Below are 115343 nucleotides of genomic sequence, written 5' to 3'. Positions count from 1 at the left end.
TTGGGCATATCCATATAGTATTTTTTATACTTTTTCTCTCTTTTGGATAACACCTTATGCAATTGCTACCGCTGCTCGACGAGGTTGGTTAACAAGAGGTTGATATATGATAAAACAAAAAAAGCTGTTCATTGGAACAGCTTTTAATTTTTAAGTCGATAGTAATTATGCTTCAAAAGGCATAATTGATACGTAAGACTTATTGTCTCTTTTCTTAGTGAATTTAACGATACCATCTACTTTTGCATGTAGTGTATGGTCTTTCCCCATATATACGTTTTCACCAGGATTGTGTTTAGAACCTCTTTGTCTTACAAGGATATTTCCGGCAACAGCTGCCTGTCCTCCATAAATCTTAACACCTAAGCGTTTCGATTCTGATTCTCTACCATTCTTCGAACTACCGACACCTTTTTTGTGAGCCATAATTTCTGGTTTTTATATTGTTAATACTTAAATTTTCTGAACAATTACAAGCTAATTCCCTCAATTTGGATTTGAGTCAATGCCTGTCTGTGTCCGTTTTTCTTTTTGTAACCTTTTCTTCTTTTCTTTTTGAAAACGATTACTTTGTCACCTTTAAGGTGTTTCAAAACTTTTGCTCCTACAGAAGCTCCTGTTATAGCCGGGGCGCCAACAGTGATTTTTCCTTCGTTATCAACCAAAAGAACTTTGTCGAAAGTAACACTTTCTCCTTCTTCAGTTGCCAAACGGTGAACATACACTTTTTGGTCTTTGCTAACTTTAAATTGTTGCCCTGCTATCTCTACGATTGCGTACATAACAATAAAATTTAATTATTTTTCAGTTGGCAAATATAATATTATTTTCTGAAATAACAGGATTTTCAGGCTTAATTTTTTACTGTAAAAATTGATATCCAAAAATAATAAAAAATTAGGTATAAGAATGTAACAATTTCCCGAAATTGCGTCCTATAAACAGAAAACAAGTTTAATATTTAAAATTATGAGAAAAACTTTATTGGCTTTAGCAGCAGTAGTATCTTTCGGAAGTACACTGTTTGCTCAGAAAGTTGACTTTGAAGAGTACACCCTCGATAACGGGTTGCACGTTGTATTACATCAGGATAAGTCAGCTCCGGTAGTGGTAACTTCAGTGATGTACCACGTTGGAGCAAAAGATGAAAATCCGGACAGAACGGGATTTGCTCACTTTTTTGAACACCTTCTGTTTGAAGGAACAGAAAATATAGAAAGAGGAGAATGGTTCAAAATGGTAACTTCCAACGGAGGGCACAACAATGCGAACACATCTGACGACAGAACTTATTACTATGAAGTATTCCCGTCAAACAATCTGGAATTGGCTTTGTGGATGGAATCTGACCGTATGATTCAACCGGTAATCAATCAAATCGGAGTAGATACACAAAACGAAGTTGTGAAAGAAGAAAAACGTTTGAGAGTTGATAATCAACCTTATGGTAATTTAATTACAGAAGTGAAGAAAAACATGTTCTTCAACCACCCATACCGTTGGGCACCGATTGGTTCTATGGAGCATTTAGATGCAGCTACTTTAGAAGAGTTTAGAGCATTTCACAAGAAATTTTATGTGCCAAATAACGCAGTTTTAGTCGTTGCCGGAGATATTGATTTTGACCAGACAAAAGAGTGGATTGAAAAATATTTCGGAATTGCCGAAAGAGGAGCTGAAGTGCCAAGAGTAAATGCGAAAGAAGCGCCGATTACGAAAACACTTCATGCTACGGCTTACGACGCAAATATCCAGTTGCCAATGCACTTGCTGGCATACAGAACACCATCGATGAAAACCAGAGATGCTCGTGTTTTGGATATGATTTCATCATATCTTTCAGGAGGAAAATCAACCATATTATACAAAAAAATTGTTGATGAGAAAAAAATGGCTTTGGAAATTTTTGCCAGCAATTTCGCACAGGAAGATTACGGCATTTATTTCATAGGATATCTGCCAATGCAAGGTATATCTAAAGAAGATATCCGAAAAGAAATCGACGAAGAACTGGTAAAATTACAAACCGAATTGATTTCAGAAAGAGATTACCAAAAGTTACAGAATGATTTCGAGAATATGTATGTAAACAGTAATTCAGACTTGGAAAGCCTGGCTGAAAACTTAGCTTCATATTATATGCTTTATGGCGACATCAACCTGATTAACGAAGAAATTGACATCTACCGTTCTATTACCAGAGAAGAAATCAGAGACGTGGCAAATAGATACTTAAAACCTAATCAAAGATTAGAATTAGATTATTTGCCTGAAACAGAACAAGAATAAATTAAGTAGAAAACAATGAGAAAAATATTTTTATTAGCATCAGCTTTAGTTTTAACTCTTAGTGCCGGTGCACAGATTAAAAGAGAGCAGCCAAAGTCTGGGCCAACGCCTCAGGTTCAGGTAAAAAAACCTACCGAATTTAAGTTAGACAACGGACTTACCGTAATGGTGGTTGAAGACCATAAACTGCCAAGAGTGAGCTATACGCTTACCATAGACACGCCACCTTATGCCGAAGGTGATAAAGTAGGTGTGTCTGGAATGACCAGTTCTGTTATCGGAAATGGAACTACAAAAACCCCGAAAGATAAATTTCTGGAAGAAGCTGATTTTATGGGAGCCAGTATCGGTTTCTGGAATACCGGAGCTTCTGGTAGCGGATTGTCAAAATATGCAGACAGAATCCTCGAAATGATGGCAGAGGGAGCATTGTACCCGTTGTTTGAACAGGAAGAATTCGACAAAGTAAAAGCTCAGACTATCGAAGGATTAAAAGCTTCTGAAAAAAGTACATCAGCGATTGCATCAAGAGTTCGAAGTGCATTATTGTTTGGAAAAAACCACCCGAACGGAGAATTTGAAACAGAAGAAAGCATCAATAATATCACGCTTGACGACGTGAAGAAAAATTACAAAGATTACTTTGTTCCGGAAAATGCTTATTTGGTAGTTATCGGCGATGTAGATGCTAACCATGTCAAAAAACAAGTAGAAAAACTGTTTAAAGACTGGAAAAAAGCATCTGCACCAAAAGCCAATTATCCAAAACCAAGCAATGTGGCAAAAACACAAATTGATTTTGTAGATGTGCCTAACGCTGTACAGTCAGAAATCGGTATCCAAAATTTGGTTGATTTGAAAATGACTGACAAAGATTATTTTGCAGCTTTGATGGCAAACCAGATTTTAGGCGGTGGCGGCGAAGGGCGTTTGTTCCTTAATCTGCGTGAAGCACACGGTTGGACTTACGGAGCATATTCTTCAATCGGTTCGGGTAAATATACCACCCGTTTCGTAGCAAGCTCATCTGTGAGAAATACCGTAACAGACAGTGCTGTGGTAGAATTCATGAACGAATTGACTCGAATCAGAGATACCAAAGTTTCTCAGGAAGAACTGGATTTGGCTAAAGCGAAATACGTTGGAAACTTTGTAATGGAAACACAAAAACCAGGAACTATTGCGAATTTTGCTCTACGTACAAAAACACAAAATCTGCCGGGAGATTTCTACGAAAATTATATTAAAAATATCAATGCAGTAACTGCAGATGACGTACAACGTGCCGCTAAGAAATACTTTTTAGCAGATAATTTCAGAATTGTCATTGCCGGAAAAGCATCAGAAGTGCTGGAAGGTTTGGAAAGATTAGGTTATCCGGTTAATTTCTACGACAGATACGCCAATCCTACCGACAAACCAGAAGTAAAAACAGTTGATGCAAGTGTTACACCACAAACGGTTTTGGAAAACTATATCAAAGCCATTGGAGGAAGAGAAAATATCGACAAAATAACTTCTTTGTCTATTGTGTATGAAGGTTCATTGCAAGGAGCACCAGTTTCTATGACCAGAAAACAAACCAATAGTGGACACATGTTGGTATCAATGATTGCCATGGGGCAAGAAATGATGAAACAAGTTGTTACGCCAGAAAGCGCTTATGTGATGCAGCAAGGGCAAAGATTTGACATGGAAGGTGAAGACCTGAAAGAAATGCAAGAAAGTGCCGTATTGTTTACTGAGCTTAAAGAGGTTGAAAACGCTAATCAATATACTTTGACAGGTATAGAGAACTTTAATGACGAGGATGCTTATGTGTTAAAACAAGACGATACAGCTTACTATTATAGTGTAGCAACTGGTTTAAAACTTGGTGAAGTAACTACAATCGAACAAGGTGGGCAAACCATGTCTATGGCACAAACAGTAGGTGATTACAAAGAAATAAAAGGAGTGAAAATACCTCAGTTTATGTCAATTCCATTAGGACCGGGAATGAACATCGACCTGCAAGCAAAAGAAATCAAGGTGAACGAAGGCGTTTCTGACGCAGACTTCAACTAATCACAGATTTTTTAGAATAAATAAAAACGGCAATCTTCGGATTGCCGTTTTTTTTATGAAATGATATTGATTGAATACTTCAATGTAAAAACTTCGTATATTTGTGCTTATGAACGAGCATCTTAATCCGAATAAAAATCCCGAAGAGTTTGAAGTGGAAAAAAAACTTCGTCCACTTTCTTTTGACGATTTTGCAGGACAGGAACAAGTATTGGAAAACCTGAAAATATTTGTAAAAGCAGCTAATCTTCGTGACGAAGCATTAGACCATACCTTGTTTCACGGTCCGCCAGGATTGGGAAAAACCACCCTGGCACACATCTTGGCAAGCGAACTCAATGTCGGTATCAAGATTACTTCGGGACCTGTTTTGGACAAGCCCGGGGATTTAGCCGGATTACTGACTAACTTGGAGGAGAGAGATGTACTTTTCATAGACGAAATTCATCGTTTGAGTCCGGTTGTGGAAGAATATCTGTATTCTGCCATGGAGGACTTTAAGATTGACATCATGATTGAATCCGGGCCAAATGCCAGAACGGTGCAAATCAACCTTAATCCGTTTACGCTGGTCGGTGCCACTACCCGTTCCGGTTTACTGACCGCCCCGATGCGGGCGAGGTTTGGTATCCAAAGCCGTTTACAATATTACAACACCGAACTCTTATCAACAATTATCGAGCGAAGTGCCGAAATCCTGCACGTGCCGATTCACTACGAAGCTGCTGTCGAAATTGCCGGTCGCAGCCGTGGAACCCCGCGTATTGCGAATGCTTTGTTACGTCGCGTGCGAGATTATGCACAAATCAAAGGTAACGGAACTATCGATGTTGAAATTGCCCGATATGGATTGAATGCATTGAATGTAGATAAATACGGATTGGACGAAATGGATAACAAAATCCTTTTGACTATCATTGACAAATTCAAAGGAGGGCCGGTCGGAATTTCGACTTTGGCGACTGCCGTATCCGAAAATGCAGAAACCATTGAGGAGGTTTATGAACCTTTTTTAATACAGGAAGGATTTATTTACCGCACACCAAGAGGACGGGAAGTGACCGAGAAAGCCTATCAGCATTTAGGGAAAATCAATAAAAAACTGCAAGGAGGTTTGTTTGATGAATGAAACGATTAAACAGCAGCATACCAATTGGATAAAAGCTGAAGCCAAGCGTTTGGGATTTATGTCTTGCGGTGTGTCCAAAGCCGGTTTTCTCGAAGAAGAAGCTCCTCGTTTAGAGCGTTGGCTCAACCAGAATATGCACGGCGAAATGCACTATATGGCAAATCATTTCGATAAACGCTTAGACCCGACATTGCTGGTTGATGGTGCAAAATCTGTGATTTCTCTATTGCTAAATTATTATCCCGAAAAAATACAAAATCAATCAGATAATTATAAAATATCCAAATATGCCTATGGCGAAGATTATCACTTCGTTATCAAGGATAAACTCAAGTCATTACTGGCATTTATCCAGGAAAAAATAGGCAAAGTCAACGGGCGGGTTTTTGTGGATTCAGCACCTGTTCTGGACAAAGCCTGGGCAAAACGTGGAGGCTTGGGGTGGGTTGGAAAACACAGTAATCTCATTGCTAAGCAAACTGGTTCATTTTTCTTTATTGCTGAATTAATTTGTGATTTGGAATTAGAATATGATTTGCCCGTTGCCGACCATTGCGGCACTTGTACCGCTTGTATCGATGCCTGCCCGACTGATGCAATTGAGCAGCCTTATGTGGTAAATGGAAGTAAATGTATTTCTTATTTTACCATTGAACTCAAGGACCAGATTCCGGCAGGTATGAGCGAAAAGTTTCAGGACTGGGTTTTCGGTTGTGATATTTGTCAGGACGTTTGCCCATGGAACCGATTTGCTCAACCACACAACGAATCGGCTTTTCTGCCTAATGAAAAACTGTTGAATTTTTCCAAAAAAGAATGGGCAGAACTTACGCAGGAAACTTTTAGCGAGGTTTTTAAAAAATCAGCAGTAAAACGAGCTAAATATACAGGACTGGTAAGGAACATTCGTTATTTAGGAGGAGAAAATAATTAACAAACTATACCTTAACACGTTGTATAAAACCTTAATTTGTTGTTTCACAATGTTTTTGACACAGTTTTTATTGGTTAAAAGTTTGAAAACTGTTCTCGACTCCCAACTTTCCATTGTGGAAATTTATTTCAATCTTTCTAATTTTCCTTTCCGCTTTACGATATTTTTATAATCCCATTGGATTTCTTTTGATTTTTTGAGCCAACGCTTTAAGTCTTCGGTATTGATTTCTTCTGCTGAATTATAAAAAACCGAAGCATCTTTAAATTTTCCACCCAACACATTTAGATTTTCTTCTTCAAAATCGGCACCGCTCCAAAACATCAACCGTATTCCAGCTTTTTGTTTGCTGTAACCAACAATCGGATTTTCGTCCAAAAACCAGACAGGGTGTCTGTGCCAAATTTTGGCTTGTACTGAGCCTGTCGAAGTATCTGATTCAGGAAGATTTTTGTTGATTTCTTTACAAAGAAAATCACAAATTTTCTTATCATCTTCCGATTGGCTGTCGTTGTAAGTTTGAATGTCTTGGTTCATATTTTTCAACTTTCAAGTATCGATTTTAGTTTACTCAATGCTTTCGGATAGGTTTCATTGAAATAACCGACAAAATCATCTGTCATATCAACGTCCACAGTAACTGCTGTGATCCCGTTGTTTTCTTCAAAGGTGTAATTTTCCAGTCCGCCTGCCCATTTTTCGATTTCTTCTCCTTCGGTAATTTCCGTATCCCCTTTTAAAATTCCGTAAGAACGAATGGAAACAAATTTGTTGGGAATGTTCTCTGCAATTTCGCTAACCATTCCGCCTTTTTCTCCATTTTCATCTACACCGATAAAAAGGATTTTTGAGCCTTTTTCCCAATTTCCTTCATAAGTGGAAGTCGGGTTAAATTCGGCTGTCCACGCTTCATAGGTTGCTTTGTCGTCCAATCCGAGCATCGTATTGTAAACCTTTGCAATCGGAGCGTTGATGTCTGTTTTGAATTGTAATTTTTTCATAGTTAATTGTTTTCTGTGTATCTTTTAAAATTATTCAGGATAGCCTGCCAGCCTGTTTTTTGCATATCGACAGGATTTTGATTTTCAGCTTCAAAAATAGTAGTAACTTTTGTTTTATCGTTTAAACTTTCAAAAACTGTAATAACTTTTCTGCCGTCTTCTATGGTATAAACAATCTTCTCGAAAGGAATGATTTCATCATAAACCGCTTTGAAATCAAACCCGAAACTTCCGTCTTTGGCTTCCATTCGGGCAGAATATATACCTCCGATTTTCATATCGTTTTCCGCTTTGGGACAATGCCAGTCGTCAGAAGCGAAATTCCATTTCGTAATGTGTTCGGGTTGAGTATAAGAATCCCAAACTTTGTTTGTACTTGCATTGATTGTTGTTTCAATCGTTATTGTTTGATGTATCATCATCTTTTTATTTTCTCATATAATCAAATGCTCCTTTTCTCAGGTTTATCCCGTATTCCAGATAAGCTTTCATACAATCAAGGAAATTTCCCCAACCGAATGAATTGCTTGTAAGCCATTCGGTATTTTCTTCGTTTAATTCTTTTTCGCCTTCAGTAACTTTTACTACCGTACTTTTGTCGGGTTGTTCTTCCAATATAATGTTTACAACGGTTTCTTCGTCCCAAATAAACGAAACGGATTTATCGGGCTGAACTTCTATTATTTTTACAGGAAACTTACCCGGAAAATCGCCAAATTCCCAAGTAAGCTCTTTTCCTGTTTCCATTCGCCCCGAGCTTTCCGAAATAAAATATTTCGTCATTTTTTCAGGATTTACAATAGCCTCAAAAACTTCTGCAATCGGTTTTTGAATTTGTAGTGTTGCTTTTGCTGTGAGTTTCATATCTTTCTATTTAAACATTGGTCGGTATTTCTCTCTGTTTTCATAAATTATCCAAAGCAGAATTGCCCAAATTACTAAAGCAATAAGCAGTCCGCTGGTATCGACAAAAATATGGGTTAATAAAATTCCTACCATTACAGGAAAAAGAACCACTGCACCCAAGGCTCTTGTTTTTGGAAAAATAATCAGCAATCCTCCAATAATTTCAGCAATAGCAATGAGAGGCATCAGCCACGATATTTCCATTATAGCACCAAAATCTTTCATCATTTCCTCTGCCATATCTTCGGGAACAGGCATGTAGTTAAAAAACTTGTTCAGCCCTCCGTTGATTAGCAAAAGTCCGAACAATACGGACAGTACGGTTAAAATCTTCTGTTTCATAATTTTTTTATTAAATGTTATTACTTTTTTTGCTTATTTTCAATTACTCTAAACCGAACAATTCTTTCAATTAAATTAACAGGTAAAGGCTCATCAAGCGGAAACTGAACAGAACCTTTTCCCTGCTTATATTTTAAGAGTTCCTCTGCAAATTCCAAATGCCCTGTGGGTGTGGCATATAACCCGATATGGTTTTTATATCCTGCAAAATACACCAAAGGTTTTTTGTTCAGCTTGTAGGCAGGCATTCCGTAAGCAATGCTCTCTTCCGCTTCGGGTGCATTCTCCTTTATTACCTTACGGATCAAATGAAGCCTTCTCTGGATTTTTCCCGAAAAACCGGCAATATACTCCTCAACATTCTTAGGCTTTGGCATGCCCGTAGTTTTATCTTTGGACTTTTCCAAAAGTTTAAATGATAAACCCTGTTCTTCCAATACTGATTTTAATATGGGTAAAGAGGCTTTTCCGATTCCGTGCAATTTCAGGATATCCTTTTCACTATAAGCCGAAAGTTTTTGAACACTATCAATACCGTGATGTAATAAGGCATTTCTCGCAGGACTGCTAAAAAGTGCTAAAAATCCTGTCGTAGGTTCTTTTAATTTTTCACAAACAGGACAGGTTGGACAGTCGCTACTTTTATAATAAACGTGCCCAACCTTACAAATCCTTTTTGTCTTTAGCCCTGCCATATAAAACTGTCTTAAAACGTAAATATTCGTTTCGTCATTTTAAAGAAAACCATCTGAATATTAACTCATTTTTTTATTCCCTTCAAAGTGAATCATCCAAAAAATACCAAATTGATCCTGAAACGATGCATAAAGTTCCGCCCAAAATTGTTCGCCCAACGGCATCTCGATATCTAATGCATTTTCAGACAATGCTTCGTACAGTTCTTTAGCTTCTTCAGCTGTATCCGTATCAAGCATGATATACGTTGCATTTCCAGTGGTGGCTTTGTGTCCAAAATTCTCTACACAGTCTGATCCCATCAACATCGTATCTTTGTTGATCATAATCCCTGTATTCATAATTTTGTTTTTGTCTTCTTCTGCCATCGGAAAATTGGGGTCTGCCGGTAAATCTCCAAAACGATGGGTACCGATATTTTCTGTTTTAAACACTTTTTCGTAAAACTTAAATGCAGTTTCACAGTTTCCGTTAAAATTTAAATAAGCGTGAATCTTTGCCATACTTTTTATTATTTAGTTCTAAACAAAAGTACACATACAGACCCAAAAAAAACTTGTCTTATGACAAGAAATGAAATCTTTACGAAATTTCCTTTCGTATCCTGCTGAGCGATGTATCGGTAATTCCGAGATAACTTGCAATGTATTTAAGCGGAGATTGCAGGACTACCTGTGGTTGTTCTTTGATAAGTTGCAGGTATCTCTCTTTTGCCGAAATGGTTACCATTTCTACTGAACGCTGTTTGAAATGGAACAAGCGTCCTGTCATCCATAAACGTCCCCATTCGGGAAACCCTCCGATAGAATGGAATAGCTCCTGAAAAACGTCAAAATCTATTTTCCAGCAAATGCAATCGGTCAAAGCCTGAATATTTTCTTTGGCAGGTATCCGTTGGAACAGCGAAAGCACCTCAATAACCACCTCATAATTGCAGAAAAAATCGGTTGTAATGTCGTTTCCGTTATAATCATAAGCAAAAGAACGTAGTAATCCGTTTTCCAGAATCAGGTAGCTGTTGGCAATTTCTCCTTCTTTCAGAATGAAATCTCCCTTTTTGAGGGTTATTTTTTGGTGTGCCTCAATAATACTCTCAAGCTCTTGAGAATTTATCAAAGGGTGTTGATATACTTGAGAAAGTAACTCTTTTTTCATGTTGAAATAGATAAAATTGCCGGAAGGTTTTTATTTTTCGATGATTTTTAATTGTTTTTTTATCAGCTGACTGATTTCTGCGGAGGGTATTTTTTGGTCAAACTTAATTTGAATGGTATTTTTTCCTGTTTTATATCCTTTTTCTTTCAGTGTTTCTCTGTCTTCTTCTTCGAGCGAATCTATTCCGAAACTCACATGATGTTTTGCCACGCTAAAGCCGGCAAGAATTCCATTAAGTTTATAGATAGGCACGTTCCAGCTTATTACTCCTTCTGCATTCGGAGCTGTTGTTTCTATAATTCTTTTAAGCTCCTCCATGATTTTTTGAGATTCTGCTGGCGAATGTCTGATGTATTCATCAATTGTTTCGGGTTTTGCGTTCTTCATTCTTTCTCAGGTTTTCCTTGATAACAAATATACTGAATTACCTTATTTGTTTGAATAGGATACCTTAAATTAAAAATTTATTAAAAACAAAAAATGCCGACAACTTTCATCATCGGCATTTCATTATTATGAGATGCTTAAAGTTTATAAAGTTTGAAAGTTCAAAAACCTATTCCGGATTTATTTCGTCAAGAATTTCCTGTGTGGCTTCTTCCGTATTCAGTTTCTTTTCTGCGTTCTTTTTACAAGTCAGGCAAAGTTCAGAATCTCCGATTTTTCTTTCTTCCCAAGCCTGTTTAACCGTTCCGTTGTGTTTATCCCGGTTTCTGATGTGCTGGCAATCAGCATCTAGATGATATTTGTTGCCCTGATTTGTCCAATACACTAAATCCACACCGTTGTTCAACTCTCTGATAAGGTCGGTCTGAGCATTGATTTGCTCGGTATATTTTTCGACCGACGGTGGATTGAAATCAGCACTACCGATTCCGGCAATAACTAAGGCAACTCCGGCGATACTGCCGAGAATAGCTTTTTGTTTTCCGTCGATGTTTTTATTGGTCAGCACCAGTATAATTAGCGGTAAGAATGCCACGATAGCAGCAATTACACCCAATTGACTTTGTAAAACAAATAAAAACTTGTTTTTCTCTGACGGTGGGTCAAGCCTGCCGGATTTTTTCCAAAGCATTGAACCGATAAGTACCAGAATCAAATCAAGAATGATTAACCCGATAGTCCACATATTAATAATGCTTTCTTCGGCACGGACAGCTTGTAATATAAAGCGTATGGCAAATATCTGAGCCACAATCGCCCCAATCCACAACAAAGCGGCAAAAATACGTAACTGAGTTGCTTTTCCTTTTGCCTCGTCTGTGGCAACAAATTGTTTTTCTTTGTTCATAGTTCTTATGTGTAAATTAATATTGAAACTCAATACAAAAATACACATTTTTGTTAATTAATCCATAAAAAATATGCTTTCTGGCTAAAAATAAATGGAAAGTTATAGATTTATTACTATGTTTATCAGAGTTTTTGACGGATTATTTTTTATTCCGGTATTTTTTGTTTATATTCCTCGCAGACCAAATTATTAAAAAAATAATTCAATGATTCAAATCAAAAAATGGGACGACAAAAGCCCGATGACAACACAAAATTTTGAAGAAGTTAATCAATTTTTATACGAATATTTGCAAGAATATGGCGACCCGAAAGAGGATATTGCCAAGGCGATGCGTTATTCTTTGAACCAGACAGACCGCGAAACCGGCGGTTTTGTACTCACAGCTTACAATAATGACGAACTGGTCGGAGCTACGGTCATCAACGAAACAGGAATGCAGGATTACATTCCGGAAAATATTCTGGTTTATATCGCAACGCACCCGCAGCAGAGAGGAAAAGGTATAGGCAAATCGCTGATGCAGGAGGCTATTGAACAATGTAAAGGAGGTATCGCATTACATGTTGAACCCGATAATCCGGCGAAGAAATTGTACGAAAAATTAGGATTTACGAATAAGTATCTCGAAATGAGGTATGTAAAATAATGCCATGGCTTATATCACTTTAAATAAATCAAAACTTAAATATAACTACGATAAACTATCCGGATTTTTTTCTGAGAAAAACATAGAATGGTCGGCTGTGACTAAGATTCTGTGTGGAAACAAACTGTTTCTTGAAGAAGTTATCAAATTGGGAATAACGAATTGTTCGGATTCGCGAATTTCCAACCTGAAAAAAATCAAAGAAATTTGTCCCGAAGCCCAGACTTTGTATATCAAACCACCAGCAAAAGGCGTGATTGAAGATGTGGTTAAATATGCCGACATCAGCCTGAATACGTCGATTTATACCATTAAAAAACTTTCTGAGGAAGCTCAGAAACAGAATAAGGTACACAAAATTATCATTATGATTGATTTAGGCGAACTCCGGGAAGGTGTGATGCGAGAAGATTTTATCAAATTCTACGAATCAATTTTCCAGCTGAAAAACATAGAAGTAATTGGTTTGGGAACGAATTTATCTTGTCTGTATGGCGTTTTACCTAATTCTGACAAGCTCATACAGTTATGTTTGTATAAACAGCTGGTGGAGTATAAATTTAACCGGAATATCAAATTTATATCCGGTGGCTCGTCGGTAACCATACCGTTGGTCGAGCAGGATATTCTGCCCAAAGGCGTGAACCATTTTCGGGTTGGAGAAACTTTGTTTATGGGTACGAACGCTTATGACGGTTCGCCGTATAAAACATTGGAAAAGAACGTTTTTAAGCTATATGCCGAGATTATAGAATTGTACGAAAAACCGATTGTGCCAAGTGGCGAAATGGGAACAAATCTTGAAGGCGACACGGTCGATTTTAACGATGACGACATCGGCAAAACGTCCAATCGGGCATTGATAGATATCGGAATTCTGGATATTGACGCCAATCATCTCGAAACTACCGACAAAACTATCAAAATTGCCGGAGCAACCTCCGATATGATTGTTCTGGATTTAGGCAGCAATGAAAATCGTTATAAAGTGGGGGATACCGTCGAATTTACAATGGATTATATGGGAATTGTCCGGATAATGAACTCAAAATATATTGAGAAAAAAATAGTTTGACTTTTTAGGGAAATAAATTTACCAAAACAGCTTGTGAATTCAATCACAAGCTGTTGTTTTAGTTTTTAAATCAAAAACAATTATGTCATATCTTTGCATAAAATGTTTTTATGGAGAAAAAAGTACAACTGAATATTGATTACTTTGAAATGAGTCCGTTTTATTCGGTTATTTCGTTTCATAAAGTCATTGATGCATTAAAGGAAATCGCTGAAAACGACGATGCACCTTATCGGGTCAATTATGCGGAATCTCTATTGAAAGAAGTGGCAAAAGTCCCGGAGCTTTATACGGGAATTACCTCCAAAACCACGATCTATGAAAATATAGACCTGATTCACAACCTGCTGGCAGACCTGTTTCCTACTGCTTTGACCCACAATGAAATCAAAGCGGTAAGCTTGCCTTTCCAAAACTTCAACTTTAATTTTACCAAGCGTTTTCAAAAAATTATTATTGATGCAGGTGAAGAATTTGAAATAAATATCCGTGATTTTGGCAATGAACAATACTATATTTTCAGTTGTTGTTTGATTTTAAATACCTGTTATGGCGAAAATTTTGATATGTCGAGTCCTTTGTTTTACGATATCCCGGACAGCAAAGGAATTTTACGCCATTACCGCATCATTTACAACGGCGATTTCACAGAATTAATTCCAACCGATAAAGCAAAAAAACTGAGCAAAAATGATATCGAATTACTTAAACGAAGTTATGATGATATTGAAGTCTGGAAAAAAATGTTTCCACCTCATAGCTGGATTTTAAAAGGATTTGGTATTATTACTTTATTTGATGCGACCATCGAGAATACGATTTCAAACATAAAGACAAGCTTGCTTAAGGCAGGGCAGGATAGCATCGAAATTTCTATTGGGCAAAATACGATCCGTTCTATTTTCAAAATCAAAAATCTGGATTACGGAGCGTGTTTTGTTGATGATGAAACCAATGATTTTATTGATCTGGCGATGCGTACCGATTTTGTTAGTATGTTTAGCCTCAACGGAAAAGATGTGTCTAAAGAAGTAATAAGAGCTGCGCAAAACTTTTTTGGATTTGTGCGGAATTCCGAAAGATATTTTTGTGTAACGGACATATTGGAGCTTTATGAACATCAGGAATGGATTCCTTATTTAGAATTTTTAAAAGGCAATAATATCCGTAGTTTTATTCTGGCTCCGATTAAAAAAACAGACGCATTTCAGGCATACCTCGAATTGGTATGTGCAACGCCTTACACACTCAATACCATTAATGCCAATAAGCTAAACGATCTGATGCCGTTGATCAATGATACGTTTGAACGTTATCATTACGAAGTTAAAAATGAGATTGATGCCATTATTCAGCGGGAATACACCACCATTCATCCGAGTGTAAACTGGAAATTTGAAAACGAAGCAAAAAGATATTTCTTTGCCAAAAACAGTGCTGAAAATATCCCTTCGGAAGAAATTTTAAAAGAAATTGTATTTGAAAACGTATTTCCTCTTTACGGAGAAACCGATATTAAAGGTTCAACGGCATTCAGAAACAAAGCTACGATGGCGGATTTAAAAAGCCAGTTAAAAGAGATTCTAATCATTCTGGAAAACACAAAAACCGAAGATCAGAGTCTGCTTTTTGACCAACGCATCAATGAGATTAAGTATTGGCAGAAACAATTAAAAAAGCACCATTTTGTTGCAGAAGTACAAATTCATCATTATATCACAACGACCATTCATCCGTTATTTCAACAGCTTGGTGACAAAAAGTCTTTCAAAAAGCAAATTGAAAAATACTATGGTCTGATTGATGATAAAACGCAGCGGTTTTGTATACAGCGTAAAAAATACGATACTGCCATCCAAACAATCAATAAAAATATAACAGATATTATTGATACCGAACAGATTGCTGTTCAGCAAGTATATCCGCATTATTTTGAACGTTTCAGAACTGATGGGGTAGAACATAGTTTGTTTATAGGAAACAGCATCACGCCGCATCATATTTTTGATCCCATTTACCTGTATAATCTGCGGTTGTGGCAGATTCAGGTAATGTGCAAAATAATTATGTCGAATCACAAGCTTCAGACAAAATTAAAATTTGACATCCAACTTACCAGCTTGATTTTGGCATATAGTGAGGTCATTTCCATACGGTTCCGGATGGATGAAAAGCGTTTTGATGTGGAAGGAAATACCGATATCCGTTTTGAGATAATGAAAAAACGCCTGGCAAAAGCGATGCTGAAAGATTCCAAAGAACGCTTAGTTCAGGAAGATAAACTGGCAATTGTTTATGTAAACGACACTGAAAAACAGAATTATATCAATTATCTTAATTTTCTCAAGAAAAAGAATTATTTCGTCGGTGAAATTGAACAGGTAACCATAGAAAACCTTCAGGACATCAACGATCTTGAAGCATTGCGTATGAGCATCAATACTGAATTTAATCCTGATGATTTTGTGATTTATTCTTATAGTGATTTTATGAAATTTATTGCGAAGTTTTGATAAAATTGAAAAAAACTAAAAATCACTTTTCAAAGTAATTTTGCTCAATAAACTCAACTGTTTCTTGGATCAACTCATCAAGTTGATCCTTTGAAATGTTGTTGAATCCATGATCTCCTTTTTTTACTTTAACAAATTTGTTATCCACATTGTTTTGATCTAACGCTTTTTTTAATTTTTTAGATTCTTTAAAAGGAACGACAAAATCTTTTGTTCCGTGCATAATAAGTGTAGGGACGGCATTTGATGTAACAAATTCGATAGGAGAATAAGCTTTTGCAACTTCTATTGCTTTTTTCTTATCTGTTTTAATATCATAGGAAGTCATCGCAATAATCAATTTTTCTCTTATATCGTATAATTGTCGAAAAAAACATTTGTAGATTAATTTGGTCAAAGGACTTGCTTTAGTCTTCAGTACCTTGTTTAAATCTGTAGGTCCGAAATTGTCCACAATATAATTTACTTTGGTGGAGTATGCTTGTAATTCCTGGCTTCCCAATGCAAAATCATCACCGGTATATCCAATCAAGAGTGCAAGATGTGCTCCGGCAGAACCTCCCCATAAGCCAATGTTTTCTGTATCAAAGTTATAATCGCCTGCGTGTGCACGAATCCATCGAACAGCATCTTTACAGTCGATGACAGGAGCAGGAAGATGCGTGTTTTTGTTGACCAAACGATAATTGATACTTGCTATTGCATAACCTCTTGTTCGCAAGGTATCTCTTAGGGAACGCATATAGTAGATGGATTCATGATCTTTATTGCCTTCAACCCAGGCACCCCCGTGAATAAAAACTACAAGAGGCGTTTTTTGAAACAAGTGGTTTGTAGGGAAATAAAGATCCAGTTTGACCGAGTCGTTTTCGGGGGTGATTTTATAGGTAATATCTTTTATAACGGTTTGTTGAGCAAACACACTCGGCTGTAAAAAGAAACAAAATACTAATAAAACGGACTTTAGAATTTTCATGAATGGATGTTTTTTCTGTGCAAGATATAATAAACTCTTTTTGCTTAGTGCTGTTGTTTAAATATTTAAATGATACTCATGTAACTTATTGAATTAGTCGGATTCTACAATCCATTTTTAGAAATTCGCCAATAGTTAAACCAACAATCAAACCCTGATAAACGCAATACAGAAAGCCGTTACCGAAACAATAATTCCAATCATAAACACGGTATATGAAATACCTAAAAGTTTGTATTTTTTGTTGAGTACCACACCCAGGGAATATAAATCTTTTATCAGCGTATCATACAGATAATCACGGTCTTCCATCAAATCGTTCATGGCTTCGTTAAAATCTGTCAAAGCCAGCTGATGGAAATTTCCGAAAAACAAAATATTTACTTTACGCGATTGAATGTCTGCTTTGGTAATAGGGGTGGAACTGACCTTTGGCTTGGTAGCCATAATCGTAATAACGATGGTTGCAACACTAAAAATCAGTAGGGTAAATGTCGGAATGATTAAATGTGAATTACTCGGACTATCCAACTTAGGAATAATCGCTGTCAAAATAATGGAGATAATAATCGAATTGACCGAAAGCAGAATGTTGGCTTTGCTGTCGGCAATGGAACTCAGTTGTGTGTGATTTCGTAACGTAACCCGAAAAAGCGTTTCAATGCCTCGTTCGGGACGTTCCAGTTTTTTGAGTTTTTTTTCTTTTATTTCTTGATTTCTGCCTTTCTTGCCAGAGGTTAGTTTCTTTAAATTTTCACGAAGCTTAAAAATGGTCTGCTCTTTTTTTGATTGCCAGTGTTCTTTTGCGTAATCTGTATAAAAATAGTGGTTTTTGGTAAGCATTATGATGTTTTCACGACACCATTCCACTTCAGTAATACCGGTGTTTTTAACACCCTCTATTTCCTCTTTTAATAAACTGCAATGTTCCGGATAATTATCTAAAGTAAAATGAAAAAAATCAGCATCCTTCATACACATTTCCAGTAAATTTTCAGGAACGTGGTTAAATTTTGTTGCTAAGATCAAACGGCAAACTTCTTCATTATTGACCGTTTCCAATGGATAATCGTTCATGAAAGCAACAAAGAGTTCACAACTTTTTTCTTCGTGATTTTCACCACCGTAAATATAACCGGCGTCGTGAAACCAGCCTGCAAGTCGTAAATGCAATGCCTCCTTTTGTGAGATATTTTTACCTTTGATCAGTTCATTCAAAGCCGTAACAACACGCAAAGTATGTAAATAATCGTGATATAAATATTCACAAGAAAGCTTATCTTTGAATAAATTAAATATGTAGGCTTCGGCTCGGTTTAAAAGTTCCATAGATCTATTTTACACTCTAAAATTATGAAATTAAAATTACATATAACAAAAATAGTTTTTTTTATCTCTGTTTCTACTTTGATAATATCTTGTGCCACTTATCAAGAACAAATGGGGCGCGATTTTTCTCATGATATGATTAATAACGACAATCAGGGCAATTTATTGCATGAAGTAGTTGTTGTTGGTGATGCAGGAAATGCGAACGAACCAAAGGGAAAACAACTCTTGCAAACCGTAGAAGGTTATTTGAAAGAACAAAACAATGAAAAAACGTTGCTGTTTATCGGAGATAATATATATCCGTTGGGAATGCCGAAGAAGACAGGCAAACAACGGAAATTAGCAGAAGAAAAAATCGATGCACAAATAGCTTTGGCTCAATATGTAAATGGAGCTACTATTTTTCTTGCAGGTAATCACGATTGGTATCACGGATTGAGCGGATTGATCCGGCAAAAAAAATACATAGAAGCAAAATTGGGTAAAAAATCATTTATGCCCCGCAAATACAGAGCTATTGAAGCTGTTGAAATAAACGATGAAATTACCATTATCACGATTGACAGTGAATGGTTTATTCAGAATTGGGATCGGCATCCGGACATCAACGAAGAAAGTTTCATTAAAACCAGAGAGGATTTTTTTGAAGAATTCAGGAGCTTGATCAACAAAAATCAGAATAAAATTACCTTGGTTGCCATTCATCATCCTATGTTGACCAATGGTTCGCATGGTGGTTATTTTTCGTTTAGAAATCATATCTATCCTTATAAAAATGTCCCACTGCCGGTTTTGGGTTCTATCGGAAATTATTTGAGGAAAACTACAGGCGCAAGTCCTGCCGATATACAACATACCTATTATCGAATGCTTGTGAACAGATTAACAACCATAACAAAAAATCAGGAACAGGTGGTTTTTGTTTCCGGACACGAACACAATCTGCAGTACATTGAAGACGAAGGAATCAAACAATTGATCAGCGGTGCAGGTTCCAAAACAGAAGAAGCGAGAAGTGTACAGCCTACAAGTTATTCACTAGGGAGTTTAGGATTTGCAACCATAAAAATTTACGACAACAATCAGGTCGATGTTGCCATTCACAAAATGTTGGATAACGGAAATGAAATCACTTTTCAAAAAACAATCATTGAACCAGTTATTGCAAACACCGATTTTCCGGCTGTTACAGCCACAGAAACCACAGCTTCTGTTTATCCGAAAGAAGCTACACAAAAATCAGGCTTTTACCGCTTTTTGTTTGGTGATCACTACCGTAGTGTTTTCGGAACAAAAGTTACTGTTCCTGTTGCCGATTTATCCATGCTTCACGGCGGTTTAACACCGATTATTTCGGGTGGAGGAAACCAGTCGTTGTCTTTGCGTTTGAAGGATTCCGATGGCAGACAATACGTAATGCGGGGCTTGCGGAAAAGCTCTAAACAGTTTTTGCAGACGGCTATTTTTAAAGATACGCACATCAAAGACAAGCTTGACGATACTTTTGTATTGGATTTCATCGACGATCATTACACCACGTCGCACCCGTATGTGCCTTTTATTATTGGCAAGTTATCAGACGCGGTTCAATTGTACCACACCAACCCTCAATTGTATTTTGTACCCCGGCAGAATGTGTTGGGAAGGTATAATGAAACTTATGGTAATGAATTGTATATGATTGAAGAACGTCCGCATAAATCTCAAAAAGAGGTCGCTTCTTTCGGGAATGGCGAGGACATCATCAGTACGCAGGATTTATTGGTGAATTTGGAAAAAGATGAAAAATACCGCATTGATAGCGAAATGTATTTGCGAGCACGAATTTTTGATTTCTTAATTGGCGATTGGGACCGGCACGCAGATCAATGGCGATGGACCGAAAAAACGGTGGGCGATGAGGTGGTTTATCAACCCATTCCAAGAGATCGCGATCAAGCATTTGCTAAACTGGACGGAAATTTATTGCGTTTGTTGAATAAACTTCCGGCATTGCGTCATATGCAAAATTATACTGAAGATTTTGCCAACCCTCGTTGGATTAACAAAACGGCTTTTCCCTTAGACAAAGTGTTTCTGCAAAATACCACTTTAGAAGATTGGCAAAACACTGCAAAGCAAGTTGTGGAGTCTATAAACGATGAGGTCATTGCGGAAACATTTGATTTATTGCCGAAAGAAGTTCAGGAGCAATATACCGGAGATATCATCAAAATTTTAAAAGCACGTCGCAGTAAACTGGTTGATTTTGTGGAAGATTATTACAAAGAATTGTTCAAATATGCGGCTGTGGTGGGCACCAATAAAAAAGATACTTTTGTTGTGAAAACCGCTGCGGATAAGGTAGAAATAGAACACATTCGTAATAAAAAAACGGGCGATGTTTCTATGGGGTCTTATACTTACCATCCTGAAACGACTAAAGAAATTTGGATTTACGGTTTGGATGATGACGATCATATTACGGTTTCTGGCGAAAAATCACCCATAAAATTAAAGTTGATTGGCGGTCGAAATAATGATGTTTACGATGTTCAAACGACGACATCGACGACCATTTTCGATTATAAATCAAAAAATAATACGTTTGTCAACACTCAAAATACCAAAACGATTTTGCGGGATCAGTATCAGTTGAATCAGTATGATTACCGAAAAACACCCATTACTGTTTTTTCATTGTTGCCCGATGTGGGTTACAACAAAGACAATGGTGTAATGCTGGGAGTCAACGGAACACTCACCATTAATAAATTCAATCAAAATCCTTATACGCAAAAACATCAGTTTGGTGCAAAGTATGATTTTGCTACTTCCGGATTACTGGCAACTTACAAAGGAAGTTTTAAGGATTATTCGCGTTCCGGTTTTTGGACGGTTGAAGGATTGATGACTTCTTCGAATTTTTCGCAAAACTTTTTCGCAAAAGAAAATTTGGAAACCTATGATCAGGATAAATACAACGATAATTATTATCGTGTACGGACATCACAGTTTGAAATAAAACCATCGTATGAATGGAAAGGCAGAAACGGAAGTTCGTTTTTAGTGGGTGCAACGTATGAATCTACAAAAGTTATAAATACGCACAATCGACTGATTGACGAGCAATTGGTTACAGAACTCAACGATAGCTACAATCGTACCGATTATTGGGGTGCACGTTTGTATTATCATTTTGAAAATTATGATAATACCTATGAGCCTAAGACCGGACTAGCATTCTCTTTTTTATACGGAACACGTTTTTTGACTGACGATTTCGAGCAAAACAATCAATATCTGCATTCCAAATTAAACTTTGTAATTCCATTGACAAGCAATCAAAAATTAACATGGTCGTCATCGTACTTGGTAGAAAAGGTTTTTGGATCTTATCATTTCTATCAGGCAGCGTCTATCGGACAAAACAATGGATTGAGAGGTTATCGGCAACAGCGTTTTATCGGAGACGGTTCATTTGTTAGCAGTCAGGACATTCGCTTTAAAATGCAACAGATTACCAATTCGGTACTACCGCTTTCCTACGGAATTTATGCCGGATACGATGCTGGTAAAATATGGAGTGATTTCGATGCAAATAACAAATGGTACCACAGTTATGGTGGAGGTTTTTGGCTGAACGCATTAGACTCTTTTACAGTATATATTGGTGCATTTAGCAGTAAAGAAGAATCTGTTTTAATCAGTTTTGGGTTAGGGTTTGGGTTTTAATTTAAGTCCAGGACATACACCTTTCCACCGATTTTTCCTTTTTCTTTTTCATCGGCAATCCATAATTCCTGGTTATTTTTAAAAGTGATAGATTCTTTTTGAGAATGGTGTCCGAGTTCTTTTACTTGAATGTTTTCTTGAATAAAAGAAGCATCATTTTTAAAAGGAATTAAAAACACTTTATCGTGAGCAATTAAAGCAATTTGGTTGTTTTCGGTATTTAAAGAAGCACCTGTAATAGCACAACTTTTATATTGTCCGCAACTTTTTAAAGTGGCAATTTTTTCTGCTTTAAAATGTCCTTCCCGGTTCGGGATTTTATATACGTAAAAATCGCCATCAAAACCTTTGGACCTGTTTTTTGTGAATAAATAAAAAGAACTATCTGTGGCGATAAACGCTTCGCAATCATATATCAAATTACTTTTTTTGGGAGGAAAACTTTGTTGGTCTTCGTAATAAAAAGTAGTTGCTTGGGAAACATCAATCGAAGTATTGTTGAGAGTTTCGTGATGAAGTTTTAAAATGCGTAAATCTTTACGTTCATTTTTGTTGTTTCCAAAATCGCCAATGTAAATATTTCCCTGTGTGTCCTGAGATAAATCTTCCCAATCAGTATTTTTCTGATTGTTGATGGTAATGGTCTTTTCAAAAGTTCCTTCAGCCGAATACACATACAATTCCGAAGGATTTCCTTTGTCCTGAAGCATCCATAATTTTTGTGTTGGTTGATGAAAAATCATACCCGAAACTTCGTTGTGGTCTTTATCTAAACTAAATAGCTCTCTAAAATTAGGTTGTTGCGATTCGGAAGAACAAGCACTCAACAATGCTAGCTTGAGAAAAAGGACATAGATTTTCATTTTCATTTATTTTTACGTTTGGTGCTATATGAAATCTCAATAACCACCCGTTGTGCATTTCGGAATTAAAAAGGTTGTCTATTTGATTAAATAGCTGTATATTTGATTGATTGTCAAATATATGGATAATATTATGCAAAACTACGAAATAATTTTAAATGAATTGAGCAAAACGTGTTCTCATATCGAAAAAAACTCAAATTAGCAGAGCTAATCGTTCAAATATATGTTCAACAGATGTAATAAACCTTTTCGGTGTAATCCTGACAAAGTTATGGGGAAAAGATGATTTTTTCATTGGGAGAAGCATGGATGTGTTCATAACAAAACTTCGCAAGAAATTAGCTATGGATGATGCAGTGCAAATCATGAATATTCGTGGAAGGGGGTATAAGATTATACAAAAAGATTAAGGAAGGCTTTAAGCCTTCCTACTCAAATTTTGATTATACATATACTTTTGTATTAAAAATTATCTTGCGATATTTACAGCTCTGGTTTCACGGATAACGGTAACTTTTACCTGTCCCGGATAAGTCATTTCTGTTTGGATTTTATGCGAAATCTCAAATGATAGACTGGACGCCATCTCATCAGAAATTTTATCACAATCAACGATAACTCTCAGTTCTCTACCGGCCTGGATAGCGTAGGCATTTTTCACACCATTGAATCCGTAAGCGATTTTTTCTAAATCATTCAAACGTTGGATATAAGAATCAAGAACTTGTCTTCTTGCTCCCGGACGAGCTCCCGAAATCGCATCGCAAACCTGAATAACAGGCGATATCAATGAAGTCATCTCAATTTCGTCGTGGTGGGCACCGATAGCATTACATACTTCCGGTTTTTCACCATATTTCTCAGCCCATTGCATACCCAACAATGCGTGAGGAAGCTCGCTTTCGCTTTCCGGTACTTTTCCGATATCGTGCAGCAATCCGGCACGTTTAGCTAACTTTACGTTAAGTCCCAGTTCGGCCGCCATAATTCCACATAGCGAAGCAACTTCTTTAGAGTGTTGCAAAAGATTTTGTCCGTAAGAAGAACGATATTTCATTCGTCCGACTACTTTAATCAATTCAGGGTGCAAACCGTGAATACCTAAGTCAATTACAGTTCTTTTACCTATGTCAATAATTTCTTCTTCGATTTGTTTCTGCGTTTTAGCCACCACTTCTTCGATACGTGCCGGGTGAATACGCCCGTCGGTAACCAATCGGTGTAAAGATAATCTGGCGATTTCTCTGCGGACAGGGTCAAAACAGGAAAGAATGATAGCTTCTGGTGTATCGTCCACGATGATTTCCACGCCGGTTGCGGCTTCCAAAGCACGGATATTCCGTCCTTCACGCCCGATAATGCGTCCTTTTACATCGTCCGATTCGATATTGAATACCGATACACAGTTTTCGATAGCTTCTTCTGTTCCGACTCTTTGTATGGTGTTGATAATGATTTTTTTAGCTTCTTTTTGAGCAGTTAGTTTAGCCTCCTCAATAGTGTCCTGAATCACAGACATGGCAGAAGTTCTCGCCTCTTCTTTCAGGCTTTCTATCAGCTGGTTTTTAGCTTCTTCGGCTGATAATCCGGCAATATTTTCTAACTTTTCAACTTGCTCTCGGTGTGATTTTTCAACTTCCTGCTGTCTTTTTTCCAGGATTTCTAATTTGTTTTGGTAATCTTCAGCCAGTTGCTCGCTTTGCTCATTAGCCTTTTTGGTTCTCGATAACTCTTGTGATAGCTGAGATTCTTTGTCTTTAACCCGTTTTTCTGCTTCGCTGATTTTTTTGTTTTTTGAAAGGATTACCTTCTCGTGTTCAGCTTTTAGTTCAATAAATTTCTCTTTGGCTTGAAGGATTTTTTCCTTTTTGATAGCTTCCGCTTCGCTTTGAGCCTCTTTTATAATTGTTTTGACCTCTCCTTTTGCGTTTTTCAGGATAGATGATGCGTTGTTTTTTTCCAGATATTTGGCAATCGCAAATCCGATTCCTGTACCAACGATGATACTTGCAATAATAAATATAATTGTTCCAGTGTCCATAAATTAATTAATGTTTAATATAAATAAAAAGCCCACATTAGTTTGGTTGTATAAACTCTGTAAAAACAGGTTTTGAGTTATCTTGCTGCTCAAGGATCCATACGAAATGGCGTGCTTTTACAACAAAGTTTCACTCATTTTAATTGATTTGTGTTGAGTTTATCAAACGATATCTAATGTGAGCAGTAACCTTCCGAATCAGGATATAGAGTCCTGATTTTATTTATTTTCTTGAAAAAAACGTTCTAAATTTTCATTCAATCGTTCCAGCCGTTCTATGTTTCCCTCTACTTCCTGATTCTCTGCAATCTGCGTATGGATTGATTGGGTGGCAAATTGAAGAGCACACATCGCCAAAACATCTTGTTTGTCTCTGACGGCATAGTTTTCTTCATATTGCTTAATCATTGTATCGATTCTCTTAGCAGCATCTCTCAGGCTTTCTTCCTGAGTTTCGCTGGTAACAGTAAGCGGATATACTCTATCTGCAATCGAAATTTTTATTCTTAATTTTTCTTCCATAGCCTCTTGTTAATCAGAAAGCTGAGCGATACAATGGTCAATTTCTCTAACGAGTGAATTTATTTTTAGTTTCGTTTCTCTTTTGTATTCGTCACTACCCAACAAAGCGTTTGAGGCTTTTAAGCTTTCAATCTGACGGTTCAGCTCATTTTGCTTTTCCGCTAACACATTGGTTGCTTTTTTTTCGGCTTCGAGCATTTCGCTCAACGCTTCTTTTTCGCCTTTCAGTTGCTTTATATCGTGCAAAAGTCGTTCAAATTTCACTTCCAGTTCAGCCGTTATGTCTGTCAATTTACTCATTATTCTGCGGACTTATTGCTAACACAAATTTAAAACAAAAATCCTGAATATGAAATAAAAAATGTTTTAAAATTAGGAAAACGCCATTTCCGAAAAAAATGAGTATATTTCTGCTTCCAAATAAATTGTTATAAAAATGAAAAAATTAGTGTGTTTTTTGACTGCGTTATTACCATTTTATTTTGTCTATTCACAAACCGATTTTTCTTCTCATTTTTCGGATAAATTATTTCTGAATGGTACTTTTGGCGAACTGCGTTACAACCATTTTCATGCCGGTCTGGATATTTCCACCAATCGAAAAACGGGACAACCTATTTATGCCCCTGCTGACGGAACAGTTAACCGGATTAAAGTGAGTCCGTTTGGTTACGGAAAGGCTTTGTATATTAAGCATAATGACGGTTACACAACGGTTTACGGACATTTGGAAAATTATGCCGGAGCAATCGAAAAATATGTAAAAACCCATCAGTACGATAAAGAATCTTATGAAATTGAACTTTTTCCGTTATTAAACGAATTGCCGGTCAAAAAAGGCGATTTGATTGCTTATTCCGGAAATACCGGAGGTTCAGGTGGGCCGCATCTGCATTTTGAAGTACGTGATACATCTACCGAAGATATTTTGAATCCGTTGGATTTTGGTTTGGATTCATTGGTTGATGATTCGCAAAACCCGAAACTCAACGGTGTGCGGGTCTATCCGATAGGCGACGAAGCGGTAGTAAATGGCATAGCCCAACCTTTTGAACTGACAATCAAACGGACTGCTGACGGAAGTTATCTCGCTCAGCCTGTTTATGCCAACGGAAAAGTTGGTTTTGCGATAGATTCTTACGATACTGCCGAAAACAGCTATGCCAAATATGGGTTGTACAGCCTGGAGCAAAAAGTGAATGGAAAAACTAACTTTCTGATGGTTTTCGACCGTTTTGCGTTTAACGAATCACATTTTATCAATCAGTTTATTGATTATACGTTTTATAACGAAACCTCGAGAAAATATCAGAAGACTTTCTTTCAGGGTGATTTTAATTTACAACTACTGAAAAAACATACTAATCAAGGAATTATCGAACCGGAACCGGGCAGAACCTACAATGTGAATATCGCTATGAAAGATTATTCCGGTAATACGACCGAGTTAAATATTCCGCTGATTTATAAAGAACAAAAAGAAGTTTTAGCTGAAAATAAAGGTAAATATATCGACTATCTTCGTGATTATATTCTGGAAGAAAATAACGTCACAATAAGCTGGGACGCCAATACCTTTTATGATGATGCTTATCTCGATTTGCATTTTGAAAAGGACAAAGTAAAACTACATCGGGATAATATTCCGTTACAAAAAAACATAACTATTCGTTTTGATATGTCGGATAATTCTGAAATTAACAAAGAAAAAGCTTTTATCGGTCGCGTGGATAACGGCAAAGTTAAATTTTATAAAACATGGAAATCCAACAAAAATGTGTTTCAAATCAGAACCAAAAATTTAGGCACATACGAAATTGTAGAAGATTTGATTCCTCCAACGATTGAATGGGTGTCTGAAAATAAAGAATTTGAAAAAAAAGGAAAGCTTGTAGTGAAAATAGATGATGATTTGTCTGGTATTGACACTTATGAAGGGTTTATCAACGACAAATGGGCATTGTTCGAGTACGATTACAAAACCAAAGAGTTGATTCATCATTTGGCAGCCGGCGTTGCACATGAGGGAACGAATAATCTTCTGATAAAAGTTGCCGATAATGTTGGAAATAATACTATTTTTGAAACAGAATTTTTTGTCAAATAAAAACACGATAGTTTGAAAAAAATATTTTTAATCCTCGTATATACGTTTATCTGCCAAACTGCCATGGCTCAAACCGCAAGAGTTAAAGGATTGGTGCTCAATGAAGAAGACCGGGTTCTGTCGGAGGTTTTGGTTAGAGCTAATCAAAACAGTACCGTTACCAATGAGAATGGTTTTTATTTGCTGAATGTACCGGCAGAACAGGAAATTACGCTGGAATTCAGTCATTCATTTTACCAGAAAATTGAAATTAAGCTGAATTTAAAAAGAAATGAAGACTATGAGCTCAATATCCGAATGGGAGAGATTTCTGAGCAGCTGGAAGAATTAGTTATTGACAACAGCAATAACAACGCAGCAGACGGAAAAACCATTATCAATCCTGATGTTATCCGTAGAATTCCGGGAGCCAATGAAGGTGTGGAAAATCTTTTGAAAACCTTGCCGGGAGTTAATTCCAATAATGAGTTATCGACAGGATACAATGTTCGTGGCGGAAATTTTGACGAAAATCTGGTGTATGTTAATGAAATTGAAGTGTATCGTCCGTTTTTGATTCGTTCGGGGCAGCAGGAAGGATTGAGTTTTACCAACACTTCGATGATTAGTAATGTGAATTTTTATGCTGGTGGTTTTCAGGCAAAATATGGAGACAAAATGTCTTCTGTATTGGACGTAACTTACCGCACGCCCAAACAATTTGCTCTGGCGGCAGAAGCTAGTTTTTTGGGAGGTAGTCTTACCGCAGATTTGGTCTCTAAAAACAGAAAATGGTCAGCTATTACCGGAATCAGATATAGAAATAATGCCTTGTTGGTGAAAACACAAGAGGTTGACGTAGATTACAACCCGCAGTTTCTTGATTTTCAAACCATGATTAATTATCACGCATCTGCCAAATGGGAGTGGAGTTTTCTCGGAAATATTTCCAGAAATGTGTATGATTACAACCCGAATTATGCCCAAGTGAACATCGGTACTATCGACAAGCCTCTGGCTGTTTTGATTAATTATGACGGGCAGGAGCAGGATACTTACCAAACGTTTTTTGGTGCGATAAAATCGACTTACAAAGCGAGTGATAAAAATACTTATAAGTTGATTGCGTCAACCTATCACACCAAAGAGCAGGAATATTACGACATTATGGGAAGATACAGCATCGGTGAGATAGATACCGACCCGAATTCGAGTACTTATCAGCAGGTTTTGTATCCGACAGGATTGGCAACGCAACTGAATCACGGGCGTAATGATTACGATGCGTTGATTGCCAATCTGAATATCAAAGGACAACACGATATTAACGGTCACGAAATCGAATGGGGCGTAAAATATACCGCAGAAGATATTCGGGACAGACTGGTAGAGTGGGAAATGGTCGATTCAGCCGGATTTTCTATTCGTCCACCTTTTGAACAAATTATAAATAATCAGCCTTACGACCCGTTTGTTGGCGAAATTGCTCCGTATCAAAGCGTGCGTGCGACCAATTTTGTAAAAATTAACCGTTTGAGCGGATTCGCTCAATGGAGTTACCGTACTGCGTTGGGCAACCATGAGTTGTGGCTGAATGCCGGAGCCAGAGTGCATCACTGGCAGGTCGATGTGCAGAATGGCGGAACTTCTTCGCAAACTGTAGTTAGTCCAAGGGCACAAATCGCCCTAAAACCCGATTGGGAAAACACCGATATGTTGTTCCGTTTGTCGGGTGGAATTTACTATCAACCTCCTGGGTATCGAGAGTTGAGACGATTTGACGGAAGTATTAACGAATCGGTAAAGGCACAGCAATCGGCACAAATCGTATTGAGCAACGATTATAGTTTTACCGTTGGCGAAACACCGTTTAAATTGGTTAGCGAGATATATTACAAAAACCTTACAGACGTGAATACCTACACATTGGAAAATGTCCGTATCAGATATATGGCAGATAATCTGGCAACAGCCTATGTGTACGGGGCTGATTTTCGGTTGAATGCTGAGGTGGTTCCCGATACCGAATCATGGATTTCATTCGGTTACCTAAAATCGGAAGAAAACTATGACGGCAGAGGAAATATTGCCCGACCGACCGACCAGCGATTGAAATTCGGGTTGATGTTCCAGGATTATATGCCGGCAATTCCGAATCTGAAAATGTATTTGAATTTAGTTTACAATACCGGTTTACCTGGTGGCTCGCCGTCCTATGCCGACCCTTATCTGTATCAGCATAGGTTGAATGATTACCGCAGAGCCGATGTCGGATTTTCCTATGTTTTCAAAGATGACAAATTTGGTACAGACAAAGCGTGGTTGGACAATTTTAAAGAGCTGACACTTGGTTTTGAAATATTTAATTTGTTTAATAACACCAATGCGATTACCAACACATGGGTAAGAGATGTATATTCCAAATCAATGTATGGCATTCCGAACCGTATGACGATGCGTATGTTTAACCTAAAAGTATCAGCAAGGTTATAAACGCCTTGTTTGTTATGCTGACGAAGGAAGCATCTATAAATAGATTGCTACGGAATGACAGAATTGCATGTAATGTTTTGTGGTAAAGCAGTACAGAAAAATATGTGTTAATTTGCGTAATCCGTGGCAAAAAATAAATTTTAAACAGATTCTTCGTATATTTGAGAACCTGTTTAATTTGTATTGTAAAAATGTTTATAGGTTATTTTTGAGATAGAACAAGGCAAATTTTCAAAGGATAGCAGGGCTATCGTTTTAAAATTTAATGCGGTTATGACCAAAAAGAAGCATAAACAAATTATTAGATAAATTTTAAACAGGCTCTGAATAGACATAAATTTGATTTTTATGAATGTAAGTAAAGTTTTAGCGGTTTTATGTTTGATGCTGGCGTTTACGTCGTGCAATAAAGAAGAAGAGAAACCCAAAGTAAGCTACGAGAACCAGCCGGAAGAAGAAGCGATTTATCAAAAGATAGATTCCACCGATGTAAAAATTGCCGATTTACCCGTTCATTTGCCGGGAACAGATTTTTTATTGCACCCCGTTGGCGATGTGCGTGTGTATTCGAGCAACAGCACGAGATACGGCAGTTCGAAATCCGGGAAATCTTATAGTTTTGCAGTGTCTAATTACAGCTACCCGGAAATCACGGGTTATATGTCCAATTTGTTGATACAACACAAAGATTCTGCAAATTTGCATTTGCTGTCAGGCAATCGAATGCTGATAAAATCGATTGTTTATCTGGATAAATTGACGGAAAAAACAAATAAAAAAATATTGGTATATCAGGTGGTGGACAGAGACACCAACAGAGACGGAAACTATGATTCCAACGATATTCTCGCCTTGTATATTTCGACTATTGACGGTAAAAACTTTACCAAACTGACCGACGAATACCAGGAATTAATTGATTTTAATGTTATCGAAACCCAGAAAAGGCTTTATTTCAGGTCGGTGGAAGACAAAAACAAAAACGGAGCTTTTGACAATAACGACAAACTGAATTATTACTATGTCGATTTGCTCAGCGAAGATTGGAAGAAAACACCTTATCAACCAGTAGATTAACGTTTTTGTTAAAAATAGTTTGCCGAACCAAAAAAGCTCTTTATCTTTGTAAAAGAATTAAGTAAACAACAAAGTTCTTAATAATTCTTACCAAAAAATAAAACAGATGTAGAAAGGCATATTTCTTTGCCGGACTACAATAATGATAGTTGTGTTGTTAAGGTATGCAAATGCCTTACAGGTTTAGTAGTTAAACCAATGAAAAGCTTTCCTTTGGGGGGCTTTTTTGATTTTATACTTTTTAGCGGTATCTTTACTTAGCTCAAATTAACAATTCACATAGCATGAAAAATATTTTATTTATTGTTTTTGCTCTTTTCGCAAGTTTGCAGTTAATGGCACAAGACCCGAATATTACGCAAAAAGCGGAACCTAAGGAAGGAGTAGATAAGTTTAGAGAGGAATTTAGTAATAAATTAGATACATCTTCAGTACCGCCAGGTGTTGTAGAAATATCATTTAAGTTAAAATTTGTAGTAGAAAAAGACGGTTCTTTGACACAGATAGAAGCGTCAAACAACGAGTACGGTATAGGTGATGAAGCAATCCGTTTATTGAAAACAATGCCTAAATGGAAACCAGCCAAAATGGGTGAGAAGGTAGTGCGGTCGAGGCTTACATTTCCTATTCATATTATGTTGTCTGATGATGTAGAAGGTTATTCTGCAAATTTGACCGACAGTGAGTTGAAGGAATATATGCAGTTGTTACAAAGTAAACTTATTGAAACGCCTGTTTTTGAAGTGAATTGCTACCAATGTGAACTTTTAGGGAAAAGAAAAAATAATTTTATGATTTCTGGTCAGGATAATTATGCAAAATATGCGATAGTTTTTCTGGATGAAAATGAGCAGGTAAATAAAGAAATGAAAGAAACGATTATCAGTGAAGGAGCAACTGATCCAAACATAACATCTTATGAAACTACAATTTTAGGAAAAAAAGCATTAGGATTTATGTCTTTTGAAAACAACGATAAAGGCGTATTACAAGAACGTGCAGAGTATATAAATATCGATGGTTATTTTATAATAATATTTGTTAATACCTCAGATGAAAACGTAAGTGATGTACTGATCAAACATCTAAAGTCATCATTGAAGCTTAAAAATAACTAAAACCAAATCTCAGAATTTGTCCACACCACATGAATAAAAATCCCCAATAAAACCATACAAAACACAAATTTGACAAAAGTTGATGCCAAAAATCCAATAAATGACCCCGTTGCTGCTTTCCACGCCCGCTTGGAATCACTACTGTCGTAAATCAGCTCGCCAATCAATGCACCCACAAACGGTCCGATGATAAAACCCAGCGGAATCGGAGCGAAAATTCCGACAACCAACCCGATATTGGTTCCCCAAATGCCATATTTACTGCCGCCAAAGCGTTTTGTTCCTTGTGCCGGAATCACATAATCGAGAATAACAATAATCAGCGTAAGCACAAATGTAATGCCCAGAATCCAATAGTTAAAATCAATGCCAGCGGTGGTGTACAAAATCAACAGACCAATCCAGCTGAGAGGCGGTCCGGGCAATCCCGGCAGAAGACTTCCGGCAATTCCTGCCAGAATGAATAATAAACTTATAATCAGGATAAAATATTCCATTTTTATTTTTCGTATTTTTGACGAATAAATATAAGTAATTTTATGAAGCAAATTTTACTTTTAGTTTTTTTATCGCTGTTTTTGACAGGTTGCAAAGACCATTCAAAGACTATTCCGGACGAACAGGAACTGCTTCGTAAAGAATTGCATACCATTAACTGGAACGAAGTGGACGTTTATCCAACATACGAAAACTGTGATACCATCATAGATACACAGAAAAATCTGGCATGCTTTTTTTATATTTTTAATGAAGATATCAGCAGTTTGCTGAAACAGGATTCGCTTTTGCAAACCCGGAAATTTCATTCAGTGGACAGTCTGCCAATTGAAGTAACGGTTTATCCGAATGCCGCTGTCGAATTGAAACTATACAGAGAAAACAGCAAATTTGAACCGGAAACAGTCGGAACAATCGATAGTCTCTTGTTTATCAAATCGGCACAGTTGCAGCCGGTGCAGCCTGCTATCAAAAGAGATGTTCCGGTAAAAACAAAATTTTTAGTCAAAGTCGGCATTCATTAAATAATATGACTACACCTACAGAAAAAATCATTTTGGGTATCGACCCCGGGACAACAATTATGGGTTTTGGACTCATTAAAGTGGTCAAAAAAGAAATGGAATTTATCCAGCTCAACGAATTGAATTTGTCTAAGCTGGGCGACCATTACGTGAAACTCAAGAAGATTTTTGAACGGACGATTGAACTTATTGATACCCACCACCCTGACGAAATCGCAATTGAAGCCCCTTTTTTTGGTAAAAATGTACAATCTATGTTGAAGTTGGGTAGGGCACAGGGCGTGGCGATGGCGGCAGGATTATCTCGTCAGATTCCGATTACGGAATATGAACCCAAGAAAATAAAAATGGCGATTACCGGCAACGGGAATGCCAGCAAGGAACAGGTTGCCAAAATGTTGCAACAACTTCTCAATTTGAAAGAATTACCCAAAAACCTCGATTCTACCGACGGATTAGCGGCAGCGGTGTGTCATTTTTTTAATCAGGGAAAACCCGGCAAAGAGAAAAATTATTCAGGTTGGGCAGCTTTTGTAAATCAAAATCCAAAACGAGTGAAGTAATGGCAGGAATTTATATCCACATTCCGTTTTGCCGGCAGGCGTGCCATTATTGTGATTTTCATTTTTCCACGTCGTTCAAGTACAAAGATGATATGATTGATGCTTTGGTAAAGGAATTCGAGTTGAGAAAATCAGAGCTGGGCAGTGAAAACATCGAAACTGTTTATTTCGGCGGTGGAACACCAAGCGTTTTATCGGTAGAAGAAATCAATAAAATATTAGATGCCGTCGGGCGGAATTTTACGATGATTGCTAATCCGGAAATTACTCTCGAAGCTAACCCGGACGATTTGTCTAAAGAAAAAATAAAAGAACTATCGCAAACACCGATTAACCGACTAAGCATCGGTGTACAATCATTTTTTGATGACGATTTACAGATGATGAATCGTTCGCACAATGCACAAAATGCGTATGAAAGTGTGGCGGAAGCCCGGAATTTTTTCGATAATATTACCCTCGATTTGATTTACGGTATTCCGAATATGTCGATAGATAAATGGGAAGCCAACATCAGCAAGGCATTAGAGCTGAAAGTTCCGCATATTTCGAGTTATGCTTTGACGGTAGAACCGAAAACTGCTTTGCAACATTTGATTCAACAAGGCAAAATCTCGTCGCCGGACGATGGTTTGGCTCATGAACATTTTTTGCATTTGGTAAAAACTTTAGAAGCCAATGGCTTTGTACATTATGAATTGTCTAATTTTGGTTTACCTGACTATTTTTCGCGGAATAATTCTGCTTATTGGCAAGGGGAAAAATACTTGGGCATAGGACCTTCTGCACACAGTTTTGACGGAACATCGCGTTCGTGGAATGTAGCGAATAATGTTCGTTATATCCAACAAACCCAGGAAGGAGTTTTGCCGTCCGAAAAAGAATATTTGAGTTTACCCGACCGATACAACGAATATGTAATGACTGGATTAAGAACAATTTGGGGCGTTTCATTGAAAAAAATCCAAACCGATTTCGGGCAGGAATATGAAATTTATCTGCTCAAAAATGCTCAGAAATATATCCAATCCAATCAATTAATTATAGCAAACGGCTGCCTGAAAACCACTTTACAAGCTAAGTTTTTTACTGACGGTATTGCCAGTGATTTGTTTTGGTTAGCATAAATTTTTAGGTAAAATGTCTTTATATTTGACTAAACAAAAAAATGAAAATATGCCGGTAATCAGAGAAGTAAACGGAAAGTTCCCACAAATACCTGACGATTGTTTTGTGGCGGAAAATGCCACTATTGTCGGAGAAGTTGAAATGGGCGAGGAGTGCAGCGTATGGTTTAATGCGGTTATTCGCGGCGATGTACATTACATCAAAATTGGCAATCGGGTAAACATCCAGGACGGGGCGGTTATTCATTGCACTTACCAAAAGCACCCTACCGTTATTGGTAACAATGTGTCTGTCGGGCACAATGCGATTGTGCACGGTTGTACGATTGAAGATAACGTACTTATCGGAATGGGAGCGATTGTTATGGACAATTGTGTAGTGAAAAGCAATGTAATCATTGGTGCCGGAGCGGTGGTTACGCAAAACAGCGTATTGGAATCATATGCGATTTATGCCGGAATACCTGCCAAAAAAGTAAAAGATTTGGACGCATCAGATTTTTCAGGAGAAATAGAGCGGATTAGTCAAAATTATGTGCTGTATTCGAGTTGGTTTAAGTAGTTAAAAATCCAGAAACGAAACATTTTTTGCCTGTTCGGGTAATAGATTCCGAAGCAGGCTTGTATCTTTGTTGGTATAAAAAAGTTGCTGATGAACAGAAGTTGTATTCATCATTTTGTTTTCTTCCAGAACAGTTTTTATCCGTTTGGCGATAGCTTCTCCAGAATCAATGATTTGAACATGTTGAGGTACGATTTTCTTAATTTGATTTTTAAGTAAAGGATAGTGCGTGCAACCCAATACCAGATAATCGATATTCTGAGCAATCATAGGAGTAAGGTAGCTTTGAAGAAGCCCGGTCATCTCAGGGCTGTGTATTTGCCCTGATTCAATTAAACTGACCAAGCCATTGCCTTCTTGTTCAATAATTGTCGTGTTTTTGTATGTTTTGACTACCTGATGAAATGATTGACTGTCAAGCGTGCCTTGTGTGGCAAGAACGCCGATAACGCCGGATTTTGATTGCAGAGCAGCAGGTTTAACTGCCGGTTCTACACCGATAAACGGAATGTTATAATTGGCACGGAGATAAGCAATCGCATTGGTGGTTGCGGTATTACAAGCAACTACAATCATTTTGACCGGATAATTTCTAATCAGAAATTCGGTGTTTTTGACAGAAAGTTCGATAATTTCCTGCTGAGACTTTATGCCATAAGGTGCATTTTTACTATCTGCCAGATATACGGTGGATTCATTTGGCAAAAGCCGATGGACTTCCTGCCAAACAGTTGTGCCTCCTACACCGGAGTCAAAAAAAACAATAAAATGATTGTTTCGCATAATGTTTTGGGGCTTTGCATTTGGGTGGGCTTGAATTGAGCAGAAGTTATTGTTGATTTATAAGTTGTTTACTTGGGTCAATAATCATTTGTGAAGGTTGTTCAATTGGTTCAATATTTAATCTGAACAATTCAGGTTCTTCTTGGTCCATATCATAAATTAAAACAAATCTCAAGCTATCACATTTTAGGAAATATTCATAAATATATGCGGTACTGTTTTTTCCATTGTTATTCATTGTAAAGAAGTCAACAAACTTCCCTTCTTTATTTTCCCAGTCGCAGTTCGTTTTAATATCTTCAAATAGTTGTTCTGTTTGGTCTTTTGGAAAATATTTTTCAGGAAATCTATTTAATATTTCTGAACTAGTCAGATTTTCCATTATGTAGTCAGATTCCTTTTGTGCCTTATTATGTTTCTCCATTTTTCCTTTTATATTACAGGAGGTAAAAAGGAGTGTCAAGCCGATGATTGCTAAAATATTTTTTTTCATACTATTTCGTTATAATTGGTACTAATATAACACAAAAATAAAAAAAACTGCTCTGTACTGAGAGCAGTTTAAAAGAATATTTTTTTATGATTAGTTGATACCTAATTCTTTTTTCACGTCAGCCATTAAGTCCGGACCGTCAGCCATAAGAATACCGCTTCCCATTGTAGAATCCAAAACGAATTTATACCCTTTGGCTCTGGCAACCTTTTGAATAGCTGTAGTAGCTTTTTCCAATACAGGTTTTAGGAGTTCTTCTTGTTTTTTACCCAATTCACTGTCTGCATTAAGTTCTAATTGTTGTACTCTGTTTTGTAAATCCTGTAATTCCTGCATACGGGTTTGATTAACAGCGTCGCCGGCAGTTTGTTCTTCCTGCTGAAATTTAGTTGCTTTGGTTTGGAATTCTTCTACCATTTGTTGGTAATCCTTAGCAAAACTTTCTCTCATTTTAAGAAGTTGGTCATTAGCAGTTTTGTATTCAGGCATCTGAGCTACTAACTCTTGTGCATTGATGTGTGCTATTTCTTGTGCTTGCGATACAAAAGATACAGAAAGTGCTAAAAATGCGGTAAATAATAATTTTCTAAACGTTTTCATTTTCTTTGATTTATTGATATAATTAAGTTTCAAAATTAATTCTTTTTTTCGTTACAAAAAATTTAATTCTTGTTAAGGTTTTCTTTAGCCTCCTCAATGGCTTTCAGGCGTTCTTCTTTGTCTTTTTCTCGTTTTTCCTGTGCTTCTTTTCTCTTTTCGAGTATTTCGTTGATTTTGTCCTGAGCACTATTTTCTTTACTATCGTTGTTGCTAGTTTGTTGTGCGGCGTTTATTTTTTTCTTCTGTTCTTCTTGTCGTTGCTGACGCTTTTTTTGTGCTTCTTCCCGGGCTTTGTTTTTTTTGTCAATCAGTTCTTGCCGTCTTTTTTGGGCTTCTTCTTTTCTTTTTTGGATTGCTTCTTTGCGTTTTCTGATTTGTTCTTCTCTTTTTTGTTGGGCTTCTCTTTTTCTCTTTTCGGCTTCTTGTTGCCGTTTAGAAATAGGGTCGTCAGCTACTTTTTTAGTATCTTCGCCTTCTTTTTGATTAAACAATTCCTGCATGCGTTCTTCCTGCAAATCCCTTTTGCTGCGTTGTCGCAGATAGGCATCTTCTGCTTCGTCCTGTGCTTCGAGTTGGGCGATTTCTTTTTTGGTTAAACGTTCTTTTCTTAGCGAGCGTTCAATTTCTCTAACAATCCGGTCACTGATGTCCACACCTTTTTTGGTATAAAGCAATCCGTTGGTATCATCACTTTTGTCCAACACCATATCGAATTTTCTTTTCTGGGCATAATCGTTGATAATAGCATATATTTTTTCCTGTATCGGTTTTGCCAGATTTATCTTTTGGATAAAATAATCGCCGTCCAGTCCAAAATGCTGATGCTGATAATCAAGTAATTCTTTTTCGAGCAAAGCGATTTCCTCCTCTTTTTCCTCAATAATCTGGGAAGTAAGCAAAGGTCTTTCTAAAGCCAGTTGGTCTTTTTGTTTCTTAATTTCGTTTTTCCTCTTTTGGATTTCAATATCCCATTCTTTGGCTCTTTTTCTCAGTTCCCGGTTTTGCTCCTGGTATTCAGGTACTTTTTTAAGAATATATTCCAAGTCCACTACAGCAATTTTCTCTTTTTGCTGAGCATATATATTTCCTGCCAACAGGATTGATATGAATAAAAAAATACCTTTCATGCTTTTGTTATCTGTCAAATAGTGTGCCATTAATGTTTTACAGCTCTCTACCCAAAATGAAGTGCGTCTGCCAGCCGCCTATCTGGTTTGTTCCCGGTGTTTTGTCGAAACCATAACCGAAGTCGATTCCTAACAGACCGAGCATTGGCATACTTACTCTGACACCTGCTCCCACAGAACGCTGTACCTTAAACGGATTGTAATTTTTGAAATCCGTATAAGCTGCACCTGCATCAGCAAAAGCCAAAACATAAGCCTTCATCTGAGATTCTAAACTGATAGGATAACGTAATTCAAGTGAGAATTTATTGTACACAGTACCACCTAATCTTCCGTCTGGGGTCAAAGCACTTTCGTCATAACCTCTCAAGGCCACGATATCCCGCCCGTCGAGTGAGTAGTTAATCATACCGCTTCCGCCGAGATAATATCTCTCAAAAGGGATTACCCCTCTGTCTTGATTATAAGCACCTAAGAAACCAAATTGTGCAGTCGTTTTCAATACTAATTTATCAAAAATAATCGTGTTGTACCAATCGGCTCTGAAATTAACTTTATAATATTCTAACCAATTGAATCTTTTTTTATCCAGTTTTGCCTGGTCCACCGCTGCATTTCTGTAATCACTAACCGGAAGTCCGTTTTCGTCAAGATAGCTTCCGATAGGAATGTCTGCACCGGTTACCGGATTGGTTTGTATTTCGGTTGTTTTGATTTTGTATTCTTCCTGATTAGGCAAATCGGCATAATTGATACCGTTAAATAACGAGTACGGCGGACTGAATTTGGCTCCAAGACTGATGCGTGCCCCGGTTGACGGATAAATAAACGGGTCAATACCACCCACGTTGTCTCTGGTTAAATCTATACCATAAGTAAGATTTCTTGCTGTTCCGTTATTAAATGATATAGAGCCGATTCCGTAATTGTCCAAATCATAATGCTGATAGCTCAATGTGTGGGACAATACAAATTTATCGTCCGGAACTGAAAGTCTTTTTGCTATACCTAAACTCACACTCATAATTCCTAATCCCTGGCTGCGGTCAACTCTTCTGGAGCGGTAATCATAGAAATTCTGACGGCTGTATGACACGCTTCCGAAAAGCTGAGTTGGTTTTTTTCTACCAAACCAAGGCTCCTGAAAACTCAAACTATATACCTGAAAATAGGAACTTGCTTGCAAACGCAATGACATTTTTTGAGCATCTCCCATTGGTAAAGGTTTGTAAGCATCTTTATTAAAAATATTTCTCAAAGAGAAGTTATTCAAAGACACAGCAAGTGTACCGATAAAAGTGTTTCCGCCATATCCGCCTTGTACTTCAATCTGGCTTTGCCCGCTTTCGAGTACATTCCAGTTAACATCTACTGTACCGTTGCTCATGTCCTGATTGATTACGTCGGGTTGTATTGCCTGAGCGTCGAAAATACCCATTGCACCTAACCGTCTCATACTTTCGATGATTTCTCCACGATTCCACAATTGACCAGGACGCGTAGTTACTTCACGCAAAATAACATAGTCGTGCGTTTTGTCATTACCGGATACTGTGATGTTGTTATATTTTGCCTGAGGACCTTCAAAGATTCTGAAATCAATATTGATGGTGTCGTTATCGATGCGTTCTACCGGTGTGATTCTTGACCAAAGGTAGCCGTCATTTTGATAAACACTCGTTAGGTTAAAACCTTCGCTGTACATCGGGTCGTCGATTCGTTTTTCGAGCAATACGCCATTATATGTATCACCTTTTTTGATACCAAAAACTCTGCGAAGATATTGTTCTGTATAGGCTGCATTACCAATAAATCGAATATCGCCAAAATAATATTTTTTACCTTCTTCAATAGCGATGTCAATTTTCATCGTATTTGATTTCGGCTGATACACGAAAGTATCTTTAAGGATACGGGCATCACGGTATCCTTCTTGCTTATATTTGGTAATGATGTTGGCTAAATCTTCCTCGTATCGGTCTTCGATGAATTTGGACGGTGTGAAAATACGAACCGGGTTAAGCGGACTTTTCTGCTTGGTCTTCTTCATGCTTTTACGCAGTTTTCTGTCAGATAATTGTTCGTTTCCGGTAAAGTTAATTGCTGAAATCCGAACTTTTTTACCTTTGTCAAAGCGAATCGTCAAGTCGCGTTTTCCCTCGTCGGCCGTTTCTGTGATGTCAATATCAACTTTGGTTTGATAAAAACCGTTTTCCTGGTATTTATGTTTGATATGATTTTCTATATTTTTGAGTAAGTTATTGGTAATTGTTTTACCCTGGCGGCGTTCCTCGTCCAGTTTCATCTCTTTGAGTAACTCCTTGGTTTTGTTTTTACCCAGTCCTTCCAATGTTACGTTATTGATTTTCGGCAACTCTTTCAGGCGAAGTTCAAGGTTAATTACATCGCCTTCCACAGATTGTTCGAAAAAATCTATTTCGCTGAACGTACCGATATTCCATAATTTATGGATAGCATTGGAAAGTTGCTCTCCCGGAATGCTGATTTCCTGTCCTTTAACTAATCCCGTGATAGCTTGAATCGTCATTTCGTTGTATTTGACGTTACCGCTGACCGTGATTTTCCCGAGCTTATATTTTTTGATATTATCCGCAATTTCTTTCGGAATACCGTTAGATTCTTCTATAACTGCAAGCGTGTCCTGAGGCTGAGTGATTACCTGTGCGTGTGTCGCTGTCGTAAGTGTTGCAAAAATGAGTAGTAGTTGCGAAAATGATATACGGAACATAGTTTGTTTTTAATTAATACCTCTCGTTGTTTATTTTAATTGTTCACTGGTTTTACCGAAACGTCTTTCTCTGTTTTGGTAGCTTTCCAGGGCTTCCATCAGATGCTCTGCCGAAAAATCAGGCCACAGAACATCGGTAAAATAAAGTTCTGCATAGGCAATTTGCCACAGCAGAAAATTACTGATTCTTTGCTCGCCGCTGGTTCGTATAACTAAATCTACGTCAGGCAAATTGCGGGTGTAAAGATGATTATTAATTACCGATTCGTCAATATCTTCAACTGAAATTATATTATTTTTAACTTTGTCAGCAATAAGTTTTGTCGCTCTTGTGATTTCCTCTCTACTACCATAGTTAAGTGCCAGAGTGAGGGTCATTCGCTGATTTTCTTTGGTCGATTCAACTACTTCAATCAGGTTTTTAGCCACAGATTTGGGTAAAGATTCGGTATCGCCGATGGTATTGAGTCTGATGTCGTTTTTAGTTAAAGTATTTAACTCTTTTTTCAAAGCTTTGCTCAATAATTTCATTAAAGTATCTACTTCCAGCTTCGGTCTGTTCCAGTTTTCGGTGGAAAATGCAAACAAAGTCAGGTTTTTTATACCTAATCTCGCACAGGTTTCTACCGTTTGTCTTACGGCTTTAGCACCGTTTTCGTGCCCGATTGTACGCAGCAGTCCTTGTTTTTTAGCCCAACGACCGTTGCCGTCCATAATGATGGCTAAATGTTTGGGCAATGCTTCAGGGTTGATATTATTGTTTTGATTCATAATTTTCTACTGGGGTTCACAATAGCAAGGATTGCTTCCGAAGGTGTAAGTGATGCTCAATCCGCTGAAAAAATACCAGTCATTGGTGTTTTGGTTACCAAATCTGTATGCAGAATAATTGTTGGAAATCGGATTGCTTCCGTCCAGATTATCTGTGAAAGTATAGCGAAAACCAACTTCGGCACTGATGACGAATTGTTTGTTTATCAATGCTTTTGCACCAAATGACAAAGGAATGGCAAGATTGGTTTTATCTTCTGTTTTAACAGAATTGCCGAAACCGTTAATATATTTTTCTTCATACTGGAAACCGGTAATTCCGGTGTACAGATATGGGGTAAATGTAAACCAGTCGTTGTGCAGGTCAAATTCCAGAAAATTAAATTCCAGTCCCACAGACAATTCGTGTATAGTATTGTCAAAATTCAGTCCTCGTGCTTGTCGCAACGCACTATCAGCTTTGGTGTCGTCGCCTGAAATTTTCAGAAAGTTATAATTCACTCTCCATGCGTGTCTTGGGCTTCTGTTCCAGCGGTAAATGATTCCGTAACCCATATCTTGCGGGTCGATAAAGTTGGTTTTACCCACATCGCCCACATAGTTTGTTCCGCCTACGGTAACCCCGATTTCGTGGATTTGTGCTGATGAATAACCGGCAGTTAAAACCGCTAATGTTAAAATAATATGTCTGATATAAATTCTCATGAACTTGCAAATATAATAATGTTATCTACAAAATGTATGCTCTTTTTGTCAAAATATGCAATTCAGAATCTGTTTAAGCTTTCTTGGTTGCTCCCGAAAGCTTGGTTTTCCAGAACTTTATTGCTACATAAATAAACGTAAAATCAATCTGTTTATTGTTAATTCCTTTTATCTTCGCCCCAAAGCAGTTTTTTTCTCAGTGTTTTGAGGAAGCTCACATTCGGGAATTCTACCATATTAACGGTGTATGGTGCCAGTGAAATCTCAATCATCGTATCGTTGTTTAATGCCTGAGTTTCAGAATCCAGCGAAATCAAAAACTGTGGTTCTCGCCCGTCTATTTTCATTTTTATTTTACTTCGGTCGTTGATAATTAACGGTCGGGTAGTGAGATTGTGCGGTGCGATTGGTGTGATAACCAAACAATTGGAGTCTGGTGTGATGATTGGGCCGCCGCAACTCAGCGAATACCCTGTTGAACCAGTTGGTGTGGAAATAATAATTCCGTCCGACCAATAAGTTGCCAGAAATTCGTCGTTAATATAGGTTTCGATAGAAATCATCGAAGTGGTGTTTTTTCTGGAAATCGTAATCTCATTCAGGGCAAAATTGATTTCAAAAGGCGAAATTTTTTCGTCCGGCGAATCCAGCTGCAGCAATGTTCTTCGGGATAATGTATATTGATTTTTGAACAGCAACGGAATCACCTCGTCGATTTCGTTTTGCTGCACATTTGCGAGAAAACCTAATCTGCCGGCGTTAATCCCGACTACTGGTGTGTTTTTGCTTTTGATAAAATTTGCTGCACGCAACATCGTTCCGTCGCCACCGATACTCACAAAAAAACTGAGGTCTTCCGGTAAATCATTATGTCCGGTAAATGTTTCGTAAGATTTCGTAATAACATTTTCCTTAATAAGCATATCGAAATAATTTTTTTCAAAAATCACTTCCCCGTTGCGTTGCTCGATGGCAAACAGCAAATTGCTGATAATCTCTTTGTTAGATGCTTTATATTTTTGTGCGTACAGAGCAAATTTCATAGCTTAAATATTTAGGTATTTATCCAGATATTCCGACCGGTCTTTAAGTTCATTCAGGAATTTATCTTCCCGGTGTTCCGAAATCACGTCATAATTATATCTTCGGAAAGTTTGAATAATTTCATTAATCTGAAAACCAACTATTTTTAGTGTAATCCGGATATTGTTTCCTGAGATTTGCGTAGCAATAATTCCCAGAATTTTACCGCCGTTGGATTCCACAATTTGTGAAATCTGGCTGAAACTGTAATCATAGATGTCTTTTTCGATGACCAGCATAGAGCCTTCTTCCCGAACAAAAGGCATTTCGGTAAGTTGTTCCAACACATCATTGCGAGTGGTGTAACCGAGGTATCGCTGGTTCTGGTCAATGATTGCGCTGATGTCTGATTCATTTTTCAGCATCATTTCGATAGCTTCCAGCAAAGTGAAATTTTCATCGAGATGAAAAGGACTGAGAATATCCAGATGATTTTCAATCAAATCATCATCGGCAAGACAATGAATATCTTCCGCCGAAAAATTTCCGACAAAATACTGGTTATTTATTACAGGTAAATAACTCCATTTGTACTTGCGAATCATAGCTTTAGCCGAGCGTAAAGATGTTTTTAAGCCTGGCATTTCGATGTCGTTTTTGATATCAGATAGTGTCTTTTGCATCAGATTGTTTACAATTACTTATGCAAAATAACCAAAATAATACCAAAAACACTCTACATGTTTGTATTTTTGTACGATAAATTATTTGTTATGACGAAATTATCCGTAAATATCAACAAAATTGCGACCCTGAGAAACGCTCGTGGCGGCGATTATCCGAATGTGGTGCAGGTAGCCAAAGATGCGCAACGTTTTGGTGCCGAAGGGATAACTATCCACCCCAGACCCGACGAACGACACATTCGTTATCAGGACGCCCGTGACTTAAAAGAAGTTGTTTATACCGAATTTAATATCGAAGGTAATCCAATTCCGTCATTTATTGATTTGGTATTGGATTGTAAGCCTGCTCAGGTAACTTTGGTTCCTGATGCGGTAGATGCGATTACTTCTAATGCTGGCTGGGACACGATTACACACCGTTCCTTTTTAAAGGAAGTAATTGACGAATTCAAACGAAATGGCATACGCACGTCCATTTTTGTTGACCCAGACAAGAAAATGATTGAAGGGGCTTTGGCAACCGGCACCGACAGAATTGAATTATACACCGAAGAATTTGCTCGACAGTTTGGTTTGGGAAATAAAGAGGCAGTTCAGCCTTATGCTGCGTGTGCTACGTTGGCAGGCGAGTTGGGCTTAGGTGTAAATGCCGGACACGATTTAAGTTTGGATAACATTGAATATTTCAAGCAAAATATTCCGAATTTGCTGGAAGTTTCGATTGGTCACGCGTTAATCGGCGAATCGATTTATTTAGGCTTAGAGAATGTAATTAATATGTATAAAAGAAAACTGAGCTGATATGGATTTATTATATTCAAAAATAAACGGAGAGGGCAGACCAATGGTTATTCTGCATGGTTATCTGGGTATGTCAGACAATTGGAAAACTCTGGGGAATGATTTTGCTGAAGCTGGTTTTCAGGTGCATTTGCTGGATTTGAGAAACCACGGACGCAGTTTTCACAGCATGGATTTCAGTTATACATATATGATGCGGGACGTGGTAGATTATTGCACTTATCATCAACTGAAAAATATTGTGTTAATCGGGCATTCAATGGGCGGAAAAGTAGCGATGCTCACCGCTTGTGAATATCCGGATTTGGTAGAAAAGCTGATTGTAGCTGATATTTCGCCGAGAGAATACGAGCCGCATCACCAGGAAATCATGCAGGCTCTGAATGCAGTTGATTTCAGCCGGATTTCTTCCCGCAAAGAAGTAGAAAATACCATGAGTCTATATATTAAGGAGTTTGGTGTATTACAGTTTTTGATGAAAAACGTACATCGGATTACGCCCGAGCAGTTGGGATTCCGTTTTAACCTCAATGCCTTTAACCAAGACGATACTACTATTGGCGAAGCCTTACCTGACACTGCGGTTTTTGAAAAAAATACTTTGTTCCTGAAAGGGGAAAAGTCAAAATATATCCAACCGGAAGATGAAATTCTGATCAAAAAACATTTTCCGAAAGCTGAAATAAAAACGGTAAGCGGGGCAGGACATTGGTTGCATGCCGACAATCCTAAAGATTTTTATGATAAAACGATAGATTTTGTAGAAAAGTAAATGGTGTTTTTCTTAGAGTTTGTTTTTTTAATGAGATAAAAGGTTTTGAGCTTTAATATTGAAAAATACAACATAGAAAAGAAATGAGAAATAGTAGTATTAATTGAGTTTTGAAATTTTCGGGAGAATAAAATCAGATTTATCTGTTTGTAATTCAAAATTAAACCTTACATTTGCAACCTAAATTTAACGAAAGGGGGTGTAAAATATGCTAATCATACCAGTAAAAGACGGAGAAAACATTGACAGAGCGCTGAAGCGTTACAAAAGAAAATTTGATAGAACAGGTACATTGCGTAAGCTAAGAGATCGCAAGCAATTTACGAAACCTTCTGTTAGAAAAAGAGGTCAATTACAAAAAGCTCAATATGTTCAGGGATTAAGAGATGCCGAGCAACAATAATTTTTGAGCAAAAATTTTATAAACCGTTAATCAAGTTGTATCTTTGATTAACGGTTTTTTTATGCAGGAAAGTTTACAAAAATATCAGGACTATCTCATTAAGGAGAAAAATTATTCGCTACATACCGTCGGTGCTTATCTGAAAGATGTCGAATCTTTTTGGTTGTTTTTTACTGAAAGAGACAGCGACTGGCGGTGGCACGACACGGATTATTCTCATATTCGTAGCTGGATAGTGGATTTGTCTGACAGAGGAATGTCTAACCGGACAATCAACCGGAAAACCGCTTCGTTGAAAAGCTTTTTTAAATTCTTGTATCAAACCAAAACGATGTCTGTCTATCCGCTGTCGGGGCACAAATCTTTACGCATAGAAAAAAAAGAGCAGTTGCCTTTTTCTGAAAAAGAAGTAAACGAAGTTTTGCAGCAAGATATTGATGAAGATGATGCGGAGCAACTGCGTGATTACCTTATATTAATGTTTTTTTATGTATTAGGTTTGCGAAGAGCAGAGCTGATTAATCTCAGAAATACTGACATCGACGTTCTGAGTAAAACGGTCAGGGTTTTAGGAAAAAGAAACAAAGAACGAATTGTTCCGTTGATGGATAATGTGTGCCCGTTGATAAATACCTATTTAACATTGAAAAAACAATCCGGATTAAATGGCGAATTTTTCTTTTTTGCTAAAAAAAACAAAAAAATGAACGAAACATTTGTGTATCGTTTAATAAAGAATTATTTTAGAGGTGTGACAACAAAGCAAAAAGTAAGTCCGCATATGCTCAGGCACACATTTGCTACGCATATGCTGAATAACGGCTCAGATTTGAATGCGATAAAAGAGTTGTTGGGGCATGCGAGTTTGTCGTCCACACAGGTGTATGTGCATGCTAATCTGAGCGAGTTGAAAAAAAATTTCAATAAAGCACACCCAAGGCAAAGTAATATTAACCATAAAATATAGAAGGATATGAAAGTAAACATTCAAGCAGTAAATTTCAACGTTGATAGAAAGTTGGTTGATTTTGTGAATAAAAAGACCGAAAAGCTGGAAAAGTTTTATGACAAAATCGTGGGTATAGATGTATTTCTTAAAGTTGAAAACACCAGCGAAAAAGAAAATAAAACAGCTGATGTGCTGGTTAAGATTCCGGGAGATGATTTGGTGGTAAAAAAGACCTGTAAGACTTTTGAAGAATCTGTAGATTCAGCAGCAGATGCTTTAGAAAGATTGTTGGTAAAGAGAAAAGAAAAGACAAAATCTTATTTATGATAAAAAATAATTTAAAAAAGATTTTGTATAAATAAATTATTGTTTACATTTGCAGTCCGTTAGAAATAGCGGACTTTTTAAATTGCCTCTGTAGCTCAGCTGGCTAGAGCAGCTGATTTGTAATCAGCAGGTCGTGGGTTCGAGTCCCTCCAGAGGCTCTGAAAGTACAGTGAAATAAGGTTAGGGAAGATACTCAAGCGGCCAACGAGGACGGACTGTAAATCCGTTGGGAAACCTTCGCAGGTTCGAATCCTGCTCTTCCCACAAAGAGCAATTTAAGGGTTCAGGCTACGGAGAGTGAGGTCCTTAAATATAGAAAAATATTGCCGATGTAGCTCAGGGGTAGAGTGCTTCCTTGGTAAGGAAGAGGTCACGGGTTCAAATCCCGTCATTGGCTCTGGATTAGTATAAATTTGAACACTAATTATATAACTAAGATTAAAATTATTAAATCATGGCAAAAGAAACTTTTGATCGTTCGAAACCGCACTTGAATATCGGTACTATCGGACACGTGGATCACGGTAAAACAACAACGACTGCTGCTATTACTAAAGTATTGGCTGATGCAGGTTTGTCTGAAATTCGTTCATTCGATTCAATTGACAACGCTCCTGAAGAAAAAGAACGTGGTATTACTATCAATACTTCACACGTTGAGTACCAAACAGCTAACCGTCACTATGCACACGTTGACTGTCCAGGTCACGCGGATTACGTGAAAAACATGGTTACTGGTGCTGCTCAGATGGATGGTGCTATCTTGGTGGTTGCCGCTACAGATGGTCCGATGCCGCAAACTCGTGAGCACATCTTGTTAGGACGTCAGGTTGGTATTCCAAGAATTGTTGTGTTCTTGAATAAAGTTGACTTGGTTGATGACGAAGAGTTGTTAGAGCTAGTAGAAATGGAAGTTCGTGACTTGTTGTCATTCTATGAATATGACGGAGATAACGGACCAGTTATTCAAGGATCTGCTTTAGGAGCTTTGAATGGTGAAGCGAAATGGGTTGACTCTATTATGCAGTTGATGGCAGCTGTTGATGAGTGGATTGAAGAGCCAGTTCGTGATAACGAAAAACCATTCTTGATGCCTATCGAAGATGTATTTACAATTACAGGTCGTGGTACTGTTGCTACAGGACGTATCGAAACTGGTGTTGCTAATACGGGAGATCCGGTAGAAATCATCGGTATGGGAGCTGATAAATTGACTTCTACAATTACAGGAGTTGAGATGTTCCGTAAAATCCTTGACAGAGGTGAAGCTGGAGATAACGTAGGTTTGTTGTTGAGAGGTATTGAGAAAACCGATATCCGTCGTGGTATGGTAATCTGTAAGCCAGGATCAGTTAAGCCACACGCTAAATTCAAAGCTGAGGTTTATATCTTGAAAAAAGAAGAAGGTGGACGTCACACTCCATTCCATAACAACTACCGTCCACAGTTCTACGTACGTACAACTGACGTAACAGGTACTATTTCATTGCCTGACGGAGTAGAAATGGTAATGCCTGGAGATAACTTAACTATCACTGTTGAGTTGTTGAACCCAATCGCTCTTTCTGTTGGATTACGTTTCGCTATCCGTGAAGGTGGTCGTACAGTAGGTGCTGGTCAGGTAACTGAAATTCTAGACTAATTATAGTCAATAAATAAATTCAAAAAGTCAGTAGTTTCATACTGCTGGCTTTTTCACAAACGGGTGTAGTTCAAGGGTAGAATAGCGGTCTCCAAAACCGTTGATGGGGGTTCGAATCCCTCCACCCGTGCAAAAAAAAGTCTTACAAATGGCAAAAGTTGGAAATTATATATCATCATCTTTTAAAGAGCTGAAAGACAATGTTACATGGCCAGAGTGGTCAGAAGCACAACGATATACTATTGTTGTGACTATCTTTTCTGTAATATTTGCTTTGGTTACTTGGGGGATTGATTCTGTTTTCGAGAAAGTAATCACAGGATTCTTTCAATTTTTTCATAATTAAATAATATAACTATCTCATGGCTGATAATAACCTAAAAAAATGGTATGTAGTAAGGGCTGTTAGTGGTCAGGAAAATAAGGTTAAAGCATATATCGAGGCAGAAGTTTCGAGAGCAGGTCTTGATGATTATTTATCACAGGTATTAGTTCCGACAGAGAAAGTTGTGCACCAGAAAGACGGCAAGAAAGTCTCTAAAGAACGGGTGTATTTTCCAGGATATGTGATGATTGAAGCAAATCTGACAGGAGAGTTGCCACATATTATCAAATCTATTTCGGGAGTAGTCGGTTTTTTAGGCGAAACCAAAGGAGGAGACCCATTGCCGATGCGTCTGTCTGAAGTGAACAGAATGTTGGGTAAGGTAGATGAATTGGCTGTTGCGGCTGATACAGCAATCATTCCGTTCGAAAACGGAGAAACCATCAAGGTAACCGACGGACCTTTTAGTGGCTTTAATGGTGTGGTAGAACACATCAACGAAGATAAAAGAAAACTTGAGGTAATGGTGAAAATATTCGGAAGAAAAACACCATTGGAATTGAGTTTTAATCAAGTAGAAAAAATATAATAATTGTTACATAAATCACATCGAGCTTCCAATTGAGATGTGGCTAAATTTTTTTAAAAATGGCAAAAGAAGTAAGTAAAGTAGTTAAACTACAAGTTAAGGGAGGTGCTGCGAATCCATCGCCACCGGTTGGACCTGCTTTGGGGGCTGCTGGAGTTAACATCATGGAGTTCTGTAAGCAATTTAATGCGAGAACTCAGGATAAACCCGGCAAAGTGTTACCGGTACAAATTACCGTGTACAAAGACAAATCGTTCGATTTTGTTGTTAAAACACCTCCTGCTGCGATACAATTATTAGAAGCATCAAAAGCGAAAAAAGGTTCAGGAGAACCTAACCGTAAAAAAGTTGCTTCAGTATCGTGGGATCAAGTAAAAGCAATCGCTGAAGACAAAATGCAGGATTTGAATGCATTTACTGTTGAAAGTGCAATGTCTATGGTTGCAGGTACCGCAAGATCTATGGGAATCACAGTAACAGGAGATGCTCCTTTTTAATCTTTAAAAAAGAAGAAAAATGGCAAAATTGACAAAAAAACAAAAAGAGGCTGCTTCAAAAATAGAAAAGTCTAAATTATACGGCATCAAAGAAGCTTCTGCGTTATTGAAAGAAGTTGCTTCAGCAAAATTTGATGAATCTGTAGATGTAGCAGTTCGTTTAGGAGTAGATCCTCGTAAAGCTAACCAAATGGTTAGGGGAGTGGTAACATTACCTCACGGTACAGGAAAAGATGTGAAAGTATTAGCTTTGGTTACTCCAGACAGAGAAGAAGAAGCTAAAGCAGCCGGAGCAGATTATGTAGGATTAGATGACTACCTGCAAAAAATCAAAGACGGTTGGACAGATGTTGATGTAATCATCACTATGCCTGCAGTTATGGGGAAATTAGGACCGTTGGGTAGAATCTTAGGACCAAGAGGCTTGATGCCTAACCCGAAAACCGGTACTGTAACCATGGAAGTAGGAAAAGCTGTACAAGAAGTAAAAGCTGGTAAAATCGACTTTAAAGTAGATAAAACCGGAATCGTGCATGCTGCTGTAGGAAAAGTTTCTTTCGAAGCTGATAAAATAGCAGATAATGTTATCGAAATCGTTCAAACATTAATCAAAATGAAGCCAACTGCGGCAAAAGGTACATATATTAAATCAATTTATATATCCAGTACAATGAGTCCCGCTATCGCTTTAGACCCTAAGGCAATATAATTGGCAGTTAAAAATTATTTATAGTTATGACTAGAGAAGAAAAAGCAACAGCGATAAAAGATTTAACTGCACAATTAGCGGAGAACAATATTGTTTACCTTGCAGATATATCTGAACTTAATGCTGATACTACTTCTAAACTACGTAGAGCCTGCTTCAAAGGCGGGATTAAATTGGCTGTGGTTAAAAACACTTTCCTTGCAAAAGCAATGGAAGCCTCTGACAAAGAATTTGGAGAATTACCTTCTGTATTGAAAGGAAATACTTCTATTATGTTTGCAGAAGTGGCTAACGCACCAGCTAAAATTATCAAAGAGTTTAGAAAAAAATCTGATAAGCCTGTTCTCAAAGGAGCTTATATCAACGAAGAAATTTATGTCGGAGATAAAGAATTAGACGGATTAGCCGCTCTTAAATCTAAAGAAGAAGTTATCGGAGAAATCATTTCGTTGCTTAAATCTCCTGCACAAAGAGTTATTGCTGCTCTACAAAATCGTGAAGAAACAGCAGAGGCAGAAGAAACAGCAACACAAGAATAATTACCAAAGCGAGAACGCACAATTAACAAATTATAAATCAAATTAAAAGATAGAAAAATGGCAGATTTGAAACAATTCGCAGAACAATTAGTTAGCTTAACAGTAAAAGAAGTTAATGAACTAGCAGATATCTTAAAAGACGAGTATGGTATTGAGCCAGCAGCTGCAGCAGTTGTAGTAGCAGGTGGAGGTGCTGAAGGTGGTGCTGAAGAGCAAACAGAATTCACTGTTGTGTTGAAAGAAGCAGGAGCTTCTAAATTAGCAGTAGTTAAAGCTGTTAAAGAATTAACAGGTCTTGGATTGAAAGAATCTAAAGAAATGGTTGATTCTACACCAGCAAACATCAAAGAAGGCGTAAGCAAAGAAGAGGCAGAAGGATTGAAAAATGCCCTTGAAGAAGCCGGAGCTACTGTTGAATTGAAGTAGTCAACATACTTTTAAACTCTACGGTTTAGACCTTGAGAAGAGCTCTCAAAGGTCTAAACCATTTTGCGTATTAAGACATTAGTACGACTATATAACAAACTATTAACAAAATTTTTTCCATTGATGATTACAAATCAGACTGAAAGATTAAATTTTGCCTCGACAAAAAACATTCCGCCATTCCCGGACTTTTTGGACATTCAAGTAAAATCGTTTAGAGATTTTTTCCAATTAGAAACCAAATCGGCAGAAAGAGGCAATGAAGGATTATACAAAACCTTCATGGAAAACTTCCCAATTACAGATACACGTAATCAATTTGTATTGGAGTTTTTGGATTATTTCGTTGATCCACCACGCTATCCTATCGAAGAATGTATCGATAGAGGGCTTACTTACAGTGTGCCGCTCAAAGCGAGACTGAAACTGTATTGTACCGACCCCGAGCATGAGGATTTCGAAACTATCGTTCAGGATGTATATCTCGGTACCATACCATATATGACACCAAGCGGTACCTTTGTAATCAATGGAGCGGAGCGAGTTGTTGTGTCACAATTGCATCGTTCACCTGGTGTATTCTTCGGACAATCTTTCCATGCCAACGGTACCAAATTATATTCAGCCCGTGTAATCCCTTTCAAAGGTTCATGGATTGAATTTGCTACCGACATCAACAGCGTAATGTATGCTTACATCGACCGTAAGAAAAAATTACCTGTAACCACATTGTTCCGTGCTATCGGATTTGAACGCGATAAGGATATTCTCGAAATTTTTGATTTAGCAGAAGAAATTAAAGTAACTAAAGCTGGATTGAAAAAACATATCGGAAGAAGCCTTGCCGCTCGTGTTTTGAATACATGGCATGAGGATTTCGTGGACGAGGATACCGGAGAAGTAGTATCTATCGAGAGAAATGAAATTATCTTAGACCGCGACACAATTTTGGATAAAGATAATATCGAAGAAATCTTAGATGCTAATGTAAAATCTATCCTTCTTCATAAGGAAGACAACAATCAGGCTGATTATACTATCATCCACAACACCCTACAAAAAGATCCTACCAACTCTGAAAAAGAAGCAGTAGAGCACATCTATCGTCAGTTGCGTAATGCAGAACCACCTGATGAGGAAACCGCACGCGGTATTATCGACAAATTGTTCTTCTCTGACCAGCGTTACAACTTAGGCGAAGTTGGTCGTTACAGAATGAACAAAAAATTAGGGTTAGATACTTCGATGGACAAGCAGGTTTTGACCAAAGAAGACATCATTACCATTGTAAAATATCTGATTGAATTAATCAACTCCAAAGCAGAGATTGATGATATCGACCACCTTTCTAACCGTCGTGTGAGAACAGTGGGCGAGCAGCTTTCTGCCCAATTCGGAGTAGGGTTGGCTCGTATGGCGAGAACAATCCGTGAACGAATGAACGTTCGTGACAACGAAGTGTTCACACCGATTGATTTGATTAATGCAAAAACATTATCATCTGTCATCAACTCATTCTTCGGAACGAATCAGTTATCTCAGTTCATGGATCAAACCAATCCGTTGGCAGAGATTACACACAAACGTCGTTTGTCTGCATTAGGACCAGGCGGATTATCCAGAGAAAGAGCAGGTTTCGAGGTGCGTGACGTTCACTATACGCATTACGGACGTCTATGTCCGATTGAAACGCCGGAAGGACCAAACATTGGTTTGATTTCCTCTTTGGCAGTTTATGCAAAAGTAAACGGCATGGGATTCATCGAAACACCATACCGACCTGTTAAAAACGGTAAAGTGGATCTTGTTGGAGAACCAGTTTATTTATCTGCCGAAGAAGAAGAAGAGAAACTGATTGCACAGGCAAACGTTGAAATGGACGACAAAGGAAAAATCACTGCAGAGCGTGTAGTGGCTAAGCAAGATGCTGATTTCCCTGTTGTTGAGCCGGTAGAGTTGAACTATACCGACGTAGCCCCTAATCAGATTGCTTCTATCTCAGCTTCGTTAATCCCGTTCTTGGAACACGATGATGCGAACCGTGCATTGATGGGGTCAAACATGATGCGACAAGCTGTGCCGTTATTAAGACCAGATTCACCAATCGTAGGTACAGGGCTTGAAAAGCAAGTAGCTATCGACTCTCGTGTGTTGATTAACGCAGAAGGCGAAGGCGAAGTGGTTTATGTAGATGCACAGAAAATTACGATTAAATATGAACGTACAGACGAAGACAGATTAGTGAGCTTCGATTCGGACGAAAAAACATATAACTTAATTAAATTCCGTAAAACCAACCAAAGTACCAGTATCAACCTGAAACCTATCGTAAGAAAAGGTGACAGAGTGAGCAAAGGGCAGGTTTTATGTGAAGGATATGCCACTCAAAACGGAGAGTTGGCTCTTGGAAGAAACCTTTTGGTGGCGTTTATGCCTTGGAAAGGATACAACTTCGAAGATGCGATTGTGATTTCAGAAAAAGTGGTAAGAGATGATATTTTCACGTCTATCCACATTGATGATTACACGCTTGAAGTGAGAGATACCAAATTAGGTAACGAAGAGTTAACCAACGACATACCAAACGTATCGGAAGAAGCTACCAAAGATTTGGACGAAAACGGTATGATTCGTATCGGAGCAGAAGTGAAGCCGGGAGATATTCTTATCGGAAAAATCACACCGAAAGGAGAATCTGACCCGACACCGGAGGAAAAACTCTTAAGAGCTATATTTGGAGACAAAGCCGGAGATGTAAAAGACGCATCTTTGAAAGCATCACCTTCATTGAACGGAGTTGTTCTGGACAAAAAATTATTTGCCAGAGCGGTAAAAGACAAACGAAAAAGAGCTCAGGACAAAGAAGATATAGCTGCTCTTGAAAACAAGTTCGAAGTTAAGTTTACCGAGCTCAAAGACCGCCTGATTGAAAAATTATTCCAGTTGGTAAACGGAAAAACTTCACAAGGTGTGATGAACGATTTAGGAGAAGAAGTATTGCCGAAAGGGAAGAAATTCACTCTTAAAATGTTAAACGCCGTAGAAGATTTTGCCCACTTGACCAAAGGACAATGGACAACTGATGAACATACCAACCAGCTGATATCAGAATTGGTTCACAACTACAAAATCAAACTGAACGACTTGCAGGGAGCATTGCGTCGCGAGAAATTCATGATTACCGTAGGAGATGAATTACCATCAGGTATCCTGAAATTAGCTAAGGTTTATATCGCCAAAAAACGAAAATTAAGAGTAGGGGATAAAATGGCAGGTCGTCACGGAAACAAAGGTATTGTTGCCAAAATCGTAAGAGACGAAGATATGCCATTCCTCGAAGATGGAACACCGGTTGATATCGTGTTGAACCCACTTGGGGTACCATCACGTATGAACATTGGTCAGATTTATGAAACTGTTTTGGGCTGGGCCGGACAAAGATTAGGCAAAAAATTTGCTACACCGATTTTTGACGGAGCGACCATCAACGAAATAGACAGACTGACCGAAGAAGCAGGCGTTCCGCAATACGGACATACTTATTTGTATGACGGTGGTACAGGTGAGCGTTTTGACCAGAAAGCCACAGTCGGAGTTATCTATATGTTGAAACTCGGACACATGGTTGATGATAAAATGCACGCACGTTCTATCGGACCTTACTCATTGATTACGCAACAACCGCTCGGAGGTAAAGCTCAGTTCGGAGGTCAGCGTTTCGGAGAAATGGAGGTATGGGCATTGGAGGCTTACGGAGCTTCCAGCACATTACGTGAAATATTGACGGTTAAATCTGATGACGTTATCGGAAGAGCCAAAACTTACGAGGCAATCGTGAAAGGTGAGGCTATGCCTGAACCTGGATTACCGGAATCATTCAATGTATTGATGCATGAATTGAAAGGATTGGCATTAGATATCAGATTAGAAGAATAATTCTATTGTTTGAAGTTTAAAGTTTGAGACATTGTGTCTTGAACTTTAAACCTTGAACATCAAAACCAACAAGTTGATATGACAACAAACAGAAATAAAGACAAAAACACCATTAAGAGATTTAATAAAATCACTATTGGATTAGCTTCACCGGAGTCTATATTAGCAGAGTCCAGAGGGGAAGTGCTTAAGCCAGAAACCATTAATTACCGTACGCACAAACCCGAAAGAGACGGCTTGTTCTGTGAGCGGATTTTTGGACCGGTTAAAGATTATGAATGTGCTTGTGGTAAATATAAAAGAATCAGATATAAAGGAATCGTCTGCGACCGTTGTGGGGTAGAAGTAACCGAGAAAAAGGTACGGAGAGACCGTGTCGGGCATATCAATCTGGTTGTTCCGATTGCACATATCTGGTATTTCCGTTCTTTACCTAACAAAATAGGTTACCTTTTAGGATTACCTTCCAAAAAACTGGATATGATTATCTATTACGAAAGATATGTTGTTATCCAGCCGGGTATTGCTAAAACACCTGAGGGCGAACCTGTCAAAGAAATGGATTTCCTTACCGAAGAAGAATATCTGGATATACTGGAAACTCTGCCGATAGAAAATCAATATTTGGAAGAAACCGACCCAAATAAATTTATCGCGAAAATGGGGGCCGAGTGCATCATGGACTTATTGCAACGTATTGATTTAGATGCACTATCGTATCAATTGCGTCATGCGGCTAACCATGAAACCTCTAAACAAAGAAAGACAGAGGCTTTGAAAAGACTTCAGGTTGTGGAGGCTTTCAGAGAATCTAACATTGATAAAGAGAACAAGCCAGAGTGGATGATTTTGAAAGTTATCCCGGTTATCCCGCCAGAATTGCGTCCGTTGGTGCCATTAGACGGAGGTCGTTTTGCTACATCTGATTTGAACGACTTATACCGTCGTGTAATCATTCGTAACAATCGTTTGAAACGTTTGATGGAAATCAAAGCTCCGGAAGTAATTCTACGTAATGAAAAACGTATGTTGCAGGAAGCGGTGGACTCTTTGTTCGATAATACAAGAAAAGCAACCGCAGTAAAAACTGAGTCACAAAGACCTTTGAAATCTTTGTCTGATTCATTAAAAGGAAAACAAGGGCGTTTCCGTCAAAACTTGTTGGGTAAACGTGTAGATTACTCCGCTCGTTCGGTAATTGTCGTTGGACCTGAATTGAAATTATATGAATGCGGTTTGCCGAAAAATATGGCGGCAGAACTGTACAAACCTTTTGTAATCAGGAAATTGATTGAAAGAGGAATTGTAAAAACAGTGAAATCAGCCAAGAAAATCATCGACAGAAAAGAACCTGTTGTTTGGGATATTCTGGAAAACGTGATTAAAGGACATCCGGTATTGTTAAACCGTGCTCCTACGCTTCACAGATTAGGTATCCAGGCATTCCAGCCAACCCTGATTGAAGGTAAAGCGATTCGCTTGCACCCATTGGTGTGTACGGCGTTTAATGCGGATTTCGATGGTGACCAGATGGCGGTACACTTGCCATTAGGGCCTGAAGCGATATTAGAGTCACAATTGTTAATGTTGGCATCACACAATATCCTGAACCCTGCCAACGGAGCTCCGATTACCGTACCATCTCAGGATATGGTTTTGGGGTTATATTATATGACCAAAGGAAAAAAATCTACTCCGGAAGAACCAATCAAAGGAGAAGGATTGACTTTCTACTCTGCTGAAGAAGTAAACATCGCTATGAATGAAGGACGATTGGTACTGAACGCAGAAATTAAGGTAAAAACCAAAGTGCTGGACGAATCCGGAGAGTTGAAAAATGCGGTAGTGGAAACTACGGCAGGTAGAGTATTGTTCAATGAAGTAGTGCCTGAAAAAGTAGGATATATCAACGAAGTATTGACCAAAAAATCATTGAGAGATATTATCGGTAGAGTATTGGCGGTAACCGATGTGCCGACTACGGCTAAATTCCTTGATGATATCAAATCAATGGGGTATAACTACGCATTCAAAGGCGGGTTGTCTTTCTCACTTGGCGATATCATGATTCCAGAGCAAAAACAAGCCTTGATTGACGATGCTAATCAACAGGTTGATGGAATTACCATGAACTATAACATGGGATTAATTACCAACAATGAGCGTTACAATCAGGTAATTGACGTTTGGACATCTACAAATGCATTGCTTACTGAGCTTGCTTTGAAAAATATCCGTGAGGATAAGCAAGGATTCAACTCAGTATATATGATGTTGGATTCCGGAGCAAGGGGTTCAAAAGAGCAGATTCGTCAGCTAACCGGTATGCGTGGATTGATGGCTAAGCCGAAAAAATCCAACTCTGCAGGTGGAGATATTATCGAAAACCCGATTTTGGCAAACTTTAAAGAAGGATTGTCGATTTTGGAATACTTTATCTCTACGCATGGTGCACGTAAAGGTTTGGCGGATACCGCTTTGAAAACAGCCGATGCCGGATATTTAACTCGTCGTTTGCATGATGTAGCACAAGATGTGGTTGTTAATACCGAAGATTGTGGAACATTGAGAGGTGTTGAATTTGAAGCATTGAAGAAAAACGAAGAGATTGTAGAATCTCTTGGAGAAAGAGTATTAGGACGTGTAGCATTGAACGATGTGATTAATCCGTTAAATAACGAAGTTATCGTTGCTGCCGGAGAAGAAATTTTAGAATCACACGCCAAATCAATCAACGAATCACCTATTGAGCAAATCGAAGTGAGGTCAGCATTAACCTGTGAAGCCGAACGCGGAATATGTGCAAAATGTTACGGTCGAAATTTAGCGACAGGTAAGATGGCACAAAGAGGTGAGGCAGTTGGTGTTATCGCGGCACAATCTATTGGTGAGCCGGGTACTCAGCTGACGTTGCGTACATTCCACGTGGGAGGTACAGCGGGTAACATCTCTGAGGTATCTACTATTAAAACAAAATTTGCCGGTAGGTTAGAAATCGATGACCTTAAAGTGGTAAAAGGTGAAGACAACGAAGGAAACAAAGTGGACATCGTTATTTCTCGTTCTGCCGAATTAAAATTGGCAGATGTGAATACCGGAAACGTATTAAATACACATCATATCCCTTATGGTTCGACTATTTTTGTAAAAGATGGCGACGTTGTAGAAAAAGATACTGTGATATGTAAATGGGACCCTTATAATGGGGTAATCGTATCAGAATATGCAGGTAAAGTAACCTATGAAGACATTGAGCAGGGACAAACTTACTTGGTTGAAATCGATGAGCAAACCGGATTCCAGGAAAAGGTAATCAGCGAATCAAGAAACAAAAAGTTAGTTCCGACACTTCATATTTACGACAAAAATGATGAGTTGATACGTTCGTATAACCTTCCGGTAGGGGCACACCTTATGGTTGAAGACGGAGATAAAGTGAAAGCAGGAAAAGTATTGGTGAAAATTCCGAGAAGGTCTTCTAAAGCGGGGGATATTACCGGAGGTTTACCAAGAATTACCGAGTTGCTTGAAGCTCGTAACCCGTCTAATCCTGCAGTAGTAGCGGAGATTGATGGTGTGGTGTCTTTTGGTAAAATCAAAAGAGGTAACCGTGAGATTATTATCGAATCAAGAACCGGAGATATCAGAAAATATCTGGTAAAATTATCAAATCAGATTCTGGTTCAGGAAAATGACTTCGTTAAAGCAGGAATGTCATTGTCTGACGGGGCTATTACTCCAGATGATATTTTGTCTATCCAGGGGCCGTCAGCGGTACAACAATATCTCGTGAACGAAATTCAGGAAGTATATCGTCTGCAAGGTGTGAAAATCAATGACAAACACTTTGAAGTGGTTATCCGCCAGATGATGCAGAAGGTACAGATTCAAGATCCGGGAGATACATTGTTCCTTGAAAATCAGTTAGCACACAAATCTGATTTTATCCGTGAAAACGACCGGCTATTCGGTATGAAAGTGGTAGAAAATGCAGGTGATTCAACGACGTTGAAAGAAGGTCAAATCATTTCTGTCAGAGAATTGAGAGATGAAAATTCTATTCTCAAAAGAGAGGATAAAAACCTTGTTGATGCTCGTGATGTGGTTTTGGCTACGGCGACACCAGTGTTGCAGGGTATTACCAGAGCATCGTTGCAAACCAAGTCGTTCATATCGGCAGCTTCATTCCAGGAAACAACAAAAGTGCTTAACGAAGCAGCTGTTGCCGGAAAAGAAGACCATTTGCTTGGATTGAAAGAAAATGTAATTGTAGGACACAGAATTCCTGCAGGAACTGGTATGAGAGTATATGATAATATTATTGTAGGCTCTAAAGAAACGGAACCGGCGGAAATAAAACTGTAAGGCATGGCAGAAGAAAAGAAAATACAAATTAATATTGAGCTTGATGAACAAACAGCACAAGGCGTGTACGCCAATCTGGCTATTATCAATCATTCAGCATCAGAGTTTGTTTTAGATTTTGTCAATGTGATGCCCGGCTTACAAAAGTCTAAGGTTCGTTCGCGGATTATTTTAACTCCGCAGCATGCAAAAAGACTTTTGAGAGCGTTACAGGAAAACGTGGCGAGATTTGAATCTCAGTACGGTTCTGTTTCTGATGATGTTCCGAATATTACTTTTGGACCGACAGGACAAGCATAATCAAAAGATTATATAAATAAAGACCTCAAAGCTTGCTTTGAGGTCTTTTGTTATTTCTTCATATCAATCATTGCTTCCTTATACCACCTGTGTTTTTTAAGCAATTTTATGGTCGGACTGAGGAATATCAAAAAGAAAATCGAAGTCAATGTATTCGAAATCGTAAAAGCCAAAGCTACCTGAACCGTAGGATTTGAGGTTATACTTTCGACAAAACGTTCTAAAGTACTCAGGAAAGGCAGTAACAACAACACGCCAATCAGGTTGAATGTAGAGGCAGAAAGTGCTGTTAATCTCGACAAAGGCGAAAGTTTAAAGCTTACTAACAAAGCTGTTGAGGTTGTTCCGATATTAGCTCCAACCACAATCGGAATGGCAGAATCAAGTGTAATAACTCCCTGCGAAATCAACACAATTACCAATCCGACTACTACCGAACTCGACTGAATAATTACAGTAATTACAATTCCGTACAGAATTCCCAACAACGGATTAGAGGCTTTGGATAATATTTCGACAAGCAAAGGGTCGTTTCGCAAAGGCTCCATTGCCTGACTGATAAATGTAAGCGAGAAAAATATAAATCCGAAGTAAAAAATTGACTTTCCTAATGTGGCAATTCGTGTCGGAATCATACTGATAAGCGTTCCCAATACAATAAAAATCGGTCCTAACAAATTCGACTGAAAAGTAACAATCCAACCCGTTGCAGTTGTTCCGACATTCGTTCCGAGAAGAATAAGCAAACTGTCCTTAAATGATAAAACACCCGAACTTACTAACGAAACCGTAAGCGACGAAACCATTGTACTCGACTGAACAACAGCGGTTATGATTCCTCCAAGCAGAAACCCACCCAACGGGATTTTTGTTATTTTACCAATCCATTTCTGAAGCCTTTCCACTCCGAAATTCTCGATTTCGTGGCTGAAACTCTACAATCCGTAAATGAACAACGAAATGGCAGCAATAATAATGATGATGGTTTGGAATGTTTCGAATGACATAATTATAAACTATATTTCCCCTGTCATTCTGAACGAAACGAAATGAAAAATCTATATCTATTGATTCAGATTCCTCGTCGCTCGTGTCTTGCTTTGTCGGAATGGCATGGTGTTTTACTTTTCAATTTCCCGAAGGTTTTCCATTTTCTTAAGAGCAAGGAACCCTTTGATGTCTTCGAAATGTTCTTTTACCCTTTTATTTCCAAACTCAAAAACTTTGGTAACTAATCCGTCCAGGAAATCCCTGTCGTGGGAAACCAAGATAAGCGTTCCGTCAAAATCCCTCAACGCATCTTTAATAATGTCTTTGGTTTTCATGTCTAAATGATTGGTCGGCTCATCGAGAATTAGCACATTGACAGGCTCTAAAAGCAATTTAATCATTGCCAACCTCGTCTTTTCTCCTCCCGAAAGCACTTTTACTTTTTTAGTCGTATCATCTCCCGAAAACATAAAAGCTCCCAACAAATCTTTGATTTTAGAACGGATATCTCCTACTGCAATTCTGTCAATTGTGTCGAAAACCGTAAGTTCTCCGTCCAGCAAAGATGCTTGATTTTGTGCAAAATATCCAACCTGAACATTGTGTCCGACTTCGAGTTTTCCCTCAAAATCAATTTCTTTCATTATCGCCTTAATCATCGTGGATTTTCCTTCTCCGTTCTTCCCGACAAAAGCCACTTTTTGCCCTCGCTCGATAACCATATTTGCATTTTGAAATACCACGTGATTATCATACGATTTCGACAAATCCTCAACAACTACGGGATATTGACCACTTCTCGGAGACGGAGGAAATTTCAGTCGCAAAGCTGAATTATCCACTTCATCAACTTCCACTAAAACTAATTTTTCCAACATACGTACACGCGACTGCACCTGTTCGGTTTTAGAAAAAGTACCTCGGAAACGTTCTATAAAAGCCTGATTTTCTGCAATGAATTTCTGTTGCTCATCATATGCCTTTTGTTGATGTATTCTTCTATCCTTACGAAGTTCCAGATAGTGAGAATATTTAGCTTTGTAATCGTAAATACGTCCCATTGTAACCTCGATTGTTCGGTTGGTAATATTGTCCACAAAAGCCCTGTCGTGGGAAATTACAATAACAGCTTTTGCTGAATTTATCAGGAAATCTTCCAACCATTCGATACTTTCAATATCCATGTGGTTAGTAGGCTCATCAAGCAAAATCAAATCGGGTTTTTGGAGAAGAATTTTGGCTAATTCAATTCTCATTCTCCAACCTCCTGAAAATTCTGAAGTCGGACGAATGAAATCTTCTCTTGTAAAACCTAACCCTTTTAAGACTTTTTCAACTTCAGCTTCATAATTTACCTCTTCAATCGAATAAAATTTTTCAGATAATTCTGATACCTTTTCGATAAGTTTCATATACTCATCGCTTTCGTAATCTGTACGGATAGTGAGCTGGTTATTGATATTTTCAATCTCATCACGCATTTTGAAAATATCTGAAAAAGCCTTTGAAGTTTCCTCAAAAACAGTCGCATTATCTTTAGTTAGTAAATGCTGAGGAAGATAAGCAATAACCGTTTCTTTCGGTGCAGAAATATTTCCTGTACTCGGTTTGTTCGCCCCTGCTATGATTTTGAGCAAAGTAGATTTACCCGCTCCGTTTTTTCCCATTAAAGCTATTTTGTCGGTTTCGTTTATCGAAAAAGAGACATCACTAAACAAAGTTGTGCCTCCAAACTGTACGGAAATATCATTGACTGTAATCATCTTATTGCTAAAGTTTTTGAAACAGCAAAGATAACGGTAAATTTATGATTTTTACAGGATTTTGTTTTTAAACGACATACTTTGTCCATCACTCTGATTATCTTTGATCAAAATAGATAATTATGGCAAAACAAGATTCTATAAAAAGACAATTTTTAATTGTTGAATTTCTACGAAACAAACCCGCAAATTTTCAACAAATAAATGATTTCCTATTAGATAAAGAGCGTGAAATAGAATACAATTTAACGATAAGTCATCGCACTTTTCAAAGAGATTGTGATGAGATTGCTACATTGTGGGGCATTGAAATTGGATACAACAAACGCGAAAATGTGTACGAAATAACAGATGAATCTGAGGACTCGCATCTCGACCGACTTATGGAAGCATTTGATACCGTGGCACTTTTACAACAATCCAAAACAGTAGGCAATTACATTTATTTGGAAAAACGCAAATCAAAAGGTACCGAGTTTTTCAATGGAATTGTACACGCTATTCAAAACCAATTGGTGGTTACTTTTCAGCTCAATAGCTATTGGAAACCAGCATCACAAAGACGTTGTGTGCCCGTCGCCATTAAAGAATCGCAAAATCGCTATTATTTGATAGGTTATGATTTGGACAAAAAAGCCTTTAGAAATTATGGTTTAGACCGATTGACAAATTTTACCGTTACCCGACAAAAAAAGCAAGCGCCAGCTGCAAATATTGAAAAAATGTACCGCTATGCTTTTGGTATCGAATGTTATAACGAGCCCGTAAAAATTATTTTGAAATTCGATAACGGTCAAAAAGAATACGTGAAATCCTTACCGTTTCACGCATCGCAAAAAATTGTAAATGAAACCGAAGATACTTTTATTGTTGAACTTTTTATGCATCCCACCAACGATTTTGTGATGGAAATTATGCGTCACGGTACTATTTGTGAAGTGTTGGAACCACAATCGTTACGAGAAAATGTACGTGAACAAGTGAATGAACTGTATGAAAAATACAAAAGTTGATTTTGATTTAAAAAGGATGTATCCAAAATAGTAGGAGAAAAAATTACTAATAGCTCCGACAGAGTTCAAAACTCTGTCGGAGTTATTTTTTCATCTAAAGTCCACTTATCTTTTTCTTTAACCGCTACAGAAATTTCACTCGAAGTAACGTGTTAAATTAGATAATCAAACGAACGTAAAATAGTTTTTATGATGGACGTGGTTTGTCTGTTACTCAAACTAATTTTGAAGATATAATAAAAGTTATGGAAGAATTTAATAAGTATATGGATTTAAGTATTGAAGAATTAGACAAGCTAATTATTGAACTTTTTAAAAAAAGACGTTTTGATGATGAGGAAATTGAAGATTTGCTTGACATTAGAAAAAGAAAGCTTGATGCTGAATTTAAATGGACATCTGAAACAAAGGAAAAATTTCTTAAGTTAAACGATTTAATTTGGAACTGTTTCAAAAAGTTATCCAAAGAAGCTAACGATTTACGAGAAGTCTTGCAAAAAAGAGTTGGCGGAAAAGATACTTTTTTACACGATTTTGAGATTGAAGCAATCGTAACTCCCTTTTTCTATGAAGATGTTGGCGGAGAAAAGTACGAAATAGATCATGGAATTGAAGAAGTTTTGATGATGTATTGGAAAGAGCATTTGTTACGATGTTTAGAAACTACGGAAGATAATGATGCTTTTGGCGTTGATAAAGAGATAAATTATAATGACTATTCACTTTATCGTGAGCATTTCTCCAATGATTTTGTATCGCGTCCTATGCATTATTTGTGGGATTTGAGTAATTGGAGTCATCAAGATGTTTTAAAGATCAATCATTTATGGGCAGAATTAGAAGTGAAATACCAACATTTTATGGATGTTTAATGTAAATGTTAATTATCATTTTAAAATATGCTATCTTTAAAAAGAAAAAAACGGGAATGCTGAAAACCGAATAGAGTAGGCAAATTATAAAATGTAATATTATGGCTGAGATTAAAGGCAAAAAATACGGAAAAACTCTATTTTACATTGATGGAAATGAAATAAAAGATAAAAAATATGGTACAACCCTATTCTATATTGATGGATCAGAAGTTAAGGAAAAATCAAAATATGGTTCCGTTAAATTTTATATCAACGGAAACGAGATAAAAGAAAAAAGTAGATATGGGAATGTAAAATACTTTATTGACCGTGATGAGGTTAAAGAAAAATCAAAATATGGGTCATTACGTTATTACATAGATGGTTCTGAGATTAAAGATAAAAATTATGGAAATGTAAAATATTATATAGACGGTTCGTTAACTAAAAATCAATTATACGGATTTTTATCAATTATTTAAGTTTGAATTCATTTAATCTACAAGTAGAAAGTACATTTGTAATTTAGAGTTCTATTTACTATTTTAAAGTTTGTGAAAAATAAAGTGGAAGTTTAATAAGAATAATATAATGAATATATCAGATCAAATTCACAACATCATCAAATCAGATGATTTTGAAAACGTGTTAGAAAAAATAAACACCAATTATTCAAATTTAAAACAAGAAGGAATCATACGGAACGCAATTTTAGAGTTATACAATGAAAAATATGCAAATGAACAATTCAGAGCTTTTGCCGAACATCCAAGAGTACAGAAAAATAATGGAGAAGATAAAAGAAAGAGTAGCAATAGAGTTGATTTATCTATAACAGACCTACATTTATTAGTTGAATGTAAGAAAGAATTAAAGCCAAAAACATACAATATTGAATTAAAATATCACTTTCCAAAACATCGGAATAATTTTTCTGATTATAAGCAGAGCATTTTGTCTGAATTTAAAGACAGAAAAAGTGATATGTTTATTTTAATAGTGGCAGACTGGAATTCAAAAGAAAAAAAAGAGTTTGATGATAAATGGAATATTAAAACTAATTTATCGAAACACCTTTCAAATGATAATAATTGGCAACAGAATTTGAAAGATTCTTTTAACAAAGTAATATGTGATTTAAAAGATTACGAATGTGATTTAATGGAAATAGTGAAAGTTCAGGTTAAAGAACCTTATCTCACCGACTATTATTTTTATTTACTTAGAACAAAATAAATGTTAAAAAATCTGTTCACTGAACAGATTTTTTATTCCCTAAACTCAACACCCACAAACTCAATCTTACATTCTTCATAACCTTTAACGGTTAGGTAATTTCCAAAAGGAGTCATTTCTATTTTAATTTCGGTACCAGAAAAAGTTTCGTTATCCAGATCAGTTTTTCCGTTGTGATTAATTGTTTTTTTAATCATCTGGTATTCCTCTTCGGTTAAATCAATGATGATTTTAGGCATTTTTATATGTTTAAAAATAAGTAACAATAACTTCTTTTTGTAAAATTTCAGTTTTAGTAATAGAATCTTTTGTTCCAGGCGATTTTCCATCCCAAAAGGCAAAAACCAAATCTGCAAATTCAACGATTTCAGTGTTTCGGGCAGAACAAGCATTTCTTCCTAAAAGCTCCCAATTGGGATGAAATATTTTCATTTCCAAAGTGTTTTCTTCGGCAAAACGTTCTGCCAAAGTATCAGCACCTTTTGCGCCACCTGAAACAACTGTTTTAATAAATATGTCATTTGCATCGCAATAAGATGTTACGGTGTTTGAAAGTAGTTCATAATTATTAAAAGTTCTACTTCCTACAATTGCTATTTTCATACAGAAATATTTTGTTTGTAAATTTTTATTTTTGTTCGTTTATTCAATGCAATAGCTTTCATTATTGCATCTTTGGTACCGCTGGAATTCCCGTCCCAAAATGCTATAACAACATCAGCATTTTCAATAATTGTTGTGTTTCTAATAAAGCCCGCACGTTTACCATATTGTTTCCAATCAGGTTTAAAAACAATCATTTCTAATTGATGTTCCATTGCATATTGAGAAGCAAGCGTATCAGCTCCTTTCGCACCACCCGAAACAATATGAGTGCAAACCAGTGAATTACGTTTTAAAAAATCGGACACACTTTTCTTTAAAAAATCATAATCGGTAAATCCCCGACTACCAATAATTGCTAATTTCATAAATTAAATATTTTTGACAAAGCTAATGGGAGGGGTAGCCAAACGGTGTCCTTCAAAAAAATAAAAATATTTATACGACACATTCTGTCCGCCCATCGTTATACATTTGTCAAAAACAACAATGATGAGAACAATAACAGAAGAGCAAAAAACAGCTTTAATAGCTATGAACGAAAAAATAGCTTTGGAAGAAACAAAAGCTGTTGAGAGGTATGAAATCTTACAAAAAGAGTTAAAGCAAATGGTAGCAAACAAAACAATTTGGGATTACAATATAGACCTGAAATTGTGCTGTTTTACGTTTAACGAAGCTTTAAACAAAAAATACAACACCGAAGAAGGCGACCCTGTTTTTGAATGGAATGGAGCAATTTATGAACTTCTTACCGACAGAAAAGAGCATCCAAGTTGGAGCGAAGTAGATTATTTTCGGGGAACAAATTTAGATGGCTTTCAGTTTTGTTATACTTTTTATTGTATTTTGTGCTACTCAAAACTTTCCATAGAAGAAATCCTTTTGATACAGTCAGTTTGGATTGAAATTCCGGTAGATTACCAATGGGAAGCAGAATTAATTAAAATTACCGAATGAAAACCTTTGCAGCTTTAGACTTTGAAACCGCCAATCAGCACCGCAGCAGTGTGTGCAGCATCGGGTTGGTATTTGTAGAAAACGGCATCGTGGTAGATAAATATTACCAACTTATAAAACCTGTTCCCAATTTTTACAGTTATTGGAACACCCAGGTACACGGATTGGTTTTTAACGATACCGAAAACGCACAAGATTTTTCAAGTTTATGGACAGATATTTCCAAACGCATTATAAATATGCCTTTGGTAGCACACAACAGTATGTTTGATGAAGGTTGTTTAAAAGCAGTTTTGTCAGCATACGATTTGCCAATTCATCAAAATAAGTTTTTGTGTACTTACAGAGCAGCAAAAAAAATGTTTCCAAATTTACCCAATCACAAACTGCCCACTGTTTCAAAGTATTTGGGTTTTAATTTAGATAGTCACCACAACGCTTTAGCCGATTCCGAAGCCTGTGCGCATATTGCTTTGCGGGTGTTTTAATATATTTGTAAACCACAAAATAAAGATCATTATGAGCAACAACATATCAACAAAACCAATTAGCAAATTATTAGGAATGAATTTCTTTATTCCTGCATATCAACGAGGGTATCGGTGGACAGAACAGCAAGTAAGGGATTTATTGAATGATATTTGGGGTTTTATAGAATCCGACCCAACAAAAGAAGAATGGTATTGCTTACAACCTATTGTTGTTAAAGCAAGAAATGAGCAATGGGAAGTTATTGATGGACAACAGCGACTTACAACTATTTTTCTTGTTTTGAAGTATTTAGAAAAATTTGTGGAGAGTGAAAGAAAAACTTTTGAGTTAGAATATGAAACAAGAAATACAGAAAAATCAAACAGCAAAGACTTTTTAAATAATGTAGATCAAAAAGCTGAAAATGAAGCATTGGATAATATTGATTATTTCCATATCTACAAGGCATTTGAAGTAATTAAAGAGTGGTTTAAAAAGAAAGCAGAAGCTCACAGTTCAGTTAGTTCAAATTTTATTAAACCCTTTTTGGAAAAAACCAAAGTAATTTGGTACGAAACAAACGAAGATGATGCCGTGCAAATTTTCACTCGCATCAATATGGGTAAAATTGCTTTGACCAATGCTGAACTCATCAAAGCCTTGTTTCTCAATAGTTCAAATTTTAAAACAAATAACATTGTTGATAAAGAAAAAATCCGCTTGAAACAACTGGAAATAGCAAACGAGTGGGATTTTATTGAATATTCATTACATAATGAAGAGTTTTGGCTGTTTATCAACAAAGACGAGAATGAACAAGATACCCGTATTGAATTTCTGTTTGAACTAATTGTCGGAAAGCCTACAAGCAAAGAAGATGACACTTATACTTTCAGAAAATATGCCGAAAAATTTCAAAATAAATCGGAAAAAGAAATCAAAGAAAACTGGAAACAGGTAAAACGCTGTTTTCAAACACTGCAAGATTGGTTTAATGACAGAGAATTGTATCATAAAATCGGATTTTTGGTTACGTTCGGAGAAAACATTAAGACACTTATTGAAAAATCTCAAAGTGAAAGCAAAACAGAGTTTATTGAGTTTGTTGACGGAAAAATCAATGGAAAATTCACAAATGTTCAACTTGCTAAAATTGAATATGGCAATGGAATAATCAGACCCATTTTATTGTTACACAACATTCAAACAATGTTGAAAAACACAAAAGAAAATTCTCGTTTTCCGTTCAATCGTTACAAAAAAGAAAAATGGGATATTGAGCATATTCACGCAAAGGCATCAGAAGCAAAAGTAAAAGACGAATTGGAAGAACAAAGGAATTGGTTAATTGAAAATTTTGAAAAAGACGAATCCGTACACAATAATTATGATTTGAATAAAAGAATCAAAAGTTTAATTGATAATGAATTGGAAAAGAAAGACGAAAATTTTCAAGAAATAATTGAGTATGTCTTGGGAGAAGAAGACGACTTTTTGAGAAACTTATGCCTTTTAGATAGAGGAACTAATCGTTCCTACAAAAATGATGCTTTCAAAATGAAAAGAAAGAAAATTATTGAGCAAGAGAAATTTGGCACTTTTATTCCAATATGCACAAGAAATGTTTTTATGAAGTATTATTCTAACGAACTTAAACAATTGGGGCATTGGTCGGAAACTGATAGAACAGCATATTTTGAGAATATCAAAGAAGTATTGAAACCTTATTTACCAACACAAAATGATTAAGACAATGAGCGAATATAAATTTGAAAAATTAAGTTTTTGGCAGTTATTGGAAAATCGCAGTGTTGAAATTCCTATAATTCAGCGAGATTATGCACAAGGTAGAGCAAAAAAAGAAAAAGTACGAAATGATTTTTTAGATGCACTGAAAAATGCTTTAACAGGAGATCCTGTTGAATTGGATTTTGTCTATGGTAGTGAAGTGAACAATTTTTTGCAACCATTAGACGGACAGCAACGGCTCACAACTTTATTCCTTTTACATTGGTTTATTGCCAACAAAGAAGGAAAATTAGATGAGGTAAAAGAACGCTTGTTGAAATTTACTTATGAAACCCGGACAAGTTCCCGTGAGTTTTGTCAAGAATTGGTTTCTAAAAGTATCGCCTATGAAAACCTGTTGCCAATAAATGAAGGAAAAGAAATAACTACCGAAAATCAATTATCTGAAACCATAAAAAACGCTTCTTGGTTTGTTATTTCGTGGAAAAATGACCCAACTATTTCCGCAATGCTGATCATGCTCGATGCGATTCAAGCAAAATTCAAAGAAAGTTCAGATTGGTGGCAAAAATTGACAGAAACAGAAGAAGATGAATGTCCGATTACTTTTCTTTATATCAAATTGGAAAACTTTGGACTTTCCGATGACTTGTATATCAAAATGAATGCTCGAGGAAAAGCGTTGACACCATTTGAGAATTTTAAATCTCGTTTTGAAAAACATATTAAAGAAAATGGTTGGGAAAAAGAAATTACCAATCCACAAGAAACTTTTGCTCACAAAATAGATACTGTTTGGACAGATTTGTTTTGGAAATATAAAGAAAAAATTGAACGAATAGATGATAATGGAGAAGTATCTATTGAATACAAAATAGACGATAGGCTAACTAATTTTATTACTGGAATAGCAATCAATTATTACGCTCAACGTCTGGAAATACAGCCAGATAAAGATGATGAAGAGAAAACAAGAAAGGAACTTGAACAAAAAAGTAGAACAAAAAATATTACGGAAAACGCTGTAAAACGAGAAAGAATTGAACGAAGAATGATTACTTTGTTCAATAATCCCGACGAAATAATCCCGTCTGATTTCCCAACAAAAGAATCATTTGAATATTTGGTGCAATGCATAGATATATATACAAAAAGTAGTTACACAGAATTAAAGCCTGATATTGATTTATGGAAGTATTGTGAAGAAACGTTATTTAAAGACATTATCCAAAATAAAAAAGCAGAATGGCAAAATAGAGCTATCTTCTATGCTCAAACAATATATTTGTTAAATGCTGATTTTGACGAAAGATCATTCAATGATTGGATACGTGTTGTACGAAACATTGTAGAAAATTCAACTATTGATAGTTCTGCAACATTCGTTTCGGCAGTAAATTTAATTCACGAACTTTCTAATGGTTGCTCCAATATTCACGAATATCTTTCAACAAATACAGTTAATGCTGGACACGCAGAATATCAAGTAAAAGAGGAAATCGAAAAAGCAAAAATAATTATTGAAAACCCTGATGCAAAACAAGTTATTCACGATACAGAAGATACAAGTTTCTGTAAAGGAAAAATTGATTTTGCTTTGTATTGTACGGATTATGATGTTGAAAACCCAAATTCAACAGCATTTAATAAGGGTAAGTCGGAAAAAATACTATTGATAATTACTGACAATTTTGTAGATATGGAAACCAAACTTTCTGATGATTTTAAACGAGCATTTTTAACGATTGGAAGTAATGATTATTATGAAGTCTGGGGAACTTGGTCGTGGAGTTTTGATAGTCATAAAAGATGGTTGTTAGGGAAAAATAATGATTTAAAAGAATTTTTGTTAAGTAAAGATTGGAAAAGAGATTATTTAAAAGAATTATTTACCCAATTAGTTGATAAAAATACTTTTAAGCAAATTATTGATGATTATATTGTTCCTTCTAATATGCCAAATTGGAAACAACGACTAATTAAAGAAGAAAACTTGTTAAACAGTGCAACATTTATTCTTATCCCAAATGATAATTCATATTGCAAATTGGCTTGGCAGCAAAGACCAAGTAGGGAAGACCAAGTAAATAAAATTAAATAAAGTTCATTTTTTTATTTTTATCGGACATATTTTGTCCATAACTACAATTAAATTTGTTAAAAAATCAAACAAAATGGAAAAACAACAATGGTATTACAGCGATTTTAACCGCCAATTACATTATATGCAATTTTGCGAAGAACCCGAATTTTGCAAAGCTTTGGCATATTTACTTACATTTAAAAAGCACGAAAATTTAAAAGTAACGCCACATACATTTTCAATCGAAATAAGCAATGAAAATATCCATATTTTCATCATTCACACGGTATTTTTCCAACAAAAAGAATATGAAAAAGTAAAAGAATTTAAGAACGTTCATTTTGTGTCTTTTGGCAAAGAACTTGCCGAAATGAATGAATTCAGCGAAATGAAAAACGAAATAAAATACATCAGTAAAACTATGTTAATGGCGACCGTAACTACCTTAACAGAGAATGAATTGGTAAATGCAATGGCACGATTTGTAGAAACAGATAATATCTAAACTCGTCTGTTCGAGTAGCGCAGCGTATCGAGAACTTGAAAAATTAACCCAATGAAAAACCTCTATTTAGACGATTTACGTTCTGTTCCCCAAGGTTTTATCGGCGTGCGTTCGTATGCCGAATTTGTAACTTATATTGAAACCAATGGTTTGCCCAATTTTATTTCGTTTGACCACGATTTAGGTTTGCAAGAAAGCGGTTTTGACTGTGCCAAATGGTTGGTAAATTATTGTTTGGATCATAAAGTAAAATTATCTGATTTTACGGTTCATAGTCAAAATCCGGTAGGAAAGAAAAACATTGAGAGTTTATTGAATAATTTTAGAAAACAGTTTTAGAATTGATCATCAATTATAATAACAGACAAATTGCCGTATTTGCCGACACACACGGAATGCACAGGAAGCTTCCTATTAAAGAAGTCGATATTGTCATTCATTTAGGCGATGCGTGTACCTTTGGAAACAACGTACAGTTTACTGATTTCTTAGATTGGTTTAGTAATTATCCCGCAAAATACAAATTGTTTGTAGCCGGAAATCACGAATTACAATGGGAGTTGGAACCAGACGGATTTTTGGAACTGTTTCCACAAAACATTATTTTTTTAGGCATAATACTGAAAAATAGTTGGTAAAAACCTTTGTAAGTCTTATGAATAAAGGGCTGGGTAAAAGTTTTATGAAACGTGTTTCATAAAACTTTTTCTTTGTCTTAAAAATGGCAAAAAAAGCGATGTTGGTCTTGTAAAAGTTTAGATGTAATTGGCTGGGGAAAGCAGAATAATAAACAACGGTTTAAGTGTAAAAATTGTGGTTTATTGTTTACTNAATGGTGTGATGAAGCATTTGGAACGGTTGAAAAAACTCGTTAATATGGCTATTACAATGGATTGGCTGGAAAAAGATCCGTTTGCCAAATACAGACTGCATTTTGACAAAGTAGAAAGAGGGCATTTGTCAAAAGAAGAATTGGCTGTTCTTGAAAAGAAAAATTTTTCTATTGAGCGGCTACAATCGGTGTTGGATATGTTTCTGTTTAGCTGTTACACGGGGCTTGCCTATATTGATATTTCAAAACTCTCCCGTAAACATATTTGTAAAGGTATTGACGGAAAAGATTGGCTGATGACCAAAAGAGAAAAAACAAATACTTTAGTGAAAGTTCCTTTGCTACCACACGCTGTCCAACTTATTTCCAAATACAAAAACCATCCTGTGGCTGTGGCAAACGAAACACTGTTTCCAGTCATAACCAACCAGCGGATGAACGGTTATCTGAAAGAAATAGCGGACCTTTGTAAGATTAAGAAAAACCTTACCTTTCATCTAGCACGGCATACCTTTGCGACCACAGTAACTTTAAGCAATGGCGTTCCGATTGAGTCTGTGAGTAAAATGCTGGGACATACTTCTATTAGAACAACACAAATCTATGCCAAAGTAGTAGAACAAAAGTTGAGTGAAGATATGCAGAACCTAAAGTTAAAAATAGCATCTTCTCAAAGATAATTTTTTACAAACCTACCTTTGAACGCCAAATAATACCTCTGAGTGCCAATTTCATTGTGGCTGTATTCATTTTGCTTTCATTTGTATCAGTATTTAACAATCTAAAACGAATGCAAATGAAAGTAGAGCTAATCACAAAAGCTGATTTGGAAAGTTTTAAAAAGGAACTTTTTGAAGAAATCAGAAGAAACAGATTCCATTTCAAAAAAACAGACGAAGCCCAAAAGGAATGGCTGAAAAGTTATGAAGTAAGAAAGCTTTTGGGAATTTCAGCAGGTACGCTTCAAAACTTACGACTGAACGGAACGTTGCCTTACACTAAAGTCGGCGGATTAATGTATTATCGTTACGATGATATTCGAAAACTAATGGATGGTGTGTAAAATATCATTCATACTTTTAATTCGTGTTCGGGACAATCAATTCGCAGATCTGCAATGTGCAAATCCTGGTTAAGCAATGTGCAAAAATGTTTTTGCCCTTTGTCTGATGATTGATAATAAGAGCAAGACATGCACATTCTTTGAATGGTAATTACTTCCGATTGGTTTAAATGCCGTATAATATTGAGCAAACTCAACAGTAAATTTTCTTTGTCGTCCTGATGTAATTTGTCAATAGGTGTGTGGATTTCTTTGGTGAAAAACGATGTTTTATCCGCTATGTCTTTGCCTTTCTTTGTCAGGTTAATGATATAACTTCTTGTGTCGTGCTGCTCGTATTCTTTGCTTATCAGCTCTTTTTGTTCCAGTGTTTTAATTGTATCGCTGATGGTGGCTTTGGTCATATTAAATTCGTTTGCCAGATAGCTTACTTTTCTTTTTTCTTCGCTGTGATGAAGCAAAAAGATCAGTACCTGAACCTGAATAGGACTTAAGGAAAATTCCTTGCTTTCCTGCCAGAGCAACACACGGAAAGCCTGTGCAATCCGTTCAAGTGAAGCCACAATTTTACTTTCGGTGCTTTGGTTTTGGTGAACTAAGTCAAAGTCTGATTTCATACAGATTAAATTTTATTTGCAGTTTTCCATTTCATAAATGAAATATCCTTTTTGCCTGATCTCACTTTCCCATTGTGGTTTTACCGTTTCAATGTGGCAAAACCGACATTCTTTTGAAGTCAGCGGTTGACCTTGCTGTCCTTTTGTCTTAAGGTATTCTTTGCCGTAATTGTATATTATAGTTGTGTCGCTTATTTCTGTTGGTACAATAATATCAAAGTGCATTATTGTTCCGTCTTTTTTCGTTACATAGGTGTCCCAGACTGCTACTTGCATTTTTATTTATTTTAATTGTTTGTAATGATAAAAATGCCCCGCAAAGGTAGTTGTCCTAACAATGTGGGGCAAATTTTTTAACCTTTTACATCAGCGATAGAAGCACCAAAGTTGATGTGGAGCACATTTCCGTTTGGTGTAACCAAAGCGGGAACAGATTTTACACCTGCTTTTTCTGCTTCGTCAATTCTGTTTCGCACTTCACCAAGGTGAACTACCTCTACATTGTCAGCACCAATAAGGTTAATGATGTCGTGTTCTGCACTTATGCAAACGGGACAACCTGCGTGATAAAAAACTGATTTTTCCATTTTGTTAAGTATTAAATCGTTTTGCAGCAACATTGCTACTGCAAATATAGTTAGTTGTCCTAACTATATAAAATAAAAAGCAAAAAAATTATATACAGGGTGTCCATGATTATTTTTTAGAATACAAGAAGTGGTTTTTCTTTTAAGTCGAAAAGCAAAAATATAAGTAAAATTACTTATTGACTTTTATGCTCGGATCAGAGAACTTTGTTTGCTTAACTATTAAAAATTTTAATTATGACAATTGACAACAACACCGGAGAAGTAATTACATTGGACGAAGCAATTAATTACACGCACACTTTTCAGGAAAACAACCCCGATGCAATTAAATCCTTCTTTGCGGGGATTAACAAAATTAATCGTATCTTGGGGCAGGATGATTGCATCGGCATCCGTTTTTATAATGGAGAAGATCTGGTAACAGGAAAAAACAACCTTGTATTGGTGGGTGTGGATAAAAACGGCGAGGACATAACAACAGGTGTAATTTTAGAAGATTTAGTAACTTGCCCTAATTATTGCCCAAAAAACAGTGTTTTGATAAAACCTTGATTTTGTATTCTATTTTATTATATACGGCTCTTTTTACAGGGATACTCCCTTTGTTAGTGTTGTTTCCAAAAAAAAGAGCCTTTATTTTCAATGAACCTATTGTCCCTTTTATTTGGCTCACAACTATAGCCTCCTTATATGAGTTAGTAGGGTCAATTATTCTAAAAATAAATGTAGATTATTGGTTTCAAATATACTCTTTATTAGAACTTTTGACCATTTTATATTTCTATTTTAAACTGTTTCAACCTCGATTCAAAACGGCTTTACTTTTAGTTTTTACCTTATTGACAGTTACTTATTGTATTTCATTTTATTATTGGGCTGAATATTCTTCGTTTATAGCAAAAGCTATTAATAAAACTCCTTTAACATTCCTTGTGTTGTTGGGGTCTTTCTGGTGGGTAAGGGATTTGTTTAGAAGTGATGAAATACAAAATCTCTGGCAAAATCCGACCTTTTATTTCGTATCGGCTTTTTACATCTATTATTTGGTCACTATGCCTTTGTTTTTAATGGGGAGTTTTATTTTCAACAGCAATTTGTATTTTTATGATTTTGCTATTGTCAATATAATGGCAACACTTATTTTACGAATACTTTTAACTATCGGCGTATGGAAAATGAAACCGGCTTAAAGATTTTCTTCTGGATTGTAACTGCCATTATGTTGTTTAGTGTCTTCACCGTTTTATTGGTAGTTACACTTCATAACAGAAGAACATACAGAATGAAGCAAAAAGAATCAAGAACTCTTATGAGTGCTACCTTCGAAGCTGAAAGAATGGAACGAAAACGTATTGCAGCGGATTTGCACGATGAGGTAAGTGGGGATTTAAATGCATTACAATACCACGTAATCCGGTTAACAGAACAAAATGAAGGTTCAATTAAAAAAGAAGAGTTAGAGAAAATTAGTATCATGCTATCTAAAACATTGAACCATGTAGAGAATATAAGCTACAATTTAATGCCACCAATGTTGCAAGACTATGGACTTATATTAACATTACAGAGCTACTTTGGGCGTATAAGCCAAATATACGCAATGGAGATTACACAAGAGTATCTTGTTAAAAAATTAGACCTTCCAACGGCTCAATCGCATGAACTGTTCCGTGCGATTCAAGAACTGACTACAAACATGATAAAGCACGGTAATGCCAATAAAATCTCTTTCTCGATCTCAATGCAAGAAGATTCAGTTTTTTTCGACGTTTGCGATAATGGAGCTTCTTTTGATTTTTACCAATCATCAAAAAACTCAAAAGGAATGGGAATAAAAAATATTATCTCAAGATTATCAAATATTGATGCCAAACTTGTACAATTTCCGGTAGATCACGGGAACAAGTTTAGAATTACTTTAAAAAACCAGAAATAAATGACAGAAAATACACTAAAAATAGCGATAGCGGATGACCATACCTTATTTAGAGAAAATTTAGCACTATGGATTAATGCCTCTGAAGAACTTGAAGTGGTAATTGAAGCATCAAACGGGAAAGATTTATTAGATAAATTAGAGCATACTAAAGTTGATATTCTCTTATTGGATATACAAATGCCGGTAATGGATGGCTTTGAAGCTGCAAAAATAATAAAGAGAAAATATCGTAAGGTAAAAATACTTATATTAACGCTTATGGATGATATTAGCATGATATCCAAGGTCATTGAAATGGATCTTCATGGTGTTTTTACTAAAAACACATCACCTAAAGAATTGAAAAAAGCTATTTTAGGCTTAAAAGAAGATGGTTTTTATTCAGAAAAAAGTCTCTATTCTCAAATAAAAAACATCAAATCCAACTCCACTTTTGTACTTCCGGAATCAGAACACCCGAATTTTACCGAATCAGAACTTAATATTATTGAGCATTTTGCACAGGGGCTGAAAGCAAAAGAAATAGCAGACATCTTAAATATCAGTAGTCGTACAGTAGAGGTACATAAACAAAACATTTTAGGAAAAAGCGATTTTGATTCAATGATTACAGTGGTTGCCTACTGTTACCATCACAAAATCATAAAAACAGAAGATATATTGTCAAAAATAAATAAACACTGATTGACTTACACATTCAAAACCATACTACTACTAAAATATTTACTCAATACAAATGTAGCAACATATAATTTCTGTATGTTTCTATTCTGATTTTGGTCTCCATTTCAGCAAAATTAACTTTTCAATCAAAAAAACACCCTAAAATATAAGTAAAAACACTTATTGACTGCTATAAAAAGCTATTGTAATTTTGAGGAGTCATCATAGAGAACTACCTAAATTCAATTTTGATTTTAAAAATAAAATTATACGTAATCAATAAAAATTTTATATTATGAAAAACAAATTTAATTTATTAATAGGATTATTATTCCTATCATTTATGGTGTTTTCTTGTAGTGAGGACTACACAGGAAATTCAGATGGCAGCTCGGATAATTCCGAGTATAACAGTTTGAAAAATGTTAATACACCTGTTACGGATTATGCATTTGAAGACATGAGAATTGATATTGGTATTGAACTTTTAAAAGTTCCTAAACGAATTAGGGCAATGACAAACACCTCCGATTTGACCAATAAAGCTTTAGATTGTAGTTTCGGGTTTGGTTTTTGTATAACCATATCAATTGATTGGGATGCGATACAGGCTCCTCACTTAGGAGGAGTAGATCCAATAACAACTGGTGAAAATCAGGTGATAGCAGTGTATAAACCAGATGAAATTACAGAAACAGTGACATTTTACTTTCCAAATGATTTAACTTCATTAGATCAGTTTTCGGAAGAAGATATTCAAGAATTTACAGTTTTTGAAGATTTAGAAATTGCAGAAGGGATGGTATTGAAACCTGGGGACTATCCGTTACAATATGACAGTCTCGGAAATTTAGCATACGTTGTAGATATGTATTGAAAAATCTATTTGAAATACACAGTAATTTCATCATAAATCAGGCAAAAAGAAGCGAACACGTTTCTTTTTGTCGTTAATCCTAAATGTCTTAAATTGCATTACAAGCGTCTGTAACTTAAAATCACTAAATATTTAATCATATGAATCTATTTTTTAAAATTATTATGTTATTATTTCCTGCCATCTTATTAGGACAAGGTGCAGAGATTAAGGAAACTCCTGAGGAATACCTGAATCATATTGTAGAAACATGGAACGTGGACAGCAACAAAATTGTTTACATTTCTAATGAAACCTCAATGGTCGATTTAGCTCAGAACCTGCATAATTCCGTCTTATCCTTTACAAAAGGAGAGCTTTCTACAAGTGCTGAAATTTTAGACGGAAGAAGAGAAGTTGATGAATCGGTTTGTGGTTTGGCTTTAAATAACCTGAATGTAGAAAATGTAGAAGAAAATCTGAAAGACGGAAAAGATTATACTAAATTCCATTTGAAAAAGTTGGCAGATAATACCGATTTTAATTTAACTGACAGCACTACTGCTATCTTGATTTATTCAAAGAAAATGGATTATGTTATACAGGATTATTTTAAAGTTTTAGAAGAGTTTGCCGGACAAGGCGTGGATTATGTTATCATTACTTTCGATAATGAAATTACCAGTCAGATTCCGGGAGCATTAAATAACGGTTAAAATTATTGAGCTAAATAACAATTGGAATCAAAATGTAGTTTTTAATTTTAAACACCTCAACATTATCAAAAACAGAGTTTGACTATTTGTAGTTGAACTCTGTTTTTCTGTTTAAAAAGATTTACAAATCTTCCTGTTAACTAAAATTTAACTTTTAAAACAGTGAAAACACCTAAATATAAGTAAAAACACTTATTGACTGGCTTGTTAAAGGTTTCTAAATTGCACACATCATTTTATCTGTTAAAAAACTGATTGCAAAAATTATAACACCCGCCAGCCTTTTTTGAAGGATTCCGTAAAGATGATTGAAGTAGTAAAGTCCATATTATAATTTTTGTCATTATCGTATTTAAACAATTTTTAGCCGCACCATTAATCAGGTGCCTTAAAGTTAGTAACTGAATATTAACCTTTAAATAATTTAATTATTACGTATGAGTACTAACAAAAATTTTAGCAATTATGGCAAAAATTACCAGTCTGCCCGTCATACGGGCATTGGGCATCATGCTGATTGTCCTGTGGTCTTTAGGTATAAAGGCCCAAACAGCACACAACCCCGTCCTGACATGGGATCAGGAAGTAGGGTGTATTGACTACGATGACAAGGGAGAACGTGACTTCTATGATCTGATCGAACAAATTAAAGCAGGCGTTTGTCTTCGCGTTTGTGAACACAGCACTGTAAACTACAGCTTTTCCGCCGACGGTCTTGTCAGCGTTGATTGGCAGGTTACCGGAGGTAACTTGCAAAGCAGCAGCAATACCGGAGCCACTGTCGAATGGGGCAGTAACGGCAACGGAAGTTTAACACTGACCATTACCTACGACGACGATACCGTCGATGTACTGACCATTTGTATAGAAAAAATTATCAGCCCGAAAGCCTATTTTGAAATAGACGGGCCTGAACCACAGCAAAGCGAGTTCTGTACATTTGTCCCTATTTCATTTAATAACCTTTCCGATAACAACGGCGGATCTGCCATTGTCAATTACCTTTGGGATTTTGGCGACGGTACTACGTCCAGCCTTTTTGAACCAACCCATGCTTATGATAATCCGGGAGGTTATACTGTTGTTCTTACCGTAACAAACAGTTGTAACTGTAGTTCGGTTTACAAATGGGATGTAAATATTATGGATGCCAGGGAATTTGAAATTTCCTGTCCGAGTGTGGTTTGTGAAGGGGCTCACGAAACCTATACTGTAAATGACGGGTGTGACGGTGGCGAATGGAAAGTAATTGGCGGCGATATTGTTGCTGATTACGGAACATCTATTGAAGTAGTCTGGAATCAGGTTGATCCAGCCGACGGTTTTGGCTATGTAAGTTATCTTTCACATTGCTCTTGTCCGGTCTGGACGACGGTTAAAGTTCCCGTAATATTAAGAAGAGGACTGATACAGGGACCAACCATTATCTGTCAGGGCGAACAGGGACGCTTTACGCTTCCACAATGGCCCGCAACAGAGTTTGAGTGGATGATAAACGGCGATCCGTACCACCCGATGCTTGTTCATACCGACCAACGCAACGAGATTGTAGTGGACGGGGCAGCTCCTGGCGATTATATGTTGTCTGTACAATATAGAAATACGTTGATAGACGACGGAAACTGTACAGGCTCTGCAGAAATTATGTTCTCGGTTACTGAAAAACCGGTTATTTTAACCGATGATGAACTTACTAATTGTCAGGGTACGGACTTAAACTTCCATATTCAAAGTGGTATCACGGTAGATTGGGAAATCCAGTTAAACGGAAATGTTGTACATACCCACACGGGTTCTACAATGAGCTATAGCTTTCCGGATGCCGGCACACACGTGATTACAGCAGGTTCTACGGGTTGTTGGTCAGACCCTGTAACTGTGGAAATAGTGGAAACACCTGTTATAACAGGTACAATCAGCGGAGAAAATAATGTGTGTCTTGATACACCTTATACTTATACGCTGAGCGAAGAAGAACCCGGCTTTATCTATGTATGGAGCGTGGATAACGGGGACATTATCGGAGATAATACCGGAGCACAGGCAGACATACAGTTTACCAGTTCCCCGGCAACGGTAAGCGTGGTAAAACAAGTGGCAAGCAACGGCATTATTTGTGAATCCGAGGCGGTAGAATTTGACGTTACCGAAATGGTTATTAATCCGGTTATCATCAATGACAGCGGGTTGGCGGAGTTTTGCCCGAGTAGTACAGCTGAGTTTACGGTTGATTTAGGAGGTGTAATTGCTGACCATATCACGTGGAGCATCCGAAGCAGCACCAACGACACCAATTTCGGAAGTATCATCAATGGAATTAACAGCACAACGGCAACCGTTGGTTTTAACGAAATAAGTACCTCGGCAAACGGAATCTTGCAGGTAGATGTGGTTAAGTGTGGTCAGACTTTTACCGATACATACGATATTAAACTGATAGAAAATCCGGTATTGACTATCGGCACAATAGATGATATTTGTCCGTTAGACACAAATCTGATTCCTGTACCGATAACCGTAACACCAATGCCAACAACCGGTCCGATAGAAATTGAGGTATTGATAGACGGAGTCTATCAGGAAACTATTACCTATTCAGGTGGGGCAACGTTGGATATTACTAACAATTTCGGCAACAACTCCAACAGTAATATTTCCAGAACGGTTACCCTTCAGTTGGAACTGTGCAGTTACAGTACATCGGTTTCTCAGGACGTAATTGTATATCCGGAAACGGAGCTGTACATTTCGCCGGACTACAGTTATATAGTGTGCCCTACCAGCTATGGTTCCATTGATTTAACAGCAACGGTATCAACGGGGATTACAGCTTCTACCGAATTTTATTGGTATGAAATATCAGATCCTAATAATCCAATACAAGGACCGCCGGGGGTGAATAGTGAACATTTCTCCATTACCGGACCAAACCCGGGCGGAACTTATTACTTAGTAGTAATCGACCAAAACGGTTGTGAAGTTCGTTCAGATAACATCTACGTAATAGAAGACTGTGGCGACGATCCCGGACCTGGAGGTTGTACGATTTCGCCTGATCCAAATCCAATTATTCTATCGGCTGAGTGGACAGACTGTAATACTATTTATACCGACTTGGATCCCGGCTATTTGCCTACCTCAATTACCTGGACAGGCAGTACACATCTTACTTTAGTGAGTGGGCAAGGAACAGAGAATGCCACCTTCACAACAACAGTACCGGGAGCACACGTGGTAACGGCATACCTGAATTACAGTGGCTGTACTATTGTAAAATCGTACACGGTTGAGAAAAACTACGAAGCCAAAATGTCCACGGAAATAACCTGTAACGGCGACGGTACTTATAATGTGACCCTGCACAACCATTCACTGACCTATAATGCAGGCAGTGTGGGACCTTTGGAATTTACTTATTCCGGACCGGGTGTGCCGACAGGATCTTCAGGCGACAGCGTGTTACTGACCGGCGTATTACCGGGTACTTATACCTATACCATGTATGTAAACGGAGCCCCGTCAAGCGGTACGCCTGAGTGCGAAGTTTCGGTAACAGTAACCTTAGACCCTGAGCCGAATCCGAACTTCTCACTTACACAATTAGAGTATTGTTCTGAAGAAGTGATTACTTTAAGCATACCGGGTGGCTATGTTGCAGGTAACACCTATGAGTGGAGCTTTAATGATACCTCATTTTTTGCCAGCGGAACGGATACAGATATTCAGCTTCCTGCAGGATTGAACCAACCAATTACATTGATTGTAACGACGCCTTATGGCTGTACTTATACCTCTGATCCTGTTTTAGTAGATATTTATGAAGCTGATTTTGAGGTAGGAACTATTGATCCTGATGATGGCGACTTTTGTGATAATAGTAGTGTTATACCATTAACTTATTTACCCGCGGATCCTCTTAACCCGCCTGCCGATGTTATCTGGATGAAAGGCAATGTGCAGGTAGGTACAGGCTTGAGCTATCAGCCTACCGAAAGCGGCAGCTATTGGGTAATATTGGTTGATACCGACGGTTGTAAAAGTTACATAATGGCTGAACATGCTGTGAATTATATGTTGCGTCAGCCACCGTTTGCCAGCATCAGTGGCAGTACCAACATGTGCCAGGGCGAAAGCACCACGTTAATCGGTATTACTACCGACGATGCGGTAGAACACCGTTGGGTTGGACCGTCACTGCCTTCGGGCTACGGAACATGGGTGTCAGGCGATACCAACAAAGTGTTGGATTTAAGCGGACTGAGCTCGGGCACATATACCTATACGTTTGAAACCCGTGCCGGAACCGATCCAAATTGTACCAACAGCTTTACGGCAACGGTGGAAGTACACCCGCAGGTAACCACACCGGTGATCAGTTACAATGTGGTGCTTTGTGATCCGTACACCATACAGCTCACTGCTTCCGGACCAAGTACAGGTACGTATAACTGGAGCAACGGCATGACCGGACAAACGATAGAAGTAACCCACGGCGGGGCGTATAGCGTAACCTATACCGAAACCACAGGTTGTAGTGCTACCGGATATTTGCAAACACCGCACAATCCGGAGCGTGCCTTGTGGGTGGTTCCTTCGGGCTGTTACACGGTTTGTGATGCTTATCTGATCGGACCATTGGGTATGTATGATAACTACAAATGGGAAGTAAACACTATGGTTACCCAAACAGGCAGTAACACGTTTATTCCAAGCCAGCCGGTTAATACCGGAGGTTCTTACCAGTTGTTTATTGCTCAGGACGGTTGTGTTTATGGCAGCAATATTCCGGATATCACGATTGATATTGAAAGATGCCCGCAGCAACCTTGTAATTTTAAACCGCTGTTCAGATTAATGGAAATTATTCCTGGTGGATTTATGTATTACGTGGAACTGACAAACCCAACGGGCAGTCCGATTGCGGTGCATCTGAGCAGCTTTAACGGTTACGGAACATTTGTACCGTCTGTGCTGGTGCTTAATCCGGGATTCAACTCTTTTGTAGTGGAATTTTACGTGAACGGTACTTATATGCCGGGAGCACCGGATATGTTTGTGATAAGCGGACCGGATTGCCAGGACGTCGTAGATGTAAGATTACCGGAAACGCACGGTTTAACATTGGTAGAGCCGGCATCTTTGGTGCTCTCGCCAAACCCATCGCACGATACCACTGTGGTAACGTACAGTACGGGTACAGAATATGATAATGCCCAAAGCATTAAGGTATATGACGTAATGGGCTTGCAGCGATACAATGAAAAAGTAAGCGGAACAGGCGGAAACATTACGCTGGACGTAAGCCGTTTTGTACCGGGCACTTATATCATTACGCTGGAAGCAGACGGCAAACGCATTGCGACCGAAAAATTGATTAAGAAATAAACTGTTTAATTTACAAACGGTGCTAAGAGCTTGGCTCTTAGCACCGTTTTTATTAATTTTATAAGCCAGGAACTAAAACAAACAATTCAAAACTTAAAAATATGAAACAAAAAATACACATACCACATTCGCTAATTGACAAATTACCTCATTGGCTAATTTTCTTTTTTCTTTGCTCTTTCTTCTCAAACGCCCAGCAAACCCAACAACCTTACGAATGGGAATGGGCAATGAATGGAGGATCGAGTTTAGGTGGTTTAAGTGACGAAGCTATTCACGATATAAAAGTAGGAACAGACAGCAATTATTATTTTATCGCTTCAATTTTTGGAACGGGACAGCATAACAATGCACAACTTGACGGATTAACCGTACCAACAAACAATACACCTTCCGGTCCAGAGGATATTTTTTTGTTCTCTACCGATTGTGAAGGACAAGTACGCTGGAGCCAGGCAATAGGTGGTGGGTCGCAAGATATGGCTTTCAATTTAGTATTGGACAGCGAGGACAATGTATATATTGGAGGACGTTTTAACCAGGGCGTTACTAATGCTTCGGGTACTTTTCCTGTTCGTTTTAGCCCTACAGATTCGTTACCCTCTTCCGGTAGTAGTAATGTTGTAAGTGATTACCACAAAAGGATTTTTTTAGTAAAATATGACAAAGATGGTAATTATCAGGGGAAAAAAGCCTTACAAGGCGATGTAGATAGTTCTAACCGTGCTGCACAAATATTAGACCTTGCCATTAGTAACGATACTATCCATTTTATCGTAGGACTACAAAATGGTACTCATTTAGATAATCACGTAACTGTACCAAATACCGTGAGTGCTCATCAGTATTATTTGGCAAAATATGACACTGATTTGAACTATGTTAGCAGTATGCCCTTGCCTATTCCTGATGGTACAGGTTTTTCTATGAGAGATACCCGCTTTATTTATGATGATAATATTAATACTTATTATATAGCCGGAGAAAGAATAGGTTCACCACTTGTACCATTAACTTATGATGGGCAGGCTATTGTAAACCGATCATTTATTATTGCTTTTAAAGGGAATGATGGCAGTAAAAAATGGATTAGAGAGATTTACTCAGACCCTGGTACAAGTAGCAATCTCTCTGGTAACAAAATTAGCTCTGTAGCAATTGATGATAATTCAAACGTTTATGTTGCAGGAAGTAGATTCAGACACCCTACATATCTTGATTTAAAAATTTATGATCCGGCGAATCCATCTGTTACAACCTATAATATTACTACAGGAGCTGATTTTACGGTTCCGATGGCTGTAAAATTTAACAGTGATGGCGATGTACAATGGGTACAGGCAACAGCAGCTTTTAGCACAGGTGTTGTAGCACCTGGTTTACGCCATGGAATAGGAATAGCTATAAATAATAATGAAGTAGCCCTTGGAGCACAGGCAAGTGCAGAGTTTTGGGATAATATAGAAATAGTACGCCCAACCACCAACTACCAACCCGATCCAATATTAGTACGTATAGACAAGCAGACTGGAAATGTGATAGATGTTCACGGGATTGAAGGAGAGGCTATGGGGAGTAAAAGAATGACGGCAGTAGCAGCGGATAATGACGGCAACTATATTACCGCTGGGACTTTCAATGTGGAAATATTTAAAAATAACAATTTAGTAGGTCCGCTATATACCACTGGAGAAGCCGACTTTTTTGTTGCCAAACTGGCAAACAGCGAGTGCGGTTCGGGGTTAAGTACCGATGATTTTAATGCATTGTCGTTTAACGTATATCCAAACCCTACTACGGGTATCATCAATGTGGAAACCACAGAACAGCTGTCAGCATATACAATCTATGATGCCACTGGTAGAAAGGTACGGGAACGTATGTTTGACGGCAGTAACCAGATAAACCTGGAAAACACCAGTAACGGTGTGTATTTTATAAGAATCGTTACCGTAGAGGGCAATGCAGGAACGGTTAAGGTGGTTAAGAGGTAGGTATTTTGCTTTAAGCAGTAAGCTATAAGCAAAATACGTTGATTAGTAGCAACTTTTTTTTACAATATTATATTTTCTAAATAATATATTAAAAAGCTTAAACTATCACTTAATATTATCTTAAGACGCTCTAAAGATAGTTAATGTCTTGAAAGGCTAAATGCTATTGATAAATCTTAAACGCAGAATTTCAGCAATACTAAAACTAACTCAAAAAAAGGAGTAATACAACAATTGATTACGGCAAAAACAATAATAAGATAAACTAATTAACTAGAACTATAAATCATGGCAAAAAGTAGATCCTTTTCTATTTATTTACTTAAAGAAGGTTTCTCTCCAGAAAACGCTTTAAAAGAAGGACATACATTAGAATTAATACAAGAAGACAATACAAGTCTTCCTGAAAATGCAATTATGTACATTTCCAATAAACAAGCTAACCCGCCCTGGTGGAAATCTTATTGGGGAATTAATAAAAATTTAAGTCAATCTCAAAAAGGAGCTTTGGTGTTTCTAAAAGTAAATGAGAATTGGATAGTTCTTACATTCGGTTCAACCTATCACCAATTAAAAGATGAAGCCTATGCTTACGACTTTGGAATAAGGACAACATTAAATGCTTTAGATCCAACCAAGATAAGATCGACAGACATTCTTCAACCAGAAAATGCAAAAAGGCAACGCATTCAGAGTCCTATAGCCTCCGAATTAAATTTCTTCTCTTTTAATAGTGATGAAACTATTTTAAAGAAAATGACAGGTGCTGTAAAAAATGAATATATAGATTTATTTAAAAACATTACTGGTGGTAATAGTTTACGGATATCCTCAAATTTACAATCGGATAAAATATCTGGACTTTGTGAAGAACTTATAGAAATATATGGAAAAGAAGATTATAAGACTAGTTTTCCCGAATTACAAAATATAGTGCCTGTTAAAGACCCGATACTTTTATCTCATTTAAAGAGTAAACTCGTAGAAGCTTTTAATGAAGATCCCGCACCATTGGAATTAGTATTAGCAATACCTGAAATATTTGATTATTCCATTGACTATAAAATTAAATATTCAGGAGAAGGATCATCTAGATTAGAATTTTCGGATGTATATATTAAGGGGTATAGAGAGTATTTACAAGATAGAGGTGTTGAGGAAATTAAAACCACTGAAAAGTTTTCCAAACATAAGTTACGAATCCTTGATGACAATGAAACTTTAATAAAAGAATATTCTATTTATAAGAGCTTATTATTTGACTGTGAATATAATGATAATGTTTATCATTTATGTGAAGGAGAATGGTATCTGATTGAGAAGGATTTTATTCAAAAACTTGCAGAAGAACTGGACCCTATTTTTATTGAAAAGCATGACTTCCTTCATCAATGTGAGAAAAAAAGAGAAGACCATTATAATGGTTCTATTAGTGATGTCAATCAAGATGTAATTTGTTTAGACAAGAAGAATATATCTCCAAATGGTCAATACCAAGTGGAGCCATGTGATCTGATTTACATAAAAGATGATTATTTGGAATTAGCCCATATAAAAATCTCAACTCGATCTTCAAGTTTAAGTCACTTATTTAATCAAGGGGTTAATTCAGTTGAGTTATTACGAAGAAATGATGAGGCAAAAAAGAAATTATTGGAATTAGTACAAGCCAATGCAAATATGGAAACTTTTATTAATGATGGTAAATACCGTATTACTTATGGTATTATTTCAAAAAAAGTAGATAAAAAGTCTATTGGCTTACCCATTTTTTCACGCATAAGCTTGTTACGAATAGTGAATACATTAAAAACGATGAATATACCTGTTCAAATTCTATATATTTATGATAACGTAGATAGAAAGAATTTGGCTGAGGAAGAGAATGAATAAACAAAATCAATATTAAAAGTGTAAAAAATTAAATCATTTGTTAAAATACCGCAAAAGCATGATTCACAAAATATTTTTACTATGCTATACTGAATTAGTCAATACTTAATCTGACAATTATTTTTACACCCAAACTGTCAGATTAAGTTGTGGCTATTACAGCTATACCTATGAAGAAGTAATAAAAATTGCCTGAGAATATCTTACTATTTGTTCTTTCTTGATGGATAATCAATGCTTTTTGTTTTTACTTCATTAAGGACTGAATATAATTGTTTATATTGTAGGCGGACGTCTTTTTCTCTTTTTCTTCTTCTTATAATGAGGAAGCTGTTCTTCTGAATTTTCGTACATCAACGGTTCAGAAGAAAATAAAGCACCCAAAATGCTTACCGCAGAATCGCCAATTGTGTCTATGAGTTGGTCTAAGTCTGGACTGTTATTTTGGTAAATCTCCTTTGCTGTATCAAGAATGTTTTGCCTGTCTGTACCGCTTCTTTTGCTTTCAAGCTGATCCAGCAAATGGACAGCTCTTTTTTGTTCTGCATTGCCATTTTTCATTGTGAGTGCATAGGTCATTGAATCTTTTAATATACGGTTGTAATTGAACATTTGGTCAAAAAGCAGTTCGCCTGATTCTTTGAATGCTATGCGATTGAATTGTCCTAATTTAGCAGAATGTTGTTTGTTGCGACCTCGGGAGTTGTTCATCGGACTGAGTTTGATTTTATTTGTAATATCTTTACGACTGACAATAATCTGTACGTGCATTTGTTCTCCTGCTTTGGGCTGTCCCAACTGAGCAATTCCTTCTTTTACTTCTTCATCTGTATGATGATAATAACGATAATGTTCGAGTTTTCCGTACCACAATAAATCATTGCTACTTTCAATTCCGGGACGTTTAAAATTACGTGCATAGGTGTCCATTACACCAACTGCATATTTTTTTAATTGTTCTTCTGCCCCTTTCTCGCCAAACTTTTCTTTGAGATAAATAATTTCTTTTTCACTCGGACTAATGTTGATCAGAAAAAACTTCGCATCGTTCCTGCTTAATTTGGCTACATTGTTGTCGATGTTTACCCGTACTTCCTGTGGGGAAATATCGCTGTTCAGGCTATTGAACCATAATTCATTTTCTATTTTTTCTTCAAACGCTGTACGGTTTTCTTTTTCCAGATAATTGACCAATTGCCCTGAACTTCCTTTGTTATCGCCAGTCTCGGAATCTGTAATATTTATGTACATAGCCTACAAATTTTTGAGAGATTGCTTTACGTGAGCGATAAGCTCTTCTTTCTTAGTTCCGGATGTAGTCCAGCCCATTTCCTCTCGTTGGTTTATATAATAATCCAACAATTGACTGAATTGCTCTTTCAAAATTTCTTTCTCTTTCTGTTTTGAAATAAGATATTTGAGACCGTTTATAATCTGTTCACTTCTTTTAGAAAGTATTATTGTTTGCTCACTTTCGGTTAAAAGATGTTTGCCTATTCCTTCCAAAACCTCCTTTTGCCTTAAAGAAACACTTTTTAAAACACCGCTATCGGTAAATAGTGGTAACAGAAAATCTTTTTCCTGCTGACGGATAAAAGATAAAATGCGGCTGATGCCGGAAGACAGATCTTTTTTCAATAGCTCATCTCCAAAATCTGAAGGATCTTTTTTGCTCCGGTAAAAATAATCCACCATCTGACAGAAAAGTTCCTTTTTGCTACGTCCAAGACTTTTAGCCAGCTTCTCTATCTTATCGTCCGTTTCTTTGGGATAACGGATACTGTTGGTATCTCTTTGTTTCATAATATCTTATATTCTAAATACTGATATACCCTACGGTATATCGTTTTCCTTGTTATATGTAGCCTGAAAGACTACAAGTATACCTTTGGTATACTAAAATCCTCTGCAACGTCAGTAAAGAGGCAAGCGAGTAGGGCTCTGCCCAACTCCCGCTTGCTTTTTTCAAAACATCTGTATGCTCCTTAAATATTCTCATTGCTGTTGTATTTTGTTTTCAAAAAAAATTATGGAATAATTTATTTTCATTAATAGTACCTTGCTCTGAATAGAAGTCTTAAATTCGTTTCTGGAACGGATTGGGGTTTGCCAAAAACAGTTCCGTAACACTCTTTATTCCATACGTAAATACTTTGTTTTTAGCACGTTAATATTCCTTTGCAAAGTAAAGGAATAATCAACATTTTTAACTTGGACAAATAGTGCCCCTGAACGCCAAATGCTGCCACACGTAAATAAAAGGCTGAGAAAAGTCAAATCGGGAAAAAGCAGGCAGGAAAAAAGGAAAGCATTGGTATTGGATTTATACCTTTGCAGTTGAAGAAAATGATCTATGGAAATATTTGTAATTGGAGCTATTTTATTTTTTTGTATTGGAATTGTTTTAAGCTTAATTGGGAGTGGTGGGGCAATTTTAACAATCCCCGTTTTAGTTTATGTATTTGATGTTAATCCCTATTGGGCAACTTCATATTCGATGTTTATTATGGGGATTTCTAACTGGATAGCTACAATTGACAATATTAAAAGGCAACATATTTTGTATAGGCTGGGATTATACTTTGCAGTACCCGGATTAATTGTCACTTACATCATACGGAGATTTATTCTGCCGGTCATTCCCGATATTATATTTGAAAACAGCTTAATTATAATTTCAAAGGGAAATGTAATTATGCTTGTTTTTTCATTACTTATACTTACGGCTGCAATCAAAACCTTAAAAAGTAAAGAGATTGAAACAAAGCTCTTTGTATCACGTAATTATACCAAAAACATTTTGCAAGGAGCCGGAATTGGCTTAGTTACGGGATTTGTAGGGGCTGGCGGCGGCTTTTTAATTGTACCTGCTCTCATTTTCACAACAGGAATCCAACTGACAAACGCAATAGCAACGTCGTTATTTGTAATATCTATCACAACGACTTTGGGTTTTTTAGGCGATTTTAATTCGTCTGTTGAAATAAACTGGAAACTTTTGTTTTTTTGCACAGTTTGCTCTGCCTTAGGAGTTATTACTGCCAACTCCATAAAGGATAAGTTGAGCAATAAAGGGTTGAAATTCTTTTTTGGGTATTTTATTCTGGCATTAGGTATTCTTGTGTTTATTATCGAAATAAACAAATTAGAAATTAAAATCTAATAAAGTATCGATTTGTTGTTTGACAGCTCTTCAATAGTTCGAGAAATTGAAGGAAATCTATGACGAGAAATACAAACCGTTGTTTTGACAGCAATGAGTAAGTGGTGTGTTTCTCCCTCTTAAAATTACTTTCAAAAAGAAAAAAACAGAAAAAAAAGAAAGCCGTTCAATCAAGACGGACACGAAGAAAAACCAAAAGGAAACGGAATAAGTCCCGAAGGGTGGCAGGGCAAACACAACAACTCGGCGAAGCCACCATTTGCCCTGCCATTATGCCGTAAGCTTTTGGTTGGATGGTGCGGTGGGTGTCCGCCTTACCTTTGCGGTGTTTTTATTTGTTTTTTAGATAATTTCTTTCAGCAACTGAAACTTGGAAAGGGTGCAAAAAATATAGGTTGGGAGAAGTAGGGATTTTTTTTGCACTGTTTCTCAATTCCAATCAAAACTCTTTAATCATCAAGAGAGCAGAGAGGGAAGATTAAAGGGGTTTGAGGGCTGTATAAACGATAAAAGACAAATTATTAGTTTTTTAAGAATAATATTTCATTCCTAAATTCAAATAATAGTCTAGCAATCTCCACACGATTTTCAATGTCCTTTTTTAAGAGTGTTTCATTTATTTTTTGATTTATGTAAAACTCTATCAAGATTGGGAGTTCATTAAATTGATAAGCACCTCTATTATAATTTTGTAATGCATTAATTATTGCATAGCAGTAAGCGGAATTAAAAAAGTTTATATCATTTTCTAATAAATTTCTATAAATTCCAGTTTCGTTCTCGGCTTCTATGCTAACCTCTTTCATTGAACTCAAAATATTACCAAATCCGACTATATACTCAAAACTATTTAATCGCCGTATATACTGATTAGAATTACAGCTTAAAAGCAACACTCTTTGTCTAGTGAAAATCTGATTTCCAATATCTGAATTAATAAATATCTCTTTAGAAAATTCTTCTGATTCAGGTGTGTATAATCCTGTTGAATGACCGTGCCCCAAAAATATAATAGTACTATTTTCGGGAATTTCTTGTACATACTTTATCGAATTCTTTACAGAAGTCTCATTGGGTTCTATTGTATAGAAACTTTCTTCAAAATGTTCCCTGAAAACAGTTAAAAAAGAAGTCGTTTTGTCTAAAGCGTGTATAAAATATAACTTACTCATTTAGTTTAGAATAATGGGCTATTGAAAGCTCAATAATTTCACGAATAAATTTTAACCCTTTTAAATCAATTTCGTTATCATTTAATAAATCAGAAATTCGTTTACCATCAAAATCCCTATTTCCAGTATTAATAACCATATTTTTATCAAAAGTAGATACAGAATTGAGTACAACACTTGAAATCGTATTTGATTCCTTAAGTAAGGTAATAATTTCATTAAATTGAGTACCATCCCTTTTCCAAAACTTGACTCTTAATTGTAGAATATTTGCTATGAAATTATTCAGCGATAAATCATCAACTTTTTCTTTTTCACTACAAACTTCTTGAGCAATTTTGGAAAGAATATAGTTTGAAGCGTTTTTTATATCTGAAGAATAAATTAAAAACGGCTTATTCTTTAATTTATCCTTTGCTTTAATAACGTATTGAACTATGTCCCAACCAACAATTCCTGAAAACCCTTCATTTTTATCTATGATATTCCAATCGGATACAATTAAATTGACATTAATTCCTGATATTTTGTCTGTAATGGCTTGTAAAAAGGCATCTTCGTTAAATTCGTTTTTGTCTGCATCATAAAAATCGCTGGGATTTATAAAAAATGGAACACAATCATAGCCTTGTGCTTGTATATTTTTTATGTATTGATTTTCCGCTTCATCATCATCATCGAATACGAGATAATTTGCTGTAATTTTATTTGTAGATGCCATAATTTATAGTGTTATCTGAAAAGCCACTCCTTTAAGCTTTAAATTATTTCCCAAAAATTTAATATCTCCTTTTAAGCTATCAATCCTTTTTTGAACATCAAACATTCCAATGCCAGAACCTCTTTCTATAGATTCTCTAACTCCCAATTGAAATATTGATTCAGGATTATTTACTAGTTTATTATCCATTCCAATACCATCATCATAATAATTGATAACTGTCTTATTTTCCAATTTTTCAAAAACAATCAATACCTTTTTTGCTTTTGCTTTTGTAGAATTAGATACAAGATTGTCTAAGATAATATCTATTTCAATTGGATTTATATGATAGAATTTGTCAAAAACACCTTCAACAGAAAAGTTAATTTTAGGTCTTGAAACACCTAAATCCTCAATATATTCGTTTATATATACTGGTAAGTTTATTCGTTGTTTAGTATGTTTATAATCAAAACTTGATTTAATAATAATCTGTGATATTTTAATTGCTTTGTCAATATTGTTTTTTATTGAGTAAATCTTATTTTTAGTATCATTATCGAGAGAAGACCCCAAAAGTTCGTTCACATATGTTGAAGCATTTCCTACATACAAATCAATTGAATGAACAAGTTGCTCAGCATCATCACTCAGAGTCTTTCTAGTGGCATTTAGGTACTGATTTTTCTTTGTCTCAATACTCAACTTATCTGTAAGATCTTTGTTTTTCTCTTCCTCAAATTTAGCCTTTTGTTCTGCTTTAATTTTAGCAAGCTCAGCTTCCGCTCTTTCTTTTTCTTTCCTTACGGTTTGAAGTTCTGCTTGTCTCCTCTTTTCTCCTTCTTCTCTTTGCTTTTTTTCAGCTTCTTCTCTTTTTTTACTCTCCTCTTCAGCTTTTTTCTCTGCTTCAATACGTCGTTTACGTTCCTGCTCTTCTCTTAATTCCGCTTCCTCTTTTTCTTTTAGAATTTTATTAAAATTATCTTCCGTCAATTTAACTTGATTGAGTAACTCTTTATCATTAGTTTTCTCTGCAATTTTTTCTAAATCTGCAATGAATTTCGGTTGTACAATATCCAATTGCTCATTGACAAGATTAACTAAATCTTTATTGTACTCGACTATTTTAATGTGTTTATCATCACTCAAAGTTTTAATAAGGTTAACAAAATCAATTTTACTTCCTAAGTTACTTAACGCATCTTCGTAAGTATCTTTATCCTTATCTTGCTTCAAGCCTTCTCGTTGTAAATCAGCAATGTCTTCATTTAAGAAATACTTCTTTCTTTTGAATGCCTCTCCCCACAAAACACCTGCAACATATCTTTCAAGTCTTAAAAATGCTTTTTCTTTAAAAATATCAAATAGTACTTTTTTTCCAATAGTTTCAACCAACCCACCGTCACGACTAGAAACCTCCTTGAATTCATTAAAGTTTTCAGTTATTAATTCTACTGAACCAAATAAATCCCTAGTTCCCAAAAACCGATTGTAGCCTTGCTGTTTTCTATTATCTAACTCCCAACTATCATCCCCAACATTTCCATATGGTTGAACTCTAAAACCATTCTTAAATAAAAATACGTTTCCATAATTGACAGGTTCAATATCCATTAACTTGCCAAAGTTAATTTTAGCACTTCGATTTAAAAAATAAAGGTTAATTTCTAGATTGTCAATGACTGTTGCATACTTATTTTTTTCTTCAATTTTATAAATAAGAGTTCCCCTATCTGTAATTGTTGTTGTAATTAAATTCCCCTTGACCATTAAAACTATTTGGGTTGTTTTTAAATCAAGAACTTTTAAAATAGTATTATCAATAACACCATTTATTCTTAGATTAGAATCTTCAAATAAGGTATCATCTAATATTTCTGAAGCATCAATTTCAATTGAAAAATCATTTTGCTTAGAAAAAGGGTTTATTAGCTTTTCTAATGATCTTCTTAACTCTGATAGTTTTTCTTTATCCCAAATTGAATTAAGGCTTTTAATTTTTAGGATAGTACCGTTTGCAGATGATTTAGGGAAAATATTTTCTTTTTTTATTTCTTCAAAAGGAATCTCTATTGAACCGAAACTTTGTTGAGCGTCTTTTTCAAACGCTCCCCAATCCACATCAACCCTAAAAGATTGGCTAGTATTAATCTTTGAGGTAATTAGCTCTAATTCACCTCCTAATCTATCACACGAAAACCGACCAACTCCTTTAGCTCCCGCATAGAATCTTCTAGATTTCAAATTATTAAGATGAGAATCTCTTTTTAAGTCATCATCTTCTGTATTATCCTTTTTTGCAGAATAAGCAACAGCAAACCATTTCTTTATTAAATCATCCTTTGACATTCCTTTTCCATTGTCAGCTATAATGATTTCATCTTTTTTAAAAATGATTTTTACATAATCCGCATACGCATCATAAGAATTTTTTACAAGCTCATAAATAGCAATAAAATCATCGGTAATTAAGTCTCTGCCGATGATATTTTTCATTCCTGTTTTTATATCGAAATTTAGTACTCCTTTATCTCGTGTTTTTTTACCCATCTAATAAGTTTCTTAAAATTAAACCTGCTTGTTCAGCAAATAGGGGAGGAATAGCATTTCCAACTTGTGTATAACGTGGAACTTCTTTGACACGGAGTTTGCCACCAGTAGTATATTTACCTTTAAATTCATACCAATCTGGAAAACTTTGAATCCGGGCATATTCTCTCACAGTTAAAATACGAGGTTCATTATAATGAATATAATCATCAGGCAAAGTGGTTATCGTAGGACTTTTACTCTCAGCACATAACGGTATTATAGTGTGTTTTTTCAAACTATAAACGTCTTTTATCTGTTGATTCAAATCAAGATTTCTTCTATTTGCTGATAAATCTAAAATAATTTGAAAACGATTAGAAGTTTCAGTAAAATGTTTAGCATAACGGTGACTATCAGGAACTGTTCTTTTAATGTTTTTTCTCATCAATTTTTGATAACCGCTTTCTTTTTTACCATAAATTCCGGCTTTATAGCTTGGAGTATCAGGTGAAGATTCTGTACCATGTGCTCTAAGTAAATCTGAAATTGCCTCTTGCAAATTTGTGTCTTTAGAAAGTCCTTTGTCTTTTAAAAACGAAAATGATTCTTTTTCTAATTGTATAAAAAATGATTCTATTTTTTCTTGCGAAGCATTCGGAAGATCATTTTTCATACCTACTAATATGAATCGTGTTCTTTTTTGAGGCACACCATATTCACCAAAATTCACTAATTGCCCTTTAACAAAGTAACCTAACTCTCTTAGTTTTTGAGTTACAAGAGAAGAATAAGCAATTCCTTTCTCTTTATTTTTTTTAAACTCCATAGTAAAACCTTTCACATTCTCAAAGAATATTAAATCAGGTTTGACGTACTCTACAAATTTAATATAAGAATTGACCAGATCATTTCTCAGGTCTGTTTCATTTCTTCTTCCAGCCATAGAAAATCCTTGACAAGGAGGTCCTCCTGCAATTAAGTTTACTGTACCTCTAAGTTTTTTTAATTCTTCTCTATAATTTTTTAAAACTTCATTAATATCATGCGAGGATCGTGGTAACCAGAAAGGCCATTCAAAATGTAATTTTTTGTTTATTAAATTGTATTCTAATGTTTTAAAAGCATCTGAATTTTTTTCTATAGCAAATATTCCTTTCCAATTAGAATTATGTAATCCCAATGAAAGCCCTCCGCAACCAGAGAATAAATCTATATACTTCAAGGTATTCATACACATAATAATATAAGAAACATGTATTTGCAATTTTAGAAAATTAAACTTAGCAATCGTTTTTTAGATCTCTAAAGTTTTCTTATAACTGCGTCAATAATTTAGGCTGTTTCAAATATAGCTTATACAAAATTATTTATCAATTAAATAATTGATAAATAATCATTTGTTTTTACATAAGTTATTTTTGAATTCTATCTAAATCTAATATTACTTTAACCCAATTCTTTTTGCAATGAAATCATTGATAAATAACGCAAAAATATACAAAAAATCATAAACAGCACTTTATTTTGTTATAATAAAACTACAATAAAGATCATTTAATCAATTTACTGTTTTAAAAAACAAGGTTTTAAGGTTCAGTTATAATACTCATTGTAAAAAATATAAATAAATTTCTTAAATTCGGATTTCTTATAAATATTCAAATTTATAATATAAACTCAAGAATCATCCAAGACACACTTGTATATCCAACTAAAATAACTAAATTTACACCATTCAATCACAAATTGTATGTGAGTAATTAAGTGAACAGTTCTTTACGAAGAAGTCTAATGAATTGATATAAAGATATTTGTGGGTAGGGAGTGAAATCCTGCCACCCCGACAACACTTACACTAAGTGAGGTCGAAAACCCGCAAATTCTATAGATTTGCGGGTTTTTTGTTTTTTTTCGTATCAAAATATCCCAATTTATATCAATGTATCCGTGAGCAATTAAGTGAGTAAATTTTATGTTTTAAATTTGCTCACGGAAAATCGTGTAAGTAAATGTATATTAAAATGTTGAACCATTTATTTTAATACTTTTTATTGCCGTTTGATTTATTTTTTATGAGCAACTAACGATTGGAATTAGTGAACTGTATTTATTTATTGTTAATAATAATTTTTCTGTCTGTTGGTCTGAAATACCACGATAAAATAATGGCTACCAATAAAACTAACGATGGTATTGTTTCAACAAATGGTTGTCCGACCGCCAAATGTGAAATCGCTGCACCTGTCATTACAAAGAAAAATCCTGCATAAGCCCATTCTTTTAGTAATGGAAATTTCGGAAGGAGAATTGCAACAACACCCAAGATTTTCCAAGTGCCAATTATACTTAAAAGATAAAGCGGATAACCAAGTCTGGTAACAATTTCGTTGTAACCGCCAATTTGTAGCATTTGTTGTATGCCTCCTGCTAACATTCCTAACGAAAGGAATATTGTTGCTGTCCAATAAATGATTTTGTTTCTTTTTGTCATATTTCGTTATTTTAGTTTGTTTACGATTTCTTGTAGTTTGTTATGTGCCATATTGATGCCTTGTGCAAATGGCATTTGTAAAAGTTGGTTTCTGAACTCAATGGATTTAAAGACGATGTGCATTATCAGTTTGCTTGTGTCGTCTGTTAATTTTTCAAATTCTAGATATTCAAGTTGAACAGGAAATGGTGTGTTTTCCATTTTAAAAGTCCGTGTGATTTTTTGGTTCGGAACAAATTCGTGTATGGTTCCGTTTGCCCTAAAAACAACATTTCCGTTTCGTGATGTTTCAAATGAGTATGAACCGTGTTTTTTATTTTCCATTTTCAGGACTTTTGTTTCCATCCATTGCTCAAAAAGTTCAGGTTCTTGGTATGCCTTAAAAAGTAACTCCAAAGGCAAATCAAATTCCCTTGTAATTACAATTTCCTGTTTGCCGTCTTCGGCATTGATTTTTGTTAGTTGTTCCATTTTATTTTTTGTTTCTTGATTTATAATTTTTACACACTTAATAATTATTTGTTTTTGTGTTCGTGAATCTTCGATTTCATTACAGCTTCCAACTTGTTAAACCTGTCGTCCCACATTTTGCGGAACGGCTCAATAAAATCTGCTACTTCTTTCATTTTTTTTGCATTGATGTGATAATGCATTTCTCTACCATTTTGCTCCTGTGTAAGCAATTCACATTCGGTAAGAATTTGCAAGTGCTTTGAAATTGTCGGTCGTGCTGTGTCAAAGTTTGCTGCAATTGCACCTGCTGTCATTGATTGCGTAGCGACTAACAGCAATATTGCCCGTCTTGAAGGGTCGGCAATGGCTTGAAAAACATCTCGTCTTAAATTCATTATGTCGTTATTTGACTACAAATATAAATGTAGTTATTTAGCTACGCAAATTTTTTACAAAAAAGAATGTCAGTCGTTAAAATTTTGGGGTGGTGGGTGGGCTTGGTCTGTTCGTTTTGTCTGGCGGTTGATGTTAGTATGGTGGTCGTTAAGCCTTGCTGGTAACGTTTTGAGGTTTTGCGAAGTGGTGGAAAATCGAAGCGAAAAATTTCAATTTAGCGACACGTAGCCAAAGCTAATTTCTATTTGCTAATTTAAACAAAAGCCAATTTTATTGGCTTTTGGCGAATAGTTCAACTTGGCACTTAACCCCACATTTAGCTTCGCTGAACCATTTCGTTAGGTTTCGCCAAGGCTTTGTTGGTGGCAGTTCTTATTTTTGCTCATAAAATTCCTTGGGATATTCAACAACTCCAGTTACGTCTTTCAAAGTATTTTCTGTTAACTCTATTAGCATACAATTTTCATCAGGAACATCAAACGGTAATTTTATTCCATATTTTTTTGTCATTTCGTAACCAAACTTTGGATAATATTTTTCGTGTCCTAATAAGATTACTGAACCGAATTTTAATTCTTTAGCTACTTGGTGTGCTTTTCGTATCAAGCTTCCACCAACTCCCTTTCCTTGATACTCTTTCAAAACTGCGACAGGTGCTAACGCCAAAGACGTTACTTGTTTAGATTTGTTTTCTATAATTTTAATTTCCGTCAATAATATATAACCAACAATTTGATTGTCGATTTCTGCAACTAAAGATAGTTCAGGAATAAAATATTCAGACTTTCTTAACCTTTCTACTAAAAATTGTTCCTTGTGGTCAGTATATTGTTCATCTTTAAAAGCATTTTCAATGAGTTTAAATACCTCATTATAATCTTTAATTCCTTCTTTTCGAATTTTCACCTTGATATAATTACGTTAAATTTAGAGTGGTCACTCAATAGAATTGCCGCCAACACACAAATATACAAAACTTCCCTAAGTTACTAATAATTATTCGTATATCTAACTAAAAAAGTACATTTTACGACTATTTACTAAAACATGTTTTATGTGAATTTCTAAAACTATTATAAACTAAAAAAACCGAACATTTCTGTCCGGTTTTCTACATGTAAATTTTCTTTATTCTTTAAAATCTCCCATAGCTTCATATTTTGCCATACGTTCGGCGAGTAGTTCATCGGTTTCTTTTTTGGCTAATAGTTTATAAGTTTTTACGATGGTTTTTTTCACTGTTTCAAACGTGGTTTCCCGGTCATAGTGTGCACCGCCAAGAGGTTCAGGAATAATCTCGTCGATGAGTTTATTCCTTTTCATGTCCTGTGCAGTCAGTTTCAGTGAGTCGGCGGCTTGTTCTTTGAAATCCCAACTTCTCCATAAGATAGAAGAACAAGATTCTGGCGAAATTACTGAATACCAGGTGTTTTCAAGCATAAAAACTTTGTCGCCCACACCAATACCCAAGGCTCCTCCAGAAGCACCTTCTCCGATAATTACCACAATAATAGGTACTTTAACCTGAAACATATCCATAATATTTCGGGCAATTGCCTCGCCTTGTCCGCGTTCTTCGGCTTCGAGTCCCGGATAAGCTCCCGGTGTATCTATCAAGGTTACTATTGGAATATTAAATTTTTCTGCCATTCGCATTAATCGTAATGCTTTTCGGTACCCTTCGGGATTAGCCATACCAAAATTTCTATATTGTCTGGTCTTGGTATTGTGCCCTTTTTGTTGTCCGATAAACATAAAAGACTGGTTACCGATTTTTCCTAAACCGCCTACCATTGCTTTGTCGTCACGCACATTGCGATCGCCGTGCAACTCCATGAATGTATCGCCACATATAGCGTTGATATAATCCATCGTATAGGGTCTGTTCGGGTGTCTTGACAACTGTACTCGTTGCCATGGCGTAAGGTTTTCGTATATTTCTTTCTTTTTCCCGAGTAGTTTTTCTTCAATGTTTTTACAAGTTTCAGTAACGTCCACATCAGATTCTTTTCCAATGATTTGGCACTTGTCTAACTGTTCCGTTAACTCTTTTATTGGAAGTTCAAAATCCAGATATTCCATTGTTCTTTCTGTTTGTTTTATGAATACAAATATAAAATATTATTAAATCTTTTGTCTTCTTTTAGCCGTATTTTTAAAATAGCCGTTCGCCAAGACAGTCAAAAGTATAATTAATCCGCCTAAATAAAACTGTGGTGTCATGCTTTCTTTTTCTCCGAAAACCATGACTGCCAGCAGAATACCGTATATCGGCTCGAGATTTATCGTGAGCATAACGGTATATGGCGATAAATATCTCATAATGTTGAGAGAAGCGATAAAAGGATAAGCCGTGCAAACCGAACCGAGCAGGAACAGCCACAGCCAGTCAGAACCCGAAAGGACGTAGGCCGATAAACTGAAACTACCGCCGATTAATAAAACGGCTAATAGAAATAACACTCCGCCAAGGATTTCATAAAAGCTGATTATCACGCTGTCGTTGGGATATTTATGTATCAGCTTGGCATTGATAATAGAAAAAGATGCTGAAAGCAGGGCAGAGGTCAGGGCGGTAAGAATCCCATAAAAATATTGGGTTTCAAAGCTGAAAATCAGTGCCAAACCGAGAATAACCAATCCACCGAGAAATACTTCGTATTTAATTACGGGGCGTTTGAAAAAATAAGGTTCAAGCAACGAAGTGAAGAACGCACCGGTTGATAAACAAGCTAGTGTAACCGATACGTTAGCTATTTTAATCGCATGAAAAAAGGTAAACCAATGCAGGGCAATGACTATTCCTGCACCGAAAAACAAAGCGATTTCTTTTAGGCTGAATGAACGGTATTTTTTGGTAAAAATAAGATAAATACCAACAATAGCCAGGGCAATAACCATACGAATGAATACCAAAGGCAAAGCTCCGATACTGATTAAAGCTCCTAAAACAGCAGTAAAACCCCAGATGAATACAACCAAATGAAGCTGAAGTTGATTCTTGATGTTATCGTTTAGCATTGTTCAACAGGTAAATGGCTAGTAGGGCAAACAGAATGTTAGGTGTCCAGACGGCAATGAACGGATCCATGCTGGAAGATTGCCCTAACGTACCAAAAATTTTATCAAAGAAAATATAAATAAACGCTAAAGCCATGCCTAAAGCGAGGTTGATACCGATGCCGCCCCGGCGTTTCATCGATGATACCGAAACGGCAATAATCGTGAGAATAAAGGCTGAAACCGGAACGCTGTATTTGCGGTATTTTACCACAAGATAGGTGTCGATATTAGACGAACCTCTCATTTTTTCCCGTTCGATAAAATGATTTAACTCTCTCAAAGTCATTGTTTCAGCTGCGTAAATTGTAGGTGTTAAATCTTCCAAATCAAAATCGAACTGCATGTTTTTTTTACTTTCTTTTTCGATGATGTCGTCGTTTTCGCCTACAATGCGTTTTTCGTAATTTGTTAGTGTATAGTCTTGACTTTCTGTGTTGTATGTTATTCTCGAGGCTTTGATTTTGTAATTGAGGTTATTGCCGTCAAAACTTTCGTAAGTAAAGTTATAACCAGTTTGATTAGGCAGATTAAAATTACTCACATAAATAAAATCAGTTTCGTTAATCTGTCGGTAAACGTTGTATGTTTCTCTTATTTCCTTGCGTTTCATGTATTTATAACGAAATTCATTATAGCCCAAACTAGATTTTGGCACGATAAAGAATCCCATAATTAAAGCAAATACTGAAATGAGTGTAGCCCCGATAAAATAAGGGCGTAAAAATCGGAAAAAAGAAATTCCGGAACTCAGTATAGCGATGATTTCGGTGTTGTTCGCCAGTTTGGAAGTAAACCAGATAATAGAAATAAACAGAAAAATCGGAAACAGCATGTTGGCAAAATAAACTGTAAAATCGATGTAATACATGATGATTTCATTCAACGGAGCATTATTCTCAAGGATACGGTTGATTTTTTCGGTAATGTCAATGATAATTCCAATCGGAATAAACAGCAAAATCATTACCGAAAATGTGCCTAAATATCTTTTGAGTATGTACCAGTCAATGATTTTCATTTACAATCTGATTGCTAATTTTTTAACCATTTGTTGTTTCCAGTCATAAAAGGTTCCTGCCAATATCTGCCGGCGTGCTTCTCTCACGAGCCACATATAAAAACCTAAATTGTGAATTGTTGCAATTTGTTTGCCCAGATATTCGTCAGATACAAACAAATGTCTGAGGTAGGCTTTGGAATAATCGGTGTCCACCCAGGTGTGTCCCATCGGGTCGATAGGCGAAAAATCGTCTGCCCATTTCTTGTTTTTAATATTGATTGTTCCTTCGGCGGTAAACAACATACCATTTCGGGCATTGCGCGTAGGCATCACGCAATCAAACATATCGATTCCTAAAGCGATATTTTCCAGAATATTCACAGGCGTGCCGACACCCATTAAATACCTTGGCTTTTCTTTAGGTAAAATATTGGTTACCACCTCGCACATTTCGTACATTTCTTCTGCCGGTTCGCCAACCGACAATCCGCCGATAGCATTTCCGAACGCTCCGGCATTGGCGATATATTCCGCAGATTGTGCTCTCAAATCTTTGTAGGTCGAACCCTGAACAATCGGAAAAAGTGCTTGTTCGTAGCCATATTTCGGTTCGGTTTCGTTAAAACGATTAATGCAGCGGTCGAGCCAGCGATGGGTCATGTGCATTGAGCGTTTCGCGTAGTTGTAATCGCAAGGGTGGGGCGTACATTCGTCAAATGCCATGATGATATCGGCACCGATTGTACGTTGTGTGTCCATTACATTTTCCGGCGAAAAAAAATGGTAAGAACCATCAATATGTGATTTGAATTTTACGCCTTCTTCCTTAATTTTTCTTCTTCCAGCTAATGAATATACCTGAAATCCGCCGGAATCGGTCAGGATATTTCTGTCCCAATTCATAAAACGGTGCAGTCCACCTGCTTTTTCCAGTATTTCCAACTGCGGACGAAGGTATAAATGATAAGTATTTCCTAAAATAATATCCGGATTGATATCTTGTTTCAGCTCACGCTGGTGCACGCCTTTGACGCTGGCAACCGTTCCGACCGGCATAAAAATCGGTGTTTCGATAACACCGTGGTCTGTCGTGATGGCTCCTGCACGGGCTTTTGACAGTGAGTCTGTTTGTAATAGTTCAAATTTCATCAGAAAAGTTTACAAGCTACAAATATACAATCATTTTTTGTAATAAAATCTGAATGAAATGTTACCGGCGATGTAAAATAAAGATGCAGGGTCTTTTGTGTAAATCTATTTTGTGTTTTTTCCAGAAACTTATGGGTTTGGTTAGCATAATCTCGGTAGGTAAGGTCAGGTCGCAGGCTACACACAGCGAGGTGTTTGGGTGCAAAACCTGTGTCATTTCCTCTATTAGCTGATTGTTGCGATAAGGTGTTTCAATGAAAATCTGTGACTGATTTCGTTCAAACGACCATTTTTCCAGATTTTTCAGCATCGTCTTTTTTTCTGATTTATCAATGGGAAGATATCCGTTAAATGTAAACGACTGCCCGTTCATTCCCGAACCCATTAATGAAAGTAAAATCGAAGATGGACCTACCATCGGAACTACTTTAATTCCTTTTTCGTGTGCCAATGCTACGATTACAGCACCCGGGTCGGCTACTCCGGGACAACCGGCATCACTCATCAAGCCCATATTTCTACCTTCGAGCATAGGTTGTATAAACGACTGAATGTCCTTTTCGTCTGTATGTTTGTTGAGCTCAAACAGATTGAGAATGGATTGCTTTTTTTCCGGACATATCGCTTTGATGAATTTGCGTGCAGTTTTGCTGTTCTCAACAACATAATCATCAATTAACGAAACAGCTCGCAATACACCTGCGGGTAATACTTCGTCTGCAGGATTGTCGCCCAACATAACCGGAATCAAATATAAAGTACCAAAGGTTGTCATATTGTAATTATTGAACGCTGATGACACAGATTGTAGAATTTTGCTGATAAAATCGTATTATCTGCGTGCTGTTTTGTGGGTGTTTGTCAAGCATTTTCAATTTTCAGTTTTATTTTTTCGCAAGCTTCATCTAACATTTTATACACATCGTCAAAACCGGAATCGCCACCGTAATACGGGTCGGGAACTTCCATGTTTTTGTCAGGATAGCTTTCGTTTAAAATCAACTGAACCTTGTTGATGGCTTCATGGTTTGGTGCCAGTCTACATACGTTTTTGTAATTGCTATGGTCCATCACGTAAATATGGTCGAACCTGTCAAAATCTTCCGGAAGAAACACACGTGCACGTTGGTCGGTTAAATCAATACCGTATTTTCGGGCAACAGCAACCGAACGTTTGTCGGGCTGACTTCCGGAATGCCACGCACCTGTTCCGGCTGAATCCACAAAAACTTTTTTAGCATTTACTTTTGATTTCAGGATACCTTCCGCCAAAGGCGAACGGCAGATATTCCCCAAACAAACCATCAAAATTTTCATTATGAAGACAACTTAGTGTTAATGTCGTTGAAATAGGCTTTGAATTGTTTATCGGTTTCCAATAGGTTATCGACTGTTTTGCAGGCGTGTAGCACTGTTGCGTGGTCTCTGTCGCCAATTTGCGAACCGATACTTGCCAATGATGCTTTAGTATATTTTTTAGCAAAAAACATCGCAAGTTGTCTTGCCTGCACAATATTTCTTTTTCTGGATTTGGAACAAAGTGTATCCACGTCCATATCGAAATATTTCGCAATGACTTCCTGTATCTGGTCAATAGACACTTCTTTGTGGACTTGTTTTACAAATTTTTCCACAACATTTTTTGCCAAATCAATAGTTACATCTTTTTTATTGAATGAAGATTGAGCAATTAATGAAATAACAGCTCCTTCGAGTTCGCGGACGTTGTTTTTGATGTTTTTGGCTATATAATTTATTACTTCCTCAGGCATTTCCACCCCGTCTCTGTATAAGAGATTATTGATAATATTCACACGGGTTTCAAAATCCGGATTGGATATTTCGGCAGAAAGTCCCCATTTGAATCTCGATAAAAGCCGTTGCTCAATATCCTGAATATCTACTGGTGCTCTGTCGGAAGTGAGAATAACTTGTTTACCATTTTGATGTAAATGGTTGAAAATGTGGAAAAATACATCTTGCGTACCTGATTTTCCGGATAAAAACTGAATGTCATCTACAATCAACACATCAATAAGTTGGTAAAAATAGATAAAATCGTGCCGGGTTTGCCGTCTGACCGCGTCTCCGTATTGCTGTATAAATACTTCGGCAGAAATATATAAAACGGTTTTGTCCGGGTATTTTTCTTTGATTTCCACGCCAATGGCATGAGCGAGGTGGGTTTTTCCTAAGCCTACACCTCCGTAAATCAATAGCGGATTGAATGCTGTTCCGCCCGGTTTGTTTGCTACAGCCATACCGGCATTTCGTGCTAATCTGTTTGAATCGCCTTCTAAAAAATTATCAAAACTGTAATTAGAATTTAGTTGAGAATCAACATGAACATTCCTGATGCCCGGAATAACAAACGGGTTTTTTAACTCAGGATTTTTAGTCTGAACCGGAACATCTAATTCCTGCGTTTTAACTGGGGCTCTGTTTGAACTTGGTAATTGCTCGGTAAAAGGCTGCTTGGCTCCGGAAGAATTTTCCATATTGATTTTGTAAATCAACTTAGCGTTGCTTCCTAAAACTTTGTTTAAAGCAGATTTTAAAACGGTTACATAATGCTCTTCCAGCCATTCATAAAAAAACTTGCTTGGCACTTGGATATACAAGGCTTTTTCCTCTAATTCTATCGCAGAAATGGGTTCAAACCAAGTTGTAAATGCTTGTGAATCAACATTGTCTTTGATGTAGGTTAAGCATTTGTTCCAAATGTCGTTTGCAGTTTTTTTTGTATGTTCAAGCATTTTTTATGAAATAATTTTTAAAGAATCCGAAAAATAACAGAGAAATTTTTTATTCCTAATCCAACAGCAAATATGTGAACAATTTTCGTGAAAAAAAAATGAAAACCCACTTTGAATTTTAAAAATAAAGTTGTAAGTACGAAAAATAAATTTGATAAACTAAGGATAATAAAACGGTCATCTTGCTGGATTACAGTGATGACCGCTTTTGTAAAATATTTACCAAATTATTTTACATCTTCAGTGGGTTGTTGGTCAGCTTTGTGAATTTCTATACTTAATTCGCTGTTTCCGTTTTTATAATCCAGAATAATACGGCTGTTTTCTGTCAGCGAACCTTTGACGATTTCTTCTGCCAGAGCATCTTCGATATATTTCTGGATAGCCCTTTTTAGCGGTCTGGCACCATATTGCTTGTCATAACCTTTGTCGGAAATGAAATCCAAAGCCTTGTCGGTTAACGAAAGCTGATAGCCTAAATCCTCCACACGTTTATATACTTTCTCAATTTCGATATGAATAATTTTTCTGATATCGTCTTTTTCTAATGAGTTGAATACAATTACATCATCAATTCTGTTCAGGAATTCAGGAGCAAAGGCTTTTTTCAAAGCATTCTCGATGATTGATTTGGAATTATCTTCCACCTGATTTTGCTTAGCCGATGTACCAAAACCTACGCCTTGTCCGAAATCTTTCAGTTGTCTTGCTCCTACATTGGAAGTCATGATAATAATCGTATTTCTGAAATCAACTTTTCGACCTAAACTGTCGGTTAAATGTCCGTCGTCCAAAACTTGCAACAGCATATTAAACACGTCCGGGTGGGCTTTTTCGACCTCGTCAAGCAATACGACCGAATAAGGTTTTCTGCGAACTTTCTCGGTCAACTGACCACCTTCTTCATAACCAACATATCCCGGAGGAGCACCGATTAACCTGGAGATGGCAAATTTTTCCATATATTCACTCATATCTATTCTAATCAAAGCATCTTCCGAATCAAAGATTTCCTTAGCGATTACTTTCGCCAGCTGAGTTTTACCGACGCCGGTTTGCCCTAAGAATATAAATGAACCAATCGGCCTGTTCGGGTCTTTCAGTCCGGCTCTGTTTCTTTGGATAGATTTAGCGATTTTGCTCACGGCTTCGTCTTGTCCGATTACTTTTCCTTTGATGGTTTCAGGTAATTCCGCCAGTTTTTTGCCTTCGGTTTGAGCAATTTTATTAACCGGAATGCCAGTCATCATAGAAACCACATCAGCAACCTGTTGTTCTGTAACGACAATTTTGTTGTTCTTAGAATCTTCCTCCCATTTTTCCTGGGCAATTGCCAATCCTTTTTCTATTTTCTTTTCTTCATCTCTGCATGCCGCAGCTTCTTCATATTTTTGTCGTTTAACGGCACTGCTTTTCTTATCTCTGATTTTTTCCAGTTGTTTTTCCAGTTCAAGAATTTCTTCCGGCACCTCGATATTGGTAATATGCACGCGTGAACCGGCCTCGTCAAGAGCGTCAATGGCTTTGTCCGGCAAGAATCTGTCTGTCATATATCTGTTGGTCAGTTTTACGCAGGCTTCAATAGCTTCGGGTGTATAAATCACATTGTGGTGGTCTTCATACTTATCTTTGATGTTGTTGAGTATGGTAATGGTTTCCTCAATATTTGTTGGTTCGACCATTACTTTCTGGAACCGTCTTTCCAATGCACCGTCTTTTTCGATATGCTGACGATATTCATCGAGCGTTGTTGCTCCGATACATTGTATTTCGCCTCGTGCCAATGCAGGTTTGAACATATTAGATGCGTCCAGCGAACCCGTAGCCCCGCCAGCACCGATGATAGTGTGGATTTCGTCGATAAATAAAATGATGTCCGGATTTTTTTCCAGCTCATTCATCAAGGCTTTCATGCGTTCTTCAAACTGTCCGCGGTATTTTGTTCCGGCAACCAAACTCGCTAAGTCCAAAGTAACGACACGTTTATTAAAGAGAATTCGAGATACTTTTTTCTGTACAATTCTTAGTGCCAATCCTTCTGCAATTGCGGATTTACCTACGCCCGGCTCGCCGATTAACATCGGATTGTTTTTCTTGCGCCGGCTCAGAATCTGGGAAACACGCTCAATTTCCTTTTCGCGTCCAACCACAGGGTCGAGGTTTCCTTCGGTAGCCATTTCTGTCAAATCACGCCCGAAATTATCCAGCACAGGTGTGCGGGTTGTTTTTTTCTGCGAAGTTCCTACAGAACCTGGTTTGTCTGCCATATTGTCACCTTCTTCGCTTTCAAAAGCCTGGTTTCTGGTTTCGAAATCGATAGATTCTGAACCTTCTTCCTGGGCGATAAGCTGCATGAACTCTTCCTTAGAATTGTTATAATCTACATTCATTCGGTTGAGTAATATCGTGGTTGGGTCATCTGTATTTCTCAGGATAGATAGTAAGATGTGACCAGTATTGATTAATTCCGTTTTGTATATTTTTTTTTCTAAAAAAGCTCTTTTCAAAGCATGCTCTGCTTGTTTGGTCAGATGCACATTTTTCTTTTGTGTATCGAGCATTTTATTAGGATTTTCGGGGATTAGAGCCTCAAACCGGTTGCGTAGAAAGTCTAAATCCACGTCCAGATTGTTCAATATAGTGACAGCCTCTCCGTTGTTCTTGCGAAGAATGCCAAGCATAATATGTTCTGTTCCTATATAATCGTGACCTAATCGAAGTGCTTCATCTCGACTGAACGTGATGACTTCACGCACTCTTGGTGAAAAATTATCGTCCATTTTTTAGTGATTTTTAGGGTTAGTACCAGTCATATCGCAAATACCGTTCCTTTTATGCTGATATGGCAGATTGTCTTTTCAAAAATAAAAGTAAGAATCTATTTTGTAGTATGAAAGTTTTTTTGCTGAAAACAGGAAAAAAGTTTTTTATAAGCTATGGTAAACCTTCATTAGGTGGTCGGCAATCCGCTCATCGTTAAATTTTTGGGCATATTGCCACCCGTTTTCAGCCATGGAAAACTGTAATTTGTCATCTGAAAGTAGTTTTTCCAAGGCAACTTGCATTTCTTCCACATTTTCCGGATTGATGTACATACTATTCGGCCCGCCGGCTTCAGGAAAAACGCCTGAATTAGTGGTGATAACCGGTGTTTTGGAATACAGTGCCTCAATGATAGGAATACCGAAACCTTCAAAAACGGAAGGATATGCCATCACGGTTGCCAGTTGATAAATAATGGCTAGATCATGTTGAGAAATATTGGATAAGTGTTTGATTTTGTGTGTAATGTTTTTTTCTTTGGCATATTTTTCAATTTCTTTCCAATAATCAGTTTTTCGGCCGATTACAACCAAAGTTGTGTCAATATTTGTAATGGCTTTGACAATTTGCAACGCATTTTTCCGGGGTTCAATAGTGCCAACATTCAGGACGAATTTTTCCGGAAGATTGTATTGTTGTTGCATCCGGTTTAATTCATCTGAAGAATAGTTTTCTTTAAAAGTATGAGAACAACCTTGGTAAACTACATCGATTTTTTCCGGATTGATTTTCAGAAAATCTACAATATCCCGCTTCGTTTGTTCGCTGATAGCAATGATTTTATGGGCATTCTCACAGGCATATTTGAATTTTTTGTGATGAATTTTTACATCAAACCAGGAATATAATTCGGGATATCTCAAAAAAATCAAATCGTGAATAGTGACAACCGTTTTAGCTTTTTTGTTGATGCCAACAGGGATTTCGCCGGATAAACCGTGATAAACTGAGATATTTCTTTTTGTACATTCTTTGGTAATACCGTAGCTCCGCCAGAAACTTTTTAGCTTTTTCTGCCAGCTTGTTGTCGGATTGATTTCTTTGATATTATCGTGTTGTTTGATATATTCCTGATATTTTTCAGTTGGTTTCGGATTGAAAAGAATATATTCATTCTCAGGGTAATATGTGTTTAAAACCCTGATTAAATCCCGGCTGTAATTGCCCAGCCCGGTTTGGTTATGAAAGTATCTTTTCGCGTCAAAACCTATTTTCATTGGTCTTTAATTTATGTTTAGCTACGGGATTACACGAATAGTTAAAATTATACGGAAACGTTGTATTCTCTCAAAGCATCGTTGAGCGAAGTTTTCAGGTCGGTTGATGGTTTTCTCTGTCCGATAATCAACGCACAAGGCACCTGAAATTCGCCTGCAGGAAATTTTTTGGTATAGGAACCCGGAATTACTACCGAACGTTCCGGAATGTAGCCTTTGATTTCTTTGGCGTTTTCGCCAGTTACGTCAATGATTTTTGTGGAAGCGGTCAGTACAACATTGGCACCGAGAACAGCTTCTTTGGCGACTCTTACGCCTTCAACCACAATGCAACGAGAACCGATAAAAGCATTATCTTCAATAATTACCGGTGAGGCTTGTAAAGGTTCTAAAACCCCGCCGATTCCGACACCGCCGCTCAAATGTACATTTTTTCCGATTTGTGCACAGCTACCTACCGTCGCCCACGTATCGACCATTGTGCCTTCATCGACGTATGCACCAATGTTTACATAAGATGGCATCATGATTACGCCTTTGGATACATAACTACCGTATCGGGCAATGGCATGCGGTACAACTCTCACACCTTTCTGCTCATAACCGGTTTTTAATGGGATTTTATCGTGAAACTCAAACGGACCCACTTCAATACTTTGCATTTCCTGAATAGGGAAGTAGAGCACTACCGCTTTTTTTACCCATTCATTAACCTGCCAGCCAGCAGAAGTGGGTTCGGCGGTACGCAATTTGCCATTGTCAATGAGGTCAATAACTTCGCGAATAGCTTTTTTTGTTTCTTCGTGTTGTAATAAATCCCGGTTTTCCCAGGCATTTTCAATAATATTTTTAAGTGCTTGCATTTTTTCAATCTGTTTAGTAGCAAAAATAATCTTTCAGTCAACGATGAACAAGGAATACTTGAAATAAGTTTTCTTGCTTTGAATTATTACACCAACAAAAAAGCCACCTAAACCGGTGGCTTTTCTATATTTTTTAATAAGATTCTGAATTATACAAAAGATTTATTTTACTTGCTCAACGATAGCTTTGAAAGCTTCCGGGTGGTTCATTGCCAAATCGGCTAAAACCTTACGGTTCAATTCGATGTTGTTGGCTTTGATTTTACCCATGAATTGTGAGTAAGACATTCCGTTCAAACGAGCTCCTGCGTTGATACGCATAATCCACAATGAGCGGAAGTTTCTTTTCTTTTGTTTTCTGTCACGGTAAGAGTAAAGCATTGCTTTTTCTACCGCGTTTTTAGCTACTGTCCAAACGTTTTTACGTCTTCCGAAGTAACCTTTTGCTTGCTTAATAATCTTTTTTCTGCGTGCTCTTGAAGCAACTGAGTTTACTGATCTTGGCATAATTTTAATTTTTTTTGTAGTAAGGCGGAGCTACTGCTCACTTTCGATATTTCGCCCACTCCAGGGTTAATGAATATGGTTTAACCGGTTTAAGAACTTATACTAAACGTAATTGTTCTTTAACGCTTTTCTCATCTGCTTGGTGAACCAATCCAGAGTGAGTTAGTTTTAATTTACGCTTTTTAGATTTTTTAGTCAGAATGTGACTTTTGAAAGCGTGTTTTCTTTTAATTTTTCCTGTACCCGTTAGTTTAAAACGTTTCTTGGCACCGGATTTGGTTTTCATTTTAGGCATAATATTCCTACTTTTTTAGAATCTAATTAAAAATAATTTTGCAAATGTATTACTTTTTCTTTTTAGGAGCAATAAACATGGTCATTCTTTTTCCTTCCATTACCGGCATGGATTCGACTGTTCCATATTCTTCTACTTCCTGAGCTAATTTCAATAACAAAATTTGACCTTTGTCTTTGTAAACAATAGTTCTTCCTTTGAAAAATACATAAGCCTTTACTTTTGAACCGTCTTTCAAAAACTTAATCGCGTTCTTTTTCTTAAATTCATAATCGTGGTCGTCTGTGTTCGGACCGAAACGAATTTCTTTGACAGTTACCTGACTGGCTTTTGCTTTTAGCGTTTTTTCGCGTTTTTTCTGTTCGTACAAAAATTTCTTGTAATCGATAATTTTACACACAGGAGGAACTGCATTCGGGGAAATTTCCACCAAATCCAAACCTAATTCCACAGCCATTTCTTTGGCTCTGGAGGTTTTGTACACTCCCGGCTCTACATTATCGCCAACAAGGCGAACTTCCGGTATTCTGATCGCATCATTGATTCGATGCAAATCTTTCTTTTCTTCACGAGGATTTCTTTTTCCTCTTCTACTGTATATTGCTATGGTTATTCAATTTTGTGCTTGATATACAAGCGGTTAAACTTAAAATGGTATCTCTGTTTTTTTTATTTCTTCTCGGATAACTTGAGCAAATTCCTCGATACGCATGGTTTCGTTTGATTTGCCGGCGACCCCTTGTTTTCTTACAGAAACTGTGCCGTTTTTTTCTTCTTCCTCCCCGATAATGAGCATATAAGGAAATTTATTCAGCTCTGCTTCCCGTATTTTTTTACCGATTGTTTCATTTCGGTTATCTAATACGGTGCGAATTTCGTTATTTTCGAGAAAATTTAAAACTTTTTCGGCATATTT

At 36.7% G+C, this 115343-nt stretch carries 115 protein-coding genes, 4 tRNA genes, 1 other RNA gene and 2 pseudogenes (2 of these 122 cut by a window edge); 61 read left to right on the top strand and 61 right to left on the bottom strand.

From position 1 onward, the window contains the following. On the top strand, nt 1-103 hold the end of the coding sequence (locus tag CDL10_RS00855) for a glycosyltransferase (RefSeq protein WP_100676775.1). It extends 1325 nt beyond the left edge of the window; the window shows 103 of its 1428 coding nt (coding positions 1326-1428); its start codon lies beyond the left edge, outside the window; the stop codon is at nt 101-103. 62 nt (nt 104-165) lie between these two features. Here the strand turns inward: CDL10_RS00855 and rpmA are convergent, their stop codons facing one another. Together rpmA and rplU are read right to left on the bottom strand one after the other, a co-directional pair. Continuing rightward, nucleotides 166-426 carry a 50S ribosomal protein L27 gene (gene rpmA / locus CDL10_RS00850; RefSeq protein WP_100676774.1) on the bottom strand — a complete coding sequence of 87 codons (261 nt, stop codon included), beginning with the start codon at nt 424-426 and terminating at the stop codon, nt 166-168. Between the two features lie 44 nt (nt 427-470). Next, the gene (gene rplU / locus CDL10_RS00845; protein ID WP_100676773.1) at nt 471-782 is read right to left on the bottom strand and encodes a 50S ribosomal protein L21; all 312 of its coding nucleotides are present in this window, start codon (nt 780-782) and stop codon (nt 471-473) included. Between the two features lie 187 nt (nt 783-969). Here rplU and CDL10_RS00840 point away from each other — a divergent pair, with 187 nt between their 5' ends. The 4 genes from CDL10_RS00840 to queG all read left to right on the top strand — a co-directional run bounded on the left by CDL10_RS00840 (nt 970) and on the right by queG (nt 6419). Continuing rightward, the gene (locus CDL10_RS00840; protein WP_100676772.1) at nt 970-2289 is read left to right on the top strand and encodes a M16 family metallopeptidase; all 1320 of its coding nucleotides are present in this window, start codon (nt 970-972) and stop codon (nt 2287-2289) included. 15 nt (nt 2290-2304) lie between these two features. Further along, entirely contained in the window at nt 2305-4356 is a 2052-nt protein-coding gene (locus tag CDL10_RS00835; RefSeq protein WP_100676771.1) for a M16 family metallopeptidase, read from the top strand. Between the two features lie 109 nt (nt 4357-4465). Next, the gene (ruvB, locus tag CDL10_RS00830; RefSeq protein WP_100676770.1) at nt 4466-5485 is read left to right on the top strand and encodes a Holliday junction branch migration DNA helicase RuvB; all 1020 of its coding nucleotides are present in this window, start codon (nt 4466-4468) and stop codon (nt 5483-5485) included. Further along, the gene (gene queG, locus CDL10_RS00825) at nt 5478-6419 is read left to right on the top strand and encodes a tRNA epoxyqueuosine(34) reductase QueG (RefSeq protein WP_100676769.1); all 942 of its coding nucleotides are present in this window, start codon (nt 5478-5480) and stop codon (nt 6417-6419) included. The genes ruvB and queG overlap by 8 nt, the downstream gene beginning before the upstream one ends. 123 nt (nt 6420-6542) lie before the next feature. On the opposite strand, the gene CDL10_RS00820 is transcribed toward queG, so the two are convergent. The 10 genes from CDL10_RS00820 to CDL10_RS00775 form a co-directional block, all read right to left on the bottom strand. Next, nucleotides 6543-6956 (bottom strand): DUF1801 domain-containing protein, encoded by a 414-nt coding sequence (locus tag CDL10_RS00820; protein ID WP_100676768.1) that lies wholly within the window; start codon nt 6954-6956, stop codon nt 6543-6545. A 5-nt stretch (nt 6957-6961) separates the two neighbouring features. After that, entirely contained in the window at nt 6962-7420 is a 459-nt protein-coding gene (locus CDL10_RS00815; protein ID WP_100676767.1) for an SRPBCC family protein, read from the bottom strand. Between the two features lie 2 nt (nt 7421-7422). Next, nucleotides 7423-7839, bottom strand: a complete 417-nt coding sequence (locus CDL10_RS00810) for an SRPBCC family protein (protein WP_100678590.1) — start codon at nt 7837-7839, stop codon at nt 7423-7425. Nucleotides 7840-7846: 7 nt separating this feature from the next. Then, a complete protein-coding gene (locus tag CDL10_RS00805) occupies nt 7847-8284 on the bottom strand; it encodes an SRPBCC domain-containing protein (protein ID WP_100676766.1) in 438 nt (145 codons plus the stop codon). Between the two features lie 6 nt (nt 8285-8290). Next, nucleotides 8291-8668: a DoxX family protein gene (locus CDL10_RS00800; protein WP_100676765.1), complete on the bottom strand. Its 378-nt coding sequence runs from the start codon at nt 8666-8668 to the stop codon at nt 8291-8293. Between the two features lie 20 nt (nt 8669-8688). Next, entirely contained in the window at nt 8689-9363 is a 675-nt protein-coding gene (locus CDL10_RS11565) for a DUF1801 domain-containing protein (protein ID WP_100676764.1), read from the bottom strand. 60 nt (nt 9364-9423) lie between these two features. Then, the gene (locus CDL10_RS00790) at nt 9424-9867 is read right to left on the bottom strand and encodes a VOC family protein (RefSeq protein ID WP_100676763.1); all 444 of its coding nucleotides are present in this window, start codon (nt 9865-9867) and stop codon (nt 9424-9426) included. A 79-nt stretch (nt 9868-9946) separates the two neighbouring features. Next, nucleotides 9947-10519 (bottom strand): Crp/Fnr family transcriptional regulator, encoded by a 573-nt coding sequence (locus tag CDL10_RS00785; protein ID WP_100676762.1) that lies wholly within the window; start codon nt 10517-10519, stop codon nt 9947-9949. 30 nt (nt 10520-10549) lie between these two features. Next, nucleotides 10550-10906, bottom strand: coding sequence for an iron chaperone (locus CDL10_RS00780; RefSeq protein ID WP_100676761.1), 357 nt, complete (start codon nt 10904-10906; stop codon nt 10550-10552). Nucleotides 10907-11075: 169 nt separating this feature from the next. Beyond that, entirely contained in the window at nt 11076-11813 is a 738-nt protein-coding gene (locus CDL10_RS00775) for a hypothetical protein (RefSeq protein ID WP_100676760.1), read from the bottom strand. Nucleotides 11814-12021: 208 nt separating this feature from the next. Here CDL10_RS00775 and CDL10_RS00770 point away from each other — a divergent pair, with 208 nt between their 5' ends. From CDL10_RS00770 to CDL10_RS00760, 3 genes are all read left to right on the top strand, one after another. Further along, nucleotides 12022-12465: a GNAT family N-acetyltransferase gene (locus CDL10_RS00770; RefSeq protein ID WP_100676759.1), complete on the top strand. Its 444-nt coding sequence runs from the start codon at nt 12022-12024 to the stop codon at nt 12463-12465. Nucleotides 12466-12469: 4 nt separating this feature from the next. Next, nucleotides 12470-13540, top strand: a complete 1071-nt coding sequence (locus CDL10_RS00765; RefSeq protein WP_100676758.1) for an alanine racemase — start codon at nt 12470-12472, stop codon at nt 13538-13540. Between the two features lie 110 nt (nt 13541-13650). Continuing rightward, the gene (locus CDL10_RS00760; protein ID WP_100676757.1) at nt 13651-16053 is read left to right on the top strand and encodes a GAF domain-containing protein; all 2403 of its coding nucleotides are present in this window, start codon (nt 13651-13653) and stop codon (nt 16051-16053) included. Nucleotides 16054-16075: 22 nt separating this feature from the next. Here the strand turns inward: CDL10_RS00760 and CDL10_RS00755 are convergent, their stop codons facing one another. Together CDL10_RS00755 and CDL10_RS00750 are read right to left on the bottom strand one after the other, a co-directional pair. Beyond that, the gene (locus tag CDL10_RS00755) at nt 16076-17029 is read right to left on the bottom strand and encodes an alpha/beta hydrolase (RefSeq protein ID WP_100676756.1); all 954 of its coding nucleotides are present in this window, start codon (nt 17027-17029) and stop codon (nt 16076-16078) included. 147 nt (nt 17030-17176) lie between these two features. Beyond that, nucleotides 17177-18358, bottom strand: a complete 1182-nt coding sequence (locus CDL10_RS00750) for a Pycsar system effector family protein (RefSeq protein WP_100676755.1) — start codon at nt 18356-18358, stop codon at nt 17177-17179. A 24-nt stretch (nt 18359-18382) separates the two neighbouring features. On the opposite strand from CDL10_RS00750, the gene CDL10_RS00745 reads away from it, so the two are divergent. Continuing rightward, nucleotides 18383-22075, top strand: coding sequence for a metallophosphoesterase (locus CDL10_RS00745; RefSeq protein ID WP_100676754.1), 3693 nt, complete (start codon nt 18383-18385; stop codon nt 22073-22075). Here CDL10_RS00745 and CDL10_RS00740 read toward each other — a convergent pair. Beyond that, nucleotides 22072-22938 carry a hypothetical protein gene (locus CDL10_RS00740; RefSeq protein WP_133119432.1) on the bottom strand — a complete coding sequence of 289 codons (867 nt, stop codon included), beginning with the start codon at nt 22936-22938 and terminating at the stop codon, nt 22072-22074. The genes CDL10_RS00745 and CDL10_RS00740 overlap by 4 nt on opposite strands. Before the next feature lie 260 nt (nt 22939-23198). On the opposite strand from CDL10_RS00740, the pseudogene CDL10_RS00735 reads away from it, so the two are divergent. Further along, nucleotides 23199-23351 (top strand): annotated as a pseudogene (locus CDL10_RS00735) (winged helix-turn-helix domain-containing protein); the annotation flags it as partial. Nucleotides 23352-23410: 59 nt separating this feature from the next. Here CDL10_RS00735 and rny read toward each other — a convergent pair. The 4 genes from rny to CDL10_RS00715 form a co-directional block, all read right to left on the bottom strand. Next, nucleotides 23411-24982 carry a ribonuclease Y gene (rny, locus tag CDL10_RS00730; RefSeq protein ID WP_100676751.1) on the bottom strand — a complete coding sequence of 524 codons (1572 nt, stop codon included), beginning with the start codon at nt 24980-24982 and terminating at the stop codon, nt 23411-23413. Between the two features lie 52 nt (nt 24983-25034). Then, a non-coding RNA gene (gene ssrS / locus CDL10_RS00725) (6S RNA) lies at nt 25035-25141 on the bottom strand. Nucleotides 25142-25201: 60 nt separating this feature from the next. Next, complete coding sequence (locus tag CDL10_RS00720; RefSeq protein ID WP_100676750.1) at nt 25202-25504, bottom strand: cell division protein ZapA; 303 nt, start codon at nt 25502-25504, stop codon at nt 25202-25204. Nucleotides 25505-25513: 9 nt separating this feature from the next. Beyond that, nucleotides 25514-25804, bottom strand: coding sequence for a hypothetical protein (locus CDL10_RS00715; RefSeq protein ID WP_100676749.1), 291 nt, complete (start codon nt 25802-25804; stop codon nt 25514-25516). A 136-nt stretch (nt 25805-25940) separates the two neighbouring features. Between CDL10_RS00715 and CDL10_RS00710 the strand changes: the two genes are divergently transcribed. The 4 genes from CDL10_RS00710 (at nt 25941) to CDL10_RS00695 (ending at nt 32278) form a co-directional block, all read left to right on the top strand. Beyond that, on the top strand, nt 25941-27611 hold the full coding sequence (locus CDL10_RS00710; RefSeq protein WP_100676748.1) for a M23 family metallopeptidase: 1671 nt from the start codon (nt 25941-25943) through the stop codon (nt 27609-27611). A gap of 12 nt (nt 27612-27623) precedes the next feature. Next, complete coding sequence (locus tag CDL10_RS00705; protein ID WP_317045720.1) at nt 27624-30083, top strand: TonB-dependent receptor; 2460 nt, start codon at nt 27624-27626, stop codon at nt 30081-30083. 348 nt (nt 30084-30431) lie between these two features. Then, nucleotides 30432-31160 carry a hypothetical protein gene (locus CDL10_RS00700; protein WP_100676746.1) on the top strand — a complete coding sequence of 243 codons (729 nt, stop codon included), beginning with the start codon at nt 30432-30434 and terminating at the stop codon, nt 31158-31160. 284 nt (nt 31161-31444) lie between these two features. After that, nucleotides 31445-32278 carry an energy transducer TonB gene (locus CDL10_RS00695; RefSeq protein ID WP_100676745.1) on the top strand — a complete coding sequence of 278 codons (834 nt, stop codon included), beginning with the start codon at nt 31445-31447 and terminating at the stop codon, nt 32276-32278. Here CDL10_RS00695 and CDL10_RS00690 read toward each other — a convergent pair. Beyond that, nucleotides 32275-32775 carry a DUF456 domain-containing protein gene (locus tag CDL10_RS00690; protein WP_100676744.1) on the bottom strand — a complete coding sequence of 167 codons (501 nt, stop codon included), beginning with the start codon at nt 32773-32775 and terminating at the stop codon, nt 32275-32277. The genes CDL10_RS00695 and CDL10_RS00690 overlap by 4 nt on opposite strands. Nucleotides 32776-32817: 42 nt before the next feature. Between CDL10_RS00690 and CDL10_RS00685 the strand changes: the two genes are divergently transcribed. The 4 genes from CDL10_RS00685 to CDL10_RS00670 are packed head-to-tail and all read left to right on the top strand — an operon-like array spanning nt 32818 to nt 35552. Next, on the top strand, nt 32818-33300 hold the full coding sequence (locus CDL10_RS00685) for a hypothetical protein (RefSeq protein ID WP_100676743.1): 483 nt from the start codon (nt 32818-32820) through the stop codon (nt 33298-33300). 5 nt (nt 33301-33305) lie between these two features. Beyond that, nucleotides 33306-33863, top strand: coding sequence for a crossover junction endodeoxyribonuclease RuvC (ruvC, locus tag CDL10_RS00680; protein WP_100676742.1), 558 nt, complete (start codon nt 33306-33308; stop codon nt 33861-33863). Then, nucleotides 33863-34990: a radical SAM family heme chaperone HemW gene (gene hemW, locus CDL10_RS00675; RefSeq protein WP_100676741.1), complete on the top strand. Its 1128-nt coding sequence runs from the start codon at nt 33863-33865 to the stop codon at nt 34988-34990. Before ruvC ends, hemW begins: the two co-directional genes overlap by 1 nt. A 49-nt stretch (nt 34991-35039) precedes the next feature. Further along, the gene (locus CDL10_RS00670) at nt 35040-35552 is read left to right on the top strand and encodes a gamma carbonic anhydrase family protein (protein WP_100678589.1); all 513 of its coding nucleotides are present in this window, start codon (nt 35040-35042) and stop codon (nt 35550-35552) included. Here the strand turns inward: CDL10_RS00670 and murI are convergent, their stop codons facing one another. From murI to CDL10_RS00625, 9 genes are all read right to left on the bottom strand, one after another. After that, entirely contained in the window at nt 35553-36335 is a 783-nt protein-coding gene (gene murI / locus CDL10_RS00665) for a glutamate racemase (protein WP_100676740.1), read from the bottom strand. 46 nt (nt 36336-36381) lie between these two features. Further along, nucleotides 36382-36828, bottom strand: coding sequence for a hypothetical protein (locus CDL10_RS00660; protein WP_100676739.1), 447 nt, complete (start codon nt 36826-36828; stop codon nt 36382-36384). Nucleotides 36829-36918: 90 nt separating this feature from the next. Continuing rightward, on the bottom strand, nt 36919-37428 hold the full coding sequence (locus CDL10_RS00655; RefSeq protein ID WP_100676738.1) for an OmpH family outer membrane protein: 510 nt from the start codon (nt 37426-37428) through the stop codon (nt 36919-36921). A gap of 62 nt (nt 37429-37490) precedes the next feature. Further along, nucleotides 37491-38555 carry an OmpH family outer membrane protein gene (locus tag CDL10_RS00650; protein WP_165772964.1) on the bottom strand — a complete coding sequence of 355 codons (1065 nt, stop codon included), beginning with the start codon at nt 38553-38555 and terminating at the stop codon, nt 37491-37493. 37 nt (nt 38556-38592) lie between these two features. Continuing rightward, complete coding sequence (locus CDL10_RS00645; RefSeq protein WP_100676736.1) at nt 38593-41304, bottom strand: BamA/OMP85 family outer membrane protein; 2712 nt, start codon at nt 41302-41304, stop codon at nt 38593-38595. Between the two features lie 30 nt (nt 41305-41334). Continuing rightward, complete coding sequence (locus CDL10_RS00640) at nt 41335-42075, bottom strand: isoprenyl transferase (protein ID WP_100676735.1); 741 nt, start codon at nt 42073-42075, stop codon at nt 41335-41337. Between the two features lie 6 nt (nt 42076-42081). Then, nucleotides 42082-42780, bottom strand: a complete 699-nt coding sequence (gene porG / locus CDL10_RS00635; protein WP_100676734.1) for a type IX secretion system protein PorG — start codon at nt 42778-42780, stop codon at nt 42082-42084. A gap of 158 nt (nt 42781-42938) precedes the next feature. Continuing rightward, entirely contained in the window at nt 42939-43823 is an 885-nt protein-coding gene (locus CDL10_RS00630; protein ID WP_100676733.1) for an NAD kinase, read from the bottom strand. Between the two features lie 3 nt (nt 43824-43826). Next, nucleotides 43827-44486: a CBS domain-containing protein gene (locus CDL10_RS00625; RefSeq protein WP_100676732.1), complete on the bottom strand. Its 660-nt coding sequence runs from the start codon at nt 44484-44486 to the stop codon at nt 43827-43829. Between the two features lie 90 nt (nt 44487-44576). On the opposite strand from CDL10_RS00625, the gene CDL10_RS00620 reads away from it, so the two are divergent. The 19 genes from CDL10_RS00620 to CDL10_RS00530 all read left to right on the top strand — a co-directional run bounded on the left by CDL10_RS00620 (nt 44577) and on the right by CDL10_RS00530 (nt 61069). Further along, nucleotides 44577-45290: a pyridoxine 5'-phosphate synthase gene (locus CDL10_RS00620; RefSeq protein ID WP_100676731.1), complete on the top strand. Its 714-nt coding sequence runs from the start codon at nt 44577-44579 to the stop codon at nt 45288-45290. 1 nt (nt 45291) lies between these two features. Continuing rightward, nucleotides 45292-46062, top strand: coding sequence for an alpha/beta fold hydrolase (locus CDL10_RS00615; protein WP_100676730.1), 771 nt, complete (start codon nt 45292-45294; stop codon nt 46060-46062). Between the two features lie 208 nt (nt 46063-46270). Further along, nucleotides 46271-46465 (top strand): 30S ribosomal protein S21, encoded by a 195-nt coding sequence (rpsU, locus tag CDL10_RS00610; RefSeq protein WP_100676729.1) that lies wholly within the window; start codon nt 46271-46273, stop codon nt 46463-46465. A gap of 61 nt (nt 46466-46526) precedes the next feature. Then, complete coding sequence (locus CDL10_RS00605; protein ID WP_100676728.1) at nt 46527-47432, top strand: tyrosine-type recombinase/integrase; 906 nt, start codon at nt 46527-46529, stop codon at nt 47430-47432. A gap of 6 nt (nt 47433-47438) precedes the next feature. Further along, the gene (hpf, locus tag CDL10_RS00600; protein ID WP_100676727.1) at nt 47439-47741 is read left to right on the top strand and encodes a ribosome hibernation-promoting factor, HPF/YfiA family; all 303 of its coding nucleotides are present in this window, start codon (nt 47439-47441) and stop codon (nt 47739-47741) included. 84 nt (nt 47742-47825) lie between these two features. Continuing rightward, nucleotides 47826-47899, top strand: a tRNA-Thr gene (locus CDL10_RS00595). 25 nt (nt 47900-47924) lie between these two features. Further along, nucleotides 47925-48005 (top strand) — tRNA-Tyr (locus CDL10_RS00590). Nucleotides 48006-48066: 61 nt separating this feature from the next. Further along, nucleotides 48067-48138, top strand: a tRNA-Thr gene (locus tag CDL10_RS00585). Between the two features lie 57 nt (nt 48139-48195). Then, nucleotides 48196-49383, top strand: coding sequence for an elongation factor Tu (gene tuf, locus CDL10_RS00580; protein ID WP_100676726.1), 1188 nt, complete (start codon nt 48196-48198; stop codon nt 49381-49383). A gap of 59 nt (nt 49384-49442) precedes the next feature. Continuing rightward, nucleotides 49443-49513, top strand: a tRNA-Trp gene (locus tag CDL10_RS00575). 18 nt (nt 49514-49531) lie between these two features. Beyond that, nucleotides 49532-49729 carry a preprotein translocase subunit SecE gene (gene secE / locus CDL10_RS00570; RefSeq protein ID WP_100678588.1) on the top strand — a complete coding sequence of 66 codons (198 nt, stop codon included), beginning with the start codon at nt 49532-49534 and terminating at the stop codon, nt 49727-49729. Nucleotides 49730-49745: 16 nt separating this feature from the next. Further along, on the top strand, nt 49746-50297 hold the full coding sequence (gene nusG, locus CDL10_RS00565; protein WP_100676725.1) for a transcription termination/antitermination protein NusG: 552 nt from the start codon (nt 49746-49748) through the stop codon (nt 50295-50297). A 59-nt stretch (nt 50298-50356) separates the two neighbouring features. Beyond that, nucleotides 50357-50794, top strand: a complete 438-nt coding sequence (gene rplK, locus CDL10_RS00560; RefSeq protein WP_100676724.1) for a 50S ribosomal protein L11 — start codon at nt 50357-50359, stop codon at nt 50792-50794. A gap of 19 nt (nt 50795-50813) precedes the next feature. Then, nucleotides 50814-51503 (top strand): 50S ribosomal protein L1, encoded by a 690-nt coding sequence (gene rplA / locus CDL10_RS00555; RefSeq protein WP_100676723.1) that lies wholly within the window; start codon nt 50814-50816, stop codon nt 51501-51503. Nucleotides 51504-51529: 26 nt separating this feature from the next. Beyond that, nucleotides 51530-52042, top strand: a complete 513-nt coding sequence (gene rplJ, locus CDL10_RS00550; RefSeq protein ID WP_100676722.1) for a 50S ribosomal protein L10 — start codon at nt 51530-51532, stop codon at nt 52040-52042. A gap of 57 nt (nt 52043-52099) precedes the next feature. Continuing rightward, nucleotides 52100-52468, top strand: a complete 369-nt coding sequence (gene rplL / locus CDL10_RS00545) for a 50S ribosomal protein L7/L12 (RefSeq protein ID WP_100676721.1) — start codon at nt 52100-52102, stop codon at nt 52466-52468. 123 nt (nt 52469-52591) lie between these two features. Beyond that, nucleotides 52592-56404 carry a DNA-directed RNA polymerase subunit beta gene (gene rpoB, locus CDL10_RS00540; RefSeq protein WP_100676720.1) on the top strand — a complete coding sequence of 1271 codons (3813 nt, stop codon included), beginning with the start codon at nt 52592-52594 and terminating at the stop codon, nt 56402-56404. 78 nt (nt 56405-56482) lie between these two features. Next, on the top strand, nt 56483-60769 hold the full coding sequence (gene rpoC / locus CDL10_RS00535) for a DNA-directed RNA polymerase subunit beta' (protein WP_100676719.1): 4287 nt from the start codon (nt 56483-56485) through the stop codon (nt 60767-60769). A gap of 3 nt (nt 60770-60772) precedes the next feature. Beyond that, on the top strand, nt 60773-61069 hold the full coding sequence (locus CDL10_RS00530; protein WP_100676718.1) for a DUF3467 domain-containing protein: 297 nt from the start codon (nt 60773-60775) through the stop codon (nt 61067-61069). Between the two features lie 50 nt (nt 61070-61119). Here CDL10_RS00530 and CDL10_RS00525 read toward each other — a convergent pair whose 3' ends face one another. After that, nucleotides 61120-61989 carry a Na/Pi cotransporter family protein gene (locus tag CDL10_RS00525; protein WP_100676717.1) on the bottom strand — a complete coding sequence of 290 codons (870 nt, stop codon included), beginning with the start codon at nt 61987-61989 and terminating at the stop codon, nt 61120-61122. 201 nt (nt 61990-62190) lie between these two features. Then, nucleotides 62191-63822: an ABC-F family ATP-binding cassette domain-containing protein gene (locus CDL10_RS00520; RefSeq protein ID WP_100676716.1), complete on the bottom strand. Its 1632-nt coding sequence runs from the start codon at nt 63820-63822 to the stop codon at nt 62191-62193. A 122-nt stretch (nt 63823-63944) separates the two neighbouring features. Here CDL10_RS00520 and CDL10_RS00515 point away from each other — a divergent pair, with 122 nt between their 5' ends. The 4 genes from CDL10_RS00515 to CDL10_RS00500 all read left to right on the top strand — a co-directional run bounded on the left by CDL10_RS00515 (nt 63945) and on the right by CDL10_RS00500 (nt 66925). Next, entirely contained in the window at nt 63945-64835 is an 891-nt protein-coding gene (locus CDL10_RS00515; protein ID WP_100676715.1) for a helix-turn-helix transcriptional regulator, read from the top strand. A 245-nt stretch (nt 64836-65080) separates the two neighbouring features. Beyond that, entirely contained in the window at nt 65081-65707 is a 627-nt protein-coding gene (locus tag CDL10_RS00510) for a hypothetical protein (RefSeq protein ID WP_100676714.1), read from the top strand. 101 nt (nt 65708-65808) lie between these two features. Then, nucleotides 65809-66171 carry a hypothetical protein gene (locus CDL10_RS00505; protein WP_100676713.1) on the top strand — a complete coding sequence of 121 codons (363 nt, stop codon included), beginning with the start codon at nt 65809-65811 and terminating at the stop codon, nt 66169-66171. A 109-nt stretch (nt 66172-66280) separates the two neighbouring features. Further along, a complete protein-coding gene (locus CDL10_RS00500) occupies nt 66281-66925 on the top strand; it encodes a hypothetical protein (protein WP_100676712.1) in 645 nt (214 codons plus the stop codon). Between the two features lie 32 nt (nt 66926-66957). Here the strand turns inward: CDL10_RS00500 and CDL10_RS00495 are convergent, their stop codons facing one another. The 3 genes from CDL10_RS00495 to CDL10_RS00485 are packed head-to-tail and all read right to left on the bottom strand — an operon-like array spanning nt 66958 to nt 67896. After that, complete coding sequence (locus CDL10_RS00495) at nt 66958-67164, bottom strand: hypothetical protein (protein WP_133119431.1); 207 nt, start codon at nt 67162-67164, stop codon at nt 66958-66960. A 10-nt stretch (nt 67165-67174) separates the two neighbouring features. Further along, entirely contained in the window at nt 67175-67528 is a 354-nt protein-coding gene (locus CDL10_RS00490) for a DUF2493 domain-containing protein (RefSeq protein WP_100676710.1), read from the bottom strand. Beyond that, on the bottom strand, nt 67525-67896 hold the full coding sequence (locus CDL10_RS00485; RefSeq protein ID WP_100676709.1) for a DUF2493 domain-containing protein: 372 nt from the start codon (nt 67894-67896) through the stop codon (nt 67525-67527). Before CDL10_RS00485 ends, CDL10_RS00490 begins: the two co-directional genes overlap by 4 nt. Before the next feature lie 121 nt (nt 67897-68017). Here CDL10_RS00485 and CDL10_RS00480 point away from each other — a divergent pair, with 121 nt between their 5' ends. From CDL10_RS00480 to CDL10_RS00440, 10 genes and pseudogenes are all read left to right on the top strand, one after another. Beyond that, entirely contained in the window at nt 68018-68488 is a 471-nt protein-coding gene (locus tag CDL10_RS00480; protein ID WP_133119430.1) for a hypothetical protein, read from the top strand. After that, nucleotides 68485-68976: a 3'-5' exonuclease gene (locus tag CDL10_RS00475; RefSeq protein ID WP_100676707.1), complete on the top strand. Its 492-nt coding sequence runs from the start codon at nt 68485-68487 to the stop codon at nt 68974-68976. The genes CDL10_RS00480 and CDL10_RS00475 overlap by 4 nt, the downstream gene beginning before the upstream one ends. Before the next feature lie 31 nt (nt 68977-69007). Then, complete coding sequence (locus CDL10_RS00470; protein WP_100676706.1) at nt 69008-70708, top strand: DUF262 domain-containing protein; 1701 nt, start codon at nt 69008-69010, stop codon at nt 70706-70708. Nucleotides 70709-70712: 4 nt separating this feature from the next. Continuing rightward, on the top strand, nt 70713-72809 hold the full coding sequence (locus CDL10_RS00465) for a DUF262 domain-containing protein (protein WP_165772962.1): 2097 nt from the start codon (nt 70713-70715) through the stop codon (nt 72807-72809). A gap of 73 nt (nt 72810-72882) precedes the next feature. Beyond that, a complete protein-coding gene (locus tag CDL10_RS00460; RefSeq protein WP_100676704.1) occupies nt 72883-73296 on the top strand; it encodes a hypothetical protein in 414 nt (137 codons plus the stop codon). A 51-nt stretch (nt 73297-73347) separates the two neighbouring features. Continuing rightward, nucleotides 73348-73635 carry a cyclic-phosphate processing receiver domain-containing protein gene (locus tag CDL10_RS00455; RefSeq protein ID WP_100676703.1) on the top strand — a complete coding sequence of 96 codons (288 nt, stop codon included), beginning with the start codon at nt 73348-73350 and terminating at the stop codon, nt 73633-73635. A 2-nt stretch (nt 73636-73637) separates the two neighbouring features. After that, nucleotides 73638-73934: a metallophosphoesterase gene (locus tag CDL10_RS00450; RefSeq protein WP_100676702.1), complete on the top strand. Its 297-nt coding sequence runs from the start codon at nt 73638-73640 to the stop codon at nt 73932-73934. Nucleotides 73935-74042: 108 nt separating this feature from the next. Continuing rightward, a pseudogene (locus CDL10_RS11625) lies at nt 74043-74171 on the top strand (IS1/IS1595 family N-terminal zinc-binding domain-containing protein); the annotation flags it as partial. Further along, on the top strand, nt 74137-74808 hold the full coding sequence (locus CDL10_RS00445; RefSeq protein WP_100678587.1) for a site-specific integrase: 672 nt from the start codon (nt 74137-74139) through the stop codon (nt 74806-74808). The pseudogene CDL10_RS11625 and the gene CDL10_RS00445, both read left to right, overlap by 35 nt. 116 nt (nt 74809-74924) lie before the next feature. Continuing rightward, the gene (locus tag CDL10_RS00440) at nt 74925-75191 is read left to right on the top strand and encodes a helix-turn-helix domain-containing protein (RefSeq protein ID WP_100678586.1); all 267 of its coding nucleotides are present in this window, start codon (nt 74925-74927) and stop codon (nt 75189-75191) included. A gap of 8 nt (nt 75192-75199) precedes the next feature. On the opposite strand, the gene CDL10_RS00435 is transcribed toward CDL10_RS00440, so the two are convergent. The 3 genes from CDL10_RS00435 to CDL10_RS00425 all read right to left on the bottom strand — a co-directional run bounded on the left by CDL10_RS00435 (nt 75200) and on the right by CDL10_RS00425 (nt 76395). Further along, nucleotides 75200-75808, bottom strand: a complete 609-nt coding sequence (locus CDL10_RS00435; RefSeq protein ID WP_100676701.1) for a MarR family winged helix-turn-helix transcriptional regulator — start codon at nt 75806-75808, stop codon at nt 75200-75202. A gap of 12 nt (nt 75809-75820) precedes the next feature. After that, complete coding sequence (locus CDL10_RS00430) at nt 75821-76084, bottom strand: DUF2024 family protein (RefSeq protein ID WP_100676700.1); 264 nt, start codon at nt 76082-76084, stop codon at nt 75821-75823. A 77-nt stretch (nt 76085-76161) separates the two neighbouring features. Continuing rightward, nucleotides 76162-76395: a thioredoxin family protein gene (locus CDL10_RS00425; protein WP_100678585.1), complete on the bottom strand. Its 234-nt coding sequence runs from the start codon at nt 76393-76395 to the stop codon at nt 76162-76164. Nucleotides 76396-76632: 237 nt separating this feature from the next. Here CDL10_RS00425 and CDL10_RS00420 point away from each other — a divergent pair, with 237 nt between their 5' ends. From CDL10_RS00420 to CDL10_RS00380, 9 genes are all read left to right on the top strand, one after another. Then, nucleotides 76633-76950 (top strand): hypothetical protein, encoded by a 318-nt coding sequence (locus tag CDL10_RS00420; protein WP_100676699.1) that lies wholly within the window; start codon nt 76633-76635, stop codon nt 76948-76950. Nucleotides 76951-76952: 2 nt separating this feature from the next. Then, nucleotides 76953-77588, top strand: a complete 636-nt coding sequence (locus CDL10_RS00415; protein ID WP_133119429.1) for a hypothetical protein — start codon at nt 76953-76955, stop codon at nt 77586-77588. Beyond that, the gene (locus tag CDL10_RS00410; protein WP_100676697.1) at nt 77567-78334 is read left to right on the top strand and encodes a sensor histidine kinase; all 768 of its coding nucleotides are present in this window, start codon (nt 77567-77569) and stop codon (nt 78332-78334) included. The genes CDL10_RS00415 and CDL10_RS00410 overlap by 22 nt, the downstream gene beginning before the upstream one ends. Continuing rightward, the gene (locus CDL10_RS00405) at nt 78335-79021 is read left to right on the top strand and encodes a response regulator transcription factor (protein ID WP_100676696.1); all 687 of its coding nucleotides are present in this window, start codon (nt 78335-78337) and stop codon (nt 79019-79021) included. A 274-nt stretch (nt 79022-79295) separates the two neighbouring features. Beyond that, a complete protein-coding gene (locus tag CDL10_RS00400) occupies nt 79296-79877 on the top strand; it encodes a hypothetical protein (protein WP_133119428.1) in 582 nt (193 codons plus the stop codon). A gap of 164 nt (nt 79878-80041) precedes the next feature. Then, nucleotides 80042-80572: a hypothetical protein gene (locus CDL10_RS00395; protein WP_133119427.1), complete on the top strand. Its 531-nt coding sequence runs from the start codon at nt 80042-80044 to the stop codon at nt 80570-80572. Nucleotides 80573-81037: 465 nt separating this feature from the next. Beyond that, nucleotides 81038-85957, top strand: a complete 4920-nt coding sequence (locus CDL10_RS00390; protein WP_100676693.1) for a PKD domain-containing protein — start codon at nt 81038-81040, stop codon at nt 85955-85957. A 101-nt stretch (nt 85958-86058) separates the two neighbouring features. After that, on the top strand, nt 86059-87951 hold the full coding sequence (locus CDL10_RS00385; protein WP_100676692.1) for a T9SS type A sorting domain-containing protein: 1893 nt from the start codon (nt 86059-86061) through the stop codon (nt 87949-87951). A gap of 288 nt (nt 87952-88239) precedes the next feature. Continuing rightward, nucleotides 88240-89844, top strand: a complete 1605-nt coding sequence (locus CDL10_RS00380; protein ID WP_100676691.1) for a DUF6119 family protein — start codon at nt 88240-88242, stop codon at nt 89842-89844. 276 nt (nt 89845-90120) lie between these two features. On the opposite strand, the gene CDL10_RS00375 is transcribed toward CDL10_RS00380, so the two are convergent. Beyond that, nucleotides 90121-91095 (bottom strand): DUF5712 family protein, encoded by a 975-nt coding sequence (locus CDL10_RS00375; RefSeq protein ID WP_100676690.1) that lies wholly within the window; start codon nt 91093-91095, stop codon nt 90121-90123. Nucleotides 91096-91098: 3 nt separating this feature from the next. After that, a complete protein-coding gene (locus CDL10_RS00370; protein ID WP_100676689.1) occupies nt 91099-91647 on the bottom strand; it encodes a BfmA/BtgA family mobilization protein in 549 nt (182 codons plus the stop codon). A gap of 550 nt (nt 91648-92197) precedes the next feature. Here CDL10_RS00370 and CDL10_RS00365 point away from each other — a divergent pair. Next, entirely contained in the window at nt 92198-93007 is an 810-nt protein-coding gene (locus CDL10_RS00365) for a sulfite exporter TauE/SafE family protein (RefSeq protein WP_100676688.1), read from the top strand. A 521-nt stretch (nt 93008-93528) separates the two neighbouring features. Here the strand turns inward: CDL10_RS00365 and CDL10_RS00360 are convergent. The 22 genes from CDL10_RS00360 to thrS all read right to left on the bottom strand — a co-directional run. Beyond that, nucleotides 93529-94179: a hypothetical protein gene (locus CDL10_RS00360; RefSeq protein ID WP_100676687.1), complete on the bottom strand. Its 651-nt coding sequence runs from the start codon at nt 94177-94179 to the stop codon at nt 93529-93531. Further along, on the bottom strand, nt 94172-94900 hold the full coding sequence (locus CDL10_RS00355; RefSeq protein WP_100676686.1) for a hypothetical protein: 729 nt from the start codon (nt 94898-94900) through the stop codon (nt 94172-94174). The genes CDL10_RS00360 and CDL10_RS00355 overlap by 8 nt, the downstream gene beginning before the upstream one ends. 3 nt (nt 94901-94903) lie before the next feature. After that, nucleotides 94904-97432 (bottom strand): ATP-binding protein, encoded by a 2529-nt coding sequence (locus CDL10_RS00350; RefSeq protein ID WP_100676685.1) that lies wholly within the window; start codon nt 97430-97432, stop codon nt 94904-94906. Then, nucleotides 97425-98645: a DNA cytosine methyltransferase gene (locus tag CDL10_RS00345; RefSeq protein WP_100678584.1), complete on the bottom strand. Its 1221-nt coding sequence runs from the start codon at nt 98643-98645 to the stop codon at nt 97425-97427. The genes CDL10_RS00350 and CDL10_RS00345 overlap by 8 nt, the downstream gene beginning before the upstream one ends. 876 nt (nt 98646-99521) lie before the next feature. Beyond that, a complete protein-coding gene (locus CDL10_RS00340) occupies nt 99522-99905 on the bottom strand; it encodes a DoxX family protein (RefSeq protein WP_100676684.1) in 384 nt (127 codons plus the stop codon). A gap of 6 nt (nt 99906-99911) precedes the next feature. Next, nucleotides 99912-100376 (bottom strand): SRPBCC family protein, encoded by a 465-nt coding sequence (locus tag CDL10_RS00335; RefSeq protein ID WP_100676683.1) that lies wholly within the window; start codon nt 100374-100376, stop codon nt 99912-99914. A gap of 44 nt (nt 100377-100420) precedes the next feature. After that, on the bottom strand, nt 100421-100753 hold the full coding sequence (locus tag CDL10_RS00330) for an ArsR/SmtB family transcription factor (RefSeq protein ID WP_100676682.1): 333 nt from the start codon (nt 100751-100753) through the stop codon (nt 100421-100423). 373 nt (nt 100754-101126) lie between these two features. Continuing rightward, nucleotides 101127-101666: a GNAT family N-acetyltransferase gene (locus CDL10_RS00325; RefSeq protein ID WP_207760154.1), complete on the bottom strand. Its 540-nt coding sequence runs from the start codon at nt 101664-101666 to the stop codon at nt 101127-101129. Nucleotides 101667-101882: 216 nt separating this feature from the next. Further along, a complete protein-coding gene (locus tag CDL10_RS00320; RefSeq protein WP_100676680.1) occupies nt 101883-102836 on the bottom strand; it encodes an acetyl-CoA carboxylase carboxyltransferase subunit alpha in 954 nt (317 codons plus the stop codon). Nucleotides 102837-102878: 42 nt separating this feature from the next. Next, nucleotides 102879-103775, bottom strand: coding sequence for a DMT family transporter (locus tag CDL10_RS00315; protein ID WP_100676679.1), 897 nt, complete (start codon nt 103773-103775; stop codon nt 102879-102881). Beyond that, complete coding sequence (locus CDL10_RS00310) at nt 103762-104835, bottom strand: LptF/LptG family permease (protein ID WP_100676678.1); 1074 nt, start codon at nt 104833-104835, stop codon at nt 103762-103764. Before CDL10_RS00310 ends, CDL10_RS00315 begins: the two co-directional genes overlap by 14 nt. Next, complete coding sequence (gene tgt / locus CDL10_RS00305) at nt 104836-105966, bottom strand: tRNA guanosine(34) transglycosylase Tgt (RefSeq protein ID WP_100676677.1); 1131 nt, start codon at nt 105964-105966, stop codon at nt 104836-104838. A 61-nt stretch (nt 105967-106027) separates the two neighbouring features. Further along, the gene (locus CDL10_RS00300) at nt 106028-106741 is read right to left on the bottom strand and encodes an SAM-dependent methyltransferase (protein WP_100676676.1); all 714 of its coding nucleotides are present in this window, start codon (nt 106739-106741) and stop codon (nt 106028-106030) included. 86 nt (nt 106742-106827) lie between these two features. Beyond that, complete coding sequence (locus CDL10_RS00295; RefSeq protein ID WP_100676675.1) at nt 106828-107286, bottom strand: low molecular weight protein-tyrosine-phosphatase; 459 nt, start codon at nt 107284-107286, stop codon at nt 106828-106830. Beyond that, nucleotides 107283-108722, bottom strand: coding sequence for a chromosomal replication initiator protein DnaA (dnaA, locus tag CDL10_RS00290; protein WP_100676674.1), 1440 nt, complete (start codon nt 108720-108722; stop codon nt 107283-107285). Before dnaA ends, CDL10_RS00295 begins: the two co-directional genes overlap by 4 nt. Nucleotides 108723-108949: 227 nt before the next feature. Beyond that, nucleotides 108950-111502, bottom strand: coding sequence for an ATP-dependent Clp protease ATP-binding subunit (locus tag CDL10_RS00285; protein ID WP_100676673.1), 2553 nt, complete (start codon nt 111500-111502; stop codon nt 108950-108952). Nucleotides 111503-111649: 147 nt separating this feature from the next. Next, a complete protein-coding gene (locus CDL10_RS00280; protein WP_100676672.1) occupies nt 111650-112762 on the bottom strand; it encodes a glycosyltransferase family 4 protein in 1113 nt (370 codons plus the stop codon). Between the two features lie 47 nt (nt 112763-112809). Continuing rightward, entirely contained in the window at nt 112810-113625 is an 816-nt protein-coding gene (locus tag CDL10_RS00275; RefSeq protein WP_100676671.1) for a 2,3,4,5-tetrahydropyridine-2,6-dicarboxylate N-succinyltransferase, read from the bottom strand. Between the two features lie 162 nt (nt 113626-113787). Continuing rightward, a complete protein-coding gene (gene rplT, locus CDL10_RS00270) occupies nt 113788-114132 on the bottom strand; it encodes a 50S ribosomal protein L20 (protein ID WP_100676670.1) in 345 nt (114 codons plus the stop codon). Nucleotides 114133-114229: 97 nt separating this feature from the next. Next, nucleotides 114230-114427, bottom strand: coding sequence for a 50S ribosomal protein L35 (rpmI, locus tag CDL10_RS00265; RefSeq protein ID WP_100676669.1), 198 nt, complete (start codon nt 114425-114427; stop codon nt 114230-114232). 49 nt (nt 114428-114476) lie between these two features. Next, the gene (infC, locus tag CDL10_RS00260; protein ID WP_262483250.1) at nt 114477-114980 is read right to left on the bottom strand and encodes a translation initiation factor IF-3; all 504 of its coding nucleotides are present in this window, start codon (nt 114978-114980) and stop codon (nt 114477-114479) included. A gap of 93 nt (nt 114981-115073) precedes the next feature. Continuing rightward, nucleotides 115074-115343 carry the final stretch of a threonine--tRNA ligase gene (gene thrS / locus CDL10_RS00255; protein WP_100676667.1) on the bottom strand. It continues 1671 nt past the right edge of the window, so the window shows 270 of its 1941 coding nt (coding positions 1672-1941); its start codon lies beyond the right edge, outside the window — the gene reads right to left on this strand; it ends in the stop codon at nt 115074-115076.

Origin of the sequence: Avrilella dinanensis, from assembly GCF_002807015.1 — a bacterium.
GTDB classification, from domain to species: domain Bacteria; phylum Bacteroidota; class Bacteroidia; order Flavobacteriales; family Flavobacteriaceae; genus Flavobacterium; species Flavobacterium dinanensis.
This window is presented reverse-complemented; position numbering and strand designations above follow the sequence as displayed.

Coding starts and splice junctions, on each gene's coding strand:
- rpmA (WP_100676774.1), bottom strand. CDS start 426: ATGGCTCACAAAAAAGGTGTCGGTAGTTCGAAGAATGGTAGAGAATCA.
- rplU (WP_100676773.1), bottom strand. CDS start 782: ATGTACGCAATCGTAGAGATAGCAGGGCAACAATTTAAAGTTAGCAAA.
- CDL10_RS00840 (WP_100676772.1), top strand. CDS start 970: ATGAGAAAAACTTTATTGGCTTTAGCAGCAGTAGTATCTTTCGGAAGT.
- CDL10_RS00835 (WP_100676771.1), top strand. CDS start 2,305: ATGAGAAAAATATTTTTATTAGCATCAGCTTTAGTTTTAACTCTTAGT.
- ruvB (WP_100676770.1), top strand. CDS start 4,466: ATGAACGAGCATCTTAATCCGAATAAAAATCCCGAAGAGTTTGAAGTG.
- queG (WP_100676769.1), top strand. CDS start 5,478: ATGAATGAAACGATTAAACAGCAGCATACCAATTGGATAAAAGCTGAA.
- CDL10_RS00820 (WP_100676768.1), bottom strand. CDS start 6,956: ATGAACCAAGACATTCAAACTTACAACGACAGCCAATCGGAAGATGAT.
- CDL10_RS00815 (WP_100676767.1), bottom strand. CDS start 7,420: ATGAAAAAATTACAATTCAAAACAGACATCAACGCTCCGATTGCAAAG.
- CDL10_RS00810 (WP_100678590.1), bottom strand. CDS start 7,839: ATGATACATCAAACAATAACGATTGAAACAACAATCAATGCAAGTACA.
- CDL10_RS00805 (WP_100676766.1), bottom strand. CDS start 8,284: ATGAAACTCACAGCAAAAGCAACACTACAAATTCAAAAACCGATTGCA.
- CDL10_RS00800 (WP_100676765.1), bottom strand. CDS start 8,668: ATGAAACAGAAGATTTTAACCGTACTGTCCGTATTGTTCGGACTTTTG.
- CDL10_RS11565 (WP_100676764.1), bottom strand. CDS start 9,363: ATGGCAGGGCTAAAGACAAAAAGGATTTGTAAGGTTGGGCACGTTTAT.
- CDL10_RS00790 (WP_100676763.1), bottom strand. CDS start 9,867: ATGGCAAAGATTCACGCTTATTTAAATTTTAACGGAAACTGTGAAACT.
- CDL10_RS00785 (WP_100676762.1), bottom strand. CDS start 10,519: ATGAAAAAAGAGTTACTTTCTCAAGTATATCAACACCCTTTGATAAAT.
- CDL10_RS00780 (WP_100676761.1), bottom strand. CDS start 10,906: ATGAAGAACGCAAAACCCGAAACAATTGATGAATACATCAGACATTCG.
- CDL10_RS00775 (WP_100676760.1), bottom strand. CDS start 11,813: ATGAACAAAGAAAAACAATTTGTTGCCACAGACGAGGCAAAAGGAAAA.
- CDL10_RS00770 (WP_100676759.1), top strand. CDS start 12,022: ATGATTCAAATCAAAAAATGGGACGACAAAAGCCCGATGACAACACAA.
- CDL10_RS00765 (WP_100676758.1), top strand. CDS start 12,470: ATGGCTTATATCACTTTAAATAAATCAAAACTTAAATATAACTACGAT.
- CDL10_RS00760 (WP_100676757.1), top strand. CDS start 13,651: ATGGAGAAAAAAGTACAACTGAATATTGATTACTTTGAAATGAGTCCG.
- CDL10_RS00755 (WP_100676756.1), bottom strand. CDS start 17,029: ATGAAAATTCTAAAGTCCGTTTTATTAGTATTTTGTTTCTTTTTACAG.
- CDL10_RS00750 (WP_100676755.1), bottom strand. CDS start 18,358: ATGGAACTTTTAAACCGAGCCGAAGCCTACATATTTAATTTATTCAAA.
- CDL10_RS00745 (WP_100676754.1), top strand. CDS start 18,383: ATGAAATTAAAATTACATATAACAAAAATAGTTTTTTTTATCTCTGTT.
- CDL10_RS00740 (WP_133119432.1), bottom strand. CDS start 22,938: ATGAAAATCTATGTCCTTTTTCTCAAGCTAGCATTGTTGAGTGCTTGT.
- rny (WP_100676751.1), bottom strand. CDS start 24,982: ATGGACACTGGAACAATTATATTTATTATTGCAAGTATCATCGTTGGT.
- CDL10_RS00720 (WP_100676750.1), bottom strand. CDS start 25,504: ATGGAAGAAAAATTAAGAATAAAAATTTCGATTGCAGATAGAGTATAT.
- CDL10_RS00715 (WP_100676749.1), bottom strand. CDS start 25,804: ATGAGTAAATTGACAGACATAACGGCTGAACTGGAAGTGAAATTTGAA.
- CDL10_RS00710 (WP_100676748.1), top strand. CDS start 25,941: ATGAAAAAATTAGTGTGTTTTTTGACTGCGTTATTACCATTTTATTTT.
- CDL10_RS00700 (WP_100676746.1), top strand. CDS start 30,432: ATGAATGTAAGTAAAGTTTTAGCGGTTTTATGTTTGATGCTGGCGTTT.
- CDL10_RS00695 (WP_100676745.1), top strand. CDS start 31,445: ATGAAAAATATTTTATTTATTGTTTTTGCTCTTTTCGCAAGTTTGCAG.
- CDL10_RS00690 (WP_100676744.1), bottom strand. CDS start 32,775: ATGGAATATTTTATCCTGATTATAAGTTTATTATTCATTCTGGCAGGA.
- CDL10_RS00685 (WP_100676743.1), top strand. CDS start 32,818: ATGAAGCAAATTTTACTTTTAGTTTTTTTATCGCTGTTTTTGACAGGT.
- ruvC (WP_100676742.1), top strand. CDS start 33,306: ATGACTACACCTACAGAAAAAATCATTTTGGGTATCGACCCCGGGACA.
- hemW (WP_100676741.1), top strand. CDS start 33,863: ATGGCAGGAATTTATATCCACATTCCGTTTTGCCGGCAGGCGTGCCAT.
- CDL10_RS00670 (WP_100678589.1), top strand. CDS start 35,040: ATGCCGGTAATCAGAGAAGTAAACGGAAAGTTCCCACAAATACCTGAC.
- murI (WP_100676740.1), bottom strand. CDS start 36,335: ATGCGAAACAATCATTTTATTGTTTTTTTTGACTCCGGTGTAGGAGGC.
- CDL10_RS00660 (WP_100676739.1), bottom strand. CDS start 36,828: ATGAAAAAAAATATTTTAGCAATCATCGGCTTGACACTCCTTTTTACC.
- CDL10_RS00655 (WP_100676738.1), bottom strand. CDS start 37,428: ATGAAAACGTTTAGAAAATTATTATTTACCGCATTTTTAGCACTTTCT.
- CDL10_RS00650 (WP_165772964.1), bottom strand. CDS start 38,555: ATGAAAGGTATTTTTTTATTCATATCAATCCTGTTGGCAGGAAATATA.
- CDL10_RS00645 (WP_100676736.1), bottom strand. CDS start 41,304: ATGTTCCGTATATCATTTTCGCAACTACTACTCATTTTTGCAACACTT.
- CDL10_RS00640 (WP_100676735.1), bottom strand. CDS start 42,075: ATGAATCAAAACAATAATATCAACCCTGAAGCATTGCCCAAACATTTA.
- porG (WP_100676734.1), bottom strand. CDS start 42,780: ATGAGAATTTATATCAGACATATTATTTTAACATTAGCGGTTTTAACT.
- CDL10_RS00630 (WP_100676733.1), bottom strand. CDS start 43,823: ATGAAATTTGCTCTGTACGCACAAAAATATAAAGCATCTAACAAAGAG.
- CDL10_RS00625 (WP_100676732.1), bottom strand. CDS start 44,486: ATGCAAAAGACACTATCTGATATCAAAAACGACATCGAAATGCCAGGC.
- CDL10_RS00620 (WP_100676731.1), top strand. CDS start 44,577: ATGACGAAATTATCCGTAAATATCAACAAAATTGCGACCCTGAGAAAC.
- CDL10_RS00615 (WP_100676730.1), top strand. CDS start 45,292: ATGGATTTATTATATTCAAAAATAAACGGAGAGGGCAGACCAATGGTT.
- rpsU (WP_100676729.1), top strand. CDS start 46,271: ATGCTAATCATACCAGTAAAAGACGGAGAAAACATTGACAGAGCGCTG.
- CDL10_RS00605 (WP_100676728.1), top strand. CDS start 46,527: ATGCAGGAAAGTTTACAAAAATATCAGGACTATCTCATTAAGGAGAAA.
- hpf (WP_100676727.1), top strand. CDS start 47,439: ATGAAAGTAAACATTCAAGCAGTAAATTTCAACGTTGATAGAAAGTTG.
- tuf (WP_100676726.1), top strand. CDS start 48,196: ATGGCAAAAGAAACTTTTGATCGTTCGAAACCGCACTTGAATATCGGT.
- secE (WP_100678588.1), top strand. CDS start 49,532: ATGGCAAAAGTTGGAAATTATATATCATCATCTTTTAAAGAGCTGAAA.
- nusG (WP_100676725.1), top strand. CDS start 49,746: ATGGCTGATAATAACCTAAAAAAATGGTATGTAGTAAGGGCTGTTAGT.
- rplK (WP_100676724.1), top strand. CDS start 50,357: ATGGCAAAAGAAGTAAGTAAAGTAGTTAAACTACAAGTTAAGGGAGGT.
- rplA (WP_100676723.1), top strand. CDS start 50,814: ATGGCAAAATTGACAAAAAAACAAAAAGAGGCTGCTTCAAAAATAGAA.
- rplJ (WP_100676722.1), top strand. CDS start 51,530: ATGACTAGAGAAGAAAAAGCAACAGCGATAAAAGATTTAACTGCACAA.
- rplL (WP_100676721.1), top strand. CDS start 52,100: ATGGCAGATTTGAAACAATTCGCAGAACAATTAGTTAGCTTAACAGTA.
- rpoB (WP_100676720.1), top strand. CDS start 52,592: ATGATTACAAATCAGACTGAAAGATTAAATTTTGCCTCGACAAAAAAC.
- rpoC (WP_100676719.1), top strand. CDS start 56,483: ATGACAACAAACAGAAATAAAGACAAAAACACCATTAAGAGATTTAAT.
- CDL10_RS00530 (WP_100676718.1), top strand. CDS start 60,773: ATGGCAGAAGAAAAGAAAATACAAATTAATATTGAGCTTGATGAACAA.
- CDL10_RS00520 (WP_100676716.1), bottom strand. CDS start 63,822: ATGATTACAGTCAATGATATTTCCGTACAGTTTGGAGGCACAACTTTG.
- CDL10_RS00515 (WP_100676715.1), top strand. CDS start 63,945: ATGGCAAAACAAGATTCTATAAAAAGACAATTTTTAATTGTTGAATTT.
- CDL10_RS00510 (WP_100676714.1), top strand. CDS start 65,081: ATGGAAGAATTTAATAAGTATATGGATTTAAGTATTGAAGAATTAGAC.
- CDL10_RS00505 (WP_100676713.1), top strand. CDS start 65,809: ATGGCTGAGATTAAAGGCAAAAAATACGGAAAAACTCTATTTTACATT.
- CDL10_RS00500 (WP_100676712.1), top strand. CDS start 66,281: ATGAATATATCAGATCAAATTCACAACATCATCAAATCAGATGATTTT.
- CDL10_RS00495 (WP_133119431.1), bottom strand. CDS start 67,164: ATGCCTAAAATCATCATTGATTTAACCGAAGAGGAATACCAGATGATT.
- CDL10_RS00490 (WP_100676710.1), bottom strand. CDS start 67,528: ATGAAAATAGCAATTGTAGGAAGTAGAACTTTTAATAATTATGAACTA.
- CDL10_RS00485 (WP_100676709.1), bottom strand. CDS start 67,896: ATGAAATTAGCAATTATTGGTAGTCGGGGATTTACCGATTATGATTTT.
- CDL10_RS00480 (WP_133119430.1), top strand. CDS start 68,018: ATGATGAGAACAATAACAGAAGAGCAAAAAACAGCTTTAATAGCTATG.
- CDL10_RS00475 (WP_100676707.1), top strand. CDS start 68,485: ATGAAAACCTTTGCAGCTTTAGACTTTGAAACCGCCAATCAGCACCGC.
- CDL10_RS00470 (WP_100676706.1), top strand. CDS start 69,008: ATGAGCAACAACATATCAACAAAACCAATTAGCAAATTATTAGGAATG.
- CDL10_RS00465 (WP_165772962.1), top strand. CDS start 70,713: ATGAGCGAATATAAATTTGAAAAATTAAGTTTTTGGCAGTTATTGGAA.
- CDL10_RS00460 (WP_100676704.1), top strand. CDS start 72,883: ATGGAAAAACAACAATGGTATTACAGCGATTTTAACCGCCAATTACAT.
- CDL10_RS00455 (WP_100676703.1), top strand. CDS start 73,348: ATGAAAAACCTCTATTTAGACGATTTACGTTCTGTTCCCCAAGGTTTT.
- CDL10_RS00445 (WP_100678587.1), top strand. CDS start 74,137: ATGAAGCATTTGGAACGGTTGAAAAAACTCGTTAATATGGCTATTACA.
- CDL10_RS00440 (WP_100678586.1), top strand. CDS start 74,925: ATGAAAGTAGAGCTAATCACAAAAGCTGATTTGGAAAGTTTTAAAAAG.
- CDL10_RS00435 (WP_100676701.1), bottom strand. CDS start 75,808: ATGAAATCAGACTTTGACTTAGTTCACCAAAACCAAAGCACCGAAAGT.
- CDL10_RS00430 (WP_100676700.1), bottom strand. CDS start 76,084: ATGCAAGTAGCAGTCTGGGACACCTATGTAACGAAAAAAGACGGAACA.
- CDL10_RS00425 (WP_100678585.1), bottom strand. CDS start 76,395: ATGGAAAAATCAGTTTTTTATCACGCAGGTTGTCCCGTTTGCATAAGT.
- CDL10_RS00420 (WP_100676699.1), top strand. CDS start 76,633: ATGACAATTGACAACAACACCGGAGAAGTAATTACATTGGACGAAGCA.
- CDL10_RS00410 (WP_100676697.1), top strand. CDS start 77,567: ATGGAAAATGAAACCGGCTTAAAGATTTTCTTCTGGATTGTAACTGCC.
- CDL10_RS00405 (WP_100676696.1), top strand. CDS start 78,335: ATGACAGAAAATACACTAAAAATAGCGATAGCGGATGACCATACCTTA.
- CDL10_RS00400 (WP_133119428.1), top strand. CDS start 79,296: ATGAAAAACAAATTTAATTTATTAATAGGATTATTATTCCTATCATTT.
- CDL10_RS00395 (WP_133119427.1), top strand. CDS start 80,042: ATGTTATTATTTCCTGCCATCTTATTAGGACAAGGTGCAGAGATTAAG.
- CDL10_RS00390 (WP_100676693.1), top strand. CDS start 81,038: ATGGCAAAAATTACCAGTCTGCCCGTCATACGGGCATTGGGCATCATG.
- CDL10_RS00385 (WP_100676692.1), top strand. CDS start 86,059: ATGAAACAAAAAATACACATACCACATTCGCTAATTGACAAATTACCT.
- CDL10_RS00380 (WP_100676691.1), top strand. CDS start 88,240: ATGGCAAAAAGTAGATCCTTTTCTATTTATTTACTTAAAGAAGGTTTC.
- CDL10_RS00375 (WP_100676690.1), bottom strand. CDS start 91,095: ATGTACATAAATATTACAGATTCCGAGACTGGCGATAACAAAGGAAGT.
- CDL10_RS00370 (WP_100676689.1), bottom strand. CDS start 91,647: ATGAAACAAAGAGATACCAACAGTATCCGTTATCCCAAAGAAACGGAC.
- CDL10_RS00365 (WP_100676688.1), top strand. CDS start 92,198: ATGGAAATATTTGTAATTGGAGCTATTTTATTTTTTTGTATTGGAATT.
- CDL10_RS00360 (WP_100676687.1), bottom strand. CDS start 94,179: ATGAGTAAGTTATATTTTATACACGCTTTAGACAAAACGACTTCTTTT.
- CDL10_RS00355 (WP_100676686.1), bottom strand. CDS start 94,900: ATGGCATCTACAAATAAAATTACAGCAAATTATCTCGTATTCGATGAT.
- CDL10_RS00350 (WP_100676685.1), bottom strand. CDS start 97,432: ATGGGTAAAAAAACACGAGATAAAGGAGTACTAAATTTCGATATAAAA.
- CDL10_RS00345 (WP_100678584.1), bottom strand. CDS start 98,645: ATGAATACCTTGAAGTATATAGATTTATTCTCTGGTTGCGGAGGGCTT.
- CDL10_RS00340 (WP_100676684.1), bottom strand. CDS start 99,905: ATGACAAAAAGAAACAAAATCATTTATTGGACAGCAACAATATTCCTT.
- CDL10_RS00335 (WP_100676683.1), bottom strand. CDS start 100,376: ATGGAACAACTAACAAAAATCAATGCCGAAGACGGCAAACAGGAAATT.
- CDL10_RS00330 (WP_100676682.1), bottom strand. CDS start 100,753: ATGAATTTAAGACGAGATGTTTTTCAAGCCATTGCCGACCCTTCAAGA.
- CDL10_RS00320 (WP_100676680.1), bottom strand. CDS start 102,836: ATGGAATATCTGGATTTTGAACTTCCAATAAAAGAGTTAACGGAACAG.
- CDL10_RS00315 (WP_100676679.1), bottom strand. CDS start 103,775: ATGCTAAACGATAACATCAAGAATCAACTTCAGCTTCATTTGGTTGTA.
- CDL10_RS00310 (WP_100676678.1), bottom strand. CDS start 104,835: ATGAAAATCATTGACTGGTACATACTCAAAAGATATTTAGGCACATTT.
- tgt (WP_100676677.1), bottom strand. CDS start 105,966: ATGAAATTTGAACTATTACAAACAGACTCACTGTCAAAAGCCCGTGCA.
- CDL10_RS00300 (WP_100676676.1), bottom strand. CDS start 106,741: ATGACAACCTTTGGTACTTTATATTTGATTCCGGTTATGTTGGGCGAC.
- dnaA (WP_100676674.1), bottom strand. CDS start 108,722: ATGCTTGAACATACAAAAAAAACTGCAAACGACATTTGGAACAAATGC.
- CDL10_RS00285 (WP_100676673.1), bottom strand. CDS start 111,502: ATGGACGATAATTTTTCACCAAGAGTGCGTGAAGTCATCACGTTCAGT.
- CDL10_RS00280 (WP_100676672.1), bottom strand. CDS start 112,762: ATGAAAATAGGTTTTGACGCGAAAAGATACTTTCATAACCAAACCGGG.
- CDL10_RS00275 (WP_100676671.1), bottom strand. CDS start 113,625: ATGCAAGCACTTAAAAATATTATTGAAAATGCCTGGGAAAACCGGGAT.
- rplT (WP_100676670.1), bottom strand. CDS start 114,132: ATGCCAAGATCAGTAAACTCAGTTGCTTCAAGAGCACGCAGAAAAAAG.
- rpmI (WP_100676669.1), bottom strand. CDS start 114,427: ATGCCTAAAATGAAAACCAAATCCGGTGCCAAGAAACGTTTTAAACTA.